111 protein-coding genes (1 of these 111 cut by a window edge) are annotated in these 110033 nt (G+C 64.1%); 49 read left to right on the forward strand and 62 right to left on the reverse strand.

The window, feature by feature from the left end; translation table 11 throughout:
- Nucleotides 1-500, reverse strand: the 5' end (the start) of a protein-coding gene (locus ACYCVF_RS03450) for a formimidoylglutamate deiminase (RefSeq protein WP_459597140.1). The gene continues 859 nt to the left of window position 1, outside the view; only the first 500 of its 1359 coding nucleotides appear in the window; the start codon lies at nt 498-500; its stop codon lies beyond the left edge, outside the window.
- Nucleotides 501-599: 99 nt separating this feature from the next.
- Between ACYCVF_RS03450 and hutI the strand changes: the two genes are divergently transcribed.
- The 3 genes from hutI to hutU are packed head-to-tail and all read left to right on the forward strand — an operon-like array spanning nt 600 to nt 5049.
- Nucleotides 600-1814 (forward strand): imidazolonepropionase, encoded by a 1215-nt coding sequence (gene hutI / locus ACYCVF_RS03455; protein WP_459597141.1) that lies wholly within the window; start codon nt 600-602, stop codon nt 1812-1814.
- Nucleotides 1811-3370, forward strand: a complete 1560-nt coding sequence (hutH, locus tag ACYCVF_RS03460; protein ID WP_459597142.1) for a histidine ammonia-lyase — start codon at nt 1811-1813, stop codon at nt 3368-3370. Before hutI ends, hutH begins: the two co-directional genes overlap by 4 nt.
- Before the next feature lie 8 nt (nt 3371-3378).
- Nucleotides 3379-5049, forward strand: coding sequence for a urocanate hydratase (gene hutU, locus ACYCVF_RS03465; protein ID WP_459597143.1), 1671 nt, complete (start codon nt 3379-3381; stop codon nt 5047-5049).
- Nucleotides 5050-5056: 7 nt separating this feature from the next.
- On the opposite strand, the gene ACYCVF_RS03470 is transcribed toward hutU, so the two are convergent.
- From ACYCVF_RS03470 to ACYCVF_RS03480, 3 genes are all read right to left on the reverse strand, one after another.
- Nucleotides 5057-7075: a putative bifunctional diguanylate cyclase/phosphodiesterase gene (locus tag ACYCVF_RS03470; protein ID WP_459597144.1), complete on the reverse strand. Its 2019-nt coding sequence runs from the start codon at nt 7073-7075 to the stop codon at nt 5057-5059.
- 245 nt (nt 7076-7320) lie between these two features.
- Nucleotides 7321-8469 (reverse strand): hypothetical protein, encoded by a 1149-nt coding sequence (locus ACYCVF_RS03475; protein WP_459597145.1) that lies wholly within the window; start codon nt 8467-8469, stop codon nt 7321-7323.
- Between the two features lie 219 nt (nt 8470-8688).
- A complete protein-coding gene (locus ACYCVF_RS03480; RefSeq protein WP_459597146.1) occupies nt 8689-8976 on the reverse strand; it encodes a hypothetical protein in 288 nt (95 codons plus the stop codon).
- 153 nt (nt 8977-9129) lie between these two features.
- Between ACYCVF_RS03480 and ACYCVF_RS03485 the strand changes: the two genes are divergently transcribed.
- Nucleotides 9130-9939 carry an ABC transporter substrate-binding protein gene (locus ACYCVF_RS03485; protein ID WP_459597147.1) on the forward strand — a complete coding sequence of 270 codons (810 nt, stop codon included), beginning with the start codon at nt 9130-9132 and terminating at the stop codon, nt 9937-9939.
- On the opposite strand, the gene ACYCVF_RS03490 is transcribed toward ACYCVF_RS03485, so the two are convergent.
- The gene (locus ACYCVF_RS03490; RefSeq protein WP_459597148.1) at nt 9913-10611 is read right to left on the reverse strand and encodes an ABC transporter permease; all 699 of its coding nucleotides are present in this window, start codon (nt 10609-10611) and stop codon (nt 9913-9915) included. The two genes, ACYCVF_RS03485 and ACYCVF_RS03490, sit on opposite strands and share 27 nt — an antisense overlap.
- Before the next feature lie 316 nt (nt 10612-10927).
- Between ACYCVF_RS03490 and ACYCVF_RS03495 the strand changes: the two genes are divergently transcribed.
- The 4 genes from ACYCVF_RS03495 (at nt 10928) to ACYCVF_RS03510 (ending at nt 15124) form a co-directional block, all read left to right on the forward strand.
- On the forward strand, nt 10928-11779 hold the full coding sequence (locus ACYCVF_RS03495; protein ID WP_459597149.1) for a 3-hydroxybutyryl-CoA dehydrogenase: 852 nt from the start codon (nt 10928-10930) through the stop codon (nt 11777-11779).
- Between the two features lie 136 nt (nt 11780-11915).
- The gene (locus tag ACYCVF_RS03500) at nt 11916-12380 is read left to right on the forward strand and encodes a group III truncated hemoglobin (RefSeq protein WP_459597150.1); all 465 of its coding nucleotides are present in this window, start codon (nt 11916-11918) and stop codon (nt 12378-12380) included.
- A 237-nt stretch (nt 12381-12617) separates the two neighbouring features.
- Nucleotides 12618-13271, forward strand: a complete 654-nt coding sequence (locus ACYCVF_RS03505) for a Rieske 2Fe-2S domain-containing protein (RefSeq protein WP_459597151.1) — start codon at nt 12618-12620, stop codon at nt 13269-13271.
- A 128-nt stretch (nt 13272-13399) separates the two neighbouring features.
- Complete coding sequence (locus ACYCVF_RS03510) at nt 13400-15124, forward strand: methanol/ethanol family PQQ-dependent dehydrogenase (RefSeq protein WP_459597982.1); 1725 nt, start codon at nt 13400-13402, stop codon at nt 15122-15124.
- A 162-nt stretch (nt 15125-15286) separates the two neighbouring features.
- Here ACYCVF_RS03510 and ACYCVF_RS03515 read toward each other — a convergent pair whose 3' ends face one another.
- The 7 genes from ACYCVF_RS03515 to xoxF5 form a co-directional block, all read right to left on the reverse strand.
- Nucleotides 15287-15544 (reverse strand): hypothetical protein, encoded by a 258-nt coding sequence (locus tag ACYCVF_RS03515; RefSeq protein ID WP_459597152.1) that lies wholly within the window; start codon nt 15542-15544, stop codon nt 15287-15289.
- Between the two features lie 54 nt (nt 15545-15598).
- Nucleotides 15599-17911 (reverse strand): xanthine dehydrogenase family protein molybdopterin-binding subunit, encoded by a 2313-nt coding sequence (locus tag ACYCVF_RS03520; protein WP_459597153.1) that lies wholly within the window; start codon nt 17909-17911, stop codon nt 15599-15601.
- Between the two features lies 1 nt (nt 17912).
- Nucleotides 17913-18365 carry a (2Fe-2S)-binding protein gene (locus tag ACYCVF_RS03525; protein WP_061029649.1) on the reverse strand — a complete coding sequence of 151 codons (453 nt, stop codon included), beginning with the start codon at nt 18363-18365 and terminating at the stop codon, nt 17913-17915.
- A 619-nt stretch (nt 18366-18984) separates the two neighbouring features.
- Nucleotides 18985-19548 (reverse strand): S-(hydroxymethyl)glutathione synthase, encoded by a 564-nt coding sequence (gene gfa, locus ACYCVF_RS03530; RefSeq protein ID WP_459597154.1) that lies wholly within the window; start codon nt 19546-19548, stop codon nt 18985-18987.
- A 32-nt stretch (nt 19549-19580) separates the two neighbouring features.
- On the reverse strand, nt 19581-20690 hold the full coding sequence (locus tag ACYCVF_RS03535; protein ID WP_459597155.1) for an S-(hydroxymethyl)glutathione dehydrogenase/class III alcohol dehydrogenase: 1110 nt from the start codon (nt 20688-20690) through the stop codon (nt 19581-19583).
- Nucleotides 20691-20754: 64 nt separating this feature from the next.
- The gene (locus ACYCVF_RS03540; RefSeq protein WP_459597984.1) at nt 20755-21243 is read right to left on the reverse strand and encodes a c-type cytochrome, methanol metabolism-related; all 489 of its coding nucleotides are present in this window, start codon (nt 21241-21243) and stop codon (nt 20755-20757) included.
- Nucleotides 21244-21354: 111 nt separating this feature from the next.
- The gene (gene xoxF5 / locus ACYCVF_RS03545) at nt 21355-23160 is read right to left on the reverse strand and encodes a lanthanide-dependent methanol dehydrogenase XoxF5 (protein WP_459597156.1); all 1806 of its coding nucleotides are present in this window, start codon (nt 23158-23160) and stop codon (nt 21355-21357) included.
- A 513-nt stretch (nt 23161-23673) separates the two neighbouring features.
- On the opposite strand from xoxF5, the gene ACYCVF_RS03550 reads away from it, so the two are divergent.
- Nucleotides 23674-24642, forward strand: coding sequence for a helix-turn-helix domain-containing protein (locus ACYCVF_RS03550; RefSeq protein WP_459597157.1), 969 nt, complete (start codon nt 23674-23676; stop codon nt 24640-24642).
- A 108-nt stretch (nt 24643-24750) separates the two neighbouring features.
- Here the strand turns inward: ACYCVF_RS03550 and ACYCVF_RS03555 are convergent, their stop codons facing one another.
- The 4 genes from ACYCVF_RS03555 to ACYCVF_RS03570 form a co-directional block, all read right to left on the reverse strand.
- The gene (locus tag ACYCVF_RS03555; RefSeq protein ID WP_459597158.1) at nt 24751-25740 is read right to left on the reverse strand and encodes a Bug family tripartite tricarboxylate transporter substrate binding protein; all 990 of its coding nucleotides are present in this window, start codon (nt 25738-25740) and stop codon (nt 24751-24753) included.
- Nucleotides 25741-25894: 154 nt separating this feature from the next.
- On the reverse strand, nt 25895-26824 hold the full coding sequence (locus ACYCVF_RS03560; RefSeq protein WP_459597159.1) for a type 2 periplasmic-binding domain-containing protein: 930 nt from the start codon (nt 26822-26824) through the stop codon (nt 25895-25897).
- A complete protein-coding gene (locus ACYCVF_RS03565) occupies nt 26821-27177 on the reverse strand; it encodes a c-type cytochrome (RefSeq protein WP_459597160.1) in 357 nt (118 codons plus the stop codon). Before ACYCVF_RS03565 ends, ACYCVF_RS03560 begins: the two co-directional genes overlap by 4 nt.
- Nucleotides 27178-27187: 10 nt before the next feature.
- A complete protein-coding gene (locus ACYCVF_RS03570) occupies nt 27188-28852 on the reverse strand; it encodes a methanol/ethanol family PQQ-dependent dehydrogenase (RefSeq protein ID WP_459597161.1) in 1665 nt (554 codons plus the stop codon).
- 341 nt (nt 28853-29193) lie between these two features.
- Between ACYCVF_RS03570 and ACYCVF_RS03575 the strand changes: the two genes are divergently transcribed.
- The 5 genes from ACYCVF_RS03575 to ACYCVF_RS03595 all read left to right on the forward strand — a co-directional run bounded on the left by ACYCVF_RS03575 (nt 29194) and on the right by ACYCVF_RS03595 (nt 31817).
- On the forward strand, nt 29194-29586 hold the full coding sequence (locus tag ACYCVF_RS03575; RefSeq protein ID WP_459606477.1) for an EF-hand domain-containing protein: 393 nt from the start codon (nt 29194-29196) through the stop codon (nt 29584-29586).
- A 145-nt stretch (nt 29587-29731) separates the two neighbouring features.
- Nucleotides 29732-30061 (forward strand): hypothetical protein, encoded by a 330-nt coding sequence (locus ACYCVF_RS03580; RefSeq protein ID WP_459597163.1) that lies wholly within the window; start codon nt 29732-29734, stop codon nt 30059-30061.
- Between the two features lie 222 nt (nt 30062-30283).
- Nucleotides 30284-30364, forward strand: a complete 81-nt coding sequence (gene pqqA, locus ACYCVF_RS03585; protein WP_018460299.1) for a pyrroloquinoline quinone precursor peptide PqqA — start codon at nt 30284-30286, stop codon at nt 30362-30364.
- A gap of 227 nt (nt 30365-30591) precedes the next feature.
- Nucleotides 30592-31467 (forward strand): hypothetical protein, encoded by an 876-nt coding sequence (locus tag ACYCVF_RS03590; RefSeq protein WP_459597987.1) that lies wholly within the window; start codon nt 30592-30594, stop codon nt 31465-31467.
- Between the two features lie 140 nt (nt 31468-31607).
- The gene (locus ACYCVF_RS03595; protein ID WP_459597164.1) at nt 31608-31817 is read left to right on the forward strand and encodes a hypothetical protein; all 210 of its coding nucleotides are present in this window, start codon (nt 31608-31610) and stop codon (nt 31815-31817) included.
- A gap of 10 nt (nt 31818-31827) precedes the next feature.
- Here the strand turns inward: ACYCVF_RS03595 and ACYCVF_RS03600 are convergent, their stop codons facing one another.
- Genes ACYCVF_RS03600 through ACYCVF_RS03620 form a run of 5 tightly spaced genes read right to left on the reverse strand, consistent with a single transcriptional unit; the run spans nt 31828 to nt 35494 of the window.
- Entirely contained in the window at nt 31828-32175 is a 348-nt protein-coding gene (locus tag ACYCVF_RS03600; RefSeq protein ID WP_459597165.1) for a hypothetical protein, read from the reverse strand.
- Nucleotides 32176-32201: 26 nt separating this feature from the next.
- On the reverse strand, nt 32202-32996 hold the full coding sequence (locus ACYCVF_RS03605) for a pentapeptide repeat-containing protein (protein ID WP_459597166.1): 795 nt from the start codon (nt 32994-32996) through the stop codon (nt 32202-32204).
- Nucleotides 32997-33044: 48 nt separating this feature from the next.
- On the reverse strand, nt 33045-33785 hold the full coding sequence (locus tag ACYCVF_RS03610) for an ABC transporter ATP-binding protein (RefSeq protein WP_459597167.1): 741 nt from the start codon (nt 33783-33785) through the stop codon (nt 33045-33047).
- Nucleotides 33775-34512 (reverse strand): ABC transporter permease, encoded by a 738-nt coding sequence (locus tag ACYCVF_RS03615; protein WP_459597168.1) that lies wholly within the window; start codon nt 34510-34512, stop codon nt 33775-33777. The genes ACYCVF_RS03610 and ACYCVF_RS03615 overlap by 11 nt, the downstream gene beginning before the upstream one ends.
- 1 nt (nt 34513) lies before the next feature.
- Nucleotides 34514-35494 (reverse strand): ABC transporter substrate-binding protein, encoded by a 981-nt coding sequence (locus tag ACYCVF_RS03620; protein ID WP_459597169.1) that lies wholly within the window; start codon nt 35492-35494, stop codon nt 34514-34516.
- A gap of 87 nt (nt 35495-35581) precedes the next feature.
- On the opposite strand from ACYCVF_RS03620, the gene ACYCVF_RS03625 reads away from it, so the two are divergent.
- Nucleotides 35582-35938 carry a hypothetical protein gene (locus ACYCVF_RS03625; RefSeq protein ID WP_459597170.1) on the forward strand — a complete coding sequence of 119 codons (357 nt, stop codon included), beginning with the start codon at nt 35582-35584 and terminating at the stop codon, nt 35936-35938.
- 22 nt (nt 35939-35960) lie between these two features.
- On the opposite strand, the gene ACYCVF_RS03630 is transcribed toward ACYCVF_RS03625, so the two are convergent.
- Nucleotides 35961-36779, reverse strand: a complete 819-nt coding sequence (locus ACYCVF_RS03630; protein ID WP_459597171.1) for a quinoprotein dehydrogenase-associated SoxYZ-like carrier — start codon at nt 36777-36779, stop codon at nt 35961-35963.
- Between the two features lie 53 nt (nt 36780-36832).
- Nucleotides 36833-37756 carry a quinoprotein relay system zinc metallohydrolase 2 gene (locus ACYCVF_RS03635; protein ID WP_459597172.1) on the reverse strand — a complete coding sequence of 308 codons (924 nt, stop codon included), beginning with the start codon at nt 37754-37756 and terminating at the stop codon, nt 36833-36835.
- Nucleotides 37757-37882: 126 nt separating this feature from the next.
- On the opposite strand from ACYCVF_RS03635, the gene ACYCVF_RS03640 reads away from it, so the two are divergent.
- Together ACYCVF_RS03640 and ACYCVF_RS03645 are read left to right on the forward strand one after the other, a co-directional pair.
- Nucleotides 37883-38767, forward strand: a complete 885-nt coding sequence (locus ACYCVF_RS03640) for a substrate-binding domain-containing protein (protein ID WP_459597173.1) — start codon at nt 37883-37885, stop codon at nt 38765-38767.
- Entirely contained in the window at nt 38764-39324 is a 561-nt protein-coding gene (locus tag ACYCVF_RS03645) for a PQQ-dependent catabolism-associated CXXCW motif protein (RefSeq protein WP_459597174.1), read from the forward strand. The genes ACYCVF_RS03640 and ACYCVF_RS03645 overlap by 4 nt, the downstream gene beginning before the upstream one ends.
- 55 nt (nt 39325-39379) lie before the next feature.
- Here the strand turns inward: ACYCVF_RS03645 and ACYCVF_RS03650 are convergent, their stop codons facing one another.
- From ACYCVF_RS03650 to ACYCVF_RS03675, 6 genes are all read right to left on the reverse strand, one after another.
- On the reverse strand, nt 39380-39682 hold the full coding sequence (locus ACYCVF_RS03650; RefSeq protein WP_459597175.1) for a copper-binding protein: 303 nt from the start codon (nt 39680-39682) through the stop codon (nt 39380-39382).
- Nucleotides 39683-39803: 121 nt separating this feature from the next.
- Nucleotides 39804-40412 (reverse strand): hypothetical protein, encoded by a 609-nt coding sequence (locus ACYCVF_RS03655; protein ID WP_459597176.1) that lies wholly within the window; start codon nt 40410-40412, stop codon nt 39804-39806.
- On the reverse strand, nt 40409-41257 hold the full coding sequence (locus ACYCVF_RS03660; RefSeq protein ID WP_459597177.1) for an ABC transporter permease: 849 nt from the start codon (nt 41255-41257) through the stop codon (nt 40409-40411). The genes ACYCVF_RS03655 and ACYCVF_RS03660 overlap by 4 nt, the downstream gene beginning before the upstream one ends.
- Nucleotides 41254-42060, reverse strand: a complete 807-nt coding sequence (locus tag ACYCVF_RS03665) for an ABC transporter ATP-binding protein (protein WP_459597178.1) — start codon at nt 42058-42060, stop codon at nt 41254-41256. Before ACYCVF_RS03665 ends, ACYCVF_RS03660 begins: the two co-directional genes overlap by 4 nt.
- Nucleotides 42057-43001 carry a YVTN family beta-propeller repeat protein gene (locus ACYCVF_RS03670; RefSeq protein ID WP_459597179.1) on the reverse strand — a complete coding sequence of 315 codons (945 nt, stop codon included), beginning with the start codon at nt 42999-43001 and terminating at the stop codon, nt 42057-42059. Before ACYCVF_RS03670 ends, ACYCVF_RS03665 begins: the two co-directional genes overlap by 4 nt.
- A gap of 107 nt (nt 43002-43108) precedes the next feature.
- A complete protein-coding gene (locus tag ACYCVF_RS03675; protein ID WP_459597180.1) occupies nt 43109-44290 on the reverse strand; it encodes an ABC transporter substrate-binding protein in 1182 nt (393 codons plus the stop codon).
- Between the two features lie 74 nt (nt 44291-44364).
- Here ACYCVF_RS03675 and ACYCVF_RS03680 point away from each other — a divergent pair, with 74 nt between their 5' ends.
- Nucleotides 44365-44937 (forward strand): DUF3280 domain-containing protein, encoded by a 573-nt coding sequence (locus ACYCVF_RS03680; RefSeq protein WP_459597181.1) that lies wholly within the window; start codon nt 44365-44367, stop codon nt 44935-44937.
- 40 nt (nt 44938-44977) lie between these two features.
- On the opposite strand, the gene fghA is transcribed toward ACYCVF_RS03680, so the two are convergent.
- Nucleotides 44978-45823 carry an S-formylglutathione hydrolase gene (fghA, locus tag ACYCVF_RS03685; protein WP_459597182.1) on the reverse strand — a complete coding sequence of 282 codons (846 nt, stop codon included), beginning with the start codon at nt 45821-45823 and terminating at the stop codon, nt 44978-44980.
- A 68-nt stretch (nt 45824-45891) separates the two neighbouring features.
- Complete coding sequence (locus tag ACYCVF_RS03690) at nt 45892-46512, reverse strand: response regulator (RefSeq protein ID WP_024342534.1); 621 nt, start codon at nt 46510-46512, stop codon at nt 45892-45894.
- Between the two features lie 209 nt (nt 46513-46721).
- Between ACYCVF_RS03690 and ACYCVF_RS03695 the strand changes: the two genes are divergently transcribed.
- Nucleotides 46722-48080, forward strand: a complete 1359-nt coding sequence (locus tag ACYCVF_RS03695) for a histidine kinase (protein WP_459597183.1) — start codon at nt 46722-46724, stop codon at nt 48078-48080.
- Nucleotides 48081-48103: 23 nt separating this feature from the next.
- On the opposite strand, the gene ACYCVF_RS03700 is transcribed toward ACYCVF_RS03695, so the two are convergent.
- Both ACYCVF_RS03700 and ACYCVF_RS03705 read right to left on the reverse strand, forming a co-directional pair.
- On the reverse strand, nt 48104-48742 hold the full coding sequence (locus tag ACYCVF_RS03700) for a response regulator transcription factor (RefSeq protein WP_459597184.1): 639 nt from the start codon (nt 48740-48742) through the stop codon (nt 48104-48106).
- Nucleotides 48743-48832: 90 nt separating this feature from the next.
- The gene (locus ACYCVF_RS03705) at nt 48833-50932 is read right to left on the reverse strand and encodes a PQQ-dependent dehydrogenase, methanol/ethanol family (RefSeq protein WP_459597185.1); all 2100 of its coding nucleotides are present in this window, start codon (nt 50930-50932) and stop codon (nt 48833-48835) included.
- Nucleotides 50933-51361: 429 nt separating this feature from the next.
- Here ACYCVF_RS03705 and ACYCVF_RS03710 point away from each other — a divergent pair, with 429 nt between their 5' ends.
- From ACYCVF_RS03710 to ACYCVF_RS03735, 6 genes are all read left to right on the forward strand, one after another.
- Entirely contained in the window at nt 51362-53806 is a 2445-nt protein-coding gene (locus ACYCVF_RS03710; protein ID WP_459597186.1) for a TonB-dependent receptor, read from the forward strand.
- A 158-nt stretch (nt 53807-53964) separates the two neighbouring features.
- Nucleotides 53965-54147: a hypothetical protein gene (locus tag ACYCVF_RS03715; RefSeq protein ID WP_459597187.1), complete on the forward strand. Its 183-nt coding sequence runs from the start codon at nt 53965-53967 to the stop codon at nt 54145-54147.
- A 236-nt stretch (nt 54148-54383) separates the two neighbouring features.
- Nucleotides 54384-54788 (forward strand): hypothetical protein, encoded by a 405-nt coding sequence (locus ACYCVF_RS03720; RefSeq protein ID WP_459597188.1) that lies wholly within the window; start codon nt 54384-54386, stop codon nt 54786-54788.
- A 151-nt stretch (nt 54789-54939) separates the two neighbouring features.
- Nucleotides 54940-56403 (forward strand): GH1 family beta-glucosidase, encoded by a 1464-nt coding sequence (locus tag ACYCVF_RS03725; protein ID WP_459597189.1) that lies wholly within the window; start codon nt 54940-54942, stop codon nt 56401-56403.
- A 242-nt stretch (nt 56404-56645) separates the two neighbouring features.
- Nucleotides 56646-57878: an acetyl-CoA C-acetyltransferase gene (locus tag ACYCVF_RS03730; RefSeq protein ID WP_459597190.1), complete on the forward strand. Its 1233-nt coding sequence runs from the start codon at nt 56646-56648 to the stop codon at nt 57876-57878.
- A 343-nt stretch (nt 57879-58221) separates the two neighbouring features.
- Nucleotides 58222-58524 (forward strand): HU family DNA-binding protein, encoded by a 303-nt coding sequence (locus ACYCVF_RS03735; RefSeq protein WP_025037698.1) that lies wholly within the window; start codon nt 58222-58224, stop codon nt 58522-58524.
- A 72-nt stretch (nt 58525-58596) separates the two neighbouring features.
- Here the strand turns inward: ACYCVF_RS03735 and ACYCVF_RS03740 are convergent, their stop codons facing one another.
- From ACYCVF_RS03740 to ACYCVF_RS03760, 5 genes are all read right to left on the reverse strand, one after another.
- The gene (locus ACYCVF_RS03740; protein WP_459597191.1) at nt 58597-58752 is read right to left on the reverse strand and encodes a hypothetical protein; all 156 of its coding nucleotides are present in this window, start codon (nt 58750-58752) and stop codon (nt 58597-58599) included.
- A 4-nt stretch (nt 58753-58756) separates the two neighbouring features.
- Nucleotides 58757-61138, reverse strand: coding sequence for an endopeptidase La (lon, locus tag ACYCVF_RS03745; RefSeq protein WP_459597192.1), 2382 nt, complete (start codon nt 61136-61138; stop codon nt 58757-58759).
- An 8-nt stretch (nt 61139-61146) separates the two neighbouring features.
- On the reverse strand, nt 61147-61530 hold the full coding sequence (locus ACYCVF_RS03750; protein ID WP_459597989.1) for an Hsp20/alpha crystallin family protein: 384 nt from the start codon (nt 61528-61530) through the stop codon (nt 61147-61149).
- Nucleotides 61531-61697: 167 nt separating this feature from the next.
- Complete coding sequence (locus ACYCVF_RS03755) at nt 61698-62264, reverse strand: YciE/YciF ferroxidase family protein (protein ID WP_459597193.1); 567 nt, start codon at nt 62262-62264, stop codon at nt 61698-61700.
- A 112-nt stretch (nt 62265-62376) separates the two neighbouring features.
- The gene (locus ACYCVF_RS03760; protein ID WP_024342523.1) at nt 62377-62583 is read right to left on the reverse strand and encodes a LapA family protein; all 207 of its coding nucleotides are present in this window, start codon (nt 62581-62583) and stop codon (nt 62377-62379) included.
- A 530-nt stretch (nt 62584-63113) separates the two neighbouring features.
- Between ACYCVF_RS03760 and ACYCVF_RS03765 the strand changes: the two genes are divergently transcribed.
- Together ACYCVF_RS03765 and ACYCVF_RS03770 are read left to right on the forward strand one after the other, a co-directional pair.
- Nucleotides 63114-63767 (forward strand): L-fuculose-phosphate aldolase, encoded by a 654-nt coding sequence (locus ACYCVF_RS03765; protein WP_459597194.1) that lies wholly within the window; start codon nt 63114-63116, stop codon nt 63765-63767.
- Nucleotides 63768-63780: 13 nt separating this feature from the next.
- Nucleotides 63781-65568: a chloride channel protein gene (locus ACYCVF_RS03770; RefSeq protein WP_459597195.1), complete on the forward strand. Its 1788-nt coding sequence runs from the start codon at nt 63781-63783 to the stop codon at nt 65566-65568.
- Nucleotides 65569-65573: 5 nt separating this feature from the next.
- Here ACYCVF_RS03770 and ACYCVF_RS03775 read toward each other — a convergent pair whose 3' ends face one another.
- On the reverse strand, nt 65574-65825 hold the full coding sequence (locus tag ACYCVF_RS03775; protein WP_459597196.1) for a DUF2798 domain-containing protein: 252 nt from the start codon (nt 65823-65825) through the stop codon (nt 65574-65576).
- Between the two features lie 292 nt (nt 65826-66117).
- Here ACYCVF_RS03775 and ACYCVF_RS03780 point away from each other — a divergent pair, with 292 nt between their 5' ends.
- The 4 genes from ACYCVF_RS03780 to uraD all read left to right on the forward strand — a co-directional run bounded on the left by ACYCVF_RS03780 (nt 66118) and on the right by uraD (nt 70096).
- A complete protein-coding gene (locus tag ACYCVF_RS03780) occupies nt 66118-66534 on the forward strand; it encodes a hypothetical protein (RefSeq protein ID WP_459597197.1) in 417 nt (138 codons plus the stop codon).
- Nucleotides 66535-67852: 1318 nt separating this feature from the next.
- Nucleotides 67853-68266 (forward strand): DUF3830 family protein, encoded by a 414-nt coding sequence (locus ACYCVF_RS03785; RefSeq protein ID WP_014493672.1) that lies wholly within the window; start codon nt 67853-67855, stop codon nt 68264-68266.
- Nucleotides 68267-69202, forward strand: a complete 936-nt coding sequence (gene puuE, locus ACYCVF_RS03790) for an allantoinase PuuE (protein ID WP_459597198.1) — start codon at nt 68267-68269, stop codon at nt 69200-69202.
- A gap of 6 nt (nt 69203-69208) precedes the next feature.
- On the forward strand, nt 69209-70096 hold the full coding sequence (gene uraD / locus ACYCVF_RS03795; RefSeq protein WP_459597199.1) for a 2-oxo-4-hydroxy-4-carboxy-5-ureidoimidazoline decarboxylase: 888 nt from the start codon (nt 69209-69211) through the stop codon (nt 70094-70096).
- Between the two features lie 72 nt (nt 70097-70168).
- On the opposite strand, the gene ACYCVF_RS03800 is transcribed toward uraD, so the two are convergent.
- Together ACYCVF_RS03800 and ACYCVF_RS03805 are read right to left on the reverse strand one after the other, a co-directional pair.
- Nucleotides 70169-72895 carry a molybdopterin-dependent oxidoreductase gene (locus ACYCVF_RS03800; protein WP_459606476.1) on the reverse strand — a complete coding sequence of 909 codons (2727 nt, stop codon included), beginning with the start codon at nt 72893-72895 and terminating at the stop codon, nt 70169-70171.
- The gene (locus ACYCVF_RS03805) at nt 72892-73719 is read right to left on the reverse strand and encodes an FAD binding domain-containing protein (RefSeq protein ID WP_459597201.1); all 828 of its coding nucleotides are present in this window, start codon (nt 73717-73719) and stop codon (nt 72892-72894) included. The genes ACYCVF_RS03800 and ACYCVF_RS03805 overlap by 4 nt, the downstream gene beginning before the upstream one ends.
- Nucleotides 73720-73870: 151 nt before the next feature.
- On the opposite strand from ACYCVF_RS03805, the gene ACYCVF_RS03810 reads away from it, so the two are divergent.
- Nucleotides 73871-75220 (forward strand): 8-oxoguanine deaminase, encoded by a 1350-nt coding sequence (locus tag ACYCVF_RS03810; protein WP_459597202.1) that lies wholly within the window; start codon nt 73871-73873, stop codon nt 75218-75220.
- Between the two features lie 109 nt (nt 75221-75329).
- Here ACYCVF_RS03810 and ACYCVF_RS03815 read toward each other — a convergent pair whose 3' ends face one another.
- From ACYCVF_RS03815 to ACYCVF_RS03835, 5 genes are all read right to left on the reverse strand, one after another.
- The gene (locus tag ACYCVF_RS03815) at nt 75330-76406 is read right to left on the reverse strand and encodes a BMP family ABC transporter substrate-binding protein (protein WP_459597203.1); all 1077 of its coding nucleotides are present in this window, start codon (nt 76404-76406) and stop codon (nt 75330-75332) included.
- Nucleotides 76407-76484: 78 nt separating this feature from the next.
- Nucleotides 76485-77402: an ABC transporter permease gene (locus ACYCVF_RS03820; RefSeq protein ID WP_459597204.1), complete on the reverse strand. Its 918-nt coding sequence runs from the start codon at nt 77400-77402 to the stop codon at nt 76485-76487.
- Nucleotides 77389-78480: an ABC transporter permease gene (locus tag ACYCVF_RS03825; protein WP_459597205.1), complete on the reverse strand. Its 1092-nt coding sequence runs from the start codon at nt 78478-78480 to the stop codon at nt 77389-77391. The genes ACYCVF_RS03820 and ACYCVF_RS03825 overlap by 14 nt, the downstream gene beginning before the upstream one ends.
- Nucleotides 78464-80053, reverse strand: coding sequence for an ABC transporter ATP-binding protein (locus ACYCVF_RS03830; protein ID WP_459597206.1), 1590 nt, complete (start codon nt 80051-80053; stop codon nt 78464-78466). The genes ACYCVF_RS03825 and ACYCVF_RS03830 overlap by 17 nt, the downstream gene beginning before the upstream one ends.
- 119 nt (nt 80054-80172) lie before the next feature.
- Nucleotides 80173-80658: a nucleoside deaminase gene (locus ACYCVF_RS03835; protein WP_459597207.1), complete on the reverse strand. Its 486-nt coding sequence runs from the start codon at nt 80656-80658 to the stop codon at nt 80173-80175.
- 369 nt (nt 80659-81027) lie between these two features.
- Here ACYCVF_RS03835 and ACYCVF_RS03840 point away from each other — a divergent pair, with 369 nt between their 5' ends.
- Both ACYCVF_RS03840 and ACYCVF_RS03845 read left to right on the forward strand, forming a co-directional pair.
- Nucleotides 81028-82305, forward strand: a complete 1278-nt coding sequence (locus ACYCVF_RS03840; protein ID WP_459606475.1) for an allantoate amidohydrolase — start codon at nt 81028-81030, stop codon at nt 82303-82305.
- A gap of 93 nt (nt 82306-82398) precedes the next feature.
- Nucleotides 82399-83772, forward strand: coding sequence for a hypothetical protein (locus ACYCVF_RS03845; RefSeq protein ID WP_459606474.1), 1374 nt, complete (start codon nt 82399-82401; stop codon nt 83770-83772).
- Between the two features lie 82 nt (nt 83773-83854).
- Here ACYCVF_RS03845 and ACYCVF_RS03850 read toward each other — a convergent pair whose 3' ends face one another.
- Nucleotides 83855-84076: a hypothetical protein gene (locus ACYCVF_RS03850; protein WP_459597209.1), complete on the reverse strand. Its 222-nt coding sequence runs from the start codon at nt 84074-84076 to the stop codon at nt 83855-83857.
- Between the two features lie 350 nt (nt 84077-84426).
- Between ACYCVF_RS03850 and ACYCVF_RS03855 the strand changes: the two genes are divergently transcribed.
- The gene (locus ACYCVF_RS03855) at nt 84427-84609 is read left to right on the forward strand and encodes a hypothetical protein (RefSeq protein ID WP_459597210.1); all 183 of its coding nucleotides are present in this window, start codon (nt 84427-84429) and stop codon (nt 84607-84609) included.
- Between the two features lie 19 nt (nt 84610-84628).
- Here ACYCVF_RS03855 and ACYCVF_RS03860 read toward each other — a convergent pair whose 3' ends face one another.
- The 3 genes from ACYCVF_RS03860 to ACYCVF_RS03870 form a co-directional block, all read right to left on the reverse strand.
- Nucleotides 84629-86005 (reverse strand): vWA domain-containing protein, encoded by a 1377-nt coding sequence (locus tag ACYCVF_RS03860; RefSeq protein ID WP_459597211.1) that lies wholly within the window; start codon nt 86003-86005, stop codon nt 84629-84631.
- A gap of 5 nt (nt 86006-86010) precedes the next feature.
- On the reverse strand, nt 86011-86958 hold the full coding sequence (locus ACYCVF_RS03865) for an AAA family ATPase (protein WP_459597212.1): 948 nt from the start codon (nt 86956-86958) through the stop codon (nt 86011-86013).
- A gap of 146 nt (nt 86959-87104) precedes the next feature.
- Nucleotides 87105-87305 carry a hypothetical protein gene (locus ACYCVF_RS03870; RefSeq protein WP_061027917.1) on the reverse strand — a complete coding sequence of 67 codons (201 nt, stop codon included), beginning with the start codon at nt 87303-87305 and terminating at the stop codon, nt 87105-87107.
- 224 nt (nt 87306-87529) lie between these two features.
- On the opposite strand from ACYCVF_RS03870, the gene ACYCVF_RS03875 reads away from it, so the two are divergent.
- Nucleotides 87530-88504, forward strand: coding sequence for a quinone oxidoreductase family protein (locus ACYCVF_RS03875; RefSeq protein WP_459597213.1), 975 nt, complete (start codon nt 87530-87532; stop codon nt 88502-88504).
- 38 nt (nt 88505-88542) lie between these two features.
- Here the strand turns inward: ACYCVF_RS03875 and ACYCVF_RS03880 are convergent, their stop codons facing one another.
- Nucleotides 88543-88818, reverse strand: coding sequence for a hypothetical protein (locus tag ACYCVF_RS03880; RefSeq protein ID WP_459597214.1), 276 nt, complete (start codon nt 88816-88818; stop codon nt 88543-88545).
- A 109-nt stretch (nt 88819-88927) separates the two neighbouring features.
- The gene (locus ACYCVF_RS03885; protein ID WP_027576185.1) at nt 88928-89536 is read right to left on the reverse strand and encodes a S24 family peptidase; all 609 of its coding nucleotides are present in this window, start codon (nt 89534-89536) and stop codon (nt 88928-88930) included.
- A 166-nt stretch (nt 89537-89702) separates the two neighbouring features.
- On the opposite strand from ACYCVF_RS03885, the gene ACYCVF_RS03890 reads away from it, so the two are divergent.
- The gene (locus ACYCVF_RS03890; RefSeq protein ID WP_459597215.1) at nt 89703-90236 is read left to right on the forward strand and encodes a GcrA family cell cycle regulator; all 534 of its coding nucleotides are present in this window, start codon (nt 89703-89705) and stop codon (nt 90234-90236) included.
- A 45-nt stretch (nt 90237-90281) separates the two neighbouring features.
- Nucleotides 90282-90857 (forward strand): hypothetical protein, encoded by a 576-nt coding sequence (locus tag ACYCVF_RS03895; RefSeq protein ID WP_459597216.1) that lies wholly within the window; start codon nt 90282-90284, stop codon nt 90855-90857.
- A 38-nt stretch (nt 90858-90895) separates the two neighbouring features.
- Here the strand turns inward: ACYCVF_RS03895 and ACYCVF_RS03900 are convergent, their stop codons facing one another.
- Complete coding sequence (locus ACYCVF_RS03900) at nt 90896-91252, reverse strand: hypothetical protein (protein WP_459597993.1); 357 nt, start codon at nt 91250-91252, stop codon at nt 90896-90898.
- A 609-nt stretch (nt 91253-91861) separates the two neighbouring features.
- Between ACYCVF_RS03900 and ACYCVF_RS03905 the strand changes: the two genes are divergently transcribed.
- On the forward strand, nt 91862-92047 hold the full coding sequence (locus ACYCVF_RS03905; protein ID WP_459597217.1) for a hypothetical protein: 186 nt from the start codon (nt 91862-91864) through the stop codon (nt 92045-92047).
- Nucleotides 92048-92186: 139 nt separating this feature from the next.
- Nucleotides 92187-92528, forward strand: a complete 342-nt coding sequence (locus ACYCVF_RS03910) for a phasin (protein ID WP_459597218.1) — start codon at nt 92187-92189, stop codon at nt 92526-92528.
- Nucleotides 92529-92818: 290 nt separating this feature from the next.
- Here the strand turns inward: ACYCVF_RS03910 and ACYCVF_RS03915 are convergent, their stop codons facing one another.
- The 4 genes from ACYCVF_RS03915 to ACYCVF_RS03930 form a co-directional block, all read right to left on the reverse strand.
- Nucleotides 92819-93136 carry a c-type cytochrome gene (locus ACYCVF_RS03915; protein ID WP_459597995.1) on the reverse strand — a complete coding sequence of 106 codons (318 nt, stop codon included), beginning with the start codon at nt 93134-93136 and terminating at the stop codon, nt 92819-92821.
- Nucleotides 93137-93173: 37 nt separating this feature from the next.
- A complete protein-coding gene (locus ACYCVF_RS03920; protein ID WP_459598028.1) occupies nt 93174-93350 on the reverse strand; it encodes a hypothetical protein in 177 nt (58 codons plus the stop codon).
- Nucleotides 93351-93427: 77 nt separating this feature from the next.
- A complete protein-coding gene (locus tag ACYCVF_RS03925; protein WP_459597219.1) occupies nt 93428-94258 on the reverse strand; it encodes an alpha/beta fold hydrolase in 831 nt (276 codons plus the stop codon).
- Nucleotides 94259-94410: 152 nt separating this feature from the next.
- A complete protein-coding gene (locus tag ACYCVF_RS03930) occupies nt 94411-96207 on the reverse strand; it encodes a ShlB/FhaC/HecB family hemolysin secretion/activation protein (protein WP_459597220.1) in 1797 nt (598 codons plus the stop codon).
- Between the two features lie 130 nt (nt 96208-96337).
- Between ACYCVF_RS03930 and ACYCVF_RS03935 the strand changes: the two genes are divergently transcribed.
- Nucleotides 96338-97522, forward strand: coding sequence for a FecR family protein (locus tag ACYCVF_RS03935; protein ID WP_459597221.1), 1185 nt, complete (start codon nt 96338-96340; stop codon nt 97520-97522).
- A gap of 58 nt (nt 97523-97580) precedes the next feature.
- Nucleotides 97581-100322, forward strand: a complete 2742-nt coding sequence (locus tag ACYCVF_RS03940; RefSeq protein ID WP_459597222.1) for an EAL domain-containing protein — start codon at nt 97581-97583, stop codon at nt 100320-100322.
- A gap of 18 nt (nt 100323-100340) precedes the next feature.
- On the opposite strand, the gene ACYCVF_RS03945 is transcribed toward ACYCVF_RS03940, so the two are convergent.
- Nucleotides 100341-100601, reverse strand: a complete 261-nt coding sequence (locus tag ACYCVF_RS03945) for a hypothetical protein (protein WP_459597223.1) — start codon at nt 100599-100601, stop codon at nt 100341-100343.
- 259 nt (nt 100602-100860) lie between these two features.
- Here ACYCVF_RS03945 and rocF point away from each other — a divergent pair, with 259 nt between their 5' ends.
- Entirely contained in the window at nt 100861-101835 is a 975-nt protein-coding gene (gene rocF, locus ACYCVF_RS03950; RefSeq protein WP_459597224.1) for an arginase, read from the forward strand.
- 167 nt (nt 101836-102002) lie between these two features.
- On the forward strand, nt 102003-102284 hold the full coding sequence (locus ACYCVF_RS03955; protein WP_459597225.1) for a hypothetical protein: 282 nt from the start codon (nt 102003-102005) through the stop codon (nt 102282-102284).
- A 70-nt stretch (nt 102285-102354) separates the two neighbouring features.
- Here the strand turns inward: ACYCVF_RS03955 and ACYCVF_RS03960 are convergent, their stop codons facing one another.
- On the reverse strand, nt 102355-103017 hold the full coding sequence (locus tag ACYCVF_RS03960; protein ID WP_459597226.1) for a phytochelatin synthase family protein: 663 nt from the start codon (nt 103015-103017) through the stop codon (nt 102355-102357).
- A 74-nt stretch (nt 103018-103091) separates the two neighbouring features.
- Between ACYCVF_RS03960 and ACYCVF_RS03965 the strand changes: the two genes are divergently transcribed.
- The 4 genes from ACYCVF_RS03965 to ACYCVF_RS03980 all read left to right on the forward strand — a co-directional run bounded on the left by ACYCVF_RS03965 (nt 103092) and on the right by ACYCVF_RS03980 (nt 104655).
- Nucleotides 103092-103484: a dodecin family protein gene (locus ACYCVF_RS03965; protein ID WP_459612925.1), complete on the forward strand. Its 393-nt coding sequence runs from the start codon at nt 103092-103094 to the stop codon at nt 103482-103484.
- Between the two features lie 163 nt (nt 103485-103647).
- Complete coding sequence (locus tag ACYCVF_RS03970) at nt 103648-103953, forward strand: hypothetical protein (protein ID WP_459597228.1); 306 nt, start codon at nt 103648-103650, stop codon at nt 103951-103953.
- Between the two features lie 150 nt (nt 103954-104103).
- Nucleotides 104104-104289: a hypothetical protein gene (locus tag ACYCVF_RS03975; protein ID WP_459597229.1), complete on the forward strand. Its 186-nt coding sequence runs from the start codon at nt 104104-104106 to the stop codon at nt 104287-104289.
- Between the two features lie 39 nt (nt 104290-104328).
- On the forward strand, nt 104329-104655 hold the full coding sequence (locus ACYCVF_RS03980) for a GcrA family cell cycle regulator (RefSeq protein ID WP_459597230.1): 327 nt from the start codon (nt 104329-104331) through the stop codon (nt 104653-104655).
- Between the two features lie 183 nt (nt 104656-104838).
- Here ACYCVF_RS03980 and ACYCVF_RS03985 read toward each other — a convergent pair whose 3' ends face one another.
- On the reverse strand, nt 104839-106053 hold the full coding sequence (locus ACYCVF_RS03985; RefSeq protein WP_459597231.1) for a mandelate racemase/muconate lactonizing enzyme family protein: 1215 nt from the start codon (nt 106051-106053) through the stop codon (nt 104839-104841).
- A gap of 147 nt (nt 106054-106200) precedes the next feature.
- Nucleotides 106201-107487, reverse strand: coding sequence for an NRAMP family divalent metal transporter (locus tag ACYCVF_RS03990; RefSeq protein ID WP_459597232.1), 1287 nt, complete (start codon nt 107485-107487; stop codon nt 106201-106203).
- 335 nt (nt 107488-107822) lie between these two features.
- On the opposite strand from ACYCVF_RS03990, the gene ACYCVF_RS03995 reads away from it, so the two are divergent.
- A complete protein-coding gene (locus tag ACYCVF_RS03995) occupies nt 107823-109256 on the forward strand; it encodes an HWE histidine kinase domain-containing protein (RefSeq protein WP_459597233.1) in 1434 nt (477 codons plus the stop codon).
- A 154-nt stretch (nt 109257-109410) separates the two neighbouring features.
- Here ACYCVF_RS03995 and ACYCVF_RS04000 read toward each other — a convergent pair whose 3' ends face one another.
- Entirely contained in the window at nt 109411-109596 is a 186-nt protein-coding gene (locus tag ACYCVF_RS04000) for a hypothetical protein (protein WP_459597997.1), read from the reverse strand.
- Between the last annotated feature and the right edge of the window lie 437 nt (nt 109597-110033).

A 110033-nucleotide genomic window follows, 5' to 3' on the forward strand; every position in this document is an offset into this window, starting at 1 on the left:
TGCGCGCCGCCAAATGAGCCATGCGCATAGAAACTCGGCAGCAACGTCAGCGCGATGCCGGAAGCTTCGGCAGCCTGCGCAATGCGTGCAGCCATTTCGGCGACGTCCTCATAGGGCGAGCCGTCGCAATCGTGGTGGAGATAGTGGAATTCGCCGACGCGGGTAAAGCCTTGTTCGAGCATCTCGACATAGAGCAGCGTCGCAACGGCGGCGACGTCGTCGGGCGTCATCGCCAGCGCGAAACGGTACATCGTCTCGCGCCAGGTCCAGAACGTATCGGTACTGTCGCCGCGCATCTCCGCCAGACCCGCCATGCCGCGCTGGAAGGCGTGGCTGTGCAGGCTCGTCAATCCCGGCAACGCGATTGCGTGGCATTCGTCGCCGGCAACGGGCGCGACGTTCGGCGTCACCTCGGCGATCGCGCCGGCGGTGATCACCACCTGCACGTCATTGGCCCAGCCCGAGGGCAGGAGCGCGGAGGCGAAATGCAGTCGGGTCATGATTACACGCCGGCTGGACAGAACCATCCCACGATTATATGTCTAGACATATAAGTCAAGCATCCCAGGGCGCAGGGACATCCGCGAAGGGACCGTTGCATGGCAGAGCGCTTCGATCGGATCTGGCACAATGCCCGGCTCGCCACGATCCGAGCCGACCGTCCCGATCTCGGCGAGATCGAGCACGGCGTGATTGCCGCGCGCGAGGGCCGTATCGTCTATGCCGGCTCGCAGGCCGATTTTCCGGCGGACGCCGATGCAGCCGAACGGGTCGATTGCGAAGGGCGCTGGATCACGCCGGGCCTAGTCGATTGCCACACGCATCTCGTCTATGGCGGCAACCGCGCGCATGAGTTCGAATTGCGTCTGAAGGGCGCGAGCTATGAAGAGATTGCGCGCGCCGGCGGCGGCATCGTGTCGACGGTAGCCGCGACGCGCAAGGCGAGCGAAGCGGAGCTCGTCGCAAGTGCGCTGCCGCGGCTCGATGCGTTGATCGCGGAGGGCGTCACGACGGTCGAGATCAAGTCCGGCTATGGTCTCGATACCGAAACTGAAATACGTCAGCTCACTGCTGCGCGAAACCTCGGCCGAGAGCGACCAATTGCCATCCGCACGTCCTTTCTGGGCGCGCATGCGCTGCCGGTCGAGGCCGAGGGCGACAAGGATCGCTACATCGATCTCGTATGCACAAGGATGCTGCCCGCGGTTGCAAAGGCCGGCTTCGCCGATGCCGTCGATGCCTTCATGGAGGGCATCGCGTTCTCGGCCGAGCAGACCGCGCGGGTGTTCGAGGCGGCGAGGGCGGTGGGATTGCCCGTCAAGCTCCACGCCGACCAATTGTCGAACCTTGGCGGCGCTGCGCTCGCCGCGAAATTCTCGGCGCTCTCCGCCGATCATCTCGAGCACACCGACGAAGCCGGCGCCGAGGCGATGGCGAAGGCGGGCACGGTGGCAGTGCTGCTACCCGGCGCATTCTATTTCATCCGGGAGACACAAAGGCCGCCGGTCGAAGCGTTCCGCACGCATGGAGTTGCCATGGCGCTCGCGACCGACTGCAATCCGGGCAGCTCGCCACTGACCTCGCTTCTACTTACGATGAATATGGGCGCGACACTGTTCCGGATGAATGTGGTCGAATGCATCGCGGGCGTCACCCGTGAGGGTGCACGTGCGCTCGGCGTGCTCGGCGAAACCGGGACGCTGGAGGCCGGAAAGTGGTGCGATCTCGCGATCTGGGATATCGAGCGGCCAGCCGAGCTGGTCTACCGCATCGGCTTCAATCCGCTGCACCGTCGGGTCTGGAGGGGCCAGTGATGGAGCAGGGGGCACCGATCATCGTCAAGCCGGGAGCGGTCTGCATTGATGATCTCGCGCGCGTGCTCGAAGGGCGATCCGTCGTGCTCGATCCTTCGTTCTGGCCACGCGTCGAGACGGCGGCGGAGATCGTCGCCAAGGCCGCGCAGGCCGATGCCCCCGTCTATGGCATCAACACCGGCTTCGGGAAGCTGGCGTCGAAGCGCATTCCGCCCGACCAGACCGCTCTGCTCCAGCGCAACCTCATCGTCTCGCATTGTTGCGGCGTGGGTCCAGCGACGCCCGAGCCGATCGTCCGGCTGATGATGGCGCTGAAGATCGTCTCGCTCGGGCGCGGCGCCTCCGGTGTGCGCCGGCAGGTGATCGAGCAGTTGCAGGCCATGCTGGCGCGGGGCGTCTATCCGCTGGTGCCGCAGCAGGGCTCCGTCGGTGCCTCCGGCGACCTCGCGCCCCTTGCGCATATGACGGCGGTGATGATTGGTGAAGGCCAGGCGTTCGTTGACGGCAAGACTGTTTCGGGCGCCGAGGCGCTCAAGGCCGCCGGTCTCGCCCCGCTGGCGCTTGGGCCAAAGGAAGGCCTTGCGCTGATCAATGGCACGCAGTTCTCGACGGCTTATGCCCTCGCCGGCGTGCTGCGCGCGTTTCGCCTGGCCCGCGCAGCGCTCGTCACCGGCGCGCTGTCGGTGGATGCGGCGATGGCCTCGACGGCGCCGTTCCGTCCCGAGATCCAGGCGTTGCGCGGCCATGCAGGGCAGATCGCCGCCGCGGCGACGTTGACCGCGCTGCTCGACGGCAGCGACATCCGTCTGTCGCATCTCGATGGCGATGAGCGTGTGCAGGATCCCTACTGCCTGCGCTGCCAGCCGCAGGTCGCGGGCGCCGCGCTCGACCTGATCACGCAGGCTGCGCGCACGCTGATCGTCGAGGCCAACGCCGTCACCGACAATCCGCTGGTGCTGGTCGAGACCGCTGAGATCGTCTCCGGCGGCAATTTCCATGCAGAGCCTGTCGCCTTTGCCGCCGACGCGCTGGCGTTGGCTCTGTCCGAGATCGGGGCGATCAGCGAGCGGCGGATCGCGACGCTGGTCGATCCTGCACTCAATTTCGGTTTGCCGCCGTTCCTTACGCCCGATCCCGGCCTCAATTCCGGCTTCATGATCGCGGAGGTCACGGCGGCCGCACTCTATGCCGAGAACAAGCAGCGCGCCGCTGCCTGTTCGATCGATTCGACGCCGACCAGTGCCAACCAGGAAGACCACGTCTCGATGGCCGCGCACGCCGCGCGGCGACTGTCCGACATGGCCGACAATCTCGCCGCGATCCTCGGCATCGAGCTATTGGTTGCAGCCCAAGGCGTCACATTGCGCGCGCCGCACGCGACCAGCGCGCCGCTCGCCGCCGTCATTGCCGTCCTTCGCGAGCAGGTTCCGGCGCTCGGCGCCGACCGTTACATGGCCGATGATCTCGCCAGGGCCGCCGCGCTGATCGAGGCGGACGCGCTGACGGCTACGGCACTCGCAACGCTTCCATCCGTTCCGTTTCCGAGACTTGATTAGAGGTCCTCATGAACCGCCGACTGGACAATGACCGCATCATCCGCGCGCCGCGCGGCAGCGACATCAGCGCCAAGAGCTGGCTCACGGAAGCGCCGTTGCGCATGCTGATGAACAACCTCGACCCTGATGTCGCGGAGCGCCCGAGCGAGCTCGTCGTCTATGGCGGCATCGGCCGCGCCGCGCGCGACTGGGAGAGCTTTGACCGGATCGTGGCGGCCCTGCGCAAGCTCGAAGCCGATCAGACCCTGCTGGTCCAGTCCGGCAAGCCGGTCGGCGTGTTCCGGACCCACACCGATGCGCCACGCGTGCTGATCGCGAACTCCAACATCGTGCCGCACTGGGCGACGCTCGACCATTTCAACGAGCTCGATCGCAAGGGCCTGATGATGTACGGCCAGATGACGGCAGGCTCCTGGATCTACATTGGCAGCCAGGGCATCGTGCAGGGCACCTACGAGACCTTTGTCGAAGTCGGCCGCCGCCATTATGGCGGCAGCCTCGCCGGCAAATGGATCCTCACCGCCGGCCTCGGCGGCATGGGCGGCGCGCAACCGTTGGCCGCGACCATGGCCGGCGCCTCGCTGCTCGCAGTCGAATGCCAGCCGAGCCGAATCGAGATGCGCTTACGCACCGGCTATCTCGATCGCCAGGCCGCGACTCTCGACGAAGCGCTCGCGATCATGGCAGAGGCAGCGAAAACGAAGAAGGCGGTCTCGGTCGGCCTGCTCGGCAATGCCGCGGACATCTTCCCCGAGCTGGTGCGCCGCGGTGTCAAGCCCGACATCGTCACCGACCAGACCAGTGCACACGACCCGATCAACGGCTATTTGCCCAAGGGCTGGACGCTCGCGGAGTGGGAGGCGAAGCGCGCCTCGGATCCAAAGGCGGTCGAGCGGGCCTCGAAGACGTCGATGGTCGAGCACGTCCAGGCCATGCTGGATTTCCACGCCCAGGGCATCCCGACGCTGGACTACGGCAACAACATCCGCCAGATGGCGCAGGACATGGGCCTGAAGAATGCCTTCGATTTCCCCGGCTTCGTCCCCGCCTACATCCGTCCTCTGTTCTGCCGCGGCGTCGGGCCGTTCCGCTGGGCCGCACTCTCGGGCGATCCCGAGGACATCTTCAAGACCGATGCCAAGGTCAAGGAGCTGATGCCCGACGACAAGCATCTGCACAACTGGCTCGACATGGCCAAGGCGCGCATCAAGTTCCAGGGGCTGCCGGCGCGGATCTGCTGGGTCGGTCTCGGCGATCGCCACCGCCTCGGCCTTGCCTTCAACGAGATGGTGGCGCGCGGCGAATTGAAGGCGCCCATCGTGATCGGCCGCGACCATCTCGACAGCGGTTCGGTCGCTAGCCCCAACCGCGAGACCGAGGCGATGAAGGACGGCTCGGACGCGGTGTCCGACTGGCCGCTGCTGAACGCGCTGCTCAATTGCGCCAGCGGTGCGACATGGGTCTCGCTGCACCATGGCGGCGGCGTCGGCATCGGCTATTCCCAGCACGCCGGCATGGTGATCGTCGCCGACGGCACGCCGGAAGCCGCAAGGCGCATCGAGCGCGTGCTCTGGAACGATCCTGCAACAGGCGTCATGCGCCATGCCGACGCGGGCTATGAGATCGCGATCGACTGCGGCCGAGACAAGGGGCTGGATCTGCCGAGCCTGGCAGGATAGCCGCGTCTCAGGCGACGACCTTGGCCGCAGGCGTTCCGCTGCCGTGGAGGCGAACTCGTTCCTTCGCGAGATAATCGCTGATCGCATCGCCCGGCATGGGTTTGGCGAAGTAGTAGCCCTGGATGAAGTCGCAGCCGAGCCGGCGCAAGGTGTCGAGCTGAGCGCGGGTTTCGACGCCCTCCACGACGCAGGCAATCTCCATGTCGTCGCACAGGCCCGTGAGCGATTTGATGATCTTGTGGCTGACGGGATTTTCGTTGATGTCGGAAACGAAGCTGCGGTCGACCTTGATCTTGTCGAGTGGCAGCCGGTGCACGTGGCTCAGCGACGAATAGCCGGTGCCGAAATCATCGAGCGAAATGCCGCAACCCATCGCCTTCAACGTCGCGATCGATTGTTGCGCGCGCACGAAGTCGAACGTGACGGCGGTCTCGGTGATCTCGAAGTCGATCCGGTGGGGCGGCAGTCCGCTCTTCTCGATAATGGAGATCAGCGGCAGGATGCCTTCGGCCGCGCAGACGTCGTGGGCGGAGAGATTGAACGACAGCCGTATGTGATCGGGCCAGGTCCTGGCGGTCGCGAGCGCGCGGACCAGCAGCGCTTGCGTCAGCGGCCGGATCAGGCCGATGCGTTCGGCGGCCGGAATGAAATCGGCCGGGGAAACCAGGCCGAGACGGGCGCTGCGCCAGCGCGCCAGGACCTCGAAGCCGGCGGTGTGCTCGCTCATGGCGTCGACGATCGGCTGGAACACCAGATCCATCTCGGTGCTGAAATCGGCAGTGCGGAGCAAGTTCTCGATGACGCCGCGACTGCGGATCTCGGCCTCGAGCTCGCTTGAGAAGATCACGGTACGGCCGCGCAGATGGCGCTTGGCGTGATAGAGCGAATAGTCTGCACACTCGTACAGCGCTTCCCAAGTCGTCGCGGAGTCCGGGAACAGCGCAAAGCCGATCGAGCAGGACAGTCCGGTATGGGCGGTGTCGAGCTGGTAAGGCAGCCTGACCTGGCTGCCGATGCGCTCGCCGAGGCGCATCAGATCGGCACCGTCGGGATCACCGCATACGACGAGGCCGAACTCGTCACCGCCAAGCCGGGCAAGCTCCACCCGCTGCGGGCCAAAGCTTTCGCAAACTTCGCGGATGCGCTGGCCCGCCTCGATCAGGACGCGGTCGCCGACCGAGTGGCCGTAATTGTCGTTGACCGGCTTGAAGCCGTCGAGATCGATGATGCCGACGGCGACGCGGACGCTTCTGCGTTCGGCGTCGGCAAAGGCGCTCGACAACTCGGCGAAGAAGCGGCGACGGTTCGGCAGTTCGGTGAGGGAATCGAGATTGGCGAGGCGGAAGTTCTCGTCCGAGAGCGCCTGCGTCGCCGCCTGTTGCGCCAGCAGCGACTTGCGGCTGGCGACGAGATCTGCGAAGTCGCGGTAGTAGATGAACAACACCGTCACCATCGCGCCGGAAACCAGGAGGTTGTTGACGGCGATCGCCTTTAGCGTCGGCTCGCCCGTGGCGAAGAAGAACAGCACATAGGGCACATCGACGATCAGCGTCACGATCAACGCCGCCGAGCGCAGATGCATCAGCGAGAAGATGCAACCGATCACCGTGACCGCCATGTAGAAGGCGACTTGGCTCTTGGCAAAGGGATCACCGTAGGGGTAGAGCGCGAAGGACCAGGCGGTGAAGCCGGCGCCGATCGGCAGAGTCAGCCAGTTGGTGGCGCGCAGGTTGCGCAGGATGTCGGCATCGCTGCGCACGAGGCGACGCTGGCGCAGCCACCAGAAGGTTCGCAAGCCTGCGAGCACGGTCAGCACGCTCGGCACGATCATCGTCAGCCAGTCCGGCGCCACGTTCGCATAGGTGTAGGCGACCGCGATCGTATTGGTCATGAGGATGAAGTAGAGCAGCGGGATCTGCTTGGAGAACGCGTCGAACTGCGCGCGTGTCAGGTCCGGATTGTCGGCCGGAACGCGAAACAACCGCATTGCGGCGGCGAGATGAGACTTCAAATCGGCAACAGGCATTGAAATACGGGCCCCGGATCTCCTGAAAACGTCGGCGATCTTGCATGGCACGGGTAAAGGGCGCGTTAGATCGGGCCTCGCCCGGATTGTCAGGCCGCGTGGATTGGTGAGGTCCCGTTAAGGATATCCGGCGGCGGGGGCGTGCGCCCCCGGGCACAAATCCGCAATCAGCGCCGCTACGGCCTGCTAACCATGGTGTCGGCCGGTGCGATCGGTCCGCCTCTCGGCCGTCCCCGCAGAATGGATCAGGCGAGAACGGCCTGGCGCTCCCGCGTCGGTTCGCGGAGCCGCTCGATGTTCCGCGGCTCGGCGAGCCGGGTGAAGCTGCGCTGGTTCGCCTGCGGGGGCGCCTCGACAATGACGCCCTCGCAGATGATCTGTCCGCCGAGCATCCTGAATTCCAGCTTGTCGTAGCGCGGCATTGTCTCGCCGGCCGCCGGCGGCAGCAGCCCGACGCTTCCCTGGATGTTCAGCGCGGCGTCGCCGGTGCCGTGAAGCCGCGGATTCCACATCCTGATTCCGGTCTCCGCCCATCGCTGCCGGATCAGCGCGCTGCGATCGGCGGGCTCCGCGGCTCTCGCGCGAGCTTTCGGTGCGCTGCGGATTTCCGGAGCAGGAGACTCGGTGGCCGGAGCTGGTTCGATCTCGATGACAGCCCTTGCGGACTCGATAGCCGCCGTCGCAACGGCTGCGACGACAGGGGCATCGCTTGCAGGGGCCGACGCGACCGCGGCGGCGGGCGCTGGGCCGCTGTCGGCTCTGGCTTCGGAAGCGTCAGGCGCGACGCTATTGGCCTCGCCGAGGAGGACCGGGATCGCTTCCACGGTAACCGTTTCGACCTCGGCGGAAACGTCGGGCGAGGGAGCTGCCTCAATAACGGCGTCCGGGACGTCAGTCGAAGTGGTCGCGACGTCTGATGACGTCGCCACAGGCTCTTCTGCGACGACGGAATCGATCTCGGCGGCAGATGCGTCGCCCATGATGGCGAGATCAGCGTCCGCGACCGGCTCGCTCTCCGCGTCGGTCGGTGAAGCCGACACCCCCTCGGCTGCTGGCGGCGTCGCGGGCGCCTCAATTTCCGTCACTCTCTCCGGAGATGCGTGGTCGGCGATACAGATATCGTCGGACGGATTCTCCGCAACGACGGACACAGCCGCATCGTTCTCCGCGACCGGAGCCTGGGTGGCGAGGTCAGCGTCGGCGCACATCGGGGCGGTGCTGATCTCGGCGATTGGAGCTTGAGCAGGGGCCGCGACGTCTTCGATGAGGGCGGGCGAAGCGTCTGTGGCGAGCTGAGCGACGTCGATGCTGCCATGTGGCACGGGCCGAAGTCGCGCAAAGGCCCAGTTCACCGCAGGGATGCGGCGCAGCAACGATATCAGTCTCGAAAGCACTGGGAGTTGTCCAAGAGGTACTCGGCGTGAGGCAATCGCTGATTCGCCAGCAATGAGAAAACCTGCCCCGGCCGTCACACTCGTGTCAATGTAGGTTGGACCAATTGCAGAACATCCACGCATCCACTCAACGGGTGAATTTCATCCCGCTTTGCGAATTGCAGTTCGCTTGGAGTGAGAGGGGGCAACTGTCCCCTCTCGGGATCTTTGATCCTCAGCTCACTTGCCAGAGCCAGCGCCGCCAGCACCCCCGCCGCCGCCCGCCTGGCTGCCCATGTTGTTGGTGTTGCTGCCGCTGGCAGATGGCGATTGCGCGCCCTTGCTGTCGCTGGCCTCGTTCTGCATGTTCGATGTACGTCCCGACGTCATTCCCTTGGTTGCCGGGCCACGCGACGATGGGCCGACGTCGCCCTGACCGGACGCACCGGGGGCGGGTTGTGTCTGCGCGAAGGCGCCACCTGTCGCCAGCGCCACGATGCATGCGGATGCCAGGATGATCTTCTTCATCGGATTCTCCTCGACTTGCATGCCCGGACAACCCGCCTGTGCCGGCGGCGTTCCTGCCTGTCGCATCAACTCTCGTTGCAGCCAAGGCCGGGGGTTCCCGTCGTCATCGCCAACGGCTATTCAGGACCGTCATTGTCTGGTCGGAGACGTCGCATGAGGAAGCTTGCCACGATCGGAGCGGCTCTGCTCTGGTCCACCATCGCATTCGCACAGGATCGCACCATCACCGTAGCCTCGACCACCTCGACGGAGCAGTCGGGGCTGTTCGGTCATTTGCTGCCGCTGTTCGCGAAGGCGGAGGGTATCGGCGTGAAGGTCGTTGCCGTCGGCACCGGCCAGGCGCTGGATATCGGGCGGCGCGGGGATGCCGACGTGGTGTTCGTCCATGACAGGCCCGCAGAGGACAAGTTCATGTCCGAAGGGCAGGGCGTGCAGCGCTTCGACGTCATGTACAACGACTTCGTCATCATCGGGCCCAGAAGCGATCCGGCGCGGATATCAGGCAGCAGGGATGTGGTCGAGGCGCTGCGCAAGATCGCGACGGCCAAGGCCCCGTTCGTCTCGCGCGGCGACAAGTCCGGCACGCATGCGGCCGAGCTGAGGCTATGGAAAGAGGCGGGCATTGACCTCAGCGCCGGCAAGGACAACTGGTACCGCGAGATTGGTCAGGGCATGGGCCCGGCGCTGAACATGGCCTCGTCGTCGAACGCCTATGTCCTGTCGGATCGCGGCACCTGGCTATCGTTCAAGAACCGTGGCGAACTCGCCATCCTGACCGAGGGTGACAAGCGGCTCTTCAACCAGTACGGCGTCATGCTGGTGAATCCGGCCAAGCATCCGAACGTGAAAGCGAAGGATGGGCAGGCCTTCATCGACTGGCTGGTTTCGCCGAAGGGACAGGAAGCGATCGCCGGGTATAAGGTCGGCGGCGAGCAGCTATTTTTCCCCAACGCGTCCCACTAGCACGAAGGCGACGGTCGACACCGCCACGCTGAGTGCGAGCAGGATCAGTCCGAGTCCGAGTGCCAGCGGCAGGTCGCCTTTGCTGGTTTCCAGTGCGATCGCCGTCGTCATCGTGCGGGTGAAGCCGCGGATGTTGCCGCCGACGACGATGATGGCGCCGACTTCCGCAATGGCGCGCCCGAACGCCGCGAGAAAGGCCGTCAGAAGCGAGGTCCGTCCGAGCGCGAACAGCAGGCCGATGCTGCGCAACGTCGATAGCCCGTCGATCCGCGCCAGATCGCCATACTCCGCCCAGAGCAGGCTCGCTGGCCGGTGCACCAGCGCCACCACGATCGGCGTCGCCAGCAACGTCTGCGCGATCACCATGGCCGCCGGGGTGAACAACAAGCCCGCAGCCCCGAGCGGGCCGGACCGCGACAGCAGGAGATAGAGCGCGAGCCCCACCACGACCGGCGGAAGGCCGAGCAGCGCATTGGTGAGGATGATGATAAGTTGACGGCCCCGGAAACGGGTGATCGCAAGCAGGGCTCCGAACGGTGCGCCGATCAGGAGCGCGACGATGCTGGCGGTCAGGCTGACTCGCACCGACAATGCGACGATGCCGAGCAGCTCGGCGTCGGCCTCGGCGATCAGGGTGAGCGCGGAGCCGATGGATCGTGCAAAGTCGTTCATCCGGCCTCAGCCAACTCCCTTCCGCGGGCCTCCCGCGACGTGCGTTCTCGCCGTTGCGGCTGCCATAATCAAGACCCGCCGGGTGGCGCAAGCCAGGACTGGGCTGCCGCCGGAGGGCACCGAGGTCACAAGCCGGCCCCCGGAGCGCCTGAGGACGGCGTTTGAAGCCGTCAGGCCGCTTTATTCCGTCCATGAATGCTTTAAGGGAGGGGCAGGATCGGGTCGCAGCCGTTTGGCGGCGGTGCTAGACCTGATGCGGAAACAATGGCGCCGGGCCATGCCGGCATCGGCCGCAGGATGAGAAGGATATGAGACAATGATCCAGACGGTTGGCATCATCGGGGCAGGGACCATGGGGAACGGCATCGCGCAGGTCTGCGCCGCGGCCGGACTTTCGGTCGTGATGGTCGACATTTCCGATGCGGCGGTGAACCGCGGCGTTTCGACCGTCGGCGGCAGCCTCGAGCGCCTGGTCAAGAAGGAGAAGATGTCGGCGGCCGATCGCGAGGCGACGCTCAAGCGCATCACCGGCACCACCGACCGGTCGAAGCTGTCGGATTGCGATCTGGTCATCGAGGCCGCGACCGAGAACGAGGAGCTCAAGGTCAAGATCCTGAAGGATCTCTGCGCGACGTTGTCGCCGCGCACGCTGGTCGCGACCAACACTTCGTCGATCTCGATCACCAAGCTCGCTGCGGCGACCGATCGTCCCGACCGGTTTATCGGCATGCACTTCTTCAATCCGGTGCCGGTGATGGCGTTGCTGGAGTTGATCCGCGGCCTGCAGACCTCCGACGACACCCACGCCGAGGCGCTTGATTTCGCCAAGCGCGTCGGCAAGGTGGCGATCACGGCCAAGAACAGCCCGGGCTTCGCCGTCAACCGGATCCTGTGTCCGATGATCAACGAGGCGATCTTCGCGCTCCAGGAGGGGATCGCAACGGCGGAAGAGATCGACGCCGGCATGAAGCTTGGTTGCAACCACCCGATCGGGCCCCTGGCGCTGGCCGATCTCGTCGGGCTCGACACCATGCTTTCGGTGATGGAGGTCTTTTATAAAGGCTTCAACGATCCTAAATATCGGCCAGCCCCGCTGCTGAAGGAGATGGTCGATGCCGGCCATCTCGGCCGCAAGACCGGGCAAGGCTTCTACACCTATAGCGCCTGATGAAGGCTTCGGCGGCGGGCACTCACAGTCCGCCGCCAGATCCCGCGATTTGCGCTGCGACAAAGACGCCGTGCGCGATTGACCCGACATTGTCGAACGGGCGGCCTGCGGGAACCATGGAACGGATAGCAAGGACATGTCGGATCGACTGAAGGCCGAGCGCGAGGCCGCGGCTGCGCGGCGGAACCTGCTGACCCAGGATGCGATCGAGCGCACCGGGATCACCGAGGAGATGATCGGGGAGCTCGTCACCCGCTTCTACGGGCGCGTGCGCGAGGACGCACTGCTCGGTCCTATCTTTGCGATCGTCCAGAACTGGGACGAGCATCTCGCCAAGCTCAGGGATTTCTGGTCGTCGGTCGTGCTGATGAGCGGCCGCTATCATGGCTCGCCGATGCGGGCGCATCTGCCGCTGAACCTGGTTGGAGATCATTTCGACCGCTGGCTCGATTTGTTCGAACAGACCGCGCATGAGGTCTGCCCGCCGGCGGCGGCTGCGCTGTTCATCGACAAGGCGCGTCGTATCGCCGACAGTTTCGAGATGGCTTCGGCAACGGTCGCAGGTCGTATCGCATCGCCGCGTCACGTGCTCAGGTCCTGAATACGAAATGCCTGCCTGGGAAACGCGCATCTCGCGATGGCGCGCTGCACCAATTCCAACATCATCGGTCTGATCTGCAAAATCGTCATGCTGTTCGCGTGATGAGATATAGATTTGCGAAAACGCGCCTGAACGCGTTCAGCATCGTTCAATCATCGCGAGCAAAGCCATATTGATGCACTGCGGTGCCAATTCTTTGCCTTGTTTTCGGCAGAGTTCCAGCGCCTGCTAGCGGGCATGTCGAGCGCACCGTTCAACGTCAATTCGTCACCATCCGAGAGCATTGCGGAAGCTGAAGCCGACGCGGGCACCGAGCAAACGCGGCGGACGCTGCTGCTCGGCGCGCTTGCGACCACCGCGTGTCTGGGCTGCTCCCCGCCGGCGCGTGCAGGCGAGGATCCGCCCGGCGCCGACGAACGGCCGCAGAAGGGCGATCTGCTCGTCTTCTCTGAAGGCGATCAGGAGGGGAAGGTTATCACCGCAGCCGATCTGAAGGCGGGCGGGCCACCGCTCCATGCCTGGCCGAAGGATCCCAACACATCGGTGGTGCGCAGCGCCTCGCGGCTCAACGAGATCCTGATCATCAAGCTCGATCCCGCCGACCTCGACGAGAAGACCCGCGCGCGCGCCGTCGACGGCATCATCGCCTATTCCGCAATCTGCTCGCATGCGGGCTGCCCTGTCACCGCCTGGGTGAAGAGCGATGTCGGCGACAAGGAGGTGTTCAAATGCATGTGCCACAACTCCGAATTCGATCCGCGCGCCGGCGCGCAAGTCGTGTTCGGACCGGCGCCGCGACGGCTCGCCGCGCTGCCGCTGGCACTGGCTGACGGTTCGCTCAGCGTCGCCGGCAATTTCATGGGAAAGGTAGGTGGCGCGCAGCCAGGATGATGGACGGTTGCGGGCCGGGCCCGCGTCACGAAAGGCCGCATCCGCCAACGGCGGACGAGGGACGAACGACAAGAATTCACAACAAGAATTCAAACGGATGAAAAAGGGGAACGTCCATGAAAACTTCCATGACCAGGAAGCAATGGTTACTGTCCGGCTTCGTCGCCTTCACGTGTCTTGCATCCACTGCCGCCATGTCCGGCCCGATCGAGAATTATTCTCCGGTCACCGCACAGCGATTGGAGAATCCGGAGCCAAAAAATTGGATGCTCTACCGGCGCACCTATGACGGGCACGGGTACAGTCCGCTCGACCAGATCAACACCTCGAACGTGAAGAACCTCACGCCGGTCTGGACTTTTGCCACCGGCGTGGTCGAAGGCCATCAGGCGCCGCCGATCGTCAACAATGGCGCGATGTTCGTGACGACCCCAATGGGTCAGGTGATCGCGCTGAACGCGAAGACCGGCGACGAATACTGGCGCTACAAGCGGCAGCTCCCTGACGATCTGTTTCAGCTGCATCCGACCAACCGGGGCGTAGGCCTGTGGGAGGACAAGCTCTACCTCGCCACCACGGACGATCACGTGGTCGCGCTCGATGCCCAGACCGGCAAAGTGGTGTGGGATACCAAGGTGCAGGACTACAGGAAGGGCCAGTATTTGACGCTGATGCCGTTGATCGTCGACGGCAAGGTCATCGTCGGCGGGTCCGGCGGCGAGTTCGGCGTGCGCGGCTATATCGTGGCCTATGATGCCAAGGACGGCAAGGAGCTGTGGCGGACCTACACCATCCCCGGCGAAGGCGAGCCCGGTCATGACACCTGGCAGGGCGACGACTGGAAGAACGGCGGTGGATCGGCCTGGATGACCGGCAACTACGACAAGGAGACCAAGACGATCTATTGGGGCGTCGGCAACGCCGCGCCATGGCCCGGCGAGACCCATCCCGGCGACAATCTCTACACCGCATCGGTGCTCGCACTCGATCCCGACACCGGCAAGATCAAGGCCTATCACCAGTACCACCAGAACGATTCCTGGGATTGGGATGAGGTCGAGGCGCCGATGCTGATTGATCTGCAACGCAACGGTCGCACCATCAAGAGCCTGGTCCATCCGGGACGCGACGCGATCTTCTGGGTGCTGGAGCGGACGCCGACCAAGATCAACTATGTCGCCGGTTGGCCGTTCGTCTATACCGACGTCTGGAAGGGCATCGATGAGACCGGCAAGCCGATCGTGGATCCCGCGCACAAGCCGGTGATCGGCAAGCGCGTCGAGTTCTGTCCGTCGCTGTGGGGCGGCAAGGATTGGCCGTCGGCCGCCTACAGCCAGAGGACCGGCCTCGTCTACGTGCCTGCCAATGAGAATTTCTGCGGCGGATTCACCGGCGAGAAGGTCCCGCTCAAGCCGGGCGAACTCTGGCTCGGCACCAAGCCGGAAGACATCGGCCTGAAGACGAGGCCGGGTGCGGATCATTTCGGCGAGCTCCAGGCCTGGGATCCCGCGACGGGCAAGAAGGTCTGGCAGCACAACTTCCCCAAGTCGCAGCTGTTCGGCTCGGTCACGGCGACGGCGGGCGATCTCGTCTTCGTCGGAGGCACCAACGACCGCAACTTCCGAGCCTTCCACGCCAAGACCGGCGAACTCCTGTGGGAGCAGAAGACCAATTCCGGCATCGTGGGCATGCCGGTGTCCTACGAGATCGACGGCACGCAGTACATCGCGATCCAGTCGGGCTGGGGTGTGGACGCGCAGCGCATCCAGGATGCGCTGGTGACCAACAATATCGGCATCGAAGCCAATGTGCCCCAAGGCGGCGTCGTCTGGGTCTTCGCACTGAAGAAATAGCTCCGCGGGCGGATCGAAAGAAGCGGAGCAGCGGGGGGGTGGTGAATGCGGCGGACGGCAACGTCCGCCGCATTCTCGCGTGTGTGGTGGAATTGCGTGCGGGCCGAGAACGTCCCCTTCTACCCTTGTGGCAGCAGCTGGCGATGCGCTTTCGTCAAACCGCTACTTGCCGAGGCGCTCGACCTTGTCCTTTTCCTTCTGGTTCATCTCACGAATCTTAGGATCCTGGTTGTGCTGTCCCGTCGTCTGCGTGGTCGAAGCGGGTGGGGCAGTGGCATTGGGAAGCGAAGTCTGGTCCGGCGTGCTGGGGCGCGTCGCGGTTGTCGGCGGAGTCGTGCTGCTCTGCGCGAATGCTCCGCTGGTGGTCAAAAGAAAGGCGCCCGACAGCGAGACTGCGAGCGCCCTTGAGATGTTGGTCATCGATCTGCTCCTGTCAGATCGATGAAAACGGCGCGAGGCCGCTTGTGTTCCGTCTCACGCCTCCAATTGCTTGCCGATCGGAAGTGAGCGGATGCGCTTTCCCGTCGCCGCGAAGATCGCGTTGATCAGGGCCGGCGCGAACGGGGGAACACCGGGTTCGCCGACGCCGCTCGGCGGCGTGTCGGGTCCCGGCGGCACGATGTAGACGTTGGTCACCACAGGGGATTCGTCGATCGTGACGAGCCGGAAGTCGTCAAAATTCTTCTGCTGCACCTTGCCGTCCTTGAAGGTGATCTCGCCGTACTTGGCGAGACTCAGACCCATGATCGCCGCGCCCTCGATCTGCGAGGCGATGCGCTCGGGGTTGACGTAGGTGCCGCAATCGATCGCGGTGTCGACCCGCGGCACCGTCAGCTTGCCCTTGTCGTCGACGGCGACCTCGACGATGGTCGCGATGTAACTGACGAAGCTGCGGTGCGCGGCGATGCCGAGACCGTGGCCCTTCGGCATCTTGCGCCCCCACTCGCCCTTCTCGGCGACCAGCTCGACCACCTTGCGCAGGCGCGCGGTATCGATCGGGTAGCTGTCTTGGGGCTCGCCGTAGTTCCAGAGGTCCTTCACGTTCGGCTTGACGATGCGAGGCGAGCCGATTAGCTCGAGGAGCATGTCTTTCTGGTCCCGGCCGGTCGCCTGCGCGATCTCGCCGACCATCGATTGCACCGCGAAGGCCCGTGGGATGTTCGAGACCGAGCGGAACCAGCCGATGCGAGTATGCGCGGCTGCTTCCGGATTCTCGCAGGAGATATTGGCGATCTCGAACGGCATGTCGACGAGGCCCATGCCGATCTCGAACGGGGCCTGATGCACGGCGCCGGCGGCAAAGGTCGAGGCGATGCTGGGAGCCACGCTGCGGTGGCGCCAGGCGATCACCTTGCCGCTCTTGTCGAGACCGGCCTCGATCCGCTCGACCGAGACGGTGTGTACGAAGCCGTTGTGGAGGTCGTCTTCGCGCGTCCACTGCACTTTCACCGGCGCGCCGAGCTCCTTCGACAGCAAGGCGGCTTCGAGCGCGAAGTCGCACTTCGACTTGCGTCCGAACCCGCCGCCGAGCAGCGTGACGTTGACGGTGACGTTGCCTTCAGGAATGCCGAGCGTCTTGGCGACGTCCTCGCGGGTGCCGCCGGGGCTCTGCACTGGCGCCCAGATCTCCGCCTTGTCGCCCTTGACGTCAGCGACCGCGACCGGCGGCTCCATGGCGACATGTGCGAGATGCGGGAGGTAGTACTCGCCGACGATGACCTTGTCGGCGCTCTTCAACGCACCGTCCGCATCGCCCTCCTTGCGCAGGACGAGGCCCGGCTTGCGCGAGGCCTCCTCGAGCTCCTTGCGGTAGGCAACCGAGTCGTACTTGCCGTTGGGACCGTCGTCCCACACCAGCTTCAGCGCATCGCGGCCCTTGATCGCCGCGCCCGTATTGCGCGCGATCACGGCGACGCCGCCGAGGGGCTGGAACTTCGATGGCCACGGCCAGCCGCGCACCTGCATCACCTTCTCGACGCCGGGGACCTTCAGCGCCGCGTCCGGATCGAACGAGACCAGCTTGCCGCCCGTCACCGGCGGCCGTGCGATCACGGCATATTTCATATTGGGCAAGCGGACGTCCGCGCCGTAACGCGCCTTGCCGGTGGTGATGTCGTGCAGATCGACCATGCCGATCTGACCCTTGCCGAGATAGCGGAAGTCCTTGGGGTCCTTCAGCTTGAGGCCTTCGATGCTCGGCACCGATTCCTTGGCGGCATCCGCCGCGAGCTCGCCGAAGCCGAGCTTGCGGCCGCTGGCGCTGTGGACGACCTCATGATTGACCGCCTTGACCTCGGTCGCCGGCACGCCCCAGCGCTTCGCCGCGGCCTGCTCGAGCATGGTTCGGGCGGAGGCGCCGATCTGGCGCATCGGCATCAAATAGTGCCGTGTGCTGCGCGAGCCGTCGGTGTCCTGGTTGCCGAACTTGGCCTCGTCGCCATGGGCCTGCTGCACCTTGACCCTGCTCCAGTCGGCTTCCATCTCCTCGGCCACGATCAGCGGCAGGCTGGTGCGCACGCCGGTACCCATTTCCGCACGGTGCCCGACGATGGTGACGATGCCATCCGGGGCGACCGATACGAACACGCGCGGATCGACCACGACACCGTGCGGCATCTTGCCGGCGCCGGTCTCATAGGCAAGGGCCTGGCGCGACATCACGGGGGCGGCGAGGACGAGGCCGCCGGTGACGCCGAGCCCCTTCAGGATGCTGCGGCGCGAGACCTTCTCGACCCTGATATGCTTTTCGAAGCCGCGAAGCTTGCGGGGATTGTCGATGAAATTCATGTCACACTCCCGTCGATGCGAGATGGACGGCGTTTTCGATGCGCTGATAGCAACCGCAGCGGCAGATGTTGCCGGACATCGCCTCGCGGATCTGGTCGTGCGAAGGTTTGGGATTTTCGATCAGAAGGGCTGCAGCCTGCATGATCTGGCCGGCTTGGCAGAAGCCGCATTGGGGTACGTTGACCTGGCGCCAGGCCTTCTGCACCGGGTGATCGCCGTTGGGGTGCAATCCCTCGATCGTGGTGACCTCGCGTCCGGCGACGTCGTTCACCGACGTGACGCAGGCCCTCACGGCCTGCTTGTCTACGATGACGGTACAGGCGCCGCAAAGGGCCTGGCCACAGCCGTATTTGGTGCCGGTCAGCCCGGCTTCGTCACGCAGGAACCAGAGTAGCGGGAGATCCGGGTCGCCGTCCCAGCTCTGTTCCTGGCCGTTGATCTTCACCTTGATCATGATCGTCCCTCGCTCTTCATAAGCATGCCAAATTCAATGCTCGCCGACGCCGGTGGGCGACGGTTCACGCGTCGTCTCGCCGCATTCCGCCGTCGCCCCGCGCGGGCAAATCCCGGAGGGGGCAGGAATGCCAATGGCGATGTCTGGATGTGCTCGATACCTCCCGTCTTGTTCTTGATTGTATTCGCGCGGCATCGTCACGGAGCGATCGTAACAGAGATCGCTCCGGCCCGGCGTTCACAGCCGAGTGTTCTCACCGGGAAAAGATTGCATCGATGGTTTGTCAAAAGCAGGGCGCGGTCATCGCGCAGCGTGCCTGTGCAACGGCCCCAAGCAAAAAAGCTTCGTCCGCCAGGAAGACTGCGCGGACGAAGCAGGATGCCTCAGTCGAGGGAGGGAGAAACGCAAGCGCCGCGAACTTCAAGCTGAAGCCGACGGTCCTGCGCAATCATTCAGAGACCAGGACTGAGGAGCTGATGGCCCTCTTAGACGCCGTGGTGCGGAAGCCGCGACATCGCCACGGCGATGCCGGAACGAGACCTGTCCGGCTCGCTGGCCGCGGTCGGCGCCAGCGAGTGGATAAGAGCTGGCGAGGCTCGGCGGCCCCGCTCAGGCCGACTCAGGCGGCTTTGGCTTTCGCCACATGAGTTGCGATCGCGTCCATCAGTGCCGGCGAGAGGCAGTCATAGGGCTCGAGCCCGATCTCCTTCAGCCGAGAACGGATGCCGGCCATCTGCTCCGGCTTCACGCCCGACTCGATGACCGAGGAGACGAAGGCGGCGAATTGCGGCGCTTGCGAGCCCTGCTCCTGGAACAATTCGGGGTGGATGAAGTCGAGGCCGTAGAACGGGTGGCCCTTGTTCTCGATGCGGCCATACATGTGCGTGCCGCAGGCCTTGCAGGCGTGGCGCTGGATCACCGCGGAGGGATCGACGATCTGGAGCTTGTCGCCATTCTCCAGCACGGTGACGTTCTGACGTGGCACCACGGCGACGACGGAGAAGGTCGCGCCTTGCGGCTTCCAGCACTTGGTGCAGCCACAGGCGTGGTTGTGGGCGACGTCGCCCTTGATGCCGACCTTCACCGGGTGGTCGCTGCACTTGCAGACGAGTGTTCCGCCGGCGAAGCTGCCGCTGCCCTGCTTGAGGCCGTTGTCGATCGATGGATGGAGTGCAACAGTCATGGGTCGATCCTCCTTGGTGTGATGGCTGTGGGCTAGAACACGACGACGGAACGGATGGATTTGCCCTCGTGCATGAGGTCAAAACCCTTGTTGATCTCCTCGAGCTTGAGTACGTGGGTGATCATCGGATCGATCTGGATCTTTCCGTTCATGTACCAGTCGACGATCTTCGGCACGTCGGTGCGGCCGCGCGCGCCGCCGAAGGCAGTGCCGCGCCAGTTGCGGCCGGTGACGAGCTGGAACGGGCGGGTGGCGATCTCCTTGCCGGCTTCAGCGACGCCGATGATGATCGAGGTGCCCCAGCCGCGATGGCAGGCTTCCAGCGCCTGGCGCATCACGGTCGTATTGCCAGTGCAGTCGAAGGTGTAGTCGGCTCCGCCGTCGGTGAGGCCGACGAGGTGCTGAACGATGTCGCCGGTGACCTTCTTCGGGTTGACGAAGTGGGTCATGCCGAACCGCTTGCCCCACTCCTCCTTGGAATCGTTGATGTCGACGCCGATGATCTTGTCGGCGCCGGCCAACTTGGCGCCCTGGATCACGTTGAGGCCGATGCCGCCGAGGCCGAACACGATCACGTTGTCGCCGGGCTCGACCTTGGCGGTGTTGACCACTGCGCCGACGCCGGTGGTGACGCCGCAGCCGATGTAGCAGCTCTTGTCGAACGGCGCGTCCTCGCGAATCTTGGCGACCGCGATCTCCGGCAGCACGGTGAAGTTCGAGAAGGTGGAGCAGCCCATGTAATGGTAGATCGGCTTGCCCTTGTAGGAGAAACGGCTTGTGCCGTCAGGCATCACGCCCTTGCCCTGCGTCGCACGGATCGCGGTGCAGAGATTGGTCTTCCGGCTGAGGCAGCTTTTGCACTGCCGGCATTCCGGTGTGTAAAGCGGGATGACGTGATCGCCCGGCTTGACCGAGGTCACGCCCGGCCCGATCTCGCGGATGATGCCCGCCCCCTCATGGCCCAGGATCGACGGGAAAATTCCCTCGCTGTCGAAGCCGTCGAGCGTGTAGGCGTCGGTATGGCAGATGCCCGTCGCCTTGATCTCGACCAGAACTTCGCCGGACTTGGGGCCTTCCAGATCGACCTCGACGATTTCGAGCGGCTTTTTGGCCTCGAAAGCGACGGCGGCACGTGTCTTCATCGTCAAACTCCTCAGATTCTCGTAGGACGCCAAGAGGTAGTCTCGGCAGTCCTCGCAGCGTTCATTACTTGCCCATGCAGGCGTCTTCCGCCTTGGTATAGGCCTCTGTCTTCTCCTCCTTCTTGGAGGGACGCTGCCGGCCCCATGCTTCGGTGGAGCGGGCACGCAGATAGACGTAGAGATCGTCCATGTAGCAGGCCACGTTCGGATTGTCGCCGAAGGCCGGCATGACGTTCTCCTGGGCCGTCGAGATGTTCTTCCGACCGGAGGCGACCACGCCGAGGAAGTCGCCATAGCTCATGGACTTGACGGAATCCTTCAGCGCCGGCGCATAGGTGGAGCCCATGCCGTCCGGACCGTGGCAGACGTGGCAGTCGGAGTGATAGCGGCGGTATCCGGAATAGGTGAACCAGTCGACGGTACCGTCCGCCGAAATCTTGTAGGTCGGAATTCCTTCCTTATCGAGCCATTTTCCGTCGTCTTCCTTCTTCACCGCGGCGGGGTCTCCCGGACCGTCCGCGATCGCAATCCCGCCGGACGCAACGAAGATCATCGCAGCAATGACAGAGCAAATTTTACGCAAGAGATTGTCCTCGAAGGCGTTCTGTGGAGACGAGCCGGCGCGTGGGGTTTATCCACGCGCCGGAGCGATGCTGAGCGAGGCCTAGTTAGGCAGCGAGAACACGGTCAGCGTACCGCCGAGTGCCGTGTAGCTGCTGAGGGCCGCGTAGCCGCCGACGGCGCCGAGACCTGCGGTCGGATCGGTCAGACCTGCCGCCAGCCCGATGCCGGCCCAGCCACCGACGCCGGAGAGCACGGCAACGTACTGCTTGCCTGCGTTCTCATAGGTGGTGACGTTGCCGATGATGCCGGAGGGAGTCTTGAACTTGTAGAGCTCCTTGCCGGACTTGGCGTCGACTGCCTTCAGGTAGCCTTCGAGCGTGCCGTAGAACACCACGCCGCCTGCCGTTGCAAGCGCACCCGACCAGACCGAGAACTGCTCCTTGTTCGACCACACGATCTTGCCGGTCTTGTTGTCCCAGGCGATGAAGTTGCCCATGTGGCTTTCACCCGGGGGCGGGTACATCGAGAGCGTTGCGCCCACATAGGGCTGGCCCGCGGTGTAGCTCACCTTGAACGGCTCGTAGTCCATGCAGACGTGGTTGGTCGGAACGTAGAACAGCTGCGTGTCCGGCGAGTAGGCTGCCGGCTGCTCGTCCTTGGTGCCGAGCGCGGCCGGGCAGATGCCCTTCGTGTTCTTATCCTCGCCGCCGTGCTCGGTCGAGTATTGCGCGACGACTTTCGGACGACCGTAGGTCGGCGAGTTCTTGTCCATGTCGACGCCGCTGGTCCAGTTCACCTTGGGGTCGTACTTCTCGGCAACCAGCAGCTCGCCGGTTTCGCGGTCCATGGTGTAGGCGAGGCCGTTGCGGTCGAAGTGCGTCAGCAGCTTGCGGTTCTGGCCGTTGATCTGCTGATCGGTGAGGATCATTTCGTTGACGCCGTCATAATCCCACTCGTCGTGGGGCGTCATCTGGTAGACCCACTTGGCCATGCCGGTGTCGGCATCGCGCGCGAAGATCGTCATCGACCACTTGTTGTCGCCGGGACGCTGCTTCGGGTTCCAGGTCGAGGGATTGCCCGATCCGTAATAGACCAGGTTCAGCGCGGGGTCGTAGGAGATCCAGCCCCAGGTGCAGCCGCCGCCGATCTTCCATTGATCGCCCTGCCAGGTCTTCAAGCTGGAGTCCGCTCCGACCGGCTTGCCGAGCGCCATCGTCTTGACCGGATCGAGCTTGATCTGGTCATCCGGACCTTCGGAATAGGCACGCCAGACCTGCTTGCCGCTCTTGAGGTCGTAAGCGGTGAGGTGGCACTGCACGCCGAACTCGCCGCCGGAGATGCCGACCATGACCTTGTCCTTGACGACGAGCGCGGAGGATGTGCCGGTCTCGCCCTTCGCGGGATTGCCGTTGGTGGCCGACCAGGCCACCTGGCCGGTCTTGGCGTCGAGCGCGACGAGGTTGGTGTCGGCCTGATGCAGGATGATCTTGCCGTCACCGTAGGACAGGCCGCGGTTGACCGTGTCGCAGCACATCACCGGGATGACGTTGGGATCCTGCTTGGGCTCGTACTTCCAGACGATCTTGTTCTCGTTGGAAAGGTCAATAGCGTAGACCTTGTTCGGGAAGGGCGTGTGGACGTACATCATGTTGCCGATGATCAGCGGGCCGCCTTCATGGCCGCGCAGAACGCCGGTCGAGAACGTCCAAGCGACCTGGAGCTTGCCGACGTTCTGAGCGTTGATCTGGTTCAGCTTGGAATAGCGGGTGTTGGCATAATCACCCGCTGGCATCACCCAATCCTTCGGGTTCTGCGACATCTTGATCAGCTCATCATTGGCTGAAGCGCTGCCGACGGCGAGAGCCGCCGCGCAGCCTAGATAGGTCGCCAGTAGCACCTTGCGCATAGTTATTCCTCCGTTGGTCTCGTTTATTGTTTCCGAAGCATTGCTCAACCGCCGGGCTCCTCGTCCGGCGTCTGCTCGTGCAGGGCGGTCACGATTGGGACCAGAAACGATGCTGTGCTGTTTCCTCCTCCTGATGAGAGCCACGGGTCCACGTGCAGGAGCGGCCCGTTCTTTTTGTTCCTGCGGCAATCCCTATCGACTTCGCCATCGGGAAACTTGCCCAAGAGAGAAGCCGGTTTGCTTGACAGCGCACGGGAGGAAAGATTTTGATTTTGCAGTAGCGAATTCAGTTGCTTCCGCGCCGCTTCGGGGCGGTTTTCAACGATCAGGTTCCACTTGACGGCGCTGCAACTAAGGCGGAGGATTAACCTCAAGAGTGGCAATGGAACGTGGTGCTTGTTCCACGAGATCGCTCAAATTCGAGGTAAACGTCGACGGAATCACGGCTGAGGGCTCCGGCAGCGCTGGTCGCGGTTCGCATCGAATCTCCCGATCAAATCAGTGGCTGGATTAATGTCCGACACAATTCACACGCTTTCGACGACCGGAATGACGCCGAAGCGGCAGATCCAGAGCTGGATTGACGGGCTGACGAGCCTGTGTGGGCATTTCGACGTCGATCCGCTAGAGGCGTCCTCGCTGGAAGGCCGCATCGACTACACCAGCGTCTCGCGCCTGAAGCTCTGCCAGATCGAGGTGAGCCAGCATCGCATCGCGCACACGCTGGCGCGCGCCAAGGCGAACGAACATCCGTACATCAAGATTCACTTCCAGACCTACGGGGTGTCCTATTTCGAACAGGAAGGCCGCCACATCGAAATCAACCCCGGCGACATCATCGCCTATGATGTTTCCTGCCCGCATTCGATCATCAGCCCGGCCTTCACGCGTCACGACGTGGTGATCGTGCCGAAGGCACTGTTGCGCGACCGGGGATTCCCGTCGCAGAGGATGCCAGCCTGCAAGCTGTCATCGAAGACGGGTACGGGGCGGATCGCCCATGATTTCGTCCACGCCACCTTCGACGAGGCGGCAAAGCTGTCGGCAAACAGCGCGGTCGGCGTCGCCGATTCGCTGATCGACCTTCTGTTGCTGCCGCTGCGCGAGGCCGACACGATGTTCGATCGTGTGGGGCCCGAGGCGATGTATGTGCGCGCGCAGTTCTTCATCCGCGAGCATCTGCGCGATCCGGATCTGTGCATCGACCAGATCTCGGCCGAGCTCGGCTGCTCCAAGCGCTACCTGCACATGCTGTTCTCCGAGCGCGGCACCACGGTGAGCGACTACATCTGGCAGGCGCGCCTGCAGAACTGCCGTCAGGAGCTGGAGGCTCACGCCGGCAAGACCATCACCGACGTCGCCTTCTCATGGGGCTTCTCCAGCTCATCGCATTTCAGCCGGGTGTTCCGAAAATACTTCGGCGTGGTGCCGTCCTCGATCCACAAGGCGCAGCAGGGCTCGGCGACTTCGGGCGAGCATTGAGCGCTTTCGAGCGAATGCTCCAGGGCATGATCCGGAAAGCGCGCAGCAGTTTCCGAAAAGATCGTGCCCAGACTGCAACCTGAAGCTTGATGACAATTATCCTGAAGTTCAGGCCGGTTCGAGTCCAAGCGATTTTGCGCTCTCGATCCAGATCGGCAGCTCGCGCTGGTACAGCGCGTTGGTTTCCTTGAAGCCGATTGCGGGTTCGAGCACGAAAGTCGCGAGAACCTCCTTCACCTTCGGATCGCTGTTGGCGGCGACGCAGAGCTCGGCAAGGCGGTCGACCACCGGCTGCGGCGTCGCCTTCGGCACTGCCCAGCCGGTGAATCCGCTCACCGTGAAGAATTTCGACGTCGCGCCCTGCTCGGGAAGCGTCTTGATGGTCGGAATTGCATCGACCTTCTTCGAATGTACGGCGAAGACGGTGCCGCGGTCGCTTTGCAGGGCCGACTGCGCGGCCGTGTAGCTGCCCATGGCGGCATCGAGGGTGCCTTCGAGCATCCCCGTCCACATCGGCGCTTCGCCGCGATAGTGCACGGGTTCGATATTGAGGCCGTACTGCTTGTTGAGCTCGTTGATCGTCATGTGCGGGGCCGAGCCCGCGCTGTAGGTGCCGAAGTTCACCTTGCCGCTCTTGCGGGCGAAGGCGACGAAATCCTCCAGCGTCTTGACCCCGGTTTTCGGGTTCGCCACCAGCAGCAGGCCCGCGCCTGGAATGACGCTGACCAGCGTCAGATCCTTGTCCATGTCGTAGCCGGGATTTTTCATGACCACCCGGTTCATGATGTAGGTCGTCGAGATCGAGCACAGGATGGTGTGCCCGTCGGGCTCGGCACGGGCGACCTCCGCCGTACCGATCGCGCCGGAGGCTCCGGGCTTGTTCTCGACGACGACGGTCTTGCCGACCTGCTTGGAGATGAATTCGCCATAGGCGCGTGCGAGCAGGTCGGTCTGCCCGCCGGCCGGATAGCTGCAAATCATCCGGATCTGCCGCGACGGCCACGCGCCTTGCGCGGAGGCGCCGCGCAGGACGAACGGTATCGCCAATGCAGTGCTACCGGCGGCGATGAAGTGGCGGCGATCGAGCTTGGCGGACATGATTCTCTCCCGTATTTTTGCCGAACCTACTGCATCAGGTCGTCTGTGCCATGGGCCGCAGGCGAGACAGATTGGCGCATTCGCACGTCTGTTTATGCCCGGCTCTGAGGAGCGCCGCGGCATACCGCGCTCCGGAGCACGAGCGCGCGCCCAATCACCGCTGGATGATCTTGGTCCAGACGTCGCCCAGAATCGCAGGCTCCCGCGGCGGCAGATAGGTGAGGCCGGCCTGCTTGCCGAATTCGGCGAGCTTGCCCTCAGCGGCAAGCTGGCCGAGCGCCTTGTTGACGGCCTCGATCAGCGCGCTGTCGCTGGCGAGCCCGACATAGCCGCGATTGGCGCCGATCGGATAGTAGTAGCCGGACGCGGTGATCGCCGTGTCGGGGTGGGCGGCGCGATGGGCGTCGAAGCGAGCAAGATCGATCAGTGTCGCATCATGGTCCCCGCGCTGGAGCGCGCCGAGGAGGTCATCGCGGCCGGGGACGAGATGGGTAATGCTGTCGATCAGGCGGCCCTTGTCGAAGGTCATCAGGATGGCGTCGCCCAGCGACCCGCTTTCGATCACGAGACGGAGGCCGGCGAGATCGCCGATGTCGCCGATCTTGCGGCCGCGGGCCTTCGGCCCGAGCACCACCGTCATCGGCGAATAGACGTAAGGCTGGCTCGGCGCGAGCACGCCCAGCGGGACGCGGCGCCGCCGATCGTCGCGCGTGGCCCCGGCGAAATCCGGCAAGCGCGCCGTCTTCATGCCGGGGACGACGAGTGAATCCTGCGTCAGCGCGTAGCCGCCGACCAGCGAGCAGCGCCCATCCGAGAGCAACGCGTTGGCCTCGAGCTGCGGGCTCGCATCCTCGTCCAGCCTGCTCTCGAACCACTGGATCCTCAGCGGCCGTCCGAGCCGTTCCGCGATCGCCTTGGCCAGCAGCACGTCGAAGCCTGCGTCCGGCTTGCCGCGCTGATGCACCGACAGCGGCGGCCGGTCCTCGTCGAGACATATCTTCAGGGGATCGTCGGCCGCAAGAGCGGCCGACGCCGTCGTGGCAAGCGCGGCTGCAACGCTCCAGGCAATGCGTCGGCGCCTCATGGCTTCCTCCGACTGGAGATGAAGGCCCAGAGATCGCCGATCTGGTCGTCGCTGAGGATGTCGCCCCAGGGCGGCATCTTGTTGTTCTTGCCGTTCTTGACCGTGGTGACGAAGCGCGTCTTGTCGTCGGGGATGGCGCGCAGGTCCGGCGTGATGGTGCCCGAGTTCATCAAATTGGGCCCGTGGCAGTGTGAGCATTTCTCGGCATAGGTCGACTTGCCGTGGTCGATCTGCGCTTGCAGCGGATTGCCGCTTGCGTCATCCGCGGCGCGAACGGTCGCCGCAAGCGCGACCGTCAGCACCGCGACGGTGGCGATCGTCGCCACCGTCCTGTGTGATACTTCTCTCAGCATCGTGCCGTGTTTACTGCTTGACCGCAAAGACCCACAGCGAGCCGCCGGGCGGCACCTTGGCTAGCCGCTCGTCGCCGGAGAACAGCGAGTAGACGCCGCCATAGCCGCTCGTCACCGCAACATACTGCACGCCGTCCTGCTGCCAGGTCACCGGCTGTCCCTCGATGCCGGACCCGGTCTGGAATTGCCAGAGCTTCTTGCCGGTGTCGGCGTCGAAGGCCTCGAATTCGCCGGTCAGTGCGCCCGAGAACACGACGCCCCCGGCGGTCGACAGCACGCCCGAGAAGCGCGGAATGTCGCTCGGCGCTTCCCATTTCGACTTGCCGGTCATGGGGTCGATGGCCTTGAGGTGGCCGCGCGGTCCGTCCCCGAACTCCCAGGGATCGGTCAGGTCCATGCCGAGATACCATTCACCCTGCTTGAAGGTGACGGGCTCCGCCTTGTACTTGCCGCCGAAGTTGAGCGTGTTGGCATAAGCGAGTCCGGTCTGCGGATTGAACGACATCGGCTCCCAGTTCTTGCCGCCGAGGATGGACGGATAGACCGTCACCTTCTTGCCCTCGCGCGCGTCCTTCGAAACGTCGGTCTCGAGCGGACGCCCGGTCTTCATGTCGATGCCGGTCGCCCAGTTGACCTTCACGTAAGGGTTGGCTGCGAGCAGCTTGCCGTTGGTGCGGTCGAGCACGTAGAAGAAGCCGTTGCGGTTGGCATTCATCAGCGTCTTGGTCGGCTTGCCCTCGACGTTCACATCGGCGAGCACCATCTCGGCCACGGCGTCGTAGTCGAACGGATTGTTCGGCGAGAACTGGTAGTGCCACTTGATCTTGCCGGTCTTGGGGTCCAACGCCAGCACGGAGCAGGTGTAGAGGTTGTCGCCGGGACGCACCGCCGAATTGAACGGGCCGGGATTGCCGGTGCCCCAATAGACCGTGTTCAGCTCCGGGTCATAAGAACCCGTGATCCAGGTCGATCCGCCGCCGAGTTTCCAGGTGTCGCCCTTCCAGGTGTCGCCGCCGGGCTCGTCCGGCGAGGGAATCGAGTGGGTGCGCCAGAGGCGCTTGCCGGTCGCCGGGTCCCAGCCGTCGATGAACCCACGGGTGCCGAACTCGGCGCCGGAGACGCCGGTGATGACGACGCCGTCGGCAACCAGCGGGGCCACCGTCATCGAATAGCCTTCCTTGATGTCGGCCGCCTTCTGCCGCCACAGCTCCTTGCCGTTTTTCGCGTCGATTGCAATCACATGGGCATCGAGCGTCGTGCGGAACAGCTTACCTTCATGGATCGCGACGCCACGGTTGATGATGCCGCAGCAGACGATTCGCGGCGTCTCGGCGGGATACTCGATCTTGCTCTTCCAGATCTGCTTGCCGGTCTTGGCATCGACTGCCATGGTGGCATTGTGCGAGGTCACGTAGATGACGCCCTGATAGACAATGGGCTGGGATTCCTCACTACGATCGTCATTGAAGCTGTAATTCCAGATCGGGACGAGGTTCTTGACCGTGTCCTTGTTGATCTGCTTCAGCGTCGAGAAGCGCTGGAGATTATAGCCCATTCCGTAATTGAGAACGTTCGACGTGTCGGTCGCACCCTTGACCAGCTGCTCGGTGGTTTGTGCAGTTGCACAGGTTGACGCAAGCATGACGAGGCCTGCGGCCATCGCAAAGCGTTTCATCCGTTCCTCCCAATATGCGCGCCTTTTGACGCTGCGAATGCAACACTCCGCCTGAAAGCAAAACACGTCAATACGAAAGTCGTAAGTGCCGTGCCGCTATCGCCGGACCTGGTGCCGGTCACCTTACGGAAACCTGACGCAAGCAACGCCACTTGTGCGCAGACGCTGAGAAAATTCCGCGGTACGAAGCAGTCCCGGGCGTAGGTCGCCGGGCGGCACGGCCGGGTCTCCCCGGTTGTAGCGCGCGCAAGTTGCAAGTCCGGACTTGAACCAAGGCCCGCTTGCGGATTTATGTCGTTCCTGTCCCCGTCGATTCGGGGCTCTTCGGTAGGGAGGTCTAGATGATTTCGCGTCGTTCAATTGCCCTAGCGCTTACGATTGCATTGTCAGCCGGTCCGGCGTGGTCGGCCTCTGGCAACGCGGTCAAGTCGTTCGACACCGACAATGACGGCACGCTGGATCTTGCCGAGGTGAAGAAGGCGGCTGCCGCAATGTTCACAAAGCTCGATCCCGATCGCGACGGCACGCTTGATGCGCGCGAGCTGCGCGGACGGTTGTCGGCGAAAGAGCTTGCCGCCGCCGATCCCGACCGAGACGGGACCCTCACGCTCGATGAATATCTGTCCGTGGTCGAGCAGCGCTTCAACGCAGCGAATCCCGACAAGGACGGAACGCTGGATGCGAAGGAGCTGAACTCGCGCGCGGGCCGCACCCTGCTGCGATTGTTGCGGTGAGCACCGCAATCGGAACCGACGCGACGAGGGCAGTGTCTGCGATCATTCCGGCCTGACGCTCGGAACATCGGGCTGCTCGGCCTGTTTTCTCCGCAATGTCCTGCCCGGCGCCGGGGCTGCGCGGGCGGGAGAAGAGGAGATGCAGATGAACACGAAACGTTACGTTCTTGCTGCCTGCGCCATCCTGACACTGAGCGCCGGCGTTGCCGTCGCCGGCCCGTGCAACACCGGTAGTGCCAGCACCGACAAGGATGCTGGCTCCGGTCCGGTCACCGTGGGTGCCGCCCAATCGCAAGCGCCCAGTTCAACGACGGATAGTGGCCAGCATCCGCCGACCAGCACGATGAATCGTGCAAGCGGTGAAACGCCGGCTTCGTCCGAGGATGCGCAGCGGCAAATGCAGAGTGAGCCGACCGCAGCTCAGCGCGCCGAAGGTGCCAAGCCGAATGCCGTAACGGCCGACAAGGGCTGCTGACGGGGCCGTTCTGTCGTTTTCGATTCGACGCGCGGTGCGTTGCACAAGCGGTGCCCGTTGGTCATGTTGACCAAGAGAGAACTGGCTTTGCCCGAGAGAGAAATGCAGCCGCGAAGAATCGACACAGACGCGCTGAGCGGTCGAATCCAGGCTTGAACTACACTTGGTGCAGCCCTAGGTTTTGCGCCGCGCGATACCGCGCTCATACCTTGGGAGACGCGTATGGCTTGGAAAGCTCCGAAGATCGTGGAAGTGCCGGTCGGCATGGAAATCAACATGTACGCCTGCGCTTTGCGCAAGTAAGGCCGACGACCTGCCGCGGCTTCATTGGCAAACGCCGCCGAAGCCGTGGCAGTGTCGCGTCACTTAGTATCGGATCTGGCCTGCCGTCGTTGAGCCTCGAGCCCCACCGTCGAAGCAAAGCCGAGCTTCTTCAATCCTCCTGATGAAAATCCAGATCGCGATGTGCGGCAGTGTGTTACGCTCGCGCCTCGTCAGCGCCGCATCAGGTGGCGCACGCCTTCGGGGGCATGGGGATGCACGGCGGGGCTGGCAAGTTCGGGTGGGCGGTCGCGTGCATGGCCGCGCTGGCACCAGCATGCGTCAGCGCCGAGGAGGGCTTCGATACCGAGCACATCTTCGGTTTCATGGTCGGCACCGACATCGGCCATGTCGGCGAGCGGGAATTCCAGACCCAGACGACAGGGCGCCTCGGTAAAGGCGGGGTCGCCTATCGCGCCCTCTCACACGAGGTCGAGATCGAGGTGGTACCGCTGCCGAATTTTCGCATCGAGATCGGCGGCACCGCCAGCTTGCACGACATCACCGGCGTCCCTCAGATCGACGATCGCCGCCAGTTCAACTTCCATGGCGCCTCGCTCGACCTGCGCTATCGCCTGCTCGACCGGCAACGCGCGCCGTTTGGCTTCACCGTCGCCGCCGAGCTGCATGGCGACCGCATCGACGAGACCAGCGGCGCCAAGGGGCGGATGTATGGCACTGATTTCACGCTGGCTTTCGACCGCGAGCTGGTTCCGAATTTCGTCATCGGTGCGCTCAATCTGATCTATCAGCCGGAATGGGCGCGCTTCGAGATGGCAGGGCAGTCCGAGAAGAGCTCGACGGTCGGCGCGGCGTTTGCCGGCTTGGCGCGCGTGCGACCGAACATTCTGCTCGGCGGGGAGATGCGTTATTTCAGGCAGTATGAGGGAATCGGCCTCGGTGAGTTCTCAGGGCAGGCCCTGTTCGCCGGCCCAACCGCCTACTTCCAGCTCTCGGAGCGTTCGCGGCTGACCATGAGCTGGAGCATGCAGGCTTGGGGACGTCCGGCCGGATCGAGGGCTAATCTCGACCTCGTCAATTTCGAGCGGCATCAGGCACGTCTGGTATTTGGAGTTAACTTCTAGGGCCGGATCTTCGCCTCTCTCGCCTGCAGGAAGAACGAATAGAGGGCTTCCAGTTCTCACTCCGGATTGAAACTTCTCCCTCCTTGGGACGTAAGATTTCGTGATAATCTGTCCATTGCCCCTTGCGAGAGGATCCTGGCATGAACCCGATTGACTTGGTGGTGACCGTGTGTGCGGTGCTCTCGCCTGCGACCTGCGAGGAGCAGCATTTGATGTTCAATTATTCCGGGTCGCCGCGGCAATGCGCGATGGCCGCGCCGCCCTATATCGCGCAATGGGTTGGTGAGCACCCGAAATGGCATGCGGTGCGCTGGCGCTGCGAATATCCACGCCCGAACGACAGGGCGTGAGGAGCCCGCGCTACTTCGTGCAGTCCTGCAGATCCTTGTCGGCGATCGAGAACACCGCATCCGCCTTGATTTCGATATCCCGGACGATGCACTGCCGCGCATTGGGATAGCTGACCTTCGCATCGTAGCGACCGGGCTCGACACCGGTGATGCGCAGCCGTTCGTCGTGATCGACTTCCTTGTCCTTGTCGTTCAAGCACTGGTTCGGACCCCAGTCGGTCTTGCCGGCCGGTGCGAGTTGGAAGCCGGAGATCGTCTCAGCCGTCAGGTTCCAGAGCCGGATGCCCTTGCCCTTGGTCTGCGCGGCGGCGTCGCCGGCAAGCGTCAACAACGGCATCAATGCCAGAATCCAACGCATCAAGCAGTCCTCCCACAGGCGCGCCGTCATTCCCTGATCAGGCGTTCGCGGTTCTTTGCCTTGTCGAAATTTTTGGCGCGGTCAAGGCCGTTCGGCGCGATCAGCTTCGCCGAGGCGAGATCGGCGCCGTCGAAATCGGCGTCGATGACGATGGCGCCGGTCAGATCGGCTCCGCCGAGTTGGGCGTTTTTCAGCGATGCACCGCTCAGGTCGGCGCCCCTGAGGACCGCGAATTCAAGGTCGACGCGTGACAAATCGGCGTTGCGCGCGTTCAGCCGTTCCAGATTGGCGGATCTCAGCACCGCGCGCATCAGCCCCATCGACTGGTTGCGCATGTCGGCACCGAGATGCGCATCCGCGATCGACGCGCCGACCATGCTCGCGCCGGTGAGATCTGCCGTGATGCGTGCACCAGTCAGATCGGCGCCGTCGAGGCGAGCACGTGCCATCTGTGACGCGAACAAACTGGCACCCTTCAGGCTCGCGCCCGTGAGATCTGCATCCAGCAGCCACGCCTGATCGAGGATCGCCCCATCAAGCCGGGCGCCGGCGAATTTCGTCTTGTTGAGCCGTGCCGCACGGAGAATTACGTTGGTCAGGTCGAGACCACTGAGATCGAGCCCCGATAACCGCTTGCCGGTCAAATCGGCGGGGGCGCCGGCGCTCGCTTTGGCCAGCGCGGCCTCGACCTCCTGCCGGCTCATCTCGGCGGAGACCATGGCGGGTGATGTCAGATCGAGATCGCGCATCATGTCCTGCGCGCGCGTCGTTGTCGCGAGCAGAGCAAGGCCAAGTGCCGTCAGGGCGATCCTTCGCTTCATCAGCAGACTCCGCTGCGACCCAATTTAGCACGGGTCTCGCGCGGTTGCCTATGAGACATCCCGCCCGGCGTGAACGTCGCCTTGTTCCGCTTGAATGCGCCGTGCAAGCTCGGTCCTGATCGCCGCAATCTCGGCCTCGCTGCGCGCAGCGCGCGGGATGGCGATCGGAAGCTCCTGCACGATCCGCGCGGGACGCGGCGACAAGAAAAACAGGCGGTCGCCGAGCCGGATCGCATCGTCGAGACTGTGGGTGACGAGCAGCGTCATCACCGGACGGCTCGCGACCAGCGTCACGATCTCGTCGCGCAAGCGGCCGGCGAGCGCATCGTCGAGTGAGGCGAGGGGCTCGTCGAGCACCAGGAGATCTGGCTCGACCGCGAAGGCACGGGCCAGTGCGACGCGGCGGGCAAGGCCGAGCGACAATTCGCCGGGGAAGTGGCTGCGATGCGCTTCCAGCTCCAGGATACGAAACAGCTCCGAGAGCTTCGCGTCGGAAATATTCGGCGCCGCAAGCCGTACATTCTGCTCGACCGAGCGCCACGGCAGCAGCCGCGGCTCCTGGAATACCATGCCGATCCGCGCCTCCGGCGGTCGCGCGACGCGGCCTGCAAAGTCGTGGTCCAGTCCCAGGATAATGCGCAGCATCGTGCTCTTGCCGCAGCCGGACGGGCCGATGAGCACGCCGACCTCGCCGGATTGAAGCGCGAATTTGACAGGCGCAAGTACCTCGTGCGTTCCGCCCGCGGCACTCCTGAAGGTCTTTCCTGTGATCTCGACCTCAAGCCGCACGGGGGCGCCACCTGTTTGCACGGGCTTCGAACGGCTGCACCAGCAAGGTTTCGATGACGAGCACGACGGCGGCGAAGGTCAGGGAATAGGCCAGCAGGCGCGGCGTGTCGAACAGCTGGAAGGCGATGCCGATCTCGAAGCCGACGCCGTTAGGCCGACCCAGGAGCTCGGCGACCAGCACGATCTTCCACACCAGCGACAGCCCGGAGCGTGCGGAGGCTGCGATATAGGGCGCAAGCTGCGGCAGCACGACGTGGCGGAAGGCGCGCCAGCGCGGCATCGCGAACACGCTCGCCATCTCGTCGAGCGAGCGGTCGAGCGCGCGCGTGCCCTCGCGCAAGGTGACGATCGCGGTCGGGAGCTTGTTGATGGCGATCGCTGCGATCGCGGCGGCCTCGGTGAGTCCAGCCCAGATATAGGCCAGCACGATCACGACCAATGCGGGCAAGTTCAGCAGCAGGATGAGCCAGGGATCGCCGAGCCGGTCGGCGAGCTTGACCCGGCCCATCAGATAGCCGATCGCGCTGCCGAGCGACATCGCCAGGGTGAAGGCGAGCGTGACGCGCGCCAGCGTGGCGCCGAGATGCACGAACAGCGCGCCGGATGAGGCCTCCGCGATCATGACCTGGAGCACGGCCGGCGGGGAGGGCAGTTTCGCGCCGCCGACGAACAACGCGGCGATCCACCAGATCGCGAGGAACAGGGCGAACGAGAGAAGACGCAGCACCTCAGTCTCCGGGGACTGCGTGATAGAAGGTGCCTGGATCGAGCTCGGCCGCCGGGCCGACGAGATCGCGGCCGCCAATCTCGGCCAGCACGCGGTAGAGCACGCGCGCGTCCTTTTCCTCGTCATCGATGCTCCGGCGCGGAATGCCGTCGCGGTAGCGGTCGCGGTAGGTCTTGAGCACGGCCGGGTCGGTTGTGCCGGTGAGCGGCGCGACTTTGTCCCAGGCCTCATCCGAGGTCGCCAGCAGCTCTTTGGCCTTGCGCGTCATCGCGATGAAGCGCGCCACGGCGCCGCGATGGCTCGCGGCCCAGCTCTCATCGAAGACGTAGCCGACGGCCGAGACCGCACCCTTGGCGCCCAGTTTCGGCAAGATGTCCTCGATGCCGGTGAGGCGTCTCAGACCTTTGGCCTCGAGCTGGGCGCAGAAGTTCCAGAAATTGAGGCTCGCATCCATTTCGCCATCGAGCGCCTTGGCGGCGATCAGGGGCGGGGCGCCGTAGACGATCGTTGCCTGCGACTTCAAGTCGATGCCGTCCAGCTTCATGCGCGCCTGGAGCAGCAGCCAGCTCTTGTCGATCGCACCACCGGCGACCGCTAGCTTGCGGCCCTTCAGGTCTGCGAGTGTCTTGATCGGCGAGTTGGCGGGTACCATCACCGCACCGAGCGCGCTCGAATAAGGATAGAAGGTGAGCTTGGCGCCGAGCGCACGCTCGCGCGAGACCCACAGCCAGTCCGACAGGATGATATCGGCGCTGCCTGCACGCATCGCGATCTTGCCGGCCTCGGTACTCGCGAGTTCGGCGACCTCGAGCGACAGGCCTGCCTCCTTGTCCAGACCGCCCGCGCGGATCGCGGCCAGCTCCCAAGAGAACGTTCCGGTCTTCTGCACCGCAAGGCGGATCGTCTCCGCGGCGCGGCCGGGTGCGGCTGGCATCAACGCCAGCGTCACCGCAAGCGCCAATATTCGACCGGGTACTCTCATCACCTTGTGAGCCGTTTCCTCTGACAGAGCGCTTTTCAGGACAATACGCATAGCATAGCTTTCGTCGCAACCATTGGGAGGATGCGCATGAAACTGGCGGGACAGCTACGACCGATTGTCGCCGCATTGATATTGACGTGGACAGCATGCGGGGCTCGGGCCGAGGAGGCCAACGATTATCCCACGTCGGCGCGCGCCGAATACGTCTATGGCTGCATGAAGGCCAACGGCGAGACACGGGCTGCGATCGAGCAATGTTCCTGCTCGATCGATGTGGTCGCCTCGATCATGCCCTATGGGCGCTACGTCACCGCCGAGACCGCGCTCAGCATGTCGCAGGTGCGCGGCAATCTCGGCGTCCAATTCCGCACGTCGGAGCAGGCGAACTCGGCCGTGAACGATCTACGCCGCGCGCAGGCGGAAGCCGAGGTGAGGTGCTTCTAGTCGGTGGCGCGAAGCGCCGAGATCACGTCCCCGGCTTCTCCACATCCCACTCGTTGCGGAACACGTGCCCGTCCGTGTCCTTTGCTTCCGCGCGGAAACGCTTGGCGCCGTTGGACACGTAGGTGAAGCGCAGGTTGGGATCTTCCGAGATCGAGATGCCGCCTTCCATCGACAGCACGGGGCTGTCGTCCTGCGTCAGCTTCAACTGGTTGATGAAGAACGCGGGAATGTAGAGCTGCGTGACCTGGTCCATCTGGAGACCGGAATTGTTGGGATGGCCGATCATGATTTGCGCCTCGCGGACGCGGCTCGCCGGCGCATCCTCGCGTGCGAACTGGCGGTAGCGCATCTTGCCGAGTCGGTTCTTGGCTTCCTCGACGTTTTTGCCCGCCGGCGCCGAGCAGCCGCCGGACGCCTTCACGTAAGTCTTGGACATATAGAGCTGGCCGTCGCTGAGCTCGGCGACCGCGTGGACATCGGTGTAGTTGTTGACGCGCACGCGTGTCGAGATCTCCGTGACGTTCGCGTCCGGCCCTAGCTCGAACTTCGCCGCCATCGGTGCGGGATTACGGTCGATCACCAGCGTGATCGAACGGATGCGGCGCGCATCACCGGGCGACAGCTTGCTGCGCAGCGTCACCGGCACGATGGCCGCATCCTCCGCGCGGTATGGCATCTCGATGCCGATGACGGCGCTGCCGTCGTTCATCGGACGGCTGCCGAAGATGTCCTGCACCAGGCCCGGCCAGGGATCATGAGCCTCTTCAGCCTGCGCCGGCATTGCGAAAGCCATGCTGAGCAGCAGGGCGGTGAGAGTCAGGCGGCGTGTGCATCCCGTCATGGTCATGATCCCGCGCGGACGAAACGATCGTTGGCGACAGCCTAGCGCGCCCGCTACTCCCATTCAATTTCCGAGAATGCTGCGGTTGCGTTGCGAGCGTTGTAGTCGTCGAACAGCTGCCAATGCGACCGTTCCGAGGCGGCCGCCTTGTCCGCGGCAGTGCGGATCGGCTCGCCATTCTTGTTCAGCGTGCGGACGTCGGACAGCAGCGTTGACAGGTAGCGCCGTTCATCGCTCAGCGCGGCAGGCCAGTCGCTCACGGGGCCGTGACCGGGAACGACGCGGAGCGCCGGGATTGCTTCCAATCCCTTCAGTGTTTCGAGCCAGCCGCGGATGCTGCCGTCCATGACCGGAATGTGGCGAAGAAAGACGAGGTCGCCCGCGAACAGCGTTTTGGTCGTCTCATCGTAAACGGTCAAGTCGCTGTCGCTGTGTCCGGCCGGCCAGGCACGCAAGGTCAGGCGGCGCGACCCCAGATCGAGCGTCATCGCGTCGGTCACGAGTATGGTCGGGGCAATGATCTTGACGGGATCGATCAGTTCGCTGCCCATGATGCGGCGGAAATTGTCGAGATAGAATGGTCCCCGCGTCGCAAATGCCTGCGGCAGCCTGCTGTGGCCGACGAAGCTCACCCCCTCCGCAACGAAGGCGGCATTGCCGAAGACATGGTCGGGATGCCCGTGGGTGTTGATGACATAGCGGATCGGCTTGGGCGTGCGGGCCCGCACGGCGGCCAGCAGCGCCTCGCCTTCGCGAAGGCTGCCGCCGGTGTCGATCACGGCGACCGCGTCCTGGCCGACGATGAAGCCGACATTGGCAATGTCGCCCTCGTTCTCGCGGGTCATCAGGGCAATGGTCCCGGAGTGTACGAAGATTCCCGGTGCGACTTCGCTCACAGGCAATTCGGCTGCCCAAGCGCGTGCTAGCGTTGCTCCCAGCAGGAACCAGGCTGCGATCATCAGAGCGATGCGAGACACTTTTCCGCCTCAGTTCATAGGATTCGTCTCATTGCACTGCAGCAAGCAAGGCCAGCGCAAAGTTGGCACAGGTGGCGCGTCATGCGTTGCATGGATAGCATTCAATCAAAACGAGGAGGAAGCACGATGACGCAGGTCGGACGACATCGTCGCTGGTTGTTTTCGCTGTGGGTCGTGGTCGCATCCTGCGCGTTCGGCGCTTCCGCCATCGCGCAGACCAGCGAGACCGGCGATCTCTCATTCGAACTGGTCGATCCCAAGGTGCTGCGCGTCTGCGCCGATCCGCGCAATCTGCCGTTCTCCAACGACAAGGGCGAGGGGTTCGAGAACAAGCTGGCCGAGCTTCTTGCGGACAAGCTGCAGAAGAAGCTCGACTACGTCTTCTTTCCGCAGGCCAGCGGCTTCGTGCGAATGACGCTGGGTGCCCACCGCTGCGACGTCATCATGGGCTTCCCGCAAGGCGACGATCTCGTGCAGGGCACCAATCCCTATTACCGTACGACCTATGCGCTGGTCGCGAAGGCGGGCAGCGGGCTTGAGGACGTCGATATACTCGAGGATCCGAAGTTGAAGGGCAAGCGTATCGGTATCGTCGCCGGCACGCCGCCGGCAACCAACATGGCGCTGGCGGGTTTGATGGGTGATGCAAAGCCCTATCAGTTGATGATCGATACGCGCTTCGACAATTCGGCGCGGGCGATGGTCGACGACCTTGTTGCCGGCAAGATCGACGCCGGCGTGCTGTGGGGCCCGATGGCCGGCTACTACGCGAAGCAAGCCGGCTCTTCGCTCCATGTCACGCCGCTGGTGAAGGAAACCACCGGGCCGAAGCTGGTTTATCGCATCGGCATGGGCGTGCGTCCTGCCGACCAGAACTGGAAGCGGCAGCTGAACAAGCTGATCCAGGACAATCAGGGTGAGATCAACAAGATCCTGCTCGATTTCGGCGTCCCGCTGCTGGACGAGAGCAATCGCCCACTCGGCGGGGAGACCGCCAAGAAGACGCCATGAGGCGGCCTCTTGCCGCTGTGTTCGTCGCCGCCCTGCTCGTGGCACCGGCGTTGGCGCAGCAGCAGGAGCCATTCGAGCCCGAGGGCTATCGCACCGACAACTATCGTGCGCCGGTGCCGGCGACGCTTGCCGGCGCGCGCGTGCTCACCACCGAGGAGGCAGCGGCGATCTGGCGCGCGAACGGCGGCGCGTTCGTCGACGTAATGCCGCGGCCGCCGAAGCCGAAAGGCCTTCCCGCAGGCACCGTCTGGCGCGATGCGCCGCGCAGGAACATCGCGGGCAGCATCTGGCTGCCGGACACCGGCTACGGCATCTTGCCGCCCGCCATGGACGATTATCTCCAGCGCGGCCTCGCGCGCGCCTCGCGCGGCGACAAGGCCGCCCTGCTCGTGATTTATTGCCTCGCCGATTGCTGGATGTCCTGGAATGCCGCCAAGCGTGCGCTGGCTTACGGCTATTCAAACGTCGCCTGGTTCCCCGACGGCACCGACGGCTGGGAACGCGCGACGCTTCCGACCGAGGAAGCGCAACCGGAGCCGCGCCCTGAGCAGCAGTGATCAGGCGAAGGTGCGGTTTCTCTCCGCAGGCGGAGAGAGGTCCGGAGCAGTTCCGTTACTTCTGCTTCTGCAGCTTCGTCAGCGTACCGGTGCCGTTCGTCTCGGTGGCCGTATAATTCACCCTGTCACCGGCATGGACGGCATCCAGCATCGCGGCATCCTTGGTCTTGTACTCCTGGAGCGCGCCGGCGCTGCCAGCGCTGGCGCCGACCGTACCCTTCTGCGTCTGCTGGATCGAGATCGTGCCGTTGAGCCGGTCGATCCGCGTGATCATTCCGGTCATGTCTTCGGCAAATGCGCTTGATGCGAGCAAGCTAAGGGCCGCAGCGCCCGCGAAGATGAATCTTGTTGTTCCCATCGAGGCCTCCCGACGTATGGGTTCATTCGACAAGGCATCCTGGATCGATTTGGTTCCGGCGAATAGCGCGGTAAAAGGTTAATGGTTGCGGAACTTTCGTAAGCCGTCAGCGATGTTGACGCTATTCCATTTCCTGCTGGATCACGCGCCCCAGCGCGAACAGGCGCTGGTCGATCGTGGTTGGAACCTCGCAGACGAAGCGCACCACCTTGGTGCGGTCCTCGAAGATGCGGGTTTTCCAGATCAGCTCGTTGCTGAGCGCCTCGACCTTGGCTTCGTCTCGGGGTGTCGCGCCTTGCAGGGTGTGGAGCTGGAGCGTTTCCTCGCGAATCTTGTCGGCGGCCTCGCGCTGCTTGCGGCTGACGCGTTCGAGCCCGTTCATGACCTGCGAGCGCTGAGCATTGAGCGTGTCGAACAGGCCGGCAAATAGCAGCTTCGCATTCGTCGCCTTGTCGGAACCGGAGGCCGCCAGAAACTCCTTCACCGATTTCTCGGCCTCGTCCAACGACGTCTTGCGTGCCGCCAGTTTCGCGACCAGCGCGCTGACCTTGGCGTCGTCCTGCCATTTGTTCTGGACGTCGTCGAGCGGCGGACCGGCCCAGACGGCCGCGAGCGAAATCTCCGGCACCTTGGCCTGGGTGCAGGGCCAATCCGGAAAGCGCGGATCGGCCGCGTGCGCGGCCGCGCCGGACAGCGCGATCACCATGGCAGCCAGAAGCCAGACCTTCATCCTTCGCCTCCCGCAGGACCGCGTCGCGCCAGCCCGCGCGAGGGATCATAGGCCAAAATCGCTCCGATCATGAAGACGATTGTGCAGCTTGCGACCACCGCCAGCGAGATCCAGTTGATCTGCCCATAGAGCGCGAAGCGGATCAACTCGACCGCATGGGTGAACGGATTGGCCTCGCAGAGATAATAGAGGTAGGGGCTGCCCTCCTGCACTCGCCAGAGCGGGTAGAGCGCGGACGAGGCGAAGAACATCGGGAAGATCACGAAGTTCATCACGCCGGCGAAATTCTCCAGCTGCTTGATGCCCGAGGAGATCAGCATGCCGAGCGAGCCCAGCATCAACCCGGACAGGATCAGCGCCGGCAGCACGGTGAGGTAGCCCCAGGGCGGCGGGGTGATGTCCCACAGCCAGGCGATCAAGAGAAACGCATAGACCTGGAGCAGCGACACGGCGGTGCCCGCGAGCAGCTTGCAGAACAGCAGGAACCCGCGCGGCAGCGGGCTCACCAGGAGCGTGCGCATGTTGCCCATCTCGCGGTCATAGACCATCGAGAGCGAGGACTGCATGCCGTTGAAGAGCTGGATCATCGCCATCAGCCCGGGCGCGATATAGACCTCGTAGAGGATGTAGGTCTCATACGGCGGGATGATGGAGATGCCGAGCACCTGGCGGAAGCCGGCGGCGAAGATGAACAGCCACACCAACGGGCGCACCAGCGCCGAGACGAAGCGCTCACGCTGATGCAGGAAGCGCAGGCCCTCGCGCCAGACGATGCCGGTGAGGCACGTCATGTACTCCGCGGCGGAGAAGCCGCGCGGCGTATCATGCGCCGTGATGCTGCTCATGCCCCGCCTCCCGGCATGGTTTGCGCGCCGGTCAGGCGCATGAAGGCGGTGTTGACGTCCTGCGCACCGGCTTCGGAAATGACGCGGCTCATCGGCCCCTGCGCCAGCACCTTGCCCTGGTGCAGCACCACGAGATCGTCGCCCGGCATGATCTCGTCGAACAGATGGGTCGCCCAGAGCACGCCAATGCCTTGCCCGGTGACGAGCTGGCGGACGTGGCTGATGATGTCGGCGCGCGCCTTGACGTCGAGGCCGACGGTCGGCTCGTCCAGCAACAGCAGCCGGGGCCGGTGCAGCAGCGCCCGTGCGATCTCCAGCCGCCGCATCTGCCCACCCGAGAGGTCGCGCACCTTGCTGCCGGCACGCTCTTCGAGCCCGATACGGCCGAGCAATGCGGCACTGCGCGCGGCTGCCTCGCGCCAGCTGATGCCATGAAGAGCGGCGTGATAGAGCAGGTTCTGAGTCAACGAGAGGTCGAGATCGAGCGTGCGCGGCTGGAACACGACGCCGAGCAGCCGCAGCGCCTCGCCCGGGCTCTTGCTGATGTCGTGGCCGAAGATGGCGACACGGCCGGACTGGATGCCGAACAGGCGCGTGATCAGCGAAAACAGCGTGCTCTTGCCGGCGCCGTTAAGGCCCAGCAGCGCCGTGAAGCTCGCGGGCTGCACGTTGAAGGAGACGTCCATCAGCGCGCGCCGTGACCCGTAGGAATGGCCGACGCCCTCGATCGACAATGCCGGTACCGTGGCCGGATCGAGCATCGGCATCTCACGTGGCTCGGTGATCGGGGCAGGGCTGGTCATGGCGCGATCGTGACGCCCCAGGGCAGCTCGCCCACCTGGATGGTCTTGATCACCTTTTGCGCGGCGACGTCGATGACGGAGACATCGTTCGACACGCCGTTAGTGGTGAGCAGGTACTTTTCGTCGGGCGTGAACGCCACGTGCCAGACGCGCTGTCCGACCAGCAGGTACTTCGTCACCTTGCGCGTGGCGACGTCGACCACGGCGATGCGGTTGGCGGGGCCGAGTGCGACGAAGGCGGTCTTGTCGTCCTTGGTCATGCCGATGCCGACCGGCTGGATGGCCTCTTTCCGCAGGCCCGGAATCTCGAACGCGACCTTGCCGATCACCTCATGCTTCTTCGGATCAATGATCGACACGGTCCCGCCGATCTCCGAAGACACCCATAGCTCCGAACTGTCGTGCTTGAACTCGGCAAAGCGCGGGCGCGCGTCGACCAGCACGTTGGCGACGATCTGGCGCGAGGCTGTGTCGATGAAATGCGCCATGTTGGTCGTCTCGGACGTGTTGATCAGCGTCTTGCCGTCAGGACTGATGGTCATGCCCTCGGGTTCGACTCCGACCTGGATGTCGCCCAGGCGGGCGCGCTTCTCGAGGTCGATCACGGTCACCGTGTTGTCGTTCTCGTTGGCGACGTAGAGGAATTTGCCCGCGGCGTCCTGAGCGAAGAGCTCGGGGTCGGGTCCGGAGGGCAGGCTGTCGACCACGGCTTGGGTCTTGGCATCGATCACCTGGATGGTGTCGTCGTCGCCGACCGCGACCATCACGAACTTGCCGTCGCGCGTGAAATCGATGCCGCGGGGGCGCTGGCCGACCTTGATGGTTTTGGTCACCGTCCAGCTGTCGGTGTCGATCACCGAGACCGTGTTGCTCTTCTCGTTCGAGACGTAGGCGATGAAGGCGTGCGCCGGCGCCGCCACCAGTACAAGGGCTACCAGCAACGCTGTCTCCAGGATGCGCGACGCCTGTCCACGGGCTGTCTTCACCTCCCCCGCAAGCGGGGGAGGGGGCGCAGCGTGGTTGTGGCGGCTTCTCGATCCCATCTCGCTCATTTCAACTTGCATTTGCTCTCCGGACGATCGTAGCCGAGCGTGTCGAGCTCGGAGACCTGGTGCAGGAATCCCTCCTGCGGCGACACCGACACCACCATGCGACCGTCGACCAGAAGGATCGGCTGGCGCAGTTGCAGGTTCCAGTCGCGCAAGGTGAGCCGCGTGCCTTTGAATGCGGCGACCGAGAAATCCGGGCCCTTGATGAAATCGGTCACCTTCCTGGCGTCCCCGGAATTGGTGCGCGAGGTGGCTTCGCCGATCATGCGCACCGCGGTCCAGGCCTGCATGTCGAGCGCGGTCATGCGCCGCGAATTCAACTTGAAGAAGCGGTTCTGCATCTGGATCGCACCCCACTGGTCCTGCGCCGCGTCCCAGCTGCGCGGCACGAGTCCGGCCGAGCCCGCGACGGGCCGCGGATCCCAGGTGCGATAGGGCAAATACGCGCCGAAGACCTCGCTCTCGTCGGCGGCGACCAGCACGTCATAGGCCGGCGCCTGCTGGGTGAAGACAGGCATCTGGCGCTGGATCAGCGTCACGCCGCTATCGGTACGGCGGGCGCCGCCTTTGTCCTCGAACGTGCGCTCCTGCACGATCTTGGCGCCGAACCGCGTCGCGGTGCGCCGGAGCGCATCGGCGAACAGCTTGTCCTCGTCATGCGAGCCGACCACGAGCAGCCAGCGCTTCCACTGCTTCCACACCAGATATTGGCCGAGCGCGTCCGCCAGCATCGCGCGCGTCGGTGCGGTGTGGATGACGTTGGTGCGGCAATCGGCCTCGCGCAGCCGCTCGTCGATTGCGCCGACGTTGAACAGCAGCGTGCCGCGCTCGCGTAGGGCGTCCGAGACCTTCAGCAACGCATCGGCCGGCAGGTCGCTGACGATGAAGCTGTTCTTCTCGGCGAGCGCGGTCGCTGCCTGCACGACGTCCTCGCCTTCCTTGATGCGGCGCTCCTCCAGCGTAAAACGCTGGTTGAGAAATTTCCCGGTGGTGTTGTTGTCCTCGATGGCGAGTCGCGCGCCGGCAACACCGTCATTCTCGGCGGGTTGCTCGGCCAGCGATAGTGTCGATCTGGTGCCGGCGACGCCGAGATAGCCGACGCCGATCGTGACCGGGTCGGCCGCGAGCGTGCTCGTCGCGGCGGCACCCAGGCCGATCAGGCCGACCAACCATCGGATCATGTTTCCTCCAGACCCATTTCCTCCGAGCGTTCTCCCCGGCTTGACCGCAGGTGGAGAATTGTCTCTGCTAAAGCATGACCGATTTGTCGGGGCATGCAACCCCGCATTTCGTCCCCGCGTGCTCGAGGCCTGGAATCACGATCATGCGAGCATTGATATGTTTCGCCGCCTTGTTGTTGACGGGTTCGGTCGCGCTCGCCGATCCGCCGAAACTCGCGGTGTTCGATTTCGAGCTGATCGACACCAGCCTGCCCGGCGAGTTCTATGGCTCCAAGCCTGAGCAGGCACGGCTGGAGAGCATCGGCGAGCAACTGCGCAAGGAGTTGGCCGGGTCAGGCAGGTTCCAGGTACTCGACATCGCGCCGGTCAGGGACGCCGCCCGTCGCGCGAACTTGCAGGCCTGTGGTGGTTGCGACCTCAAGCTTGCCGGGCAGATCGGCGCCGAGCTGGAGATCACCGGCCTCGTGCAGAAGGTCTCGAACCTGATCATCAACCTCAACATCTATCTGCGCGACGTGAAGACCGGCAACATGATCACCGTCGCCAGCGCCGACATGCGCGGCAACACCGATGAAGCCTGGACGCGCACGATGAGCTATCTGATCCGCAACCGCTTGCTGGCGCCGAACTACGGACGGCCGGAGTAGGGTGGGCGCCTCTTCCCGCAAGCGGGCAAGGCAGAAGAGCTCACCCCTTCAACCTCTCCGCATGCCAGTGCAGGTGATCGCCCATGAAGGTCGAGATGAAATAGTAGCTGTGGTCGTAGCCGGCCTGCCGTCGCAGCGTCAGCGGGATGCCTGCCTTGGTGCAGGCGGCTTCGAGCAGCTCCGGCTTGAGCTGCTCCTTCAGGAAATTGTCGGCCTCGCCGACGTCGACGAGGAAGCTGGAAAACTTCGCGCCGTCCTCGATTAGTGCCACCGTGTCGTGAGTGCGCCAGGCGTCCTTGTTCGGTCCGAGATAGCCGGTCAGCGCCTTGATGCCCCAGGGCACTTGCGAAGGCGCGACGATCGGCGCGAACGCGCTGGCCGCGCGAAAGCGGTGCGGATTGCGCAGCGCCACCGTCAATGCGCCGTGACCGCCCATCGAATGGCCCATCACCGATTGGCGCTTGGGATCTACGGGGAAGTTCCCGGCAACGAGCTTGGGCAGTTCGTCGGTGACGTAACTCCACATCCGATAGTTGCGCGCGAACGGCTCCTGCGTCGCATCGACGTAAAAGCCGGCGCCCAGGCCGAAATCATAGGCATTGTTGGCGTCGCCCGGCACGTCCGGTCCACGCGGGCTGGTGTCGGGCGCGACGAAGATCAGGCCGAGCTCGGCGCAGGCCTTGCGGAATTCGCCCTTCTCGGTGACGTTGGCATGCGTGCAGGTGAGCCCGGAGAGGTACCAGACAACGGGCAGCTTGGCGCCGTCCGCATGCGGCGGAACATAGACCGAGAACACCATGTCGGTTCCGGTTGCCTCACTCGCATGGCGATAGACGCCCTGCACGCCGCCGTAGGATCTGTTCGTCGAGACAGTCTGGATCGTCATGCCCAATAGCTCCGTGGCATCTCGCCACTCAAGAGTGCACCGCTTATGTGACCGAATTTGTGGCGTCGTCAGGCGACGCCGCTGTCGATCGCCAGCCGAACCAGCTCGACCGAGGTTTTCACCCCGAGCTTCTGGCGCATGATGGACGAGGTGTTGGCAACCGTCTTGTAGGATGATTGCACCAGCCACGCGATCTCGGACAGGCTCTTTCCGGCGCTGAGCAGCCGCAGGATCTCCATTTCGCGCGCATTCAGCTTCGACAGCGGGCTTTGCGCCAGCGTCGGCCCCGCAAAGGCGATGCTGCGCGCGATCGCGGTTGGAAGGTACGTGCCGCCGCCGCTGACGGCGCGGATCGCCTCGACGAGATCGTCGGGATCGCCGGTCTTGGAGACGTAGCCCTTGGCGCCGCATTCGATCGCGCGCGCCGCGAAGGCGGGGTCGTCGTTCATGCTGAACATGATGATGCGGGCTTCGGGCGCGCGTTCGAGGATGCGGCGCGCCAGCTCGAATCCGGAGACGGTCGGCAGGTTGATGTCGATGATGCAGAGGTCGGGACGCTCGACGATGAAGACGCACTCGCCGTCTTCGGCGTCGGCGGCCTCCAAAATCTCGATCTCGCCCTCGTCGGCCAGCACGGCACGGCAGCCGGAGGCGACAATGGGATGATCGTCGACGATCAGAATGCGCATAGGCGTTCCCCGCGACAGCACGTCCCCCGTGTTGGAATTTGCCTGTTTTGCGCCGCATGGTGCCGGCATGAGGAGCTGCGCGTCTCATGTGGCCTCATGCAACCCGGCCGGGATTGCTGTACGCTTCCGATTAGATATCCGCCGCTTCGCCTCTGTCAACGTCATCAGACAGGTGCGGGCAAAACCTTCGCGGGGCACGAGCGATACCAATGTGGCAAAATCTATCCTTGCGCGGGCGCATTAACCTCTTGCTGGCGCTGCTGCTGGCACTCGGGCTCGCCGTCAATATCGGCCGGCAGGTCGCGGAAGCCGGGCCGCGCGTACAGGCCGAGGACCAGAGCGTGATCCGCCTTGCCCGAGAGTTCATCGAGATGATCGTGGCGGATCTCAACGACGCGCCGGATCCGGACGCCCGGCTGAACCAGATCGCGCGCGATCTCAGCCGCCTGCGCCATGTCAGCATCACGCTTCGGGACGCCGGCGGCCATCCGCTTACGACGCCCCGGCTTGATCCCGACGCCGACACGCGTGCCCCGCCGGCCTGGTTCGTCGGCCTGGTTCATCCCGAGCAGACCGCAGTCAGCGTGCCCGTCTCGATCCAGGGCAAGCCCGGCTCACTCGTGATCACCTCGCATCCCGATGACGAGATCGCCGAGATCTGGGACGGCATCGTGACCCAGCTCGAGGTCGGCTCGGTGATCGCGCTCGCGCTGTTCTTCTTGATGATGAACGTGGTCGGCCGGGCGCTGGCACCGCTCCAGTCGCTGGCGGAGACAATGGGAAAACTCGAAGGCGGGAACTACGAGGCCCGTGTCGCGCCGGGCGGCGCGCCGGAACTCGCCGCGATCTGCACCAAGCTCAACCACCTTGCGGCGACACTTGGTGAGGCGGTCGAGGACAAGCGGCGCCTCGCCGAGCGCGCGGTGTCGCTTCAGGACATCGAGCGCAAGGAGATTGCGCGCGAGCTCCATGACGAGTTCGGGCCTTACTTGTTCTCGCTGCGCGCGCATGCCAGCGCGCTGGCGAAGCTGGCGGACGGACGCGACCCGAGCGCGGATGCCGTGCGAAAACATGGCAGCGCCATGCTGGAGCAGATCAATGCACTGCAGCAGTTCAACCGCCGCGTGCTGGAGCGCCTTCGACCCGTGGGCCTCGCCGAGCTCGGCCTGAGCAAGGCGCTCGAATCCCTGTCGCGGCTGTGGCGGGAGTCGCATCCCGACGTGGCGATCGAGACCTCGATCTCGCCGGCGCTCGGCGTCACCGGCGAGACCGCCGATCTCACCATTTATCGGATCGTGCAGGAGGCGCTCACCAATGTATTCCGCCACGCCGACGCGACCTCGGTCAATGTCGTCATCGAGCCGGTGGAGCAAATGGCGCGGGACGGCCGCGGCTGCGCCCGGGTGCGCGTCAGCGATAACGGGCGCGGCATGGAGCCGGGTCAGACGCTCGGTTTCGGCCTCGTCGGAATGCGGGAGCGGATTTTGGCGCTTGGCGGAACGCTCAACGTCGTCTCCGGCGAAGGCGGTTTGACCGTGGAAGCGCTGGTCCCGACGGCGGCGGCCTGATCTCGGAGGGGAAAAGTCACGCGTCAGTTCGAGCTATCGTCTCCGGCCGCAAGCTCGCGGGCACGGCGGAGCAGGTCGCTCGTGCGACGGATGCCAAGCTTGGCTTTTGCCTGCTTGATGAGCCGGGCGACGGCCCGAGCCGTGATATCCAGCTCTTCGGAGATCGCAGAATAGGACATTCCCTCGCCAAGCAGGGTGAGCGCTTCTCTTTCTCTGCGTGTCAGTATGGCGATTCCGCCGGAATCGACGTGGTCGGGCAAGGGCACGCCGCGCAGATTGATCCTCTCGTCGACATAGCGATGGCCGAGCCGAACCTGACGCACTGCCTTCGGCAGCTCATCCGGCGGAGAATCCTTCAGCAGATAGCCGATGGCTCCAGCCTTGATCGCGGAAGCGACGATATTGGCGTCCGCATGCATGCTGAAAACCAGGATGCGTGCGAGCGGCGCATCCGAGGAAATGCGGTGCAGCAGGTCGACGCCACCCAGAGCTTCTCCGGGGAAGGTCAGGTCGAGAATCACGACACCAGGCCGGTGCTCCAGGAATGCTTCATATCCGCTCGGCACGTCGCGGGCAGCGACGACGTCTTCGACATCGCCCAGCACGATGCGACAGGCCTCGGCAATGATGGGGTGGTCATCCACGACGAGGATCGGGCTCAATGGAACTCTCTGAAATGCGGGTTGCTTCAAGGCCTGACGACCATCGTGAGCGCCAGATGAGCAGCGGCAGGGCTTGCAGCAACCCTGCAGTCATTTCTTCGGTCGTATCGCGTCGGCAGTGCCCTGGATGAAAGCCTGAATCTTCACGACGTCGGCTTCCGTCAGCTTCCCTGTGAAGTCCGGCATGCCCCTGTCGCGGAACGGCCCCTTGAACACGATGTCCTTGAGGTTGGCGATCGTCTCTGCCGGCACGTAGCCGAGATTGCGGACATTGCCGCCCTTGTCGACGCCGGGAACACCATGGCAGGTCGCGCAAGCGGCGACGTAGAGTGCTGTCCCTTCCGGCACGTCCTTCGGATCGTATTTGACGCCCTGGAGCAGGCCTTCGGTCTGATACTTCACGAACTCTGGCAACGGGGCCTTGCCGTTGAGCGCAAACGTGTAGACGGTCCCGGGATTTTGCCGCTCGGTCGCCCGCTGCGCGATGCCATAGACTCCGCCCCAGCCGACGGCAATCGAGACATACTGCACGCCATCTAGCATGTAGGTCGAAGCCGCCGCGACGACGCCGGTGCCGGTCGGTGTTTCCCACAGCGTCTTGCCAGTCCTGGCGTCATAGGCGACGAAGCGTCCATCCGCGGTGCCCTGGAACACCAGGTTTCCGGCCGTGGTCAGCGTACCGCCGTTCCATGGCGAGGGATATTCGACACGCCAGGCTTCTTTCTGCTTGACCGGATCCCATGCGACGAGGCGTCCGAACGGAAGACTCTTGGGCGGCTCTCCGTTGAGCACGAAGCCGACATTCCAGCCGGTGGCGCCGCCGAATTTGCCCGGCGTTGCGGCATTCTGTTTGAAGTTCTTTTCCGGAATGAGGTTCAGCGGCACGTTCTGGGCCGGCAGATAAACCAGCCCGGTTTGCGGATTGAACGACATCGGATGCCAGTTGTGGGCGCCGTAGGGTCCGGGGATCGAGTCGTAGGCCGCATCGCCGCGCGCGGCCGGCACCTCGATCGGCCTGCCGTTGGCGTCGTAGCCGGTCGCCCAGTTCACATCGACGAAGTTTTTCGCCGAGATGAACTTGCCGTTGGTGCGGTCGATCACGAAGAAGAAGCCGTTCTTGGGCGCGTGCAGGATGACCTTGCGCGGCGCGCCGTCGATGTTGATGTCGGCCAAAATCATCGGCTGGGTCGAGGTATAGTCCCAGTGATCGCCGGGCGTCTCCTGATAGTGCCAGGCGTATTTGCCGGTGTCGGCGTTCAGTGCCACGATCGAGGCGAGGTAGAGATTATCGCCGCCGGCGGGGCTGCGGACGTTCCGGTTCCAGGGTGAGCCGTTGCCGGTGCCGATATAGACGAGATTGAGGTCCGGATCGAAGGTGATGGTGTCCCAGGGCGTGCCGCCGCCGCCGTTGATCCAATACTTGCCGGCGGGATCCCAGGTCTTGGCCGCCTTCTCCATGGATTCGTCCTCGAACGGCTTCGACGGATCGCCGGGCACCGTGAACCAGCGCCAGAGCTGGCTGCCGTTCTCGGCATCGTACGCGGTGACGTAGCCCCGCGCGCCATATTCTGCGCCGCCTTGCCCGATCACGACCTTGCCGTTGAAGACGCGCGGCGCGCCGGTGATGGTGTAGGAGTGCTCGCGGTCGATCAGTGTGTCCTTTTCCCAGACTTTCTTGCCGGTTGCCGCGTCGAGCGCGATCAGGCGGCCGTCATAGGCGGCCACGAACACCTTGCCCTTGTAGAGGGCGACACCACGGTTGACGACGTCGCAGCAGCCCTTGTAGCCGAGTTCGCGGTTGACTTGCGGATCGAAGGTCCAGATGCGCTTGCCGGTGCGCGCGTCGATGGCGTGCACGACGCTCCACGACGCCGTCTGGTACATGATGCCGTCGACGACGACCGGGGTCGCTTCCACCCCGCGCGAAGATTCGAGATTGTAGGTCCAGACCAGGCCGAGGCCTTTGACGTTGTCGGCCGTAATCTGATTGAGCTTCGAAAAGCGCGTCTCGGCATAGTCCAGGCCGATCGTCGGCCAGTTGGTGGATGTCGCGGTATTCGCCTTGATGTAGGCGCTGTCGATCGCGGAGATAGCGGCCTTGATGCCGTCAGGCGTCAAGCTCTTTGCGGAATCCTGCGCGTCTGCGGCGGGGATGTACGCGGCGAGGCCAAAACTCGTGACGAGCCCCATGACAAGACTGCTGCGGACTCGCCATACAAATGAACCTCGAACGGAAAAGCGATCCCGCAGCCTCATCGTTTCCTCCCGCATTTCTTTTCTTTTGCTTCCCGTAAAGGCACCCCGCCACGAGGGCGGGGTGTTAAGTCTACGGATGAATGACTCGCGACCTGGTCACGATGTCGAGCCAAGGATTGCACAGAGGTCCGTCGTCGGGTTGAGCATAAAGTCTCGCCGAAGCCGGGAATAGTTCCCGAGAGGGCTGGGGGCCGGTCGACAGCCGCCCGCGGCTGGATCGGGAAGAATTCCCGATTTAGTCGGGAATTCTTGCCGCGGAGCGGGCGGACCTTTTACGGCTGGTGCGCTCTGGCTTTTGGCCTGTACGTTTGCGTAACCGGCGCGGAACAAGATTGCCGGAAAATGTGGGTGGAGACGGCAGGGATGGGCGTTCGCGGTCTGATCGTACTTTCAATTTCCACGGGAATGGTCGTCGCAACCGACGCGGTCGCCGCGCAGGACGAGCAGACCAACATCCAGAACCTGCCACCGGTCGAGGTGTCCGCACCACCGTCGACAACGAGGCGTGCGGCGCCCGCGCGACCGGTCGCGCGCATAGGGGCGGCGGGGTCGGCCGCCCCGAGGACTCGGCTCTATGTCTACCCGACATCGCCAGGCACCGGCGGGGGTCTCGACGTCGACAAGGTCCCCTCGGCGATCAACGCGGTCGATGCGAGCCAGATCAAGCGCACCAACTCGCTGAACATTACCGATGCGTTGCGCGACAACATCCCCGGCGTCAACATCAGCGAAGTCACCGGCAATCCGTTCACGCCTGACGTCGAGTTCCGCGGCTTCGTCGCTTCTCCCGTGACGGGCACGCCGCAGGGCCTTGCCGTGTACCAGAACGGCGTCCGCATCAACGAAGCCTTCTCGGACGCCGTCAATTGGGACCTGATTCCCACCGCCGCGATCAGATCGGTGACGCTCGTCACCAACAACCCGGCCTTCGGCCTCAACGCGCTTGGCGGCGCGCTCAACCTGCAAATGAAGGATGGCTTCACCTATCAGGGCGCAGAGCTCGACGTCATGGGCGGCTCGTTCGGCCGCATCCAGGGGTCGGCGCAATGGGGCAAGCAGGTCGATCAGAATTACGCAGTCTACGCCGCGCTCGAAGGCCTGCGCGACAACGGTTTCCGCAATTTCTCCCAATCGACTGTTCGGCGCTTCTACGGCGATGTCGGTTACAGGGCTGGCGACAGCGAATTCCACGTCAACATGGGGGCCGCCAAAAACAATTTCGGCGCAAGCGCCACCGTCCCGGCCGAGCTGCTGGATAAATACTGGGGCGCAACCTACACGACGCCGCAAACGACGACCAACCGCGTCGGCTATCTCAACCTGACCGGAAAGGTCGATGCGACGCCGACCTGGACGCTCGAAGGCACCGCCCGTGTGCGCAGGTTCGAGCAGAACATCGTCGACGGCAATCCAACGGACGTGGAGGAGTGTGCTGCAGATCCGGCGCTGCTCTGCTTCGGCGACGACACCTCACCCGCCAACGGCGCGGGCGGCGGTCAGCTCGCCAACCCCTATGCGCCGGGAACGATCCTCGGCGCGATCGACCGGGGCTCGATCCGTTCGTCCACATTCGGCGTCTCGGGGCAAGCCACCAACACCGATCAACTGTTCGGCCATGACAACCGCTTCGTGATGGGCGCAACCTATGACGCCAGTGTCACGCGCTACAACGCCAGTTCCGAAATCGGCTCGATGGGAGAGAACTACGTCGTCAGCGGCAGTGGCGTTTTCCTGGGGCCGACTCCCGCGGCAGATCCCGTTGCCGGTCCCGTGTCGCTGCGGACCGTCAATCAGTATAATGGCCTCTACGCGATGGATACGTTCAACGTCACGGACGCGTTCGCCATCACGGGCGGCGGTCGCTTCAACGCGGCGCGGATCTCGCTGGAAGACCAGCTCGGGACTGCGTTGAACGGATATCACACGTTCACCCGTTTCAATCCGATCATTGGCGGCACTTACAAGATCACGCCGGAATTGACCGCCTATGCCGGCTATTCCGAGGCTAACCGCGTGCCGACACCGCTCGAGCTCGGCTGCGCGGATCCCGCCAGGCCCTGTCTCATCGCGGCCTTCCTGGTTGCGGATCCGCCGTTGAAGCAGGTCGTCTCCAAGACCGTGGAGGCCGGCTTCCGCGGCACCAAGGAACTGAACATCGGCACTCTGGGATGGAAGATCGGCGGCTTCCGCGCCACCAATCACGACGACATCATGGCGGTGCCGGTCGTTGGCCGGACCGGCTTCGGCTATTTCTCAAACGTCGGCCGAACACGGCGGCAGGGGCTCGAGGCCGAAGTCAACATCAAGTCGCCCACGCTTCAGTTCCAGGCGAGCTACGCCTTCGTCGATGCGCGTTTCCTCGATCCGCTCGAGCTCGGCTCGGAAAGCCCGTTCGCCGATGATGCCAGCGAGACCATCCAGGTGAGGCCCGGCAACCAGATTCCCGCGATTCCGCGCCACCGCGTCAAGGTCGGCGTCGATTACGCCGTGACCGACGTCTGGAAGGTCGGCGGCAACGCGCTGTTCGTCTCCAGCCAATACATCGTCGGCGACGAGTCGAACCAGTTCGCGAAGCTGCCGTCCTATACGGTGTTCAATCTCCACACCTCCTACCAGGTCGCGAAGAACATCCAGCTCTACGGCCGCGTCGACAACGTGTTCGACAAGCGTTACGTGACCTACGGCCAGTTCTTCGATCGCGACGCCTTGCCCAACTTCACCAATGGCGGCGCAGACTTCACCGACCCGCGCTCGCTGAGCCCGGCAAGGCCGCGAGCGTTCTATGCGGGCATGCGGGTGACGTTCTGAATGTGGCGCAGTTGGCGTACGGGTGTTTCAGGGGCCAGCTCTGTCTCCTCTTCCACGCGGGAGCCCTCTTAACTGATCGGAAACCATAGAAAATGATCTGAAAATTGTAACGAAACTGCTTGGCTGTTTCCGCGTCGGTTCGTCGGAGGGCCCGCCTGATGACAGAGCACCAATTGAGAGAGCAGGAATTTCAGATTGCGCGTTACAGACATCTGGAGCGGGAAGTGACGGATCCGCTCGCGGCGAGTCTGCTTCACAGCATTATCGAGGAGCTTGAAGCCGAGCTGCTCAGGGAGCGCGGCCGTCGTGTGCGGCCCGAGGAGACCGTGGGGCGCTCCTGACGATCTGCGCTTGGCCACCGAAGTGCCGAGCCTCGCCTGCTTGCTCCCGCGGGCGGCAGTCCGAAGAGCCGTTCATGTTCAAGGGTCGCTGTCCCTTCGAGCAAGAAGCCGTTGCCTGAAACGTCCTGCGTCGGGGCGTTGATGTCCCCCGGAATCGTACAGGCCATGCCGTTAACTGTTTCTTAGTCCCGTTCATGCGGATGATCCTCTCGGGACTACCAGGGGAGACTGCCCCCATGCTGAAGGACGGCACCTACACGGCGTGGTATAATACGCCGCTCGACCAGGGTACCGGGATCGTCCATGTCGCAGACGGCCAGATCTGGGGCCGTGACAGCCTCATGACGTATCGCGGCGCTTGCAAGGTTGATGGCGACCGCTTCACCGCGACCGTATCGACCAAGCGTCATACCGATGGGCGGGCAACGGTCTTCGGCGTTGAAGATGAGCTCACGCTGGACATCGAGGGACACTGCCCCGGCAAGATCGCGAGCTACACCGCAACGGCACAACAGGTGCCGGGAATGATCCTCCATGGCACGCTCATCCTGACGGAACAGCAGCCGCCGCGCGAGCGGGCCGAGCAGGTACCGGCGTTCAATCCCGGCAAGTTGCCAAAATTGCCGAAACGCCGGCGCTGAGCGCGGAAAATCGGCACGCCGGCTGGCCCGCATCCATATGCCGCGCCAAAGCCGCGCGACTCTGCATCCGGCTTTTCCCAAAGCTTGCTTCTCAAACCGCCCGCGACCCGCCATTGTACGACCGCATCGGCGCAGGAGCGGAGCATCGTCAATGTCGGACAAGGTCTCGCGTCGCCAGCTTGCGAAGATCGCTGGGCTGTCCGCAGCCGGGATGAGTGGCGCGCTCGGGGCGGTGGAAGCCAGGCCCGCACGGCCGCCGCGCGGTGGAAGCGGCTTTCCAGCGGGCTTTGTCTGGGGCACGGCGACGTCGTCCTACCAGGTGGAGGGCGCGGTCGACGAGGACGGGCGAGGGCCCTCGATCTGGGACAAGTTCGTGCGCATCCCCGGCAAGATCGAGGACGGCACCACGGGCGACCGCGCCAATGAGCACTATCACCGCTACAAGGAGGACATCGCGCTCATCAAGGAACTCGGCTGCAAGGCCTATCGCTTCTCGGTGGCCTGGCCGCGGCTGTTTCCGGACGGCGACGGCAAACCCAACCCGAAGGGGCTCGACTTCTACAATCGTCTCGTCGACGAGCTCCTTAGGAACGGCATCGAGCCGTGGCTGACGCTCTATCATTGGGACCTGCCCCAATCGCTCCAGGATCGTTTTGGCGGCTGGGCTTCGAAGGAAACCTGCAAGATATTTGGCGACTACGCGGCGTATGTCGCCGAGCGTCTGACCGATCGGGTCAAGAACGTGTTCACGTTGAACGAGAGCGGCCGCTTCGTCTATTTCGGTTACGGCATCGGCATCGATGCGCCGGGCCTGACGCTGCCGCAAGCGGATGTCAACCAGATCAGGCACAACAGCGCACTGGCGCACGGGCTCGCGGTGCAGGCGGTGCGGGCCCATGGCCGCCGCGGCACCCGGGTGGGGCCGGCCGAGAACATCGATGCCTGCCTGCCTGCGATCGACACCCCGGAAAACGTTCGCGCCGCGGAGATCGCGCTACGCGAGATGAATGCCGGCTATCTCAACGTCATCATGACGGGCAAGTATACCGACGCCTTCCTGAAGTACGCCGGTGCCGACGCGCCGAAATACACCGACGCCGAGCTGAAGATCATCTCCTCGCCGGTCGATTTCCTCGGCCTCAACATCTACGCGCCGCAGCACTATGTGGTGGCCTCCGACCAGGGCGCGGGCTTCATGCCGCTGCCGATCCCGAAATCGTTCCCGCACATGAATTCGGACTGGCTGCGCGTCGGGCCCGAGACGATCTACTGGGTGCCGAAGCTCGCGGCCAAGATCTGGAAGACGGATGCGATCTACATCAGCGAGAACGGCGCCTCCGGCGACGATGCGGTGACGCCGGACGGCAAGATATATGACACCGACCGCATCATGTATCTGCGCAACTACCTCGCCCAGCTCCAGCGCGCCACCAGCGAGGGCGTGCCGGTGCGCGGCTATTTCCTCTGGAGCCTGATGGACAATTTCGAGTGGGTGTATGGCCTCAACAAGCGTTTTGGGCTCTACCACGTCAATTTCGACACCCAGGTCCGCACGCCCAAGCTCAGCGCCAGCTTCTATCGCAACGTGATCGCGAAGAACGCGGCAGGGGCGTAGCGGTTTCCTTCGGCGCGCACCAGAGGCCGTCATGCCCGGGCTTGTCCCGGGCATCCACGTTCTTCGCGCGGCGCGGCAGGGCGTGGATGGCCGGGACAGGCCCGGCCATGACGTTGCGGAGACTTTCAGCGCAAACCGCGCAGCGAAAAATCGGGGTGCGAAGCGGTAAACGTCTCGCATTGACTCTCCTCTTCCCCTTATTAAAACCCTCCTCAACACCCATAAACGAGAGGACAACGCCAATGGCTGACGCGCTGATCATCGATGCCTGCCGGACCCCGCGAGGCATCGGCAAGGCCGGCAAGGGAGCGCTCTCGGGCATTCATCCGCAGCAACTGGGCGCAACCGTGCTGCGCGCGCTTGCCGACCGCACCGGCATCGATACGGCAGACGTCGACGATATCGTCTGGGGCTGCAGCGCGCAGGTCGCAACGCAAAGCGGCGATCTCGGCCGGATGTCGGCGCTCGATGCCGGCTACGACGTGCGCGCAAGCGCGGTGACGCTCGACCGCTTCTGCGGCTCCGGCATCACCAGCGTCAACATGGCGGCAAGCTCGATCATGGCCGGCGCCGAGGACCTCGTCATTGCCGGCGGCTGCGAGATGATGTCGATGGAGGGGCGCCGCGGCAGTGGCCCGATGATGATGGACAACGGCAATCTGCATCTGCGCGCGCTTCATCCGCAGTCGCATCAGGGCGTCTGCGCCGACGCCATCGCGACACTGGAAGGCATCACCCGAAGGGACGTCGACGCGCTCGGGCTGGAGAGCCAGAAGCGCGCTGCGCATGCGATTGCGAGCGGCCACTTCAAGAAGAGCCTCGTGCCCGTCCACCGCGAGGACGGCAGCCTCGCACTCGATCAAGAGGAATATCCGCGGCCGCAGACCACGATGGAGGGGCTGAGCAGTCTGAAGCCGGCGTTCCCCGCCATCGCCGACTACGCGCTCGACGACAAGGGCACGACCTATCGCGGCCTGATCCTGCAAGAATACCCCGATTTGAACATCGACTTCGTGCATCACGCCGGCAACTCCTCCGGCGTCGTCGACGGCGCCGCCGCGATCCTTCTCGCCTCGCCCGCTTACGCCAAGGCGCATGGCCTCAAGCCGCGCGCCCGCGTGGTCGCGATGGCCAACATGGGGGACTCGCCGACCTTGATGCTGAACGCGCCGGTGCCGGCGACGCGCAAGGTACTGGCGAAGGCGGGCCTCACCATCGACGACATCGACCTGTTCGAAATCAACGAGGCATTTGCTGTGGTGGCGGAAAAATATATCCGCGACCTCGAGCTCGACCGCGCCAAGGTCAACGTCAATGGCGGCTCGATCGCGCTCGGCCATCCCATCGGGGCCACCGGCTCGATCCTGATCGGAACGGTGCTCGACGAGCTCGAACGGCGCGACCTCAAGCGTGGTCTCGTCACCATGTGCGCCGCCGGCGGGATGGCGCCCGCCATCATCATCGAGCGCGTCTAGCCGATCGCCCCTTACTTTCTCCCTGTTTTTGCGGGGCGTAAGACAGGCGACGTGTGATCCGACCCTTATTTTTCAGGGTGAAACACGACCGGCCTTTCACAAAGAGGCCGGTCTTCGCTTGTCGAAAGCGGCGAATCAGTTCTAGCAAGATGTCGTGCGGGCCTTTGAAACAAGGCAAAATCCGCTGCTCAAGGCTCCTTCCGCACTGGAAGTGGCTAAAATGCAGGGTTTTTTGCCACAGAGGGCCAAAAAAGCCCGTAAAATCGCGACAAAACTGTGCAGAAGGCTATAGGCCTTCGCCGGTTGGTCTAATATGCAGCCGTCACGAATCAGAGGAGACACGATGGCAACCCAAATGTCCAAATCGCAGTTGATCGAAAAGATTGCGACCGCCACAGAGCTTTCCAAGCGCGACGTCAAGAACGTCATGGAGACGCTGACCGACGTCGGTCACAAGGAGCTCAAGAAGAACGGCCTGTTCCTGGTGCCGGGCTTCGCCAAGTTCGTGGTCATCAAGAAGCCCGCGACCAAGGCGCGCAAGGGCACCAACCCGTTCACGGGCGAAGAGATGATGTTCAAGGCCAAGCCGGCCCGCAAGATCGTGCGCGCCCGCCCGGTCAAGGCGGCCAAGGACGCCGTGGGCTAATGACGCAAAGGCCCCCTCGGGTGAGAGGGGGCCTTTTGTTTGGGGCAGCCGCGAGGGCCTGAGACGGAGGGCTCAACCCTTGCGGCGCTTCACCCGGACCGGAATCGGCTGAAGCCGCGGCTCAGGCGCCGCAAGCGTGTCGCGAACCCGGTCGATCGCGCGATCGAGCAATTGCCGCAGCTTCTGCGTCTTCCGCGATCCCTTCGCCCTTTCCAGCAGTTTCTTCATCGCATCACTCCGCCGCTTCGACCTTGGCTTCCACCGGTTCGAGCGCCGCGGCGATAGCCTCGTCAACGCGCTCCAGCCAGATGAATTCGAGGTTGTCGCGCGCGCTCTTCGGGATGTCGTCGTAGTCCCGCTTGTTGCGCGCCGGCAGCATCACCCGTTTCAATCCGGCAGCGGCCGCAGCCACCACCTTCTCCTTGATGCCGCCGACCGGCAGCACCAGGCCGCGCAGCGATATCTCGCCGGTCATCGCCGTGTCGCTGCGCACCGTGCGATTGGTGAGCAGGGACGTCAGCGCCGTGAACATCGCGACGCCCGCGCTCGGTCCGTCCTTCGGGGTTGCGCCCGCCGGGACGTGAACGTGAATGTCGCTCTTCTCGAACAGCTGGGGATCGATGCCGAGCTGGGAGGCCCGGCTCTTCACCAGCGTCATCGCAGCCTGCACGCTCTCGCGCATGACGTCGCCGAGCTGGCCCGTCAGGATCATCCCGCCCTTGCCGGGCACGCGCGAGGCCTCGATGAACAGGATGTCGCCTCCGACCGGCGTCCAGGCAAGGCCGGTGGCCACGCCCGGAATGCTGGTGCGCTGTGCGATCTCGCCTTCGAAGCGTGGCTGGCCGAGCACAACGGCGATGTCCTTCGGCGTGACGACGACTTTCGCGGCCGTGCCTTCGGCGACCTGCACCGCGGCATGCCGGAACACCTTGCCGATCTCGCGCTCGAGATTCCGCACGCCGGCCTCGCGGGTGTATCCCTTGACGATCAGCTTCAGCGCCTCCGGCTCGATCTCGGCCTGCTCGGCCGAGAGGCCATTGGCCTCGAGCTGCCGCCGCACCAGATAGCGCCGCGCGATCTCCAGCTTCTCGTCCTCGGTGTAGCCGGCGAGGCTGATCAGCTCCATGCGGTCCAGCAGGGGGCCCGGGATCTGGTCCAGCATGTTGGCGGTCGCGATGAACACCACGCGCGACAGGTCGAAGGGAACGCCCAGGTAATTGTCCCGGAACGTCCCGTTCTGCTCGGGGTCGAGCACCTCCAGCATGGCGGCAGAGGGATCGCCCTGCACGCCACGGCCCATCTTGTCGATCTCGTCCAGCATCATGACGCAGTTTCTCGCGCCGGCCTTCTTGATGCCCTGGATGATGTTGCCGGGCAGCGCGCCGATATAGGTGCGCCGGTGTCCACGGATCTCGGCCTCGTCATGCACGCCGCCCAGGCTGACGCGCACGAAGGGACGATTCATCGCCCGGGCGATGGATTGGCCGAGCGAGGTCTTGCCCACGCCGGGCGGGCCGACGAAGCACAGGATCGGAGCCTTGCCCTGCGGGGCGAGCTTGCGCACCGCCAGATATTCGATGATCCGGCTCTTGATCTTCTCCAGGCCGAAATGGTCGGCATCCAGGATGCTGCGCGCCTCCTTGATGTCGATCGGCTTCTCCTCGGGCAGCGCCCAGGGCAGCTCGATCAGCCAGTCGAGATAGGTGCGGACCATGCCGGCTTCGCCGGCGGCTTCCGGCATGCGCTCGTAGCGGCGCAGCTCCTTCTTGGCATGCGCCTCCGCCTCCGGGGGCATGTTGGCCTTGGCGATCGCCGCCGTCAGCTCGGTGACCTCGGCCGCCTTGCCGTCGCCTTCGCCGAGCTGGCGCTGGATGGTCGCCATCTGCTCGCGCAGGATCGCCTCGCGCTGCCGCTCGTCGAAAGAGGCCTTGGTCTGCTGGCCGATCTCCTTGCTGATGCGCAGCACCTCGAGCCGCTCGGCCAGGTGCTTCGACACCTTCTCCACGCGGAGAGCGAGGTCGATGGTTTCCAGCACCTCCTGCTTGTCCTGCGGCTTGATGTCCATGAACGAGGTCGCCAGATCCGCCAGCGCGCCGGGCGCGCTGGTGCCCTGGAACATCGCCGCCAGCTCGGGCGGTGCCTGCGGCAGCAGCTCGATCGCCTCGATCGCCTGGCGCTGCAGGTTCAATGCCCGCGCCTCGATCTCCGGCGAGGTCGTGGTCGGCTCGGGGATCTGCTGGATGCGCGCAGCCGGGAACGGCGTCCCCGGCAGGAAGTCGAGGATGCGCGCGCGCTGCACGCCCTGGCAGACGATGTGGTGGGTGCCGTCGGGCGCGGTGATGTAGCGCACGATGTTGGCGATGGTCGCGACCCTGTAGAGATCGTCCGGCCCGGGCTCCTCGGTCTCGGGGCTGCGTTGCAGGACGATGCCGATCGGCCGCTGTTCGCGCAGCGCCTGCTGAGCGGCGGCGATGGACTTCGCCCGGCCGATCGTGATCGGCGCGATGGCGCCGGGAAACAGCACCATCTCGCGCACGGGGATGATGATCAGCGCGTCCTCTGGGATCTTCACGTCGTTATTGGTCTGTTCGTTGTTCATCTGTTCGGTGGCCATGATCGACCTCAGGATTTGGCAAGGCGCAGTGCGACGCAGCCGTCCATCACGAAGCGGCTGATCGCGTAGCGGCCAATTGGGAGCGCGATGCGCCGCTCGAAGCGGCCCTGCGGCAGCTCGAGCCGATGGATGCGGGCGTTTCGAAGCTCCGGCGGGAGGGTGCGCTGACCGGAGATGATGAGGACGCCGTCTTGGATGACCGTCTCGACATTGTCCGGATTGACGCCGGGAAGCGCCACCAGGATCAGAAGCTCCCGCTCGGTTTCGAGCACGTCGATCGGCGGCTCCCAGCAGGCTTCCTGGCGGCCGAACTGCTGGCGCAGCCGATCGGCGCGGGTCAGCGAGTCCAAGGCTTCGGACAGCATCCAGTCGAGGGGATTTTTGGGTTGCATGATGCGGGCTCGGGGGATGGGAAAGCCTGCATATGGGGCTGGTTCCCGGGAAGTCCAGTGCGGTGGCGCCGGTGTGCCATGCGCCGTCGTGCCACCAAGCAAGAAGATGCCGAACAAGAAAAACGCCGCGGCACGAGCCGCGGCGTTCTGTCATTGGCTGGCGCGGGTCAGGCCGCGGCGCGGTACTCTTCTTCCGCTTCGAGGTTGATCACGGAGGTGGCGAGCTCCGTCAGCGCGTGATCGGTCGCCTCTTCCTCGTCCAGCGTCTCCTGGAGCAGCCTTGCTGCGTCCTGCATGCCGAGCTCCTCGGCCCAGGTGCGGAGCGTGCCGTAGCGGGAGATTTCGTAATGCTCGACAGCCTGGGCGGCCGCGAGCAGTCCCGCATCGAGCGCCGGCGCGCCCTTGAAGTCCTTCATGATCTCGGCGCCCTCGTCGGTGATGCCGTTGATGGCCTCGCAGGGTTTGCCGCGCGCGGGCTTGCCCAGCATCTTGAAGATCTGGTCCAGCCGCTTGACCTGGCCCTGGGTCTCGCGCAGGTGCTTGTTGAAGGCGGCGACAAGCTCTTTCGACTGTGCTGCCTTCGCCATCTTGGGTAAGGTCTTGATGATCTTGTTCTCGGCGAAATAGATGTCCTTCAGCGTCTCCAGAAACAGGTCGCTGAGCATCTTCGGGGCCCGACGCGGTCGCCGCGCCGCTGTCTTCTTGGTCGCGCGCTTCTTTGCTCGTTTAGCCATACGTCCTCCTCTTGAGGTGACACGGGAAGGCGTCGCCTTCCTCAATCCTCGGGCGATCAAAACCCTCGGAGAACGAAAGTTCCAAACTGCAACCGGCGTTCGCGGGTGTCGCTCAGGTCGGGCGCTTGTACGGGTCTTCCTGGCGCTGTCGCTCTTCGGTCGCGCGATCGAGGCGTGCCCGCTCGCTGCGGCGCAGGTGGCCGGCCTTCATCACGCCGTAAACGAGGACCCCGCCGAGCACGAACGCGCCGATGAACCAGAGCCAAAGCATCTGAGCCGAGGCGTGGCCCAGGAGCATGCTAACTCCGCTGTCGCTCATGATTGGTCTCCACCGATCTCCATTGCGGTCATGCTGAGCTAAGTCGGCTGTCCAAACCTCGTTCCATCCGGCCGCCTCCTTGCTGCCTCAGACCGGATCCGCCAGCGGTGCCGGACCGGCGCGCCCTTCGGCTCACGAGCCGCGGAAACTTTCGAGCTGAAGATGTGCCGAAGCGCCGCGCTTGGGGATCGACTTGAGATGCCGGATATCGTCTTCGATGCCCAGGCGCGACACGCCCGACGGGGCCGAGCGAAAGATCGCGCTGCGCGCGCCGCTGATCGCCGCCTCGATCCCGGTGGTGATCGCGCGCTGTCTCCGGCATGCTGCTCGCCGTCCATTCCGTGCAGTTCGTGATCGGCGGGATTGCGACCGTCCGGGCCAGCCTGCCATAGGGCTGCGACAATCTGTTGATTTGCTGATGTTTGGCAGGAGTGACGCCAGGACCAGACCGGATCCGGAACTCTTTTACTTGCACCGCCATATTGCTTTGACGTACTCCGGGCTAACAAGCCCCTCGTCAGGAAATCGAAATGTCGATGACAGCGGACGAACTCGCCAAGAGACGAGCGATCATCGACGCCTGTCGGCGCATGAACGCGCTTGGCATCAACCAGGGCACCTCGGGCAACATCAGCGTCCGGCATGTGGACGGACTCCTGGTCACCCCGACCAGCGTGCCCTATGACGCCATGACACCCGACCAGATCGTCTTCATGGCGATGGACGGTGCGCATGCCCCCGACCAGAAGCCGTCCAGCGAGTGGCGCTTCCATCGCGACATCCTGAGGTCGCGGCCCGACGTCGACGCCGTCGTGCACGCCCATCCGACCTACTGCACCATCCTGGCGATCATGGGCATGGAGATTCCGCCGGTGCACTACATGATCGCGGCTGCCGGCGGGGACAGCATCCGCTGCGCGCCCTATGCGACGTTCGGAACGGCGGAGCTGTCGGAGCATGCGGTGCGGGCGCTGGAGGGCCGTCTCGCCTGCCTGCTTGACCACCACGGCATGATTGCGGTCGGCAAGACGCTGGACAAGGCGATGTGGCTGGCCGTCGAGGTCGAGACGTTGGCGCGGCAATATCACGGCTGCCTCCAGATCGGACGGCCGCCGTTGCTTCCGAGCGACGAGATCGAACGGGTCCGCCAGCGCATGGCCGGCTACGGCCTGTCGGAAGGGTAGGGGCGGGCAGAGGGTGTTCGTGCGGATCAGGCATCTCCTCGATCGCAAGGGGACGAACCGCACCATGGTTCGGCTGCGTGCCCTGCTGCGCAGCAACGAGTTCTACCTGATCCCGCTCGCGCTGGTGATCGGCACGCTCGTGGGCTCGGTCGTGACGCTGATGGCCGAGATCGCCCAGATCGCGCATGTGGTGATCTACGGAATTCCCATTGATGTTCACCTGTCGGCTCACGCCAGCGTCAGTCCGTGGGCGGCACTGATCGCGCCTGCACTCGGTGGGCTGTCGCTCGGAATCATGGAATGGTCGCGGCGGCGCATGAAGATCTCGAACGCGGTCGACCCGATCGAGGCGAACGCGCTGCGCGGCGGCAATCTGTCGATGCGTGATAGCGTGGTGGTCGCGGGTCAGACTCTGATCTCGAATGGCTGCGGCGCCTCCGTCGGCCTCGAGGCGGGCTACACGCAGATCGGTTCGGGCCTCGCCTCGCTGATCGGCAAGTTCTTCAATCTCCGCCGCAACGATCTGCGCCTGATGGTCGGTTGCGGCGCTGCCGCCGCGATCGCGGCGGCGTTCGGCGCGCCGATCACGGGCGCCTTCTACGCCTGCGAGTTGATCGTCGGGGTCTATGCAGTCGGCAGTGCTGCTCCGATCCTGGCGGCCTCGCTCGCAGGCGCCCTGACCGCGCAATGGCTCGGCGGCGCGCCGTATTCGCTCGAGATACCCAAGGTCAGCGCCGTCGGCGTCGAGCAATATCTGGCACTCATCGGGCTCGCTCTCATCACCAGCGGCGTCGGCATCGCCGTGATGCGATCCTCGCCGATGTTCGAGCGCTTGTTCGCCTGGTTGCCGGTCTGGCTGCGCCCGGTGTTCGGCGGCCTGATCGTCGGCGGTTTTGCGATTGTCACGCCGCAGGTGCTGGCGGCCGGCCATGGCGCCATGGTGCTCGATCTCTTTCACGACATGACGATCGGCCTGATCGCGCTGATCATCGCGTTGAAGGTAACCGCCTGCCTGATCTCGCTGGCCTCGGGTTTCCGCGGCGGCCTGTTCTTCGCCTCGCTGTTCGTCGGCAGCCTGATCGGAAAGTTCTTTGCCGCAGTGCTGCTCCTGATCAGCCCGAACTTCGCGATCGATCCGCTGGTGGCGATGCTGACGGGCATGGCGACGCTCGGCGTCGCCATCGTCGGCGGTCCCCTCACGATGTCGTTCCTCGTGCTCGAGATGACCCGCAATGTCGACGTCACCGCCGTCGTTCTGGCCGGCTGCATCGTCACCTCGATCTGCGTCCGGTTCATGTTCGGCCATTCCTTCTCGACCTGGCGCCTGCATCTGCGCGGAGAGACCATCCGCAGCGCCAACGACGTCGGCTGGCTGCGCAACCTCACGGTCGAACGGCTGATGCGTTCCGATGTCGGCAAGGTGCCATCGACCACGACGATCGCGGCGACGCGGCGCGAATTCCCGCTGGGCTCGCGGCCGGGTATCGTCATCGTCAACAATGCCGACGAGTATGTCGGTCTCGTCATGCTGCCCGACCTGTTCTCCAACGATCTCGACACCATTGCCGACGACATCCAGGTGGTCGAGCTTGCCCGCCTGACCGAAATCGTGCTGATCCCGGAAATGAACGTGAAGTCGGCGATGGCGGTGTTCGACGAGGCGGAGGCCGAGATGCTGGCGGTGGTCGATTCCACCGACAGCCGCAAGGTGGTCGGCTTCCTCACCGAGACCTTCGCGCGCCGCCGCTATGTCGAGGAGATCGACAAGGCGACGCGCGGCGTGCTTGGGGCGTTGTCTTAGGCCGGCTATCGGCCGGGTGGGGCTGCAACGAGGCAGGCCACGATCCGGCGGACCAGCGGCAGCACCACGAGCAGCGTCGGAAAGGCGACGAGCCAGGACAGCGCCCAGGCGCCGGGCCAGGTCGCCAGGAACGCCGGTGTTGCGCCGAGGCTCCGCAGCGTCGAAATGACCGACACCACGGCCGTCATGAGGATGGACAGCACGAATGGCATCACGATCGGCGCATAGCGCGCCGGCAGTTTGCGAACCGCAATCATCTGATCTCTTTCGAGGAAAAGGACGCGTCGATCACGTTGAACCCTGGAAAATGGCATCGATCCCGACGGCGTCGGTTGATGCGTTGGTTCACGTGAAACGCTTACGGCGACCGAAAACGGCGCGGCTGTTCATTAACCGCTCAGGTTGGATGGTTCAAGCTGCAGCCGATCGTGCGGTTTACAATCGTTCAAAGCGTGGCAGATCGCCGCGATCACGAAACCATTTCAGTGGTTTGCACATTGGACATCGTTTGCTTATGTCTCTTTGGGCGAGAAGAGAGGAAGGTCGAAAATGAATATTGGACCCACGAATTCCGCAGCCGGCCGCAACACGGTCTGGGCCGCGTTCGCAAGCCTCGCCCTGATTTTGGCCTCCGCAGCTCCGTCCGCGGCGGCCTCGGCCGGGACACCCCCGGCCAAGGCGGCCGTCGCGGGCCAGGCCGCGTCCGAGGTCACTGATTTCAGTGCAGCGCGGCGTCGCTACTATCATCGACGCGGGTCGAACGCCGCAGGTCTCGCCTTCATGGGCATGGCGGCAGGTCTGATCGGAGGCGCGATCGCCGAGAGCCGCCGCCGCGAGTACTATGAGAACCGCTATTATTATGGCGCGCGTCCTTACTATGGCGGCCAGGGCTACTACGGCGGTCCGGGTTACCACGGCGGCAGTCCCTATTATTACGATCCGGGCTATCGTTACGCGCCATATTGAGCGATCCAGCTGACGGATAGAGTTGCCGGAAGAGGGTGGCGCTTCGTGCCACCCTCTTTGATGCGTCGGTACCCTTGTAGCCCGGGTGAGCGCAGCGATACCCGGGAAGTCGCGCGCAGAGATCCCGGATGTCGCTTCGCTCATCCGGGCTGCGGGACCGGACTGTGTCGCCCTCTGTCAATCCTATCGCGTGAAAATATTCCACTTTACCGAAATTCGGTTTTGCCGTATGTATCGCCCATCCCGGCTCATCCTTGAGGGGCGATCGTGTGGTCGTCATGTTCGCGAGCCGGGCTTGCGGTGGACGCGGCAGCGTCGTGCGCGAGAGGTGAAGGGCCGGGCGGATTGCTCTCCGTGAGCCCGAAACTGCGTGCGGACGAGCGGCGCTGTCAGGTTCGTCGTGCCAGTATTTCGGCGGAAAGGTGCACAACGCCGTCGAACCCTGTTGGCGCCAACGAGCCGCGCGTACGGCAAAACCGTGTGGTCCTGGCCGTCGTTGCTACGGTCAAGCCCTGGCGGATGCGGCATTCGCGTCGACCGGCGCGGTGCCGGTGACTTTCGCCGGGTGAGGGAGGCCAGAAGGAATTCGGCTCCCGGGAGAGCGCGGCATAAGCCGTCCGACCATCGCGCAGGGAAGGCCGTGTGTTGGGCTTCACCTGTATGCCGCTGTGCAGTTTTTCTGCGCGTGCCTTCGCACAGCGGACCGTGGGTGCCGCCGGCACCCGGCCTTCCCTGCGCCCTCTCGTCCGGAGAGGGTGGAGAGACGAAGCAGAGCTCGGGCGAGATGAGCCGCGAGAACGCGAATTCATGTCTGCGTTTGAGATTGAGGTTGGAGAGCGATGCCTCCGCCTCTCGCTCCATCATTTGAGGAGCCCTTGCGACGAAAGCAATCCAGACTGTCCCCGCCGAAGGATTTCCGGATTGCTTCCGCCTTCGCGAAAGATTCGGGGGACGCAGGGCTCGCAATGACGAGCCACCAGAAGTTGCCCGAGCGCGGCAGAATATTCGGCATTCGTGCGCGCGGCGCCGATGGACTTGCCTGCCGCAATCCGCTTCAATGGAGCCAATTGAGTTTCCTGGCGACAACGATGGCGCCGTGACATGCGAGACCCTGCCGGCGCGGCACCCGCCGGCAAGCGGAACTGAAAGAGGTGCCTCCGCCAGCCGCCGGGCTGGAGCCAGAGACACGCCCCAGCGGCTTGTCGCGGGTCCGACGACTGCAGGTGATAGGGCCGCACCACTTGCGCGAAACCGTCGGGAATGTTCTTTGCGTCCGAGTTATCCCGTGGGGCCACGGGCCCCGATCCAGAGAGATGAGATGAGCAAACTCGTTATCCGCGCCGGCGATTTCACCTTCGATGCCCGCTTCGAGGAGCAACTGGCACCCAAGACCGTGGCCGCCTTCCGCAAGGCGCTGCCGTTCGAAAGCCACATCATCCATGTGCGCTGGAGTGGTGAGGGCGTGTGGATGCCGCTCGGCGACCTCGACTTCGGCGTCGGCTACGAGAACCACACCAGCTACCCTGCGCCCGGCCAGATCATCCTTTACCCGGGCGGCATCAGCGAGACCGAGATCCTGCTCGCCTATGGCGGCGTGCATTTCGCGAGCAAGATGGGCCAGCTCGCCGGCAACCATTTCATCACGCTGACCTCGGGTCTGGAGAATCTGGCGACGCTGGGCAAGAGCGTGCTGTGGAAGGGCGCGCTGCCGATCCGCTTCGAGGAAGTCTGAGTGACTGAGACAAGTTACCCTCGCGATCTCCGCGGTTACGGCCGCAATCCGCCGCACCCGCAGTGGCCTGGCAACGCGCGGATCGCGGTGCAGTTCGTCGTCAATTTCGAGGAAGGCGGCGAGAACAACATCCTGCACGGCGACCCCGCCTCGGAGGCGTTTCTGTCCGATGTGCTCGGTTCGCAGCCCTGGCCGGGCCAGCGCCACGCCAATATCGAATCGATGTTCGAATATGGTTCGCGCGCCGGCTTCTGGCGGCTGTGGCGGATGTTCGGCGAACGCAACTGGCCGACCACCGTGTTCGGCGTTGCCACCGCGCTGAAGCGCAATCCGGACATCGTGGCTGCCATGAAGGAGGCGGGGTGGGACATCGCCAGCCACAGCCTGAAGTGGATCGAGCACAAGGACATGACCGAGGCGCGGGAACGCGCCGAGATCGCGGAAGCCATCCGCGTCCACATCGAGGCGACCGGATCGCGGCCGCTCGGCTGGTACACCGGGCGTTCCTCGATCAACACCAACCGTCTGCTGATGGAGGAGGGCGGCTTCCTCTATCTCTGCGACTCCTATGCCGACGATCTGCCCTATTGGGTGAAGGGCGCGAACGGCAAGCAGCTCATCATCCCCTATACGCTGGATGCCAACGACATGCGCTTCATCAACCCGCAGGGGTTTGCTGAAGGCGAGCAGTTCTTCACCTATCTGAAGGACGCCTTCGACGTGCTCTACGCCGAGGGCGAGACCGCGCCGAAGATGATGTCGGTCGGCCTGCACTGTCGCCTCGCCGGCCGTCCCGGCCGCGCTGCGGGCCTGATGCGCTTCCTGGATTACGTCGGCAAGCATGAGCGCGTCTGGGTGCCGACGCGGTTGCAGATCGCTCAGCACTGGCACGACAAGCATGCCCATCTTGCGGCCGACGCTTTCGAGATCGGGTGAAAGACGATGTCGCAGATCTCGCTCGCCGATCTCAACGCCGCAAGCAAGGCCGACTTCGTCGCCGCGCTCGCCAATGTCGTCGAATATTCGCCATGGATCGCCGAACAACTCGCTGAGAAGCGGCCGTTTTCCGGCGTCAACCAGCTGCATGCCGCGCTGGTGTCGGCGATCCAGAGCGCCGAACCTGATGTTCAACTGGCGCTGATCCGAGCGCATCCCGATCTCGCCAACAAGACTCAGCGCGCGGCCGGCCTCACGGCGGACTCGACCGACGAACAGAACGGCGCCGGGCTCGACCGCCTGTCGGAGGCCGAATATGCGGCGTTCGAGCGTGCCAACAACGCCTATCGCGAGAAGTTCGGCTTCCCCTATATCGTCTGCGTGCGCCGTCACACCAAGGATTCCGTGCTGCGCGACTTCGAGACGCGACTGCTCAACATCGCCAAGACCGAGACGCGGCGTGCGATCGAGGAAATCAGCCGCATCTCCGCGCTGCGGCTGGATCAGCTCGTCGTCGCCGACGACAGGCTGAAGGTGCACGGCCGGCTCTCGACGCACGTGCTGGACAATCACATCGGCAAGCCCGCGCCTGGCATCCCGGTGGAGCTCGTGGAGCTCGCGAGCCTTGGCGAGAACCGCGTCATCGCGCGCGCGGTGACCAATGCGGACGGCCGCACCGAGCAGCCGCTGATAGGCGGTCGCCCGCTGCCGATCGGCCGCTACGAGCTCAGATTCCGCGTTTCGAAATACTACGCCGAACGCAACGTACCGTTGTCTGACCCGCCGTTCCTTGATCAGATCCCGCTGCAATTTGCGATCAGCGAACCGGAAAGCCACTACCACGTGCCGCTGCTGGTCACGCCCTGGAGCTATTCGACTTATCGCGGCAGCTAAAGCATGTAGGTTGGGCGGGCTGTCGGTGTTCACCTCTTCCCGATGGGAAGAGGTGAAGCGAACCATCCCACTCTAGTCGCCAAACTTGTCGAGCAGCGCTGGAAACAGCCGATCCGGTTTGAAGGGCGGTGCGGTGAAGCGAATGCCGGTGGCATCCGCAATCGCGTTGCCGAGCGCGGCGGCGACCGGATTGTACGGGCTCTCGCTCATCGACTTCGCGCCCAGCGGCCCGATCGTGTCGGAGGTCTCGGCGAAGTACACCTCCGTGCGCGGAACGTCGGCAAAGGAGGGCAGGTGGTAGTCGCGGAGTTTCGGATTGATGACGCGGCCGTTCGCGTCGATCACCAGCTCCTCGTAGAGCGCGGCGCCGAGCGCCTGCGCGACACCGCCTTCGACTTGGCCGCGGCACTGCATGGGATTGGCGACGACGCCCGCGTCGGCGGCGTGGACGCTCCTGAGAATCCTGAGCTCGCCGGTGCCCTTGTTCACGCCGACGCGAAATCCCTGCACGTTGAAGCCGACCGAACGCGGCGTGCCGCCGGAATGGCCGCTGGCTGCGAACGGCCGTCCGCGTTCCCGCGCGAGCTTTGCCAGCTCCGCAAAAGGCATTCGCCGTACGCCGCTGACGACGGCGTCCCCATCGAGCACGCAGTTTTCCGCGTCGCACAGCCACGCGCCGGCCGCTGCAGCCTTCAGCTCGGTCGCAAGCTGCATGGCTGCCGCGTGCGTCGCCTTGCCCGCGACGAAGGTGCCGGCGCTGCCATAGGCGCCGGTGTCGTGGCCGCCATGGGCGGTGTCGGACTGACGCAGACGGATCCTGTCGACCGTGGTCGCCAGCGTGGTCGCGGCGATCTGCAGATGCACGGTGCTGGTGCCGTTGCCGAACTCGGCCGTGCCGACGGTGAGGTCGAAGCCACCGTCGTCGTCGAGTGCGATCGTCGCGTCGGCGATGTGGCCTGCGGGTGGCACCGTATCGATCATGGTCAGCGCGATGCCGTCGCCGATCAGCCATTCCGGCGACAGGTCAGCCTGCGGGCCATCAGCCTGCATCGCGCGTTCGACGAGGTCGAGGCATTGGTCGAGCCCATAGGAGCCGTAGAGCACGTCGTGATATTCGGACGGCGGCGGCGACAGCATCGGATCGCCAGGCCTCACGATATTGCGCCGGCGCATCTCGTAGGGGCCGAGGCCGAGTTGCCTGCCCAGCTCGTCGATCGCGGCCTCCACCGCGATCAGCGCCTGCGGCAGACCATAACCGCGAAACGCCCCCGCCGGCACCGTGTTGGTGTAGACGGCGGCGCCGTCGACCCGCTTGTTCGGGCAGTTGTAGACGCTGATACTCTCGGCCAGCGCGTGGAACAGCACGGGGCCGGCGTGATTGCCGTAAGCCCCCGTGTTGGAGAGCACGTCGAGCTGGAGTGCGGTGAGCTTGCCGTCGGCATCCGCCCCGGCCTTGACGTGGATCCGCATCGGATGCCGCGTCGAGGTCGCGATGAACTGCTCCTCGCGCGTGAGCTCGAGCTCCACCGGCCGTCCGGTCCTCAGCGCAGCAAGCGCCAGGATGTCCTCGACGAACATCTCCTGCTTGCCGCCAAAGCCGCCGCCGACGCGCTCGCAGAACACGCGGACCTTGTCCATGGGAAGCTGGAAGATGTCCGACAGCGCGCGGCGGGTCAGGAATGGCACCTGCGTCGAGGTGCGGACATTGAGCACGCCTGCATCATCGAGCCAGGCGAGGCCGCCATGGGTCTCCAGTGCCGCGTGCTGCACGCGGTGACTGTGGAAAGTGGCCTCATAGGTGACAGCGGATGTAGCGAGCGCCGCCGCGACGTCGCCGAACTCGCCATGCGTTTCCGCGACGAGATTTCGCTGAGCGTCGGCAACGCGGTTCGCCGTGGTGCGGTCAGGATGAATGACGGGCGCGCCCGGCACCATCGCCTGCTCCGGATCGATCAGCGCGGGCAGAATCTCGTAACTGACTTTCAGCCTGCGGCATGCCTCCTCGGCGGCGGCTTCGCTCTCGGCGACGACGGCGGCGACCTTCTGGCCGATGAAGCGGACCACGTCGTCGAGGATGCGGGTGTCCTCGGGGTCCATCCAGTCCTTCTCGTGCCGCGCGGTCGAGATCAGGACGGACGGCGCATCCTCATGCGTCAGCACCGCATGCACACCGGGAACGCGAAAGGCTTCCGCCCTGTCGATCGCGACGATCCTGGCGTGCGCATGCGGCGAACGCAGGAGCTTGATGTGCAGCAGTCCGTCGATGGCGGTGTCGAAGGTGTAGCGTGCCTTGCCGTGCACGATATCTGGACCCGCCGGCGCCGGCAGGCTACGGCCGAACGCGGCGCCGGCCCCGACGCTCGCCTCCACATTGGTCTTGCCGACGATCGCATCCTCGATCGAACGATAACCGGTGCAGCGGCAGATATTGCCCTTCAGCGCGGTGCCGAGATCGGTCCGCTGAGCCTGGTTCAGCGATGCACAGGTCAGGATCATGCCGGCGGTGCAGAAGCCGCATTGAAAGCCTTGCGCATCGAGGAAGGCTTGCTGCATCGGATGCGTGCCGCTCTCGCCGCCAAGACCCTCGATCGTGGTGACAGTGCGTCCCTCGGCCCGGAACGCCGGGATCAGGCAGCTATGCACCGGCTCGCCGTCGAGCAACACGGTGCAGGCGCCGCAGTCACCGGCATCGCAGCCCTTTTTCACGCCGAAATGGCCGAGCTCGCGCAGGAACGTGCGCAGGCACTGGCCTGCGCGCGGCTCCTGAGAAAATTCCCTGCCGTTGATCTCGAAGCTCATGACGGCGTCGCTCCCAGGAGTTCGCCGCGGATCTCCTCGGCGAGGCGCAACGTCATGTGCTTGCGCCAGAGCGGCTTGCCGTGGATGTCGGTGTTGTACAGCTCCTCGGTGATCCCTTCCGAGATGGCGGCGCGCAGCGCAGCGGCGTCCGGCGCCTTGGCAAAGGAGAGCTGGACCGGCCGCACCGTCGATGCGGTGATCGTCAGGGTCAGTCTGCCATCCGGATCGAGGCTGCCGACCAGTAGCGCCGCCGATCGACCAACGGGGGCCAGCGAAATCTGGCGAAAGGCCGTGCGGCGGCGCAACGCCGCAATCGGGATATCGATCTGCCGTAGCAGGTCGCCCGGCATGAGACGGTTGCTCTGGTTGCCGGTGACGAAATGGACGACTGGAATGTTCTGCTCGCCGCCGCTGGCCTTCCAGATGGTGCAGACGCCGTCGAGCGCCGATGTGAGCGAGATCATCGGCCCGGCCGGCAGCGACATGCAGAGATTGCCGCCGACCGTGGCAGTCTTCCAGATCTTGAACGAGGCGAGGAAGGCCCGGCAACACTGGCCGATCAATGGCGCCGCGAGCCAGTCGGGCGGGCAGGCCAGACCGTCCAGCTGTGCAACCGTGCAGGTCGCGGCAATGGAGAGATGGCTCTCCGTGATCGTCAGCGGCGGCCATTTCAGGTCGGTGAGATCGATCAGTCGCCTCAGGTGGACCTGCGGCTCCGAGTACAGCCAGGTGCCGCCGGCAAGCCAAGCATCTCCTGTCGTCCAGGCAGGCAGTTGCGCGCGCGTTTGCGGGTGAGCCACCGTCGTGATGGTATTCAAATCCATGGCTGAGCCAGCGCTTCCGCCCGGTGAATCGTGCAGACGAGTCTTGCAAGACCGGCGCCAAGCCGCAACAAACAAGTCGTAGCAATGTCGTGTTCGGGTTGGCGTTCCCCTTGCAGGCCGGCCGTCATTCGGTGTGTGGAGAAGCAGGATCATGAGCGATGCGAAGCCCATATGGATCAGGGATCCCCTCGCCATCCTCGCCGACGGCGCCGAGCGCGGCTTCGTGGTCAAGGACGGCCGGATCGTCGAACTCGTGCCGGCTGGCGCCACGCCCGTGACCGCGGACGTCGCGGTGTTCGATGCAGGCGAACATGTCGTGCTGCCGGGCCTGATCAACACCCATCATCACTTCTACCAGACGCTGACGCGCGCGCTGCCGGCGGCGCTGGACCGGGAGCTGTTTCCCTGGCTCCAGGCGCTCTACCCGATCTGGGCGAAGCTGACGCCTGAAGCGCTCGAGCTCGGCGTCACCGTGGCGATGTCCGAGCTGCTGCTCTCCGGCTGCACCACCACGACCGATCACCACTATGTCTTCCCGGCAGGACTTGAGGACGCCGTCGACATCGAGGTGGCGGTCGCGCAGCGGCTGGGCATGCGAGTGCTGCTGACCCGGGGCTCGATGAACCTGTCGCAGCGCGACGGCGGCTTGCCGCCTGACAGCGTCGTGCAGGACGAGGACACCATTCTCGCCGACAGCGCGCGCGTTGTCGCAAAGCATCACCAGCGCGGTGCGGATGCGATGGTGCAAATCGCGCTTGCTCCCTGCTCGCCATTCTCGGTGACGACGTCGCTGATGCGGGCGACGGCCGATCTCGCCGACAAGCTCGACGTACGCCTGCACACCCACCTCGCCGAGACCGAGGACGAGAACAAATTCTGTGAGCAGATGTATGGCTGCCGCCCGCTCGACTATCTCGATCAATGCGGCTGGCTCGATGCGCGAACCTGGCTCGCCCACGGAATCTTCTTCAGTGACAGCGAGATCAAGCGAATCGCCAAGGCGAAGATGACCATCAGCCATTGCGCGTGCAGCAACCAGCTGTTGGCGTCCGGCTGCTGTCCTGTCTGCGAGATGGAAGAAGCCGGCGTCGGGATCGGTATCGGCGTCGATGGCTCGTCGTCGAACGATGGCTCGAACCTGATGCAGGAGGTGCGTGCCGCTTTCCTGGTGCAACGGGCGCGCTATGGCGTAGCGAAGGTCAGCCACAAGGATGCGCTGCGCTGGGCCACCAAGGGTTCGGCGGTCTGTGTCGGCCGCCCGGAGCTCGGCGAGATCGCCGTCGGCAAGGCCGCCGATCTTGCGCTGTTCAAACTCGACGAGCTGCGCTTCTCCGGCCAGGGCGATCCGCTCGCAGCCCTGGTGCTGTGCGGGGCGCATCGCGCCGACCGGGTCATGGTGGCTGGACGGTGGATTGTGATCGATGGCGCGATCCCGGGCCTCGATCTGGCGGAACTCATCCGCCGGCACAGTTCCGCGTCGCGGGCCATGCGGGCGGGATAAGCCGGGCCAAATGGAAAGAGGGGGCAGCCACAAGTGCCGGGTGCTTCTGGCCACCCCCTCCGAACCTCCTCCGGGAGGAGCAGGTGTTTTCGACGATGCAAGAAGCGTGCTACTTGCCCGGAAGCTTGTCGTCGATGCCTTTCACGTAGAAATTCATGCCGAGGATCTGGCTGTCGTCGAGGTGATCGCCGCCCTTGCACTCGATCGGCTTGCCATCCTGCCCAACGATCGGGCATTTGAACGGGTGCAGCTTGCCGGCGGTGATCGCGGCCTGGGCATCCTCCGCCATTTTTTTCACATCGTCAGGCATGTTGGTGTAGGGCGCCATCGCAAACATGTGGCTGTCGAGGCCACCCCAGGTGTTCTCGGATTTCCAGGTGCCGGCGAGCTCGGCCTTGACGCGCTCGATGTAGTAGGGGCCCCAGGTATCCAGGATGGAGGTGAGCTGGGTCTTGGGCCCGAACTTGATCATCTCGGAATCCTGGCCGAAGGCGAGCTTGCCGCGTTCGCTGGCGATCTGCATGGCGGCGGGCGAATCCGTGTGCTGCATGATGACGTCGGCGCCCTGATCGATCAGCGCCTTGGCGGCGTCAGCTTCCTTGCCCGGATCGAACCAGGTGTTGGCCCAGATGATCTTGACCTTGATGTTCGGGTTGATGGCCTGCGCCGCCAGCATCGTCGCGTTGATGCCGGACACGACCTCCGGAATCGGGAACGAGCCGATGTAGCCGAGCACGCCGGACTTCGACATCCTGGCAGCGATCAGGCCTTGAATGTAGCGGCCCTGGTACCATTTCGCCGAGTAGGTCGACATGTTCGGATTACGCTTGTAGCCGGTGGCGTGCTCGAAATGCACGTTCGGATACTTCTTCGCGACCTTCAGCGTCGAGTCCATGTAGCCGAAGGACGTCGTGAAGATCAGCTTGTTGCCGGCGCGGACGAGCTGCTCGATCGAGCGCTCGGCGTCGGGGCCTTCGGGTACGTTCTCGAGGTAGGTGGTCTCGATCTTGTCGCCCAGTTCCTTCACCAGCGCCTGACGACCGAGGTCGTGCTGATAGGTCCAGCCAAGGTCTCCAATCGGACCCACATAGATGAAGCCGACCTTCAGCTTGTCTGCGGCGGAGGCTGCACTGACGCTCCCGGCAAGCAGAAGCCCGGCAGTCAGTGCAAGAAGTGATTTCCTCATCATCGATCTCCAAACGCCAGGGGAACGCAACGATCCGCAACGCGCGCGCCCCGTCGCGCGTGCCGCGGAAACGAGAACTCAACGCTCAGGCACGAACACGGTGCCGAGCGCCGCCGGTGCTGTCGAGCCGCCGGTCCGCGTGCGGGAGAGCAGGACGAGCACGATGATAGTCGCGAGATAAGGCAGCGCCGACATGAACTGCGAGGGAATGCCGACGCCCCAGCCTTGCGCATGCAATTGCAGGATCGTCACGGCACCGAACAGATAAGCGCCGACTACGAGCCGGCCAGGCCGCCAGGATGAGAACACCACCAGTGCCAGTGCGATCCAGCCGCGGCCGGCGGTCATCCCTGAAATGAAGAACGGCGTATAGGCGAGCGGCAGATAAGCGCCGGCAAGGCCGGCGCAGGCACCGCCGAACATCACGGCGCAGGTGCGGATGCGCAGCACGGGATATCCGAGCGCATGTGCGGAGACGTGATTGTCGCCGCAGGCGCGCAGGATCAAGCCCGCCCGCGTGCGGTACAGGAACCACCAGACGCCGGCGATGAGTGCAATGGAGAAATAGACGAAGCCGTTCTCGCCGAACAGCACACGGCCGATCAGGGGGATGTCGGTGAGGCCCGGGATGCCGAGCTGCGCGGCCGGCGTGACGCGCTCGCCGACAAACCCGGCGCCGATCAGGCCTGACAGCCCAATGCCGAGGATGGTCAGCGCGAGCCCGGTCGCAACCTGGTTGACGGCAAGCCCGAGCGCCATCAGTGCGAAGACGAGCGACATCAGCGTGCCTGCGAGCATGCCGAATAGCGCGCCGATGAAGATCGATCCGGTCAGCGAGGCCCCGGCGAAGCCGCAGGCCGCGCCAACGATCATCATGCCTTCGACGCCGAGATTCAGCACGCCGGAGCGCTCCGTCACGAGCTCGCCCGTCGCCGCGATCAGCAGCGGTGTCGACGCGGCGAGCACTGCGAGGATGATGGCCTCAACCAGCTCCACGGGTCACCTGTCGGTTCGGGAAGACCAGCTTGAAGCGGTACAGGATCAGGGAATCGCAGGCGAGCACGTAGAACAGCAGGATGCCCTGGAACACCTTGGTGACGTCCAACGGGATCTTCATGGCGATCTGCGCCTGCTCGCCGCCGATAAAGGTCAATGCGAGGAAAAGGCCTGCAATTAGTATTCCAAGCGGATTCAACCGGCCGAGGAAGGCGACGATGATCGCGGTGAAGCCGTAGCCCGGCGAGATGCCGGGTTGGAGGTGCCCGACCGGACCTGCGACCTCGATGATGCCAGCAAGACCCGCCAGTGCGCCTGATATCACGAAGGTCACGATGATCGATTGATTGACGTTGAAGCCGCCGAACCGCGCCGCACGCGGCGCAGCTCCGACCACGCGGATCTCGAACCCCTTGATGGTCCGCGCGAGCAGGATCGCCACTGCGGCGACAACGAGCAGGGCGAGAACCGAGCCGAGATGCAGTCGGCCGCCCTCGATCAGCAGCGGCACCGTTGCCACGGGATCGAACTCGGCTGTGGTCGGAAAGTTGAAGCCGTGCGGATCGCGCCAGGGGCCGCGCACGAGATAGTCGAGCAGGAGGTCGGCGACATAGACCAGCATCAGGCTGGTCAGGATCTCGCTGGCGCCGAATTTCACCTTGCATATTGCGGGGATCAGCGCATAGAGCGCGCCTGCGGCCGCGGCGAGCATGAGCATGGCCGGCAGCACCCAGACGCCCGCGTCGGTGCCCTGTGTCTTCACCGCGATCCAGCTACCGGCCACGGCGCCGATCAGGAATTGCCCCTCGGCTCCGATGTTCCAGGCATTGGCGAGATAGCAGAGCGACAGCCCGATCGCGATCATCACCAGCGGTGTCGCCTTCACCGCGATCTCTTGGAGCGAATAGCCGTCAGTCAAAGGTGCAATGAAATAGGCATGCAGGGCGAGCAGCGGATTCTTGCCAAGTATCGCGAACAGGATGACCATGGTCAGGATCGTGAGGCCAATCGCGATCAGTGGGGACACCAGCGCGATCGTGTTGGATCGCTCGGCGCGCTTCTCAAGCACCAGATGCATGCGCGACCTCCTTCGGCTCCAGGCTGCTGCCGCCCATCAAAAGGCCCAGCTTCGCGCGGCTCGCTTCGCTCGTTGCGAGCGGAGCCGAGAGCTTGCCGTGGAACATGACGGCGATGTGGTCGGCGATCTCCGCGAGCTCGTCGAGATCCTGGCTGGTGACGAGCACGGCGGCACCTGCGGTTGCGAGATCGAGCAGCGCCTGCCGGATGACCGCGGTGGCGCCGGCGTCGACGCCCCAGGTCGGCTGGTTCACCACCAGCACCGCCGGATTGCGCAGGATCTCGCGGCCCACGATGAACTTCTGCAGATTGCCGCCTGAGAGGCTCGCGGCTTCCGGATCGCGCTTGGCCTTGCGGACGTCGAACGTCTCGGTCGCACTGTCGACCGCCCTCAGCGTGGCAGCGGTATCGATGAAGCCACGACGGACCATACCGCTGGCGGCATGGCCGGTGAGCAGCGCGTTCTCCGACAGCTTCATGCGCGGCACGGTAGCGTGGCCGAGCCGCTCCTCGGGCACGAACGCGGCGCCGAGCTTGCGCCGCTGGGTAATCGAGAGATGGCCGGCGGCGATGCCCTCGATCACCACCGTGCCGGGATGCTTCGAGAGGCGCTCGCCGGAGAGCGCGGCGAACAGTTCGTCCTGGCCGTTGCCGGCGACGCCGGCAATGCCGAGGATCTCGCCGCCCTTCAGCTCGAACGAGATGTGCTCGAGCCGCACGCCATGCGCGTCCGCGAGGGGCAGCGAGAGATCGTCGACGACGAGCCGCGGCACATTAGTTTTACGGCCGGACGCAGCCTTCACTTCCTTGATGTCTCCGCCGACCATCATCCGCGCGAGCGAGGCCGCGGTCTCAACCCGGGGGTTGCAGGTCTCGACCTTCCTGCCGCCGCGCAGGATCGTTGCGGTGTCACAGAGGCGCTTCACCTCCTCCAGCTTGTGGCTGATGTACAGTATGGAGCGACCCTCGGCCTTGAGCCGTTCCAGCACGATGAAGAGCTGATTTGCTTCCTGCGGCGTCAGCACCGCGGTGGGCTCGTCCAGGATCAGGAATTTCGGATCCTGCATCAAGGCGCGGACGATCTCGATGCGCTGGCGCTCGCCGACGGATAGTTGCCAGACCTCGCGCCGGGGATCGAGCGGCAGGCCGTATGTCCTTGACACCTGCTCCAGCCGTGCCGACGTGTCCCTCAAGGACGCTTTGCCGTCGAGGCCGAGCGCCACGTTCTCGGCGACGGTGAGATTGTCGAACAGCGAGAAGTGCTGGAACACCATGCCGATGCCGCGGCTGCGTGCTTCCGACGGGCCCGGTAACACGATTGGATGGTCCTGCCAGCGGATCTCGCCGGCGCTGGGCTGGATCAGCCCATAGATGGCTTTGACCAGCGTCGACTTGCCGGCGCCGTTCTCGCCGAGCAGGGCATGAATTTCACTCGGCCAGATGTCGATGTCGATGGAGTCGTTGGCGAGGAAATCGCCGTAACGCTTGGTAAGGCCGATCGTCCTCAGGAGAGGGATTTCGCCGGAATGCTGGCCGTTGGGCGTCAGATTTAACATTCGCTGATGCGCTTGCATGCGTGAAGTGTCTCAATAATGGGCCGGTTTGAACCGCTGCAAGATGTGAGGAAGCATCATCTCTCGCTCAACGCTTGGCGCGTCAACCTCCGCGGCGTCATCTCCTTTTGCATGTAATGTTACTTCGTCCATACGCCTGCGTGCAGCGCTTCAGCCTCCTCTTCGAGCATCGGTCCGACGACCTCCGTCGGCCGCTGGCCGCTGGCAAAGACCTGACGGCAGGGCAGGTCGAGCGTCGGGTTCTCCGGATGGTTGCCCGTGATGCCGCGCAGGCGGTGCTCGCCGAGGCCGTAGACCACGCGACGGATGCCGGCCCAATAGATCGCGCCGGCGCACATCGCGCAGGGTTCGGCCGACGAATAGAGCGTGGCTTTCGCCAGCACCTCGCGCCCGAGCGTGCGGCAGGCCCGGGTGGCCGCGAGACGTTCGGCATGCGCGGTGGCGTCATGATCCGGCATGTAGCCGTTCTCGCTCTCGATGAGGACCTTGCCGTCGGCCGCGACGACGACGCAGCCGAAGGGATGATTGCCGTGGATGAGCGAACGGCGGGCGACTGCGAACGACAGGCGCAGAAAGCGTTCGTCACGTTCGGATGCGCCATCCATCGCTGCTCCACGGTCCGTGCCTATCATGCGCCGGCCGACCAGGATGAAGTCGGCTTCCGTGCTTCATACACAATTTGCCAGGGAACATCACCCGGCAGCCGGTCGGGCGAAAGTCTCTTCCGTATAACCAATTGAAAAGTATCGATTATGCGGCCTGCTCAGATCCTGGTAAGGAAAAATGCCGGATGCACATGCAGGCGTCAGCCCGCCTGCGCGCAGGACCGGGGCAGCCTGGCGCGTACTCGCATTCATGCTAATCACGCGCGTGTCGAAGCTGAGGCCGTTGCGTGATTCTGCCGGCGCAGAACGCGTACCGATTGTCGCCAGGACAGCAGCCGTCGCGGTCCAGAGAAGAGGAGGTCTATCGAGATGGGGGCCGCTAACGCTGTTCAAAACGCACCGCTCGGCGAAGCGATCGTGCGTCGCATCAACGATCTGGGCGCGATCTCGGAAGAGCCCGGCAAGCTCACCCGCGTCTATCTCACCAAGGAGCTGCGCGAGGCCGCGGACCTCATCCTGAGCTGGATGCGCGAGGCCGGGATGAGCGCGCATCTCGACGCGATCGGCAACGTCTGTGGTCGTTACGAAGGCGAGCGGCCGGGCGCGCCCTGCCTGATGCTCGGCTCGCACTACGACACCGTACGCGATGCCGGAAAATGGGATGGGCCGCTCGGGGTAATCACGGCGATCGCCTGCGTCGGAGATCTCAATCGCCGCGGCAAACGCCTGCCGTTCGCGATCGAGGTCGTCGGCTTTGCCGATGAAGAGGGGGTGCGCTTCGCCTCGACGCTCCTCGGCAGCCGTGCGGTGGCCGGCACATTCGACGAGAGCGTTCTGAACGCGCGCGACCGCGATGGCGTGTCGATGCGTGAGGCGCTCGAGCAGTTCGGCCTCGATCCCGACCATGTCGGCGCGGCGGCGCGGGCGCGGCGAGAACTGCTCGCCTATCTCGAGCTGCATATCGAGCAGGGGCCGGTGCTGGAAGCACGAAACCTACCCGTCGGCGTGGTGACCGCGATCGCCGGCGCTACGCGGCTTGCCGTCCGACTGACCGGCATGGCGGGGCACGCCGGCACGGTGCCGATGGCGCTACGGCGCGATGCATTGACGGGCGCAGCCGAATGCATCGGCGCGATCGAGCAATTTTGCCGGAGCGATGCGAGCGGGCTGGTCGGCACCGTCGGATACATCCACGCCGGCCCCGGCGCGACCAACGTCATACCGGGCGAGGTATCCTTCACCATCGACATGCGCGCGCCGACCGACGTGCACCGCAAGCGCGCGGTCGCCGAAATCGTCAGGCAGATCGAGGCGATCGCAGAACGCCGGCAGCTGGTGCTTCAGATCGACGTCACGCACGAAAACCGCACCGCGCCCTGCGCGCCCTGGCTCAGGGAGCAGATCGCGCAGGCGATCACTGCGGAAGGGTTCTCCGTGTTCGAGCTGCCGAGCGGCGCAGGGCACGACGGCATGGCGATGATAGACATCGCCGATGTCGGCATGGTCTTCGTCCGCTGCCGCGGCGGTATCAGCCATCATCCCGACGAGCACGTCGAGCTCGCCGATGCCGATGCCGGCGCGCGGGTGCTGCTCAGGGTGATCGAAAATTTTCATACGGGGGAAGCCACGCTGGAGCGAGCTGAATAGCCGGACGACCGCTTGTCATCAGGGCGAGACACGAATCAATCACGCTTGGAATGGTGACCGGCCATCGCCGGGATCGCGAGACACCAAGTGCACATGAACAGCGACATTCCCCTGCCGACACATCGAGGAAACCGGTTCTACCAGGGCAGGGCTGCGACCTTCGTCGCCAACGCTCTTCAGGCGGTCAATTTTTTGGGTGATCGTTTCCTGAGAAAGTCGCATCATCCGTTGTCGGCCATCGAGGATCTCTATCGGCATTCGATGGACAGCGCGTTCTCGGTGACCGAGGCGTTCCTGGTCACGGGCGCGCCGCACGCCTCGGCCTATTATCCCCGAGACTTCGCGTGGTTCTATCCCGACGTTCTCGACCCCGAAACCATCATGGATTCGCAGGATGCGGTGCGGCGGGTCCGGCTGCTCGAAACGAGTGTCCGCCTGTTGCTGGAGGCGGTTCGCGCCGACGTCGTTACGACGACCATAGTCCCGGCGGGACGCGGCCGGTATCTCGGCGTGAACTATTTCTCGCGCCCGTCGGACACGCTGCTCGGCATTCTCGCCGGTCTCCAGCAGATGATCTCTGCCGAAAGCAGGGCGGCGCCCTATGTGGCGATGTCGCAAGGCGCGCATGCCGGCCGCCTGTTGCTGGCCGAATATGGCGGCGACCTGAAGCGCGCGATCCTCCGGCTCGCGAGCGAGCTCGAGCCGTTCGACGATGGCGGCATCAGATATTTGCTGTGCGATGTCCGTGCGCCTCGCTCGGCGGCGACCGACACCCGCGCCGAGCGCCGGCGTTTCGTCACCAACGCTTGCGTCTACACCACATTCGTCTGGGGCGTGCAGCTCGGCATCGTCGACGAGACCGAGCTGAAGCGCCTGCTCGGACGCGACCTCGGGCAGTACAAGAAGGACCTGCTCCGGCTGTTCGGCAAGGAGGGCTATATCAGGCATTCGCTGGACGGTCCGGTGAGGACGCCGGCGTTCTCGGTGGCGCTGGATTTCGTCAGCGTGCATCGCGGATTTTGGGATATGAGCGAGGCGAGCGAGCGGGCGCTGTTCGCGGCGACGACCGATCTGGTCATCGCCGAACCGCGGTTTCGTATCCCCAGCACCTTCCACTTCCTGGTGTCGGCGGAAAACCCGCGGACCAAGATGATCCACAAGATCGCGGCTCCCGCCTATCAGGGACGGTCCTCCTGGCCGACGTTCAACGTCGAATTTGCCGATCGCATGCTGGACTATGATGAATTTCTGGGGGGCGACACTTATCGCGTCTCTGCGCAGGGGATACTGAAGGATATTCGGACCGCGACCGAGGTCCATGGCGGCTATCAGGAACTGTTGTCCGAGCAAGGCCTCAAATATCGCACCTGGGCCTACAAGGGTGCCGTGGCGCACTCCTGGTTTCCCCGCTTCTTGTCGGTCTGGAGAAGGGCGTATGGATCGCCGCTCCTTCGGTGGACTGACTGATCCGCGCGGGAAAGCCGATAGGGCGAATTGGCGCTGACGTCGATGGGATTGCTGTTCAGCGATTGCGCTCGGCCGCCCGCATCTACGCGACGAGATCCAGCAGCCGGCATGAGCCGCGCACGAGCACCTTGCGTCCGATGGCGGTCATCTCAGGTACGCCGTCGTTGACCACAACGAGGCCGAGCTTGACGAGGCTTTCGACGAGATGGGCTCTCGAGGGTCGGCCGTTCGACGCAGGATTGCGCAATGTGCGCAGAGCTTCCCATTGCTCCGGCGAAAGATCGAAGTCGACATCGTTGCTCATTTTGCCTCAATCGATAGTCCAGCCACGCGCCCCTGTTAGCGGCGCTGCATGAAGACCTTGCGACGACAATGAGTCGGGAATTCGGTACGACGTTTAGAATGGCTCTTCACAAATTGCCGCACTTCGTTGCGCCACGAGAGTTAAGATGGTTGCCAGTAGAGCAGCCTCCCAGATATCCGATCACTAATTGATGATCTGTACTTGATGTTGCAGTGCGGATTGCCGCAGTGCACGGGAAGTAGCGCTGTCCCATACAGCGTCGCCGTATGCACGGAAATCATGAGACGAGGCGCTCACGTTTCTGCTAGGCTGCCTCGTGGCGAATGGCTTCACAAGCAGGAGTGAAGTGCGTGAACAGGCTGGTCGAAATTCGCAGTCAGGAATCTCTGTGTCGCGAGCGCGCGGCGCTCGATGCGGAGCGCCGGGTTTTCTGGCTCGCGCGGGCCCAGGAATGGGAGCAGCGCGCGCTCGACGAAATCGCGTATCACTTTCGGGAGTGCAATCTCGCGCAGGCCGAACGGAACGCCGCCTGACGCCGCTGGCTAAGATTGCTTACTGATAAGTCGCCACGATATCGGACACGGCGCGCTCGAGCTGCTGCGCGGTGGCACATTGGCGCACGACGCTGCAAAAGGTCGCATAGCGCGGCATCTCTGAATCGCCAAAGCCCCACGCGAGCCGCCCTTCGGGGTTGAGCCAGACCAGGCGCTTCGAACGTTCGGAGATGCGGCGCAGGATGTCGGCGCGCGGGTCGAGATTGTTGCTGCGGGCATCGCCGAGCACGATCACCGTGGTCTGCGGCGTCAGCGAACTCATGAACTCCTTCTCGAAGTCGACCAGCGAAGAACCGTAGTCCGAGGAACCGAAGCCGACCTTCGACATGATCTCGGCCATCGCCTCCTCCGGCGAGTTCTGTTCCAGTATCTCGCTCACCTCGATCAAATGCGATGAGAAGGCGAACGAGCGGACGTCGTCGACCACCTCGTGCAGCGAATGGATCAGCAGCAGGAAGAAGTCGGACACCTGAGCGACCGAGCCGGAGACGTCGCAGAGCGCCACGATCTTTGGCCGGTCGCGATGTTTGCGCTTCCATGCCGTGAGGAAGGGCACGCCGCCCCAGGCCGCATTGCGACGGAGGGTACGGCGGACGTCAAGGTGACCGCGGCGCTGGCGCTTCCGCGGCTTTGAATAGCGCTCGCGCAGCCGGCGCGCGATCTTACGGATGAGGGCGCGCATCTCGGCGACCTGGCGCCGCTCGATGCGGGCAAGCGGCGCATTCCGCAGGATCTCGTTGCGGAGGTTTTCGGCCTCCTCGCGGGCATAGAGTGCAAGCCCCTGAGAGACCGTATCCCGCACGGCCTCGCGCAAGGCGTCGAGCGCGGCGCGCAGACGCTCGGCCAGTGCCGGGTTGGTCGCGGTCAGCCCGTCGAGATCGTCTCGCAGGCGCTGGAGGCCCATGGCGTCGAGGATGCGGCTGGAGAAGATGCCGCGCTGGGTGGAATAGCGGATGTCGGACAGCGAGGCCGCCCCGGAGGCGCTGGCGATGGCGGCTGCGATCGCATTGCGGTCCTGCGACAGCAGCATCTGTGCGAGCTGGCCTAAACCTTCGGGAGGCCGACCTTCGCCGGCATCGCTGGGAGCGCCGGAGGAGGGCGACTGATCTGCGTCCCGCGGCGTGTCGTCGTTATCAGCCTCGGGCTGGTCCTGCCGCGGTTCCGGTTGACTGAAGAAGAGATCAAAGCAGTCGCCGAGCGCGAGCTTCTCGTCCTGCGACTTGGCAAGGGTCAGAAGCAGCGCGTCGCGCAGGACGGCGCGGTCGGAGATGCCGACCTGCGCGACTGCCCGCATCGCATCGATGCTTTCGGCGGGCGAGACGTGAACGCCGACGCCCCGCGCCGCTCGAAAGAAACGATGGAGATTCTCGCGCATCGGGGTCAACCGAAGACGTTGGACCGTGCCGCCTTGGCAATGAAGGTCGTAACCTGTGGCACTGCTGCCTCGATGTCGGCCTCGTATTTCAGGAGCACGTTGAGCGTGTCCTTGACGATCTCGGTATCGAGTTCCGTGGCTTGAAGCAGCACCAGCACGCGTGCCCAATCGATGGTCTCGCTGACCGACGGCAGCTTCTTCAGATCCAGCGACCGGATCTCGTGGATGAAACCGACCATCTGCCGGCGCAGCGTCTGGGAGATGCCCGGGACGCGGCTCTCGACGATGCGCTCCTCGAGTCGCTGCTCGGGAAAGCCGATATGCAGATGCAAGCAGCGCCGTTTCAGGGCGTCGCCGAGGTCGCGCTCGCTGTTGGAGGTGAGGATCACGGTCGGCGGCGTGATGGCCGACACGGTTCCGAGCTCAGGGATCGTGACCTGGAAGTCGGAGAGGATTTCCAGCAGCAGGGATTCGAATTCCGCATCCGACTTGTCGATCTCGTCGATCAGGAGCACACAGCCACCCGGCTGCTCCAGCGCCTGGAGGAGGGGACGCGGCTCGACGAACTCCTTTGAGAAAAACACGTCGCCGAAATCGTGGAGCTGATCGAGCGCCGCATGCAGCGTCTGCGCACCGCCGAGAACCTCGCCGAGCTTGTCCTTCAGGATCTGCGTGTAGAGAAGCTGCTTGGCGTACTTCCACTCGTAGAGAGCCTTCGCCTCGTCGAGGCCCTCGTAGCATTGCAGGCGGATCATCTTCATGCCGCGCCAGGCGGCGATCGCCTTGGCGAGCTCGGTCTTGCCGACGCCCGCCGGGCCCTCCACCAGGATCGGCTTCTCGATCTGCTGCGACAAATACACGGCGGTCGCGATCTGCCGGCTGGCAATATAGCCTTGCGCGGCGAGGCCGCTCTCCACTGCCTCGATCGCGGTCGAGGGCTTCTGTTCAGCCACGAATGGGCGCTCCCAAAGGTCTTGCTTGAGGCTCGTTCTGCCTGCGTTCCAGGCAAAGAACAAGCCTCGTTTGGGAGACATCAGGCCCGCGCGAACGGCGTTTTTCCGTTTAGCGCAAATAATTTAGCGGTTCACCGTTCGCCCGATCAGTGCCGCAGCAGCTCCGGCTTGCGGATGGTCTGTCTGACCTCGGCGCCGCAATCGGCGCATTCATAGACGAAGTCGATCTTGGCAAGGCTCCAATGCGGCTCGACCTCGCGCACATACATCGGCAGGAACCCCATACAGGTGGGGCAATTCACAGGCGCGATTTCGGTGTCCTGATGATGCTGAACGTAAGCTGGCATCTCGGCTCTCCTTTGCAGGCGACCCATCAAACCCCGCGCAAAGGCTACTGCCGGTTACCTCGGAGCCCTCATCAACTCTTTCGAACAGAGGCGGAACGCTGGGCGTTTGTCGGTCGCTGTGACATTCTTGTTACGGCTCTGTACTGTGGCGGGCGAACGGAAGGCCTGGTCCTCGGGCCGATCCGGTGTTCGGGCTTTTCACCATCGATAAGGGAGCAGCACCCATGACGCATGCCATTCGCTTTCACAAAACCGGCGGACCGGAGGTCCTGGTGTGGGAAGAGGTCAGTGTCGGCAAGCCCGGACCAGGCGAGGCGCGCATTCGCCACACCGCCGTCGGCCTCAATTTCGTCGACATCTACAACCGCTCAGGTCTTTACCCCGTGCAGTTGCCGAGCGGGCTCGGCAGCGAGGCAGCCGGGGTCGTCGAGGAGGTCGGTCCAGGGGTCACCGATCTCAAGCCGGGCGATCGTGTCGCCTATGGTGCCTCGCCGCTCGGGGCCTATTCCGAGGCGCGGCTGATCCCCGCCGACCGGCTGCTGAAATTGCCCGACGGCGTCGACGACAAGACCGCGGCAGCGATGATGCTCAAGGGGCTCACCACGCAATATCTGATCCGGCAGACCTACCGGGTGAAGCCCGGTGATACCATCCTGCTTCATGCCGCGGCCGGCGGTGTCGGTCTGATCCTGAGCCAGTGGGCCAAGCATCTCGGCGCGACCGTGATCGGCACCGTCAGCAACGACGAGAAGGCGAAGCTCGCCAAGGCGCATGGCTGCGACCATGTGATCATCTACACCCGCGAGGATTTCGCGAAGCGGGTCGAGGAGATCACCGGCGGCAAGAAGGTGCCGGTGGTTTACGACTCCGTCGGCAAGGACACATTCCTGAAATCGCTGGATTGCCTCGCCCCGCTTGGGGTCGCCGCGCTGTTCGGCCAGTCTTCCGGCGCGGTGGAGCCGCTCAATCTCGGCCTGCTGGCCCAGAAGGGCTCGCTGTACGTCACGCGTCCGACGCTGTTCACCTACGCCGCCAGGCGCGAAAATCTGGTCGCGATGGCGAACGAGTTGTTCGACGTCGTCAAGTCCGGCGCGGTCAAGATCGAGGTGCACCAGACCTTTCCGCTGAAGGACGCAGCCAAGGCGCATGCCGATCTTGCGGCTCGCAAGACCACGGGTTCAACCGTTCTCCTGGTCTGATGCTCGGCCGGGACGTGACGCAAACTACGCGGCCTGCGTCACGTCCGCTCGTGCTTGCGCAGATCGCGACTATGATCGAGGCGGATTGCCTGGAGGTCGACGTCCTCGGGCGGGATCTCGGGCAGTGCGGCCTCGGTCAGGATGGCCTCGGTCACGTCCTCGACCGCATTCTCCAGGATTTCGTGGATGAACGAGATGTTCCGGTATTCGCCCGAGGCGACGCGGGAGATGACTTCGCGCCTCGTGATTTCGGGGTCGACGATCGCCTCGCGGCCTCGCCGCCCATAGTCGATCATAACGACGAAATATTGCATCAAGCGATCCTGCCGCGCCCGTAGTCGGAGTGCGACAGAGTATTTCCGAAAATCAGAATTTTGTCAATCAAAATTTCTCATAATCGGAAATTACCGCCGTCGGGGCCTCTTACTTGCCTTTCTTCCGAGGCCGCGCCGATTTCGCACGCAGCCGCTCGAGCTGCCCCTTCGGCATGGACAGGCAGATCTCTCCCACCCAGTCGAGCTTGACGCCGACGATCGGCTTGGCATTGAAGCTCGTGAGATTGACGACGGAGGGCGATTTTCCCCGCTCGATGGTCTTCAGATAGCGCTCGCCGGTCTTGAGCCGGACCACGGCCTCTTCGCCGTAGAAGCTCGATAGCGGGTGACGCTGGTCCTTGTAGACCACGATCACGTCACCGCTTTCGTATTTGGGCAGCATCGAATCACCCACGATCTCGAACGCGATCGTCTCTTCCATGATCGGGAAGGGCAGCGTGATGTCACCGAGACCTTCCGGGGGAACCTGTTCATAGTCCGGCTCGATCACTGCGCCGGCGCCCACGCGGCCCATGATCGGCGCGAGATTGAGCTCGAGATATTCCATGATCGGAATGATCTCCGAGGCCTTCACCAAGCGCTCGCCACCGAGAATTTCCGAGACCGCGCCGGGACGCACGCCCATGGCCGCCGCCAGGCCGCCCTTGCTCTTGCCCGTCTTCTCCAGCCCACGCTCGATCATTGCAACGTCCAACATGGTGATTCCCTCGATTGCGCACCGTCTCGCCTCTTGTAATCCGAAATTCGGAATTGATGCAATTATGAATATCAGAATTGTTGCTTGACTCAATATTCGGAATAGCGGAATGTGTGTTTCGTCTCCCGGTCGTTCGTTGAGGGGAGGCGCATCACAGGACAGCAGCATGGAACCGGGCCATTGGCCGTCGGAGCACTCCGACGCGCTTCGTGACTATTTTCTCAAAGGCATGTCTTATGCGGAGATCGCTAGACAGATTAACGCAAGGTTTGGAACGGCTTACACGCGCAACGCGGTGATCGGCCGCGCCAAGCGGCTGGGGCTCGTCGTGCCGGAATGGATGATGAGTCCGTCGATCGTGCCGTCTTTGCCGGGCGAGCTCGGCCTGCTTTCGCCGCGTCGGGCGGCGTTGCCGAACCTGAGCGTTCCGCCCAAGTCCGCAATGAAGCCTGCGGCACAGGTCAAGTTGCGTTGTGTCGGCGTCCAGCCCCGCCTGATCCAACTGGTCGAACTCGAAGCGGCCGACTGCCGCTATCCCTATGGCGGCGACAAGGACGGGGAGGAGATCGCCTTCTGCGGTCACCCGCGCCAGCCGGGCTCCAGCTATTGCCCGCCGCATGCGCGCCTGACGCGCCGCTCTGGAGCGGTGTCCGCACGTGTCGCAGGTCCGGTCGTGCTGAGGCTGATCTCGGCCGCCTGAAGGTCCCGCCGTCCGTTCAATCGCAGTCCTGCAAGGAGTATTCGAGTGGCTCGTGTCCGACGCAACAAGTCCTATAAATTGGCGCAGATCTACGACCGGCGGTCGCGGGAGGTGCCGTTCAATGCCGAAGTAGCGGAAGTGGAGGTCGACAATCCGCTCGCGCTCGATTCAGGCGAGAAGATCCTGGCCATTCGGTCGATCCGCAGTGATCCGCTCGGCCGGCTGCACGCGCATCACCAGATCGACGAGGCGCAATACCGCGGTGGGCGCGCCTTCCAGAACGATTGGGAGCGGGCGGAGCGGGGCCCTCGGGCGGTGGATACGACTCGCGAATATGTCGATGGTGCTGGCACGCGCGAGCCGGTCACCGAGAGCCAGCGACAGGCCGTGCTGCGGCTGAACCGGGTCGAGCGCGAACTCGGTACCGACGGCGCCGCGCTGGTGCACGACGTGCTGGTGCTGGGTCTGACCATGGATCAGATCGGGCAGCGGCGCGCCGTCCGTACGCAGCGGTGGAACGATTATTTTGCGCGGCGCTTTCGCGAATGCCTGGATCGGCTGGCGCTGGTCTACGGCTTTGCGACGGAGAGTGGGAAGGAGCGCGCGGACCGGCGCACATGATTTCGGCAGGCCGGCGGTATCGGCCGCCGGCCTGTTGCCTAGGGATGAGGTACAATCTTGTAGGGGGTGGTGTAGGGCTCGACCCGGAGCGAGGCGTTGGCCAGAAGCCCGATTTTGGCGGTTGGCGCCTGCTGTAATTCGCCGTTCGGGCCACGATGCACGTTATATTGCCAAACGGTAAGATCGCCTTTCTGCGCTAACGCGTGTGCAACGGCGCTCGCATCGTTGCCGCCGAGCGCCTGAAGTTCATCCGCAGACAATCCGACGATGATTTCGTCCTTGATGGTGACGATCTTGAACAGGTTCATCTTGGTCTCCTGCGCCCATGCGCCTTGTATCGAGAGGGTGAGAAGCGCGACTGCGGCGCCCCTGATGAGATCGCAGCGAGAAAGCATGCCGTCGTCCTTTTGGTGCTGACGCGCGCCCAAATCGAAGTTTTCAGCCATGGCGCCCGAATCTGCGTGGCCGTGCCGCAACCGCTTGGTCGCTCGCATGAGGATGGCGGTTCACCGCGGAATTCCATCCCGATGGAAACTACTGCGAACTTGCGTGCCGGGATCCGGGCCGCGCAAGGTCGACCTTACATGCTGGTGGTGCAGCCGACGAGATCGGGTTCAACAATTACGTGTATATGACATGATCGCCAATTCGTGCGCGCAATGCGCATTCGCATCGGAAACAAGGCGAAACGCGGCGCCGCTTCACAGCAATCAGGGACCCGTGCGCGCTTGATGCCGCTTCTTGACGCAGGTGGGTGACGGAAGTCGATATTCCTGTTATCCGGAATCGCCGTGGTGCGATGCAGACGAAGCATCATGACACCAACAGTTGGGCTTGCCGGCTGAGTTGTTCCTTGGCATAACTACAACCGGCTGGTTGAGTTCGCCGTTGGACGCAGCTGCCAGCCTGGCAGGGCCCCCGGCCGAGAGTTCGTCGCATAGGCCCTGTTGCGACGTTCGGTTCTTGAGTGGATCACGAGGGCCGATGCTTGTCATAGGTGCGAGATGAAGAATCTCAATTTCGCGGCCGAACTGCACCTCAAGCTCGGTGTGCCTGCAAGCGGCACCGTCGAAAGCCTTCGCCTGCTCCGCGCGTTCCTGAAGCTCGAACCTCGACAGCGTTTCGAGGTGATCAAGCTGGTCGAAGATCTCGCCACCGAAGAAGCTCTTCCCGAGCATCCCTTGTCCTGAGACCGGCCGCGCGCCGGACCTATGCCGTCCCTTTCCTTTTCCCGGAGTCCGGGCCCGTCGGCGTGGTTCCCGAGGCTGGCCGCTGGAAGAGGGGCCGGCAAGTGTGGTATTCAGTTGGGAAAAACGGAGGAGTACGACGATGATCGAACCGAAGCTCGAAGTTCCGGCTGAACTGCGCGACCTGGCCGAGAAGACGATCGACCAGGCGGAAAAGGCATTCGGCATGTTTTTTGAGGCCGCCACCAAATCGATGACGTCCGTTCCGGGCGCGGGGACGGAGGTGTCAAAGCAGGCGCTGGCTTTCACCGAGCAGAACATGAAGTCTGCCTTCGAGCATGCGCGCAAGCTGGTGCATGCCACCGACCTTCAGGAAGCAATGCGAATCCAGTCCGATTTCCTGCGCACTCAGTTCACCAGCGCCGGAGATCACATGCGCCAGATGACCGGCAGTCTCATGCAACCAGGCAAGGGCAAATCCTGATTCTCGACCTGTGTACAGCGTGCCCACAAATTGATCTTGTGTGGCGTGGAGATCCGCGCTTCGCTGCTGGCGCAGGTCCATGATGGGCCACCGAATGACCTCATTCGCCGTCCGTCATCCTTTCTGCTGATCCCTGCTGGTCCTCCGGCAGGGATTTGCATTTGCAGCAGGTGGCGATCTTCTGGCGGCTGCCAAAGCGCGACGGGATTGGGCGATCGTGATCGCGCTTTGGGTGATCGTTGGAGCACCATCTTCTCGAGAAGCCGCTGCACAGCTTGCCGGATCACGCTCTAACGTAGCGATGCGATGTAGGCCGCGATATCGCCGGCTTCGGTCCGACTCAATGGGAAATTCGGCATCTTCGGGTGCGGATCGAGCAGGAAGAACGCGAGCCTTTCCGGACTGAAGTCCGGCCTGCGCGCAACGGATGCAAAGGAGGGGACGTCGGCGCTCGCCCGGGTCTGCCCGTTCGCCACGACATGGCAGCTCGCGCACCAGCGCTTGGCGAGGTCGGCACCATGATCGGCGTCAGCCGCGAGAGCGGACGACGTGGCCAAGCCACAGACTACGCCAAGCAGTAGGCAAATCCGTCTTACATGCCGGGGCATAGGGCAATCTTTCTGCATCCACTTGCGGCCGCCGCGCTCATCCGCAGCATGATCCTGGAAACTGCGAGAGGTCAATGCGGGCGATGATCGACCGCAGCAGCTTGCGGGTCGAACGATAGAGATGCCGTACGAATGCCGGCATTCTTGCCGCGTACAGGCCAAGGCCTTTCGTATCAAGGCTCTTCGTATCAAGACTTTCCGTATAGTGCGACACGTCTCTCTCCGAGGCCATATGGCTCTTCTATCGTGCCGCTTTGGAGCCGCCTTTGATCTGCCGCAAAGCACTCCCGGCTAATAGTCGCCCGGGTTCATGATCATTGGGCTCTTCGTATCCGCCGGCGCGAGCGCGCTGCTGGCGCTATCACGCAGGAAGCGGTCGAGCGTTTCCTGGATCTTCTCCTTGACTGAGTTAGGACCGCGATCACTCATCTCCGTGTGCTGCGCGCCAGTGTGGACTATATCGATGCCGCGCGCTTTGGCCTCTTCCGGCGTCGGCAGCACGCCGGGATCCGTCACGAAATGCGGGTCCTTCGATCGGAACGACAGGATCTTCATGTGGTCGCTGAGCACGAAAGGCACCCGCAGATTGTCGAGCGTGATCACCCTCGACACCAGCTCCGGGTGCTGATGGGCGACGTACATGGAGACATCGCCGCCGTTGGAGTGGCCGACGAGGGTGATGTGGTCGTATTCGACATTCTCCTGCCGCCTCATAAGTTCGCTCAATACGAAGAGAATGTTGGCTTCGCAGCGGATGTAGACTTCACGCCGGCCGACATATGGCTGACCGACACGGGTCAGCAACGGCGGATCGCTCGGCAGGTCCTGCTGGATGCTGGCGACCAGATAGCCCCGGGCGGCGAGGACGTTGGCGAGGAAGGAATATTCGGTCGCCTTGACGGTATTGCCGTTACTGATGATGGCGAGCGGGAGCTTCCATAGGCCGAGATTGGCCTTGGTCTCGTAGTCGCGCCGCACGGCAATCTCCACCGAGATCGGCCGCTGGCGCGAGGCGTCGAATAGGGTCAAGGTCTCATGGCGGATTGCGAACTGGCTGACGACGAAATACTGCCCGACACCAAGCACGCAGAGCAACGCCAGGATTGCAAACACCTTCCTCATGGTCCTGTCTCAAATCACCTTTGACTGAACATGGTGATCGGGAACTCCCGGTCGAGCGATCGTGAGCAGGTTAGGGGATTAAATTTAGGCAAGTCTGCGAGCCAGGCCCCGAAAAGGGCCGCACGCCGGTGATCGACAGAAGAACGGGGCGGCTAGAGACAGTGGGCCCTGCCGCGCTCGGGGCAGACCCGGAACGCGCTCGACAGCGTGAAGAGGAGGCGTGGGCTGCGGCGCTCGTTGTGCGGCGCCCGGTAGCTCAAGGGGACAGCCACCCCGAGATCCGCCCGGAGATCGTTCGGCAGGAAGAACCGCACACCGGCCCCCGCCGATGTCAGCGACAGGCCGTCGCCGAGGCGGTAGCCGTCGTTCCAGACGGCGCCGGCGTCGCCGAAGACGTAGAGTTGATAGCCGGTCCAGTAGCGAAAATTGAGTGTCTGATCGAAGCGCAGTTCGATCGAGCCGGCAAGTCCGTTGTCGCCGCTGATCTCGGCCGCACCATAGCCCCGGCCGAAGGCCGTGCCGCCGAGATAGAATTGCTGCGAGGTGAATAGTGGCCTTGATGCCGTCTGGCTCGCAGCTGAGAGCTTGAGCGACCAGGCGTCGCTGAGCGTCTGGTAGCGCGTGAACCAGAAGTTCAGCGCCGAGAAGTTCGACGAGGCGCCGCCCCGAGAGAGCAGATCATCGTCGAAATGCGATGCGCCAAAGATGTCGAGACCCTGGCGGTAGCTCAGCGTAGCAAGATTGGTGCCGCCGAAGCGATCCTGGAGCCGGTAATCGGCGGTCAGGCTCGCGGTCCTGATGTGGTCGTTGTACCAGGTGCCGTAGATGTCGTGTTCGGACACGTTGCTGAAAGTCCCAGCCACGGTGAGCATCAGCCCCGAGGATTGCGACATCAAGGGCACGGTGCTTGCCCGCACCTCGAAAGCTTCGGTCGTGGTGATGTCGCTGTCGAGACGGCGTGCGTCGCCCGGCCGGACCGCGCTGTACAGAACGGAAGCGCCGACGCGCACCCCGTCGACTCCGACGGGCGCGTCATAAGACAGGCGTGCGAAACCGAGCTGACGCGGGTCGTTGGCAATGGTTGACAGGTTGACTGCCAGCGCGTCGCCGGGTGTGAGGTAGGAGTTGAACGCGCCGGTCGCGTAGGTTTGCCAAGGACCGACCGACGACGATCCGAGATTGTCCAGGCCCAACGAGGAGAAGACGTGCCAGGCCTTCAAATATATGGTCAGGCGGAAGCGGCCGGTCGTACCGCCGATTTCTTCCAGTGCGGTGTCAGTGATCCGGACGCCCGGCCTGCCGTTGATCAGGAAGAGCTGGCGTTCGAGCGTTGCCAGCCGCGACGGTTGTTCGGCCAGGACCGGCCCGAGCATCGGTCTTACGCCAAACTGCTCGGCGCCGTCGCCTTTCAGCTCGGTCTGGACGATGGTGCCTTCGATGACCTGGATCCGGACTCGGCCGTCGGCAATGTCTTGCGGCGGCACGATGGCCCGGCTCAAGTGGAATCCGGCTTCGCGGTAGAGGTCGCTGATCGCGCCGGCGATCGCGGCGAGATTCGCCTGCGAGACCTTCTTGGCGAGATACGGCCGATAGACCGCGGCGATGCGATCGGGGGTAATGGCGTGAGCGCCGATGACGCTGATCCCGCGCAGCACGAACTGCGACCTGGTATCGCCGCCGGTGTTGGGCCGGTCGATGGCCGGCAGCTTGGGTGGGGGCCGGCTCAGCGATTCCCGCTCGGTTTGGTTTTCAAAGTATTTCTCCGGCTGGCGCGGGTCGAAACCAGGCTGGTTGGCTCGCTGCGCGGAGGCTGGTGGAATTGTGGTGAAAAGGGAGGCCAGCAACAGCAGCGCGGTAATGAAGCACCGCCTTTCGCTGCGCCTGCCGAACCCGTCTCCGTAGTTCAGCGGAGGACTCCCCAAGGAACGGCAAGGGTTGGTTAGCGGCATGATTTTTCATAGGTTTTTATGGTCAATGATTGGTTAATGCGGCTTCTCCACTGGCCGCTTCCCGCTAATCCTCTCTTGAGTGATTTCGGATACGCCTGAGGTCTGTCCTAACGCGGACCGAGGGATCGTCATGTTCGGCAAAGTTGGAATGCGGCGCACCTTGTTGGCAGCGCTGATCCTGGGAACGGCCTCCGGAGCATTCGCCGCCGATGACGGTGTCTGGTCCGTCAGCAAGTCCTCTGGCGAGGTCTGGCTCGCAACCAACGGCGCGCAGCAGGTGTCGTTGAGCCAGGACGGCACCCTGAAGCCCGGCGACACCATTCGCACCGGACGCAACGGCCGCGTGCTGCTCGTCCGCGGCGAGGAAACGATCCTGATCTCTCCCAATTCGGTGGTGGGCTTGCCTGCCGAGAGGAAGGACGGTCTCTCGACCACCATCATCCAGCAGGCAGGCTCGCTGCTGCTCGAGGTCGAGAAGCGCAACGTCAGGCATTTCGAAGTCGAGACGCCCTATCTCGCCGCCGTGGTCAAGGGAACGCAGTTCAGCGTCACGGTGGGTGCCGGCAGCACGAAGGTCGGCGTGCTCCGCGGGCAGGTCGAAGTCTCCGACTTCAAGACGGGCCAGATCGCCCAAGTCATGCCCGGACAAGCGGCCACCGTGTTCGAACATGGCAAGCCCGGTCTCAGCCTCAGCGGTGCCGGCACGTTCAATCCCATCGAGCACGGCAAGCCGCGCGCCTCCACGATCGAGCGGATTCCCGTGCCGAAATCAGGCCTGTCGGCGCCGCGCAATGCGGCGAGCGGCCATGCAATCCACGCACTCGGCCCGATCGACAAGGGCACGAAGGCTGCCGGCGCACCGAAGCCATCGCATCAGGCGGCTGGCGCCCATGCCTCGAAGGCCGGAATCGTGCGCATCTCGAGCTCGCTCGGCGAGGTCAAGCTGAACATCCACAAGGTGACCCGCGGAATCGCCCACGGCGCCGCTGCTCCAGGCCAGGTGCGCAACGCGAATGCCAGCACCGGGGCCGAGACAGTCTGGAGCAACAGCAAGCCGGGTACGACAGCGTCCAACAGCGCCGTCCAGACCGCGGCGACGACGAGCGGTGCCGCCACGGGCGACAGCAGCTCGTCCAACCCGGGCGCTGCCATCGCTGCAGCGGCAGCCAACAACGGAAACGCGGGCGGCAACGGCAACTCCGGTAACGGCAACAACGGTGTCACTGGCAACGGCTGGGGCAACAACGGTAACGGCAATGGCAATGGCGGCGGCGACGGCAGCAACGGCCACGGCCATGGCCGCAACCGACACTGAACCAGTTCCCGAAGGGGACGAGGGGCGCACCCGATGAAGGGGGGCGCGGGAGGATCGGGTGAAACGATATCGGCCGCATATTCTGGTTGCGATCGCGCTCGCGATCGTGCTGTCCACGGGATGGCATGGTTCGCTGCGCAACGCGCTCACCGACCTGCGGTTCGCATGGCAACCGCGCGACGCCAGCGGCAATGTTGTCGTCGTGGCTATCGACGCGCCGTCGATCGATCAGATCGGGGTCTGGCCCTGGCCGCGCCGGTTGCATGCGGAGCTGCTGCACCGGCTCGATGCGGCCGGAGCGCATGAGGTAGCCTTCGACGTCGATTTCAGCACGCCGTCCGACCCGGCCTCCGACGAGGCCTTCGTCCGGGCGCTGCGGGATGCCGGCGGCTCGACGATCCTGCCCTCCTTCAAGCAGCCGACGCCGAACGGCGGCGCGGCTCACGTCAATCGTCCTTTGAAGCAGTTCAGCAACCAATCGTGGCCGGCGGTCGTCAATGTCGCGGTCGAATCCGACGGGCTCGTTCGCCGCTATCCGTTCGGCGAGAAGCTCGGCGATGCCGTGATGCCGTCGATGGCCGTCGTGCTGGCGGGACAGGACGTCAATCGGCGGCCGCCCTTTCTGCTGGATTTCAGCATTCGTGCGGCCTCCATTCCCACCGTCTCCTATGTTGATGTGCTGCGCGGCGATACCGCCACGCTCGCCAGGCTGAAAGACAAGAAGATCGTCATCGGTGCCACGGCACTCGAGCTCGGTGACCGGTTCAGCGTCCCCAACGGCAAGATCATCTCGGGGCCGGTTCTCCAGGTGCTGGCTGCCGAATCGATCCTTCAGAACCGCATGCTGCGCTGGACGTCCGATATCGGCATGGTCCTGGGCCTGGGTGCGATCTGCCTGCTGATGATCTATTCTTGGCGCCGCTTCGCACCGGGAATTCGCGTCGCGATCCTCGTCGCGGCCGGTGCGTCCGTCGAACTGGTCGCAGCCCTCGTGCAGGCGAGATGGCCCCTCGTCATCGACACATCGCTGTTCCACATCGCGATCATCGCGTATCTGACGGCAATTGCTCTGGACGAAATCGATTTCCGCCGTCTGCTCGGACGCATCGCCGAGAGCCGTTTTCATCGCATGGCGATGTCACTCGGCGACGGGCTCGTCTGCACCGACGAGGAGCACCGGATCACGGTCTGGAATCCCGGCGCGAGTGCGATCTTCGGCTACATGCCGGTCGAGATCATCGGCCGGCCGTTCGAAACGTTGTGCGCCTTGCCCGCGAACGGGGGCGCGAGACCGTCGATGAACGATGCCGCGCGCCAGGCGCTTCTGGTTCCGGGCGGGGCGGTCGTGGTCGAGTTCGAGGGCCGGCGCAAGAACGGGGAAACCTTCCCGGTCGAAGCGAGCTTCTCGGGCTGGCAGGGAACGGACGGCTTTCAATACGGAGCGATCCTGCGCGACATTTCCGTCCGCAAACGCGAAGCCGAACGCATTCGCTATTTGGCCGAACACGACGCGCTGACGGGTCTGGCCAACCGGAACATGCTGCATGTGGGTCTCGCCGATCTGATCAGCGCGGCGGAGCGGGGGTCTTCCGGCGTCGCACTGCTCGTGCTCGGGCTCGACGGCTTTCAAGAGATCAACGACATGCTCGGACCTTCGGCCGGCGACCTCGTGCTGCGCGCGGTCGCCGAGCGTCTCCGGCGCGAAGTCGATGCTAAGGCGATCGTCGCCCGGCTCAGCGGCGACGAATTTGCCGTCGCGATCGATTGCGGGAAAGCCGCGGAGCCGATCGCGGCCTTTGCCGAGCGGATCGCCGAGGCGTTTGAGGCGCCTCTCGCAGCGGGCACGCGGCAGCACCGCGTCGGAATCAGCGTTGGCGTTGCCGTGTATCCGGAAGGCGGGCGGACGGCAGACGATCTCCTGAGCAACGGCCATCTGGCGCTGAGCCGCGCGAAGGCGACGCGGCGCGGCAGCCATGTGATCTTCGAAAGTGCGATCAGGCAGGAGCTCGAGAACCGGCTGACGCTGGAGAGCGAGCTGGCACTTGCCGTGGAGCGCGGCGAGTTCGAGCTGTTCTACCAGCCGCAGGTTCGTCTGATCGACGGCGGTCTGGTCGGGGCCGAAGCGCTCATCCGCTGGCGACATCCGGTGCGCGGCCACGTCTCGCCCGGAGAGTTCATGCCGGTGGTCAACACTTCGGCCCTGTCGGAGCGGATCGCGAACTGGGTGATGGAAACCGCCTGCCGTCAGGCGCGAGCCTGGGAATTGTCCGGCAACAGCGTGCGCGTCGCGATCAACCTCTCACCCTCGCAGCTCCAATCCGGCGATCTCGCGCATTCGGTCGCGGCGCTGCTCGAATCGACGGGGCTGACGCCGTCGCTGCTCGAAATCGAAGTCACCGAAGACATCCTGCTCCATGACGAACGCCGCGTGCTCGCCATGTTCAAGCGAATTCAGCAGCTCGGCGTCCGGATCCTGTTCGATGATTTCGGGACCGGCTATGCGAGCCTGAGTTATCTCAAGAAGTTTCCGCTCGACGGGCTCAAGATCGACCGGTCGTTCGTATTTGGTCTGCTCGCGAACTCCGACGATGCTGCAATCGTCGGCTCGACGATCGGTCTCAGCAAGCAGCTCGGTCTGACCGTCGTGGCCGAAGGCATCGAGAACAGGGCAACTGCCGACTTCCTGGTCAGCATGGGATGCGAGGAAGGGCAGGGCTATTTCTTCGGACGCCCGATGCCGGCCGATGCATTCGAGCAGAAATTCCTCGCGGCTGGGCGCGAGGCTGCCAGCGCTGCCTGAGCGGAGGGAGCTTCGCTTCTACCGCCGGCGCGCCACCGCCATGCCAAAGAGGAAAGCAACGAACAGGCTGGCAAGCGGCGCTTCGCGGGCGACGGCTGCGACCGTCGCGAGAACACCGCCAGGCTTTCGCGAGTCCTCGACGGCCGACGTCACGCGGTCGACGGCTGCGTGCAGGCCGCCGGCGACTTCACCGATCGTGCGGGAGACGTCCGCCGCCGTATCGATGGCACGCTCGGCCATGCCGGGTTGGGACGTGGATTGCGGTATCTCCGTGCTCAAGGGCGCGTCCTCCAGGCCTGATTGATGGAAGCCGACACCTTTGGCTATCCGCGCGAGCGCTCGTTCTGAACAGCGGGTCTGACGACCTTTGGCTATCCGCGACAGGCGCCGTGATTACGGCGGGTGCCGGCCTCGGATGGCAATTCAGCGTGCGGGATTTTGTTCCGGAGGATATCGATCGGAGCGCACCTTCCCCGGGAAACGACGGATGCGAATCTCTGTTAGGCTGGGTCAACCTTGCTGATGTCAGGAGACAGCCGTGACCGATCGGACCGCGAGGGATACCCGGCGCATCGCATTGCTCGGCGCTCCCATCGACATGGGAGCTTCGCAGCGAGGCACCTTGATGGGTCCTGCGGCGCTGCGCACCGCAGGCCTTGCGACACTGCTCGAAAGCCTGGATCTCGAGGTCGTGGACTACGGCGACCTGACCATCGCCGAAGTTCGGGATCTCACCGACAGGCCGCCCCAAAAAGCCAATCACTACCGCGAAATCCAGCGCTGGACGCGCGTTCTGAGCCGCAAGGGTTATGAGATCGCGACCACCGGCGCGCTGCCGATCTTCCTCGGCGGCGACCACACGCTCTCCATGGGCTCGGTCAATGCAATGGCGCGTCACTGGCAGGAGCGCGGACGCGAGCTGTTCGTTCTCTGGCTCGATGCCCACGCCGACTACAACACCCCGGAGACCACGATCACCGCCAACATGCATGGCATGTCGGCCGCGTTCCTGTGCGGGGAGCCCGGCCTCGACGGCCTGCTCGGCGACGATCCGCGCGCCTCGATCACGCCTGACAGGCTGGACTTGTTCGGCGCGCGTTCGATCGACAAGCTCGAGAAGGAGTTGATGCGGGCGCGACGGATCAGGATCGTCGACATGCGCCAGATCGACGAGTTCGGCGTCGCCGTCTTGATCCGGCGCGTCATCGAGCGGGTCAAGGCGGGTAATGGCGTGCTGCATGTCAGCTTCGACGTCGATTTCCTGGATCCCAGCGTGGCGCCGGGCGTCGGCACCACGGTGCCGGGCGGCGCCACCTATCGCGAGGCACACCTGATCATGGAGCTGTTGCACGATTCCGGCGTGGTAGGATCGGTCGACATCGTCGAGCTCAATCCGTTCCTCGACGAGCGCGGCCGTACCGCGCGCACGGCGGTCGAACTGATCGGCAGCCTGTTCGGTCAGCAGATCACAGACCGGCCGACGCCGAGCAACGCCATTGCGCCAGGTGAGTAGGGCGTTCCCGAGAGCAAAGAAGATCAGACGTCAACTGCCTCCAAGGAGTGCCGCAAGGACTTTGATTTAATCCTTGCGAGCATCTGAGGGCGACTCCGTGGAACCAGGCGGGAACTGGGAGGCCGTAATTGAATTAACCTGCGACAGGACAATTGCGGACCCTTCTGATGACTGATCGTTTCGCGAATTCGCTCTCGACGGCGCTTCGTCACCCCGGTGTGATCGCGCTGATCATCGCGGGGTTGACGATTGCGGCGATGCTGGTCGTCGATCACGGACCGTGGAGCCGCGCCAAGACCCAGCCGGCTCATGTTGCGATGTACGCGACTACGGGAGAAGCGGCGCGCGCCGCGGGTGCCGCCGTGCTTCCGACCGAACCGAAGTCACCGGTCGAGCCGGCACGGCCGGGGCCGAAGACGTCCCCGACGGTCAATCCCGTGACGCCGTAGCTCGAGTCCTTGAGCCCTTCGTGCGGCAAGCACTTCGTAGAAGGTCCGATGGACGACATGCAGCGGAATCTCATTCTATGAACAGCAGCCCCCTCTTCTGACTGCCATCGAACGTATTGACAGCGTCGAACAGCCGTTTCCGTTCGACCAGCCATGGCTGGAAGTTGACGTTGACGTCGAGCACGAAAACGAGGTCCTCGGCTTCGAAATAGCCTCCAATTGGGGAATGATGTCCGCTACCAGAACCAAAAATCTGAGCGCGATCGAAATTGACGATGTAGCGTCGGCCCGGATCGTTGGAGCGACGGAGATGCTCCAGAAACTGGCTCTCGCTGAGATCGCGTAAGACTGTGACTTTCCGGCTCGTGTTGGTCTGGGCGACTTTGGCCAGCTCGTCGAGCGTAAGACCCATGATGCATACGCCTGTCCAGCAGTTCCACGTACCGGCTAGCACCTTGCCCTCCGTTCTTGCCGCCTCGCCAAGCGATCGGTAGGCATTCGCAACAGCCGCAGGTCCGCAGCGAGAACCGTTTGACTGCCAGTCAATGTGTCTTTGGAAAGTGGCTGCCACGGGCAGGCGCCACGCCCGCTCCATCAGCGCCGACGTTCGTGTTACCGATGACGCTATGGCGTCTGGCGGCACGTGCGATTGTCCGACCACCAGGGCCCCGGCACATGCCAGAACCACGGCGATAGCCAGGGTGCTGATACCGACGTAGCGCCATCGCTTCATGAGTCAGAACCTCTGCGCCAATGACGACATTGGGCCGCAAGATATTCTGAAGCCAACCGGCGGGTGGAGATTCCATGTGCACGTCCGTCGGGGGCCGCAATGCGAACGTACGCCCCGACAGAGGGCCGCCCAAGTTCTTCTCTGGGGAAGAAGTGACAGCCAATCGGACCTTTTTCTGCGGCATCCGCGAGACGTATCAGCGTCGAGATACTGGTGCTAGATTTCCTGCTCCTACTCAACAGGAGGACGATATGCCGGATAGCGTCTACAAGGTCATCGAACTGGTCGGTACCAGCTCCGACTCATGGGAGAGGGCGGCGGCCAATGCGGTCGAACAAGCCGCAAAATCTCTGCGGGATCTTCGAGTTGCGGAGGTCGTAAAGCTCGATATGCAACTGGATGACAAGGGCAAGGTCGAGGCCTATCGCGCCAAGCTCAGCGTATCGTTCAAGTTCGAGGGCACCTGAAGTCTCGGCACCTCGCCCCCATTTGCGGGGCGAGGATGCTCGCTGGAAAAGGCGCGTTGCGCGGCGCCCAACCGGACGCCGTGGCCTATATCAAAAGTTGGTTCTAGTCCGAGTGGGACCTATATGCTTTGATGTGAGTGGGCGTCCGGCGCGTGGTGGCCCCATGTACATGGTCATTCGCAAGTACACCAAGGTTCGTTCGGTCGCGGACGCCGCGCGTCGCGCCAAGAGCGGAGTCGGTGAGATCCTGAGACAATCGCAGGGGTTCAGATCCTACCATGTGCTGGATGCTGGCGACGGTGTCGGTATCGCCGTGATGATATTTGATGACCGCGAAAGCGCCAACGCAGCGAATACCAAGATACTTGCGTTCGTTCAGGCGAGTCTACATGACCTCGATCTTGGGGTTCCCGAAATCACCACTGGCGAGGTCCTGGTGGATATAGGGCCTCATGGGTCTTCGGTTTGAAGTAGCCCCAAGCGTCATCGGTTGCGCGGGTGCCGTGTTGCTCGTGTAATCGATCCGATGTCACCCTCGCGCTTGCTACGATCGAGCCCATTCGCGAGCCGCCCGTCAGGACTTTTCGACCGCGCGTGCATTTCGAGGAGCAGCATCTACATGAAGCAACACACCTGCGAAGCATCTTTCACCACAGCCGGCGGCTGGACACCACTCCTGCTTATCGGCATCGTGATGCCGCCCCGGGATCCCGATGAAGACGAAGACGACGATGATGACGACGACGACGATGAGGAAGGTGATGCTGACGAACCGGCGGTCGTGCGCGAGCCGGACGAAGACTAGACTGGCGCGCGACTGGCAGTCGGCGCTATAATATCTTCCATGGGCTGGGATGCGAAAGACATCGCGCTTCTGAAAAGGCTCTGGTTCGCAGGACAGAGCGCGGCGCAGATTGCGCGTCGGCTGGGGTGCAGTCGTAACGCCGTCTGCGGCATGCTGACCCGTCTGAACCTGAAGCGCGGCCATAAGTCGCCGACGGCACGGCCCAAGATAAGGCCGGCCCCGAAGCTGAGGCCGGCGTCGGCATCCTGCGCCCGTTCAGTCACACGGAAGGTGGCGTTGAATACAGCGGAGAGGCAACAGCCCAAGGAATTCAGCAGGCAGCAGCTTTACGCCATTCTGGCTGAGGCGGTCAGAAACACTGGCTGAGAGACCCGACCGCGGACGTCCTTGCGCTCCGGTCGGGGTCTTTGCCCAGCTTGACGGGGTTCGGTCGTCTGTTCCTTCCCAAACCTTCGTCGGCTTCGGGTTACGGCGATACTCTGGTTGAGCGGAGAATCTCCGCCAAGTCCCAAAAACCGACGTCGGCGCCTTCAAGAGTCCAGGCCCTCGTCAGCTCTTGCGACCGTAATTGAGGAGCCCGCCGCTCGTCTTCGGCGGGTGCGCACGCAAGGCCTCCTCGTTCGGTTCGGTGCCCCAGCCGGGACGGTCGGGGACGATCAGGTGCCCCTCCTGGATATCCGGCTCGTGCGTGAACAACTCGCGGTCCCAGGACAGACGATCGATGTCGATCTCCATGATGCGCAAGTTTGGCACCGCGGCGCAAAAATGCGCGTTCATCATCGAGCAGAGATGGCCGTAGAAATTATGCGGGGCGACGTTGACCTCGAACGCCTCGGCAGCGGCCGCGATCTTCATCGATTGCCAGACCCCGTTCCAGGGCGTGTCGATGATCGCGACGTCCATGGCCTGCTCGTGGAAATAGGGCAGGAATTCCCGAAGGCCGAGCAGCGTCTCGCAGGAGGAGATCGGGTGCGGGCTCTGCCTGCGGATGTAGCCGAGTGCTTCCGGATTGAAGCTGTCGATCTCGACCCAGAACATGTCGAGGTCGGAAATGGTGCGCAGGATCTGCAGGTAGCCTTCGGTCTTGGCGTTGAAGTTGCAGTCGAGGAGAATGTCGACGTCGGGGCCGGCGCCGTCGCGGATCGCCTCCAGATGCATGTGCAGGTCGCGCAGGATCTTGCGGTCGACATTGATCTCGGGCGCGAAGGGTGAACCGAAGCCCGGGCGCCAGCCGGTCGGCTTGCCGTCGTCATAGGAAAAGATGTTGGTCTTGAGCGCGGTGAACTTCTTCTCGCGCACCTCGCGCCCCATGGCCTTGACGCCGTCGAGGCTTTCGATGGGCGGCTTGTACCAGGACGGGTGGTTGATGCGCCAGGTGGCGCAATGCGACCAGTAGACCCTGATGCGGTCGCGGATCCTGCCGCCGAGCAGCTCGTAGCAGGGGACGCCGAGAGACTTCGCCTTGGCATCGAGGAGCGCATTCTCGATCGCACCGAGGGCTTGCGCCACCACGCCGCCGGCCGCGGGACGCGTCGCTGCGAACAATTCGGCAAAGATGCGCTCGTGCCGGAAGACGTTCTGCCCGAGGACACGGGCAGAGAGGCGCTGGATGGCAGCTCCGACACCGGGCGAGCCGAATCCCTCGTCGAATTCGCTCCAGCCGACGATGCCGTCCTCGGTCGTCAGCTTGACGAAATGATAGTTTCTCCAGCCGGCGTCGCAGGCAAGAATTTCGATGCTTGTTGCTTTTGATGATGTGGTCATGTCGCTCCCTGTCGCCCGGCCGGGCCTTCCTTGTGGCCCGATCTCGAGGCCGGGCTCAGAGCGCATTGTTAGGCCAAGCGCGGACCGGCGTGAAGGGCGCAGCGATGCGGCCGGGGGGCGCGTCCGGCGGCGCTTTCGGAGGCCTCGTCAGCCGATCACCGACGAGCCGAGCAAGGCGAGCACGGCCAGCGCCATCAGCGCGGTGCCGAGCCAGCCCAGCGCGATCAACCATGAGCGGCCCCTGAAGCGGCCCATGATGTCGCGGCTCGAGACGATCAGCATCATCATCGTCATGATGGGGACGGCGACGATGCCGTTGAGCACCGCGCTCCAGACCAGCATGTTGATGGAGTCTATTCCGGTGAAGCCGAGGCCGAAGCCGATCAGGGTGGCCGCCGCGATGATGGTGTAGAACCCGACCGCTTCGTCCGGCTTGGCCTCCAGCGTGGCGCGCCAGCCGAATATCTCGGCGACGCCATAAGCGGCCGAGCCCGCCAGCACCGGGATTGCGAGCAGGCCCGTGCCGATGATGCCGAGCGCGAACAGCGCGAAGGTGAAGTCGCCCGCGAGCGGCCGCAGCGCCTCGGCCGCCTCCGTCGCCGAATTGATCTTGGTGATGCCGTGCGCATGCAGCACGGAGGCGGTGGTCAGGATGATGAAGAACGCGATGCCGTTGGACAGCAGCATGCCGGCAATGGTGTCGGTCTTGATGCGATCGAGCTCGTGAGTGCCGCCGCGCTTGAGCTCGCGGAGCGGCTTGTCGCGCCTGCCCTGGTTCATCTCCTCGACCTCCTGCGAGGCCTGCCAGAAGAAGAGGTAGGGGCTGATGGTGGTGCCGAGCACAGCGACCACCATCATGAAATAGTCGGCGCTGACGTTCGGCTTCGGCCACACCGCGGCGAGCAGAGCCGTGCTCCACGGAATATTGACGGTGAAGGCGGTCGCGACATAGGCGAACAGCGCCAGGGTGAGGAATTTCAGAACCGGCGAATAGCGGCGATAGGGCAGGAACACCTGGAGCAGGGTCGAGCCGGCCGCGAAGATCAGCGCGTGCTCGTGGTTCAGCCCGCCGATGACGAGCGAGAGGGCCTCGGCCATCGCGGCGATGTCGGCGGCGATGTTGAACGTGTTTGCGGCAACCAGCATGGCGACAAGCGCCAGGACCACCCAGCGTGGCGCGAGCTGCATGACGTTGGCGGCGAGACCCTTGCCGGTGACGCGGCCGATCCGCGCGCTGACGAGCTGGATCGCGATCATGAACGGCGTGGTGAGGAACACGGTCCACAGCAGGCCGTAGCCGAATTGCGCGCCGGCTTGCGAATAGGTGGCGATGCCGGACGGATCGTCGTCGGCAGCTCCGGTGATGAGGCCGGGGCCCAATCGTTGCAGCAGCGTCGGCGCGGATTTCGTGGAGGCCACGGCGCTGTCGCTCATGGGAGGGCCCTTTGTTGGAGACGATCTCAACAAATGCAGGTGCGGGAACAAAGGTTCCGACAACAGAGGTTAGGCCGCCATTGTTCCGATAAAGCGAATTTGTATTTGATCTGTCGGGCAAAACAGGGGTACAAGTGGACCATCGCCACGTCTGCGGTCGTTCGCTCACGGCGTTGAGGGAATCGCCCAGGCTGAGGGTGACGCGCGCCACTGTCGTTCCGCATTGCAGGCGAGCGTGCGAAACGCGGAAGAGGCGCGAGGGTTCCGCGCGCGATCCAAAATATAGCAGCAGTCGGATGCGTTGCCGTGCGCACGGTTTCCCGTTACCTTGCCGCATGTCTCTCCTGAATTTTCAACTCCCCGCACCGACGCCGACACTGTTCGCTTCGCTGCTGACGCTGGACCAGGCGATCCTCGATTCCCTCCCGATCGGCGTCTGCGCCTGCGACGTCGAGGGACAGATCGTCAGGGTCAACCATCGGGCCGTCCAGCTCTGGGGCCGCGCGCCGAAGCTGCGCGACGCCGCGCAGAAGTTCTGCGGTTCATTCCGGGTCGAGACCCTGGACGGCGATTTCGTTCCGCCCGAAGAGACGCCGATGGCGCGCGCGGTGCTGACCGGCCGGAGTTTTGAAGGTTTCGAGGCGATCGTCCACAATCCCGACGGACGACGATGGGTGGCGCGCGTCAACGTCGCTCCGCTGCGCGACGAGGATGGCGAGATCGTCGGCGGCATCAATTGTTTCCTCGATGTCACTCACGAGCACGACATGCGGGTTGCGCTCGAGCGGCAGCAGCGCACGTTCGATCTCGCCATGATCGCCTCCCGGATGGGGACGTGGCGCTACACCCTGGCCGACAACGTCTGCATCTACGATCGCAACGCTCAAGCGCTCTATGGCCTGACCGAGGCGCGCTTTCTCCATGACAAGGCTGGCGTAGAGGCCAAGTTTCATCCCGACGACATGGAGCTGATGTGGGCGCGCGTGGCCGGGGCGCTCGATCCCAAAGGTGACGGCCGCTACGACGTCGAGTACCGGGTCAAGCAGCTCGATGGAAGCTGGCGCTGGCTGAGCGCCTGGGGCCTCGTGGAGTTCGAAGGCGAGGGCGCCGAGCGCAAGCCGGTTGCGATCGCCGGCGCGAGCCGGGATCTCTCCGAGCTGAAGCAGGCGGAAGAGCTGCAACGGCTGCTCACCAACGAGCTCAATCATCGGGTCAAGAACACGCTGGCCACAGTGCAATCGATCGTCAACCAGACGCTTCGGGCCCCGGCCGACGTGGAAGCGGCGCGCAAAACAGTGAACGCGCGTTTGCTTGCTCTGGCCGGAGCGCATGATCTCTTGACAGCGCGGGCCTGGGCGGGCGCCGATCTCGCCGACCTGGTCGCGGGCGCGCTTGCGCCTTTCCCGGCGAGCCAGATCGTGCTCGATGGCCCTGCGCTGGTCGTCCTGCCGACCCAGGCGCTGGCGCTCTCGCTGGCTCTGCACGAGCTTGCCACCAACGCGGCGAAGTACGGAGCGCTGTCCCGTCCCGAAGGCCGGGTGGAGATTTGCTGGACCGCGCGGGATGACGAGGTCCATCTGAGCTGGCGCGAAAGCGGCGGCCCGCTCGTTGCTCCGCCGAGCCGTCGTGGGTTCGGCAGCCGCCTGATCGAGCACGCTAGCCGCGACCTCGCCGGGCGGTTCCGGCTGGAGTTCGATCCGGCCGGCGTTCGCTGCCGGATATCGGCCTCGCTCGCCGCGCGCGTTGAGGGGGTACGGGCCGTCGCCTGAGCGAGACGCCGATCCCGTGCGCGCGTGTTCTTAAAATCTGAAGCTAAGTTCGGATTATCGAAAAATCCTTGATCCGTCGGGCAAAACACGGGTATAAGCAGATCATCGCGAGAAGCGGCCAGCGCCCGTGCCTTCGTATGGCGAGGCCGCCGGTCTATTTGACGCTGACGAACATGCCCCAGGCCGCGGCCAGCGCGGCACCTGTGAAGACGACCACCGGATTGTCGCAGAAGGTGCGGCCATATCTGCAAACGTCCGCGCCGAATTGTCCGAGCTCATGATGGCTGGCTGAGTAGAACAGTCCCGACAACACCAGCAATGCAGCAGCGACGTAATACATCGCGATCTCTCCGAAGCTCGCGCCCGCCTCCCGCGAGGGCGCGTGTGCCAGCATGATGCGAAGAGTTTGCGTTCCGCCGAATCCGGCCGGTCGCATTTGAATCGAATGATCGCAGCGGCGCTTCATTAATTTATCATATGTTATTGGAACGTTTGTTCACTTTGGCACATAGGAACCTGGAAGTTGCGCGAGATTGAGTCGTGAGCGATCCCAGGGAAGCAGAGCATCTTCTGCCAGGCCGTCCGCAGCCGGGGCCATCTTGTCCAAACTGCAAGACGCCCTTGCGCTTCATTACGTCGGTGCTGGACGTGAAGCGCGACAGGTCCGTCCTGATCTACCGATGCGATACGTGCCGCGAAGAAATCTGGCGGTGAGTACGCCATAAGCCATGCGCGAGCTGTTCGAGACACTGGCAAACCACGGTTGCCCGCCGGACA

The sequence above is a fragment of the Bradyrhizobium cedriense genome (assembly GCF_054602315.1).

Coding starts and splice junctions, on each gene's coding strand:
- ACYCVF_RS03565 (WP_459597160.1), bottom strand. CDS start 27,177: ATGCTGAGAGAAGTATCACACAGGACGGTGGCGACGATCGCCACCGTC.
- ACYCVF_RS03640 (WP_459597173.1), top strand. CDS start 37,883: ATGACGCAGGTCGGACGACATCGTCGCTGGTTGTTTTCGCTGTGGGTC.
- ACYCVF_RS03660 (WP_459597177.1), bottom strand. CDS start 41,257: ATGAGCAGCATCACGGCGCATGATACGCCGCGCGGCTTCTCCGCCGCG.
- ACYCVF_RS03965 (WP_459612925.1), top strand. CDS start 103,092: ATGTGCACGTCCGTCGGGGGCCGCAATGCGAACGTACGCCCCGACAGA.
- ACYCVF_RS03955 (WP_459597225.1), top strand. CDS start 102,003: ATGACTGATCGTTTCGCGAATTCGCTCTCGACGGCGCTTCGTCACCCC.
- ACYCVF_RS03500 (WP_459597150.1), top strand. CDS start 11,916: ATGTCGGATCGACTGAAGGCCGAGCGCGAGGCCGCGGCTGCGCGGCGG.
- ACYCVF_RS03715 (WP_459597187.1), top strand. CDS start 53,965: ATGACAGAGCACCAATTGAGAGAGCAGGAATTTCAGATTGCGCGTTAC.
- ACYCVF_RS03735 (WP_025037698.1), top strand. CDS start 58,222: ATGGCAACCCAAATGTCCAAATCGCAGTTGATCGAAAAGATTGCGACC.
- ACYCVF_RS03495 (WP_459597149.1), top strand. CDS start 10,928: ATGATCCAGACGGTTGGCATCATCGGGGCAGGGACCATGGGGAACGGC.
- ACYCVF_RS03695 (WP_459597183.1), top strand. CDS start 46,722: ATGTGGCAAAATCTATCCTTGCGCGGGCGCATTAACCTCTTGCTGGCG.
- ACYCVF_RS03805 (WP_459597201.1), bottom strand. CDS start 73,719: ATGGATTTGAATACCATCACGACGGTGGCTCACCCGCAAACGCGCGCG.
- ACYCVF_RS03580 (WP_459597163.1), top strand. CDS start 29,732: ATGAACACGAAACGTTACGTTCTTGCTGCCTGCGCCATCCTGACACTG.
- ACYCVF_RS03540 (WP_459597984.1), bottom strand. CDS start 21,243: ATGATCTTCGTTGCGTCCGGCGGGATTGCGATCGCGGACGGTCCGGGA.
- ACYCVF_RS03675 (WP_459597180.1), bottom strand. CDS start 44,290: ATGATCCGATGGTTGGTCGGCCTGATCGGCCTGGGTGCCGCCGCGACG.
- ACYCVF_RS03485 (WP_459597147.1), top strand. CDS start 9,130: ATGAGGAAGCTTGCCACGATCGGAGCGGCTCTGCTCTGGTCCACCATC.
- ACYCVF_RS03570 (WP_459597161.1), bottom strand. CDS start 28,852: ATGAAACGCTTTGCGATGGCCGCAGGCCTCGTCATGCTTGCGTCAACC.
- ACYCVF_RS03595 (WP_459597164.1), top strand. CDS start 31,608: ATGAACCCGATTGACTTGGTGGTGACCGTGTGTGCGGTGCTCTCGCCT.
- ACYCVF_RS03680 (WP_459597181.1), top strand. CDS start 44,365: ATGACCGATTTGTCGGGGCATGCAACCCCGCATTTCGTCCCCGCGTGC.
- ACYCVF_RS03825 (WP_459597205.1), bottom strand. CDS start 78,480: ATGCATCTGGTGCTTGAGAAGCGCGCCGAGCGATCCAACACGATCGCG.
- ACYCVF_RS03775 (WP_459597196.1), bottom strand. CDS start 65,825: ATGATTGCGGTTCGCAAACTGCCGGCGCGCTATGCGCCGATCGTGATG.
- ACYCVF_RS03960 (WP_459597226.1), bottom strand. CDS start 103,017: ATGAAGCGATGGCGCTACGTCGGTATCAGCACCCTGGCTATCGCCGTG.
- ACYCVF_RS03800 (WP_459606476.1), bottom strand. CDS start 72,895: ATGAGCTTCGAGATCAACGGCAGGGAATTTTCTCAGGAGCCGCGCGCA.
- ACYCVF_RS03815 (WP_459597203.1), bottom strand. CDS start 76,406: ATGAGGAAATCACTTCTTGCACTGACTGCCGGGCTTCTGCTTGCCGGG.
- ACYCVF_RS03600 (WP_459597165.1), bottom strand. CDS start 32,175: ATGCGTTGGATTCTGGCATTGATGCCGTTGTTGACGCTTGCCGGCGAC.
- ACYCVF_RS03860 (WP_459597211.1), bottom strand. CDS start 86,005: ATGCGCGAGAATCTCCATCGTTTCTTTCGAGCGGCGCGGGGCGTCGGC.
- ACYCVF_RS03910 (WP_459597218.1), top strand. CDS start 92,187: ATGATCGAACCGAAGCTCGAAGTTCCGGCTGAACTGCGCGACCTGGCC.
- ACYCVF_RS03690 (WP_024342534.1), bottom strand. CDS start 46,512: ATGCGCATTCTGATCGTCGACGATCATCCCATTGTCGCCTCCGGCTGC.
- ACYCVF_RS03650 (WP_459597175.1), bottom strand. CDS start 39,682: ATGGGAACAACAAGATTCATCTTCGCGGGCGCTGCGGCCCTTAGCTTG.
- ACYCVF_RS03990 (WP_459597232.1), bottom strand. CDS start 107,487: ATGAGCGACAGCGCCGTGGCCTCCACGAAATCCGCGCCGACGCTGCTG.
- ACYCVF_RS03845 (WP_459606474.1), top strand. CDS start 82,399: ATGAACAGCGACATTCCCCTGCCGACACATCGAGGAAACCGGTTCTAC.
- ACYCVF_RS03655 (WP_459597176.1), bottom strand. CDS start 40,412: ATGAAGGTCTGGCTTCTGGCTGCCATGGTGATCGCGCTGTCCGGCGCG.
- ACYCVF_RS03750 (WP_459597989.1), bottom strand. CDS start 61,530: ATGCAACCCAAAAATCCCCTCGACTGGATGCTGTCCGAAGCCTTGGAC.
- ACYCVF_RS03705 (WP_459597185.1), bottom strand. CDS start 50,932: ATGGGGCTCGTCACGAGTTTTGGCCTCGCCGCGTACATCCCCGCCGCA.
- ACYCVF_RS03550 (WP_459597157.1), top strand. CDS start 23,674: ATGTCCGACACAATTCACACGCTTTCGACGACCGGAATGACGCCGAAG.
- ACYCVF_RS03740 (WP_459597191.1), bottom strand. CDS start 58,752: ATGAAGAAACTGCTGGAAAGGGCGAAGGGATCGCGGAAGACGCAGAAG.
- ACYCVF_RS03520 (WP_459597153.1), bottom strand. CDS start 17,911: ATGAATTTCATCGACAATCCCCGCAAGCTTCGCGGCTTCGAAAAGCAT.
- ACYCVF_RS03900 (WP_459597993.1), bottom strand. CDS start 91,252: ATGCTTTCTCGCTGCGATCTCATCAGGGGCGCCGCAGTCGCGCTTCTC.
- ACYCVF_RS03505 (WP_459597151.1), top strand. CDS start 12,618: ATGTCGAGCGCACCGTTCAACGTCAATTCGTCACCATCCGAGAGCATT.
- fghA (WP_459597182.1), bottom strand. CDS start 45,823: ATGACGATCCAGACTGTCTCGACGAACAGATCCTACGGCGGCGTGCAG.
- ACYCVF_RS03490 (WP_459597148.1), bottom strand. CDS start 10,611: ATGAACGACTTTGCACGATCCATCGGCTCCGCGCTCACCCTGATCGCC.
- ACYCVF_RS03765 (WP_459597194.1), top strand. CDS start 63,114: ATGTCGATGACAGCGGACGAACTCGCCAAGAGACGAGCGATCATCGAC.
- gfa (WP_459597154.1), bottom strand. CDS start 19,548: ATGACTGTTGCACTCCATCCATCGATCGACAACGGCCTCAAGCAGGGC.
- ACYCVF_RS03760 (WP_024342523.1), bottom strand. CDS start 62,583: ATGAGCGACAGCGGAGTTAGCATGCTCCTGGGCCACGCCTCGGCTCAG.
- ACYCVF_RS03840 (WP_459606475.1), top strand. CDS start 81,028: ATGGGGGCCGCTAACGCTGTTCAAAACGCACCGCTCGGCGAAGCGATC.
- ACYCVF_RS03785 (WP_014493672.1), top strand. CDS start 67,853: ATGAGCAAACTCGTTATCCGCGCCGGCGATTTCACCTTCGATGCCCGC.
- ACYCVF_RS03850 (WP_459597209.1), bottom strand. CDS start 84,076: ATGAGCAACGATGTCGACTTCGATCTTTCGCCGGAGCAATGGGAAGCT.
- ACYCVF_RS03625 (WP_459597170.1), top strand. CDS start 35,582: ATGAAACTGGCGGGACAGCTACGACCGATTGTCGCCGCATTGATATTG.
- ACYCVF_RS03870 (WP_061027917.1), bottom strand. CDS start 87,305: ATGCCAGCTTACGTTCAGCATCATCAGGACACCGAAATCGCGCCTGTG.
- ACYCVF_RS03935 (WP_459597221.1), top strand. CDS start 96,338: ATGTTCGGCAAAGTTGGAATGCGGCGCACCTTGTTGGCAGCGCTGATC.
- ACYCVF_RS03470 (WP_459597144.1), bottom strand. CDS start 7,075: ATGCCTGTTGCCGATTTGAAGTCTCATCTCGCCGCCGCAATGCGGTTG.
- ACYCVF_RS03980 (WP_459597230.1), top strand. CDS start 104,329: ATGGGCTGGGATGCGAAAGACATCGCGCTTCTGAAAAGGCTCTGGTTC.
- ACYCVF_RS04000 (WP_459597997.1), bottom strand. CDS start 109,596: ATGTATTACGTCGCTGCTGCATTGCTGGTGTTGTCGGGACTGTTCTAC.
- ACYCVF_RS03605 (WP_459597166.1), bottom strand. CDS start 32,996: ATGAAGCGAAGGATCGCCCTGACGGCACTTGGCCTTGCTCTGCTCGCG.
- ACYCVF_RS03875 (WP_459597213.1), top strand. CDS start 87,530: ATGACGCATGCCATTCGCTTTCACAAAACCGGCGGACCGGAGGTCCTG.
- ACYCVF_RS03730 (WP_459597190.1), top strand. CDS start 56,646: ATGGCTGACGCGCTGATCATCGATGCCTGCCGGACCCCGCGAGGCATC.
- ACYCVF_RS03975 (WP_459597229.1), top strand. CDS start 104,104: ATGAAGCAACACACCTGCGAAGCATCTTTCACCACAGCCGGCGGCTGG.
- uraD (WP_459597199.1), top strand. CDS start 69,209: ATGTCGCAGATCTCGCTCGCCGATCTCAACGCCGCAAGCAAGGCCGAC.
- ACYCVF_RS03665 (WP_459597178.1), bottom strand. CDS start 42,060: ATGACCAGCCCTGCCCCGATCACCGAGCCACGTGAGATGCCGATGCTC.
- ACYCVF_RS03535 (WP_459597155.1), bottom strand. CDS start 20,690: ATGAAGACACGTGCCGCCGTCGCTTTCGAGGCCAAAAAGCCGCTCGAA.
- ACYCVF_RS03880 (WP_459597214.1), bottom strand. CDS start 88,818: ATGCAATATTTCGTCGTTATGATCGACTATGGGCGGCGAGGCCGCGAG.
- ACYCVF_RS03810 (WP_459597202.1), top strand. CDS start 73,871: ATGAGCGATGCGAAGCCCATATGGATCAGGGATCCCCTCGCCATCCTC.
- ACYCVF_RS03555 (WP_459597158.1), bottom strand. CDS start 25,740: ATGTCCGCCAAGCTCGATCGCCGCCACTTCATCGCCGCCGGTAGCACT.
- ACYCVF_RS03930 (WP_459597220.1), bottom strand. CDS start 96,207: ATGCCGCTAACCAACCCTTGCCGTTCCTTGGGGAGTCCTCCGCTGAAC.
- ACYCVF_RS03720 (WP_459597188.1), top strand. CDS start 54,384: ATGCTGAAGGACGGCACCTACACGGCGTGGTATAATACGCCGCTCGAC.
- ACYCVF_RS03985 (WP_459597231.1), bottom strand. CDS start 106,053: ATGACCACATCATCAAAAGCAACAAGCATCGAAATTCTTGCCTGCGAC.
- ACYCVF_RS03590 (WP_459597987.1), top strand. CDS start 30,592: ATGGGGATGCACGGCGGGGCTGGCAAGTTCGGGTGGGCGGTCGCGTGC.
- ACYCVF_RS03515 (WP_459597152.1), bottom strand. CDS start 15,544: ATGACCAACATCTCAAGGGCGCTCGCAGTCTCGCTGTCGGGCGCCTTT.
- ACYCVF_RS03620 (WP_459597169.1), bottom strand. CDS start 35,494: ATGAGAGTACCCGGTCGAATATTGGCGCTTGCGGTGACGCTGGCGTTG.
- ACYCVF_RS03630 (WP_459597171.1), bottom strand. CDS start 36,779: ATGACGGGATGCACACGCCGCCTGACTCTCACCGCCCTGCTGCTCAGC.
- ACYCVF_RS03755 (WP_459597193.1), bottom strand. CDS start 62,264: ATGGCTAAACGAGCAAAGAAGCGCGCGACCAAGAAGACAGCGGCGCGG.
- xoxF5 (WP_459597156.1), bottom strand. CDS start 23,160: ATGCGCAAGGTGCTACTGGCGACCTATCTAGGCTGCGCGGCGGCTCTC.
- hutI (WP_459597141.1), top strand. CDS start 600: ATGGCAGAGCGCTTCGATCGGATCTGGCACAATGCCCGGCTCGCCACG.
- lon (WP_459597192.1), bottom strand. CDS start 61,138: ATGGCCACCGAACAGATGAACAACGAACAGACCAATAACGACGTGAAG.
- ACYCVF_RS03645 (WP_459597174.1), top strand. CDS start 38,764: ATGAGGCGGCCTCTTGCCGCTGTGTTCGTCGCCGCCCTGCTCGTGGCA.
- ACYCVF_RS03710 (WP_459597186.1), top strand. CDS start 51,362: ATGGGCGTTCGCGGTCTGATCGTACTTTCAATTTCCACGGGAATGGTC.
- ACYCVF_RS03725 (WP_459597189.1), top strand. CDS start 54,940: ATGTCGGACAAGGTCTCGCGTCGCCAGCTTGCGAAGATCGCTGGGCTG.
- pqqA (WP_018460299.1), top strand. CDS start 30,284: ATGGCTTGGAAAGCTCCGAAGATCGTGGAAGTGCCGGTCGGCATGGAA.
- ACYCVF_RS03525 (WP_061029649.1), bottom strand. CDS start 18,365: ATGATCAAGGTGAAGATCAACGGCCAGGAACAGAGCTGGGACGGCGAC.
- ACYCVF_RS03885 (WP_027576185.1), bottom strand. CDS start 89,536: ATGTTGGACGTTGCAATGATCGAGCGTGGGCTGGAGAAGACGGGCAAG.
- ACYCVF_RS03890 (WP_459597215.1), top strand. CDS start 89,703: ATGGAACCGGGCCATTGGCCGTCGGAGCACTCCGACGCGCTTCGTGAC.
- ACYCVF_RS03915 (WP_459597995.1), bottom strand. CDS start 93,136: ATGCCCCGGCATGTAAGACGGATTTGCCTACTGCTTGGCGTAGTCTGT.
- ACYCVF_RS03560 (WP_459597159.1), bottom strand. CDS start 26,824: ATGAGGCGCCGACGCATTGCCTGGAGCGTTGCAGCCGCGCTTGCCACG.
- hutU (WP_459597143.1), top strand. CDS start 3,379: ATGAACCGCCGACTGGACAATGACCGCATCATCCGCGCGCCGCGCGGC.
- ACYCVF_RS03925 (WP_459597219.1), bottom strand. CDS start 94,258: ATGAGGAAGGTGTTTGCAATCCTGGCGTTGCTCTGCGTGCTTGGTGTC.
- ACYCVF_RS03780 (WP_459597197.1), top strand. CDS start 66,118: ATGAATATTGGACCCACGAATTCCGCAGCCGGCCGCAACACGGTCTGG.
- ACYCVF_RS03830 (WP_459597206.1), bottom strand. CDS start 80,053: ATGCAAGCGCATCAGCGAATGTTAAATCTGACGCCCAACGGCCAGCAT.
- ACYCVF_RS03510 (WP_459597982.1), top strand. CDS start 13,400: ATGACCAGGAAGCAATGGTTACTGTCCGGCTTCGTCGCCTTCACGTGT.
- ACYCVF_RS03970 (WP_459597228.1), top strand. CDS start 103,648: ATGTACATGGTCATTCGCAAGTACACCAAGGTTCGTTCGGTCGCGGAC.
- ACYCVF_RS03575 (WP_459606477.1), top strand. CDS start 29,194: ATGATTTCGCGTCGTTCAATTGCCCTAGCGCTTACGATTGCATTGTCA.
- ACYCVF_RS03905 (WP_459597217.1), top strand. CDS start 91,862: ATGAAGAATCTCAATTTCGCGGCCGAACTGCACCTCAAGCTCGGTGTG.
- ACYCVF_RS03835 (WP_459597207.1), bottom strand. CDS start 80,658: ATGGATGGCGCATCCGAACGTGACGAACGCTTTCTGCGCCTGTCGTTC.
- ACYCVF_RS03995 (WP_459597233.1), top strand. CDS start 107,823: ATGTCTCTCCTGAATTTTCAACTCCCCGCACCGACGCCGACACTGTTC.
- ACYCVF_RS03480 (WP_459597146.1), bottom strand. CDS start 8,976: ATGAAGAAGATCATCCTGGCATCCGCATGCATCGTGGCGCTGGCGACA.